This window comes from Arthrobacter sp. Cza30 (assembly GCF_059090765.1).
Genome location: NZ_JBNHGA010000009.1, coordinates 56156 through 171498, shown reverse-complemented (window position 1 = coordinate 171498; position 115343 = coordinate 56156). Strand labels below are relative to the sequence as shown.

Here is a 115343-nt window from a genome sequence, read left to right as displayed (position 1 = left end):
CGCCCACGAGAAGCAGGCGGACCGGCGCCGACGGCGACTGCGGCCCTGGCTCGTGGCGTTCGCGATCGTCGCGGTCATCGCCGTCGGAGCCTGGTTCGCCGCCGACGCGCTGGCGAGGCAGATCGTCGTCGGCGTCGTGCGGGACCAGGTGAAGTCGCAGCTGGCGCTGCCGGCCGACCAGCGCATCGACGTGGACATCCCCGGCGCCATCATCCCGCAGCTGATCGGCGGCCGCTTCGACGAGATGACGGTGACGTCCGACGACGTGCGCGTCAACGAGCTGTCCGCCGACGTCACGGTCGTCGCGCACGGCGTGCCGCTGCGGGCCGACGGCGATCTGGGCGGGGCTGTCGCCACCCTCGAGCTGGGCGCAGACGAGGTGCGCGCGCTGCTGGCGAACGTCGAGGGGTTCCCCGCGGGGAGCGTGGATCTCGCGGCGCCGGAGGTCACGATGGCGACCGACCTCCAGGTGTTCGGGATGACCGTCCCGGTCGGGGTCGCCCTCAGCCCGGGCGTCGCGGACGGCGACGTCGTCCTCACGCCGGCGTCGCTGCAGGTGTCGGGAGCGGACGTGACCGCCGACGCGCTGCGCGACCAGTTCGGCGTCGTCGCCGAGGTCGTCCTGCGGGACTGGACCGTCTGCATCGCGCAGTACATCCCGGCGGGCATCACCCTCACCGGCGTCGAGGTCGTCGACACCGAGGGCGGCGATGAGCTGGTCGCCTCGTTCGACGTGCAGGGCGCCATCCTGTCCGACCCGGCCCTGCGGGCGAACGGGGCGTGCGAGTAGCCCGGCGCCTTCGCGTCATACGACACGGGACCCCGATGCCAGGTGCCCTAGACTGCAAGGACCGCCCGGCGTGACCTCTCCGCCGCCGAATCCGCGCCGCACGGCGCCCCGGGCGGCCCGCGTCGAAGCTCCCATCCGATTGGTCCCCCGTGTCCGCCGACTCGCACTCCGCCGCCGTCGCCCCCTTCTGGCTCGAGCGGCCCACGAATCCGAACGAGCTCGTCGCCGCGGTGTGGCCGGAGTCGGCTGCGCGCGCGGACGACGGCGTGCTCGCGCTCGGCGGCATCCCGGCGACGCGGCTGCGTGAGCAGTTCGGCACGCCGCTGTACGTCCTCGACGAGGATCAGGTCCGCGCCACGGCGCGGCGCACCTCGGATGCCTTCCGCGCAGCCGCCGCCCGGCACGGCGCCCAGGCGCGGGTCTACTACGCGGGGAAGGCCTTCCTCAGCACCGAAGTGGTGCGGTGGGTCACCGAGGAGGGCCTCGCCGTCGACGTCTGCACCGGCGGAGAGCTCGCGGTGACGCTCGCCGGCGGTGCCGAGCCGGCGATGATCGGCTTCCACGGGAACAACAAGTCCCTCGCAGAGCTCGAGCGCGCGGTCGAGGTCGGCATCGGCTCGATCATCATCGACAGCCTCATCGAGATCGAACGACTCGCCGCCATCGTCGAGCGGCGGGGAGCGACCCAGGCGGTGCTCGTGCGGGTCAACAGCGGCGTTCACGCCGAGACCCACGATTTCCTCGCGACGGCGCACGAGGATCAGAAGTTCGGCTTCACGATGACCGACGCTCCCGCAGCGGTCGCGCGGATCCGCGAGCTCCCGGGCCTCGAGCTCATCGGCCTGCACTGCCACATCGGGTCCCAGATCTTCGGCACCGCCGGCTTCGAGGAGTCCGCCGGCCGCATCGTCGAGCTGCACGCGCAGCTGCGCGAGGGCGGCGAGCTGCCCGTGCTCAACCTCGGCGGCGGGTTCGGCATCGCCTACACGGCCGCCGACGACCCGACGCCGATCGAACAGCTCGCGAGCGGCATCGTCGACGCCGTCGCGCGGCAGTGCGAGGTGCGCGGCATCCCGGTTCCGACCCTCGCCTTCGAACCAGGCCGGGCGATCGTCGGCCGAGCCGGCGTCACGCTGTACGAGGTCGGCACCATCAAGCCCGTCGCACTCGAGAGCGGCGACAGCCGGCTGTACGTCAGCGTCGACGGCGGCATGAGCGACAACCCCCGCCCCGCGCTCTACGGCGCGCACTACTCCGCCCGGATCGCCTCCCGCACCAGCGACGCCGAGCCGGCGCTCGCGCGCGTCGTGGGCAAGCACTGCGAGTCGGGCGACATCGTGGTGGATGCCGAGTACCTTCCGGCCGACATCGCGCCCGGGGACATCCTGGCCGTGCCGGCCACCGGCGCGTACGGCTTCCCGCTCTCGAGCAACTACAACTACGTCCCCCGCCCGCCCGTCGTGGCGCTGCGCGGGGGAGAGGCCCGGGTGATCGTGCGCGGCGAGACGATCGACGATCTGCTCGCGCGCGACACCGGCTACGCAGCGCGCGCCCGGGTGCCAGCCGGCGACGCCCCGACGGAAGGGAACGACATGTCTGTATCGAGCGAGCGGAGCGAGTCGAAGTGACGGACTACCGCCGCCTCCGCGTCGCGCTCCTGGGAGCCGGGGCCGTCGGCTCACAGGTCGCGGCGCTGCTGCGACGGCACGCCGACGAGCTCGCCGACCGCGCAGGCGCACGGCTCGAGCTGGTCGGGATCGCCGTGCGCGACATCGACGCCCCGCGCGAGGCGGACCTGCCTCGCGAGCTGCTCACCACGGATGCGGAGTCGCTCATCGTCGGATCCGACATCGTCATCGAGCTGATGGGCGGCATCGAGCCGGCGCGCACCTATCTGCTGCAGGCGATCAACTCCGGCGCGGACATCGTGACCGCCAACAAGGCGCTGCTGGCCACCCACGGCCCGGAGATCTTCGACGCGGCCGACCAGGTGGGCGCCGAGGTCTACTACGAGGCGGCGGCGGCCGGGGCGATCCCGATCATCCGCCCCCTACGGGACTCGCTCGCCGGCGACCGCGTGCAGCGCATCATGGGCATCGTCAACGGCACGACGAACTACATCCTGGACCGCATGGACACCGAAGGCGCGGAGTTCGCGGACGTGCTCGCCGACGCGCAGCGGCTCGGCTACGCCGAGGCCGATCCCACGGCCGACGTCGAGGGCTACGACGCCGCGCAGAAGGCGGCGATCCTCGCGAGCCTGGCGTTCCACACCACGGTGCCCCTGGACGCGGTCCACCGCGAGGGCATCACGGGGATCGACAAGGCGATGATGGACGCCGCACGCCACGCCGGCTACGTCGTCAAGCTCCTGGCGGTGTGCGAACGCCTCAGCGAGGCATCCGGCAGCGAGTCGATCTCGGTGCGGGTCTACCCGGCGCTCATCGACCGAGCCCACCCCCTGGCCAGCGTGCACGGCGCCAACAACGCCGTCTTCGTGCAGGCGGAGGCGGCAGGGAACCTGATGTTCTACGGCGCGGGTGCCGGCGGCGTGCAGACCGCCTCGGCCGTCCTCGGCGACGTCGTCTCGGCGGCGCGCCGCCACATCGCCGGTGGCGTGGGCGTCGGCGAGTCGACGCTCGCCGACCTGCCGATCGTGGCGATCGGGCGCGTCATCACGAGGTATCAGATCACGCTCGAGGTCGACGATCAGCCCGGCGTCCTCGCCACGGTCGCCGGCATCCTCAGCGACGGGCGGGTCTCGATCGCGACGCTGGAGCAGACGGTCACCGGCGAGGACGCCGAGACCGCGCGACTGGTGATCGGCACGCACAAGGCACTGGAGCAGGACCTGAGCGAGACGGTGGACCGCCTCGCCGCGAGCGGCGTGGTCGAACGCGTCGTCTCGGTGCTGCGGGTGGAAGGAGACTGACATGGCACACGTCTGGCGCGGAGTCCTCCGCGAGTACGCGGACCGGTTGGGCGTCACGGACGCCTCGACCGTGATCACGCTGGGCGAGGGCGGCACGCCGCTCCTGCCCGCCCCCGCCCTGTCGCGCCGCACCGGCGCCGACGTCTGGGTGAAGTTCGAGGGGATGAACCCGACCGGCTCGTTCAAGGACCGCGGAATGACCGTGGCGGTCTCGCGGGCCATCGAGCACGGCGCTCAGGCGGTCATCTGCGCGTCGACGGGGAACACGTCCGCCTCCGCGGCGGCCTACGCCGCGCACGCCGGCATCACCGCGGCGGTCCTCGTCCCCGAGGGCAAGATCGCGATGGGCAAGCTCAGCCAGGCCGTCGCCCACAACGGACGCCTGATCCAGATCCGAGGCAACTTCGACGACTGCCTCGAGATCGCCCGCGAGCTCGCCGACCGGTATCCGGTGCACCTGGTCAACTCCGTCAACCCCGACCGGATCGACGGGCAGAAGACCGCGGCGTACGAGGTCGTGGCGCAGCTGGGCGACGCCCCCGACTTCCACTTCATCCCTGTCGGCAACGCCGGCAACTACACCGCTTACACGCGGGGGTACCGCGAGGAGGCAGAGGGCGGCGTGTCCACCCGGGTGCCCCGCATGTTCGGCTTCCAGGCCGAGGGCTCGGCACCGCTGGTGCGCGGTGAGGTCGTGCGCAATCCCGAGACGGTGGCCAGCGCCATCCGCATCGGCAACCCCGCGTCGTGGGAGCTCGCGCTCGAGGCGCGAGAGGCGACCGACGGATACTTCGGCGCGATCGACGACGAGCGCATCCTCGCGGCGCAGAAGCTCCTCGCCGGCGAGGTGGGCATTTTCGTCGAGCCCGCCTCGGCGATCAGCGTCGCGGGACTTCTCGACCGCGTCGAGGCCGGTGTCGTGCCGCAGGGCGCACGCGTGGTGCTCACGGTCACCGGGCACGGTCTGAAGGACCCGCAGTGGGCGCTGCGCAACGCCGACGGCAGCCAGGTCGAGCCCACCGTTGTGGACGCCTCGACCACCGAGGTCGCCTCCGTGCTGGACCTCGCGCCCGTCGCCGAGCCGGCCGACGCGCGCGGATCGCAGGCGTGAACGCAGCCGTCGCACCGGAGCCCGGTCGCCGCGTGCTGGTCCGGGTGCCGGCGACCAGCGCGAACCTCGGTCCGGGCTTCGACACCCTGGGGCTCGCCCTGAGCGTCTACGACGAGCTCGAGGTGATGGCGCTGCCCGAGGGGCAGCTCGACATCCGCGTGGAGGGGCAGGGCGCCGACGACGTCCCGCGCGACGCATCGAACCTCGTGGTCCGCTCGATCGCCTACGCGTACGAAGCGGTGGGGCGGCGGATGCCGGGGCTGCGTCTGGTGGCGCGCAACGTCATCCCGCACGGACGAGGGCTCGGCTCGTCGGGCGCGGCCGTCGTCTCCGGGCTGCTCGCCGCCAAGGGGCTGCTCGAGGGTGATGTGGAGCTGGGGCCGGACGCGCTGCTGCGGCTGGCCACCGAGCTGGAGGGGCACCCCGACAACGTCGCGCCGGCGCTCTTCGGCGGCCTGACCATCGCATGGGTCGACGAGACCGGCCCGCAGCACAAGAAGCTGATGGTGCACCGCGGTGTGTCACCGCTGGTGTTCGTGCCGGAGTTCACCATGTCGACGAAGCTCGCCCGGAGCCTGCAGCCGCTGCAGGTCCCACGGGAGGACGCGGTGTTCAACGTCTCGCGCTCGGCGCTGCTCATCGCCGCGCTCACGCAGAGCCCGGAACTGCTGCAGGCCGCGACCGAGGACAAGCTCCATCAGAACTACCGCGCGAGCGCCATGCCGGAGACGGACGCGCTGGTGCGGGCGCTGCGCAGCGAGAACTTCGCGGCGGTCGTCTCCGGTGCGGGTCCCAGCGTGCTCGTGCTCGCCGACGGACCGGGGCGCCGTCTGGAGGCGGCCGCGCTGGCCCAGCGCGTGACCGACACCCCGTGGGAGGCCCTCATGCTCGCCGTCGACTTCAAGGGTGGTACAGTGAGGGAGTACGCGGAGGGTTCCACGTAAGACGTGAATCTGGCCTCCGTCGCAATTCTGCGAAACCACCGCACGGCACCAACCTCTGACGGTCCCTGATCACCCTCGCGGTCTCTCACTCCGTCGGCGGAACCTGTGTTTCGACAGGCGCAACAACCGGTCGAAGGGCGGCAGATCCGCCGCACAGCGCGTCGCGCGGTCGTGCACAACCGTTCGTTTTCACAAGGGAGAACTCGTGGAGTCCATCTCCGAGATCCACACTGACGCACCGGCCGACGAGCGCGCGGAAGCGCCCGAGGCCGCTCAGAGCGTCGACACGTCCACCACCGCGGACGCGGCCGCCCAGGCGCCCGCCCCGGCCGGCGACACCACCGAGGAAGCCGTGACCGGCGCCGAGGACGCCGACGCCGAGTCGGTCCCCGCCGCGGACGCGACGGAGGCGCCCGCCGAGGCGGCGCCGACGGATGCGCCGGCGGAGACCCCCGAGCCCGCCGCCGACGCGGCGGTCGCCGCGCCTGCAGAGGCTGCCGACGCGCCCGCCGAGAAGCCGGCCAAGGCCCCCCGCAAGCGTGCGCCGCGCCGCGCGAAGAGCACCGACGTCCCCGCGACCGACCAGGCGGCTGCGGACCAAGGCGCCGCACCCGCCGAGGCGCAGCCCGCGGAGCAGGCCGAGGAGGGCGCAGCTTCCGCCGACGCGCCCGCGGCCGAGTCGCCCGAGGCGCCCGCGCCTGAGGCATCCGCCGAGCAGCCCGGCGAGGCGCCCGCGGCCGGCGCAGCCGGCGAGGCCGGCGAGCAGGCCGGGGCAGCCGGCGAGGCCGGCGAGCAGCCGTCCGAGGCTGAGAGCGAGACTCCGAGCCGCAGCCGCAGCCGCAGCCGCAGCCGCAACCGCAACCGCAAGGACAACGCGCAGGGTCAGCAGAACGGCCAGAACGCTCAGAGCCCCGCGGTCGAAGCCCCCAAGCCCGAGCCGGTCGAGGAGGAGCAGGGCGGTGGCCGCAACCGTCAGCGCAACAAGCGCCGCGGCCAGACCCCGGCCGACGAGTTCGAGACCGAGATCGGCGAGGACGACGTCCTCATCCCGATCGCCGGCATCCTCGACGTGCTCGACAACTACGCCTTCGTCCGCACGACCGGCTACCTCCCCGGCCCCAGCGACGTCTACGTCTCGCTCGGCCAGGTCAAGAAGTACAACCTGCGCAAGGGTGACGCCGTCGTCGGCGCCATCAAGCAGCCGCGCGAGGGCGAGCAGTCCAGCCGCCAGAAGTACAACGCGCTGGTCAAGGTGGACGCCATCAACGGCCTGTCGGTCGACGACGCCGCCACCCGGGTGGAGTTCGGCAAGCTGACGCCGCTGTACCCGCAGGAGCGACTGCGCCTCGAGACGGCTCCCGAGAAGCTCACCCAGCGCATCATCGACCTCGTCGCGCCGATCGGCAAGGGACAGCGCGGCCTCATCGTCGCGCCGCCCAAGGCCGGCAAGACGATCGTGCTGCAGCAGATCGCGAACGCGATCGCCGCGAACAACCCCGAGGTCCACCTCATGGTCGTGCTCGTCGACGAGCGCCCCGAAGAGGTCACCGACATGCAGCGCACCGTCAAGGGCGAGGTCATCGCCTCGACCTTCGACCGTCCGGCCGAGGACCACACCACCGTCGCCGAGCTCGCGATCGAGCGCGCCAAGCGCCTCGTGGAGCTGGGCCGCGACGTGGTCGTGCTGCTCGACTCGATCACGCGCCTCGGCCGTGCCTACAACATCTCGGCGCCCACCTCCGGCCGTGTGCTGACGGGTGGAGTCGACGCCTCGGCGCTGTACCCGCCCAAGCGCTTCTTCGGCGCGGCCCGCAACATCGAGAACGGCGGATCGCTCACGATCCTCGCGACCGCGCTCGTGGAGACCGGGTCCAAGATGGACGACGTCATCTTCGAGGAGTTCAAGGGCACCGGCAACAGCGAGCTGCGCCTGAACCGCCACCTCGCCGACAAGCGGATCTTCCCGGCCGTCGACGTGAACGCGTCCAGCACGCGCCGCGAGGAGATGCTGCTCTCGCCCGACGAGGTGAAGATCACCTGGAAGCTGCGCCGCGCGCTGGCGGGGCTGGACCCGCAGCAGGCGCTCGAGGTCGTGCTGGGCAAGCTCAAGGAGACCCAGTCGAACGTCGAGTTCCTCGTGCAGATGCAGAAGTCGATCCCGGCGCCCACGAACGGGCACGGCGGCAGCCACGGGCACGCGCACGACAACAGCATCCGCTGACGCGGGGAGCACGGTGTTCGAGTCCGTCAAGGGCCTGATCGAGGAGCACGCGGCGGTCCAGGCCGAGCTCTCCGATCCTGCGGTGCACGCCGATGCGGCGCGCGCGAAGCGCGTCAACCGGCGCTACGCCGAGCTGTCGAGGATCGTCAAGGCGCACGAGGACTGGCTCGCGGCATCCGACGATCTCGAGGCCGCCCGTGAGCTCGCCCGTGAGGATGAGGCGTTCGCCGAGGAGGTGCCGGCGCTGGAGGCGAAGCTCGCCGAGGCGCAGGAGCGCCTGCGGCGTCTGCTCATCCCGCGCGATCCCGACGACGCGCGCGATGTGATCATGGAGATCAAGCAGGGGGAGGGCGGCGCCGAGAGCGCGCTGTTCGCCGCCGATCTTCTGCGGATGTACCTGCAGTACGCCGCGTCCAAGGGCTGGAAGACGGAGCTGCTCGAGCGCAACGAGTCCGACCTCGGCGGCTACAAGGACGTCCAGGTGGCTATCAAGGGCTCCTCGACCGACCCGGCGCAGGGCGTGTGGGCGCACCTGAAGTACGAGGGCGGCGTGCACCGCGTGCAGCGGGTGCCGGCGACCGAGTCGCAGGGGCGCATCCACACCTCGACGACCGGTGTGCTGGTCTTCCCCGAGGTCGACGAGCCCGACGAGATCGAGATCAACCCGTCGGACCTCAAGATCGACGTGTTCCGCTCCTCCGGTCCCGGCGGCCAGTCCGTCAACACGACGGACTCCGCCGTGCGCATCACGCACCTTCCGACGGGGATCGTGGTGTCGATGCAGAACGAGAAGTCGCAGCTGCAGAACCGCGAGGCCGGCATGCGCGTGCTGCGGGCCCGGCTGCTGGCCAAGCAGCAGGAGGAGCTCGAGGCGGCGGCATCCGATGCCCGGAAGTCCCAGATCCGCGGCATGGACCGCTCCGAGCGCATCCGCACGTACAACTTCCCCGAGAACCGGATCGCGGACCACCGCACCGGCTACAAGGCGTACAACCTCGACCAGGTGATGGACGGCGCGCTCGAGCCGATCATCGAGTCCGCGATCCAGGCCGACGAAGAGGCGCGACTGGCAGCCCTCGGCTCCGACGACTGAGGCGTCGGCGTCGCGGTGCCGTCCGCCGCGCCTTCAACAGGAGAAGTGCGTCGCACCAGGCCCCTCGCCGCCGGAATCTCCTGCGGAGGGCCACTCCTCCTGCGCACCGCACACGGCTCGCCGCCGGCAGCGCCGGGCGGGACCCGGTCAGATCTGGTACTCGGGGGCGGTGAGAACGGCGCGGGTGTCTTCGCCGGCGCGTCGCAGGCGCGGCTTGGCCGGCACGCCGACCAGCACGCTGTCCGGCGGCGCGTCCTTCGTCACGACGGCGTTGGCCCCCACGACCGACCCGGCGCCGACTGTGACGGGCCCGAGGATCTTCGCGCCGGCGCCCACCGCCACGCCGTCCTCGAGGGTGGGATGCCGCTTGCCGCCTTCTCGCTGCCGACCGCCCAGCGTCACGCCGTGGTAGAGAAGGACGTCGTCGCCGATCTCGGCGGTCTCCCCGATGACGACGCCCATGCCGTGGTCGATGAAGAACCGGCGGCCGATCCGGGCGCCCGGGTGGATCTCGATGCCGGTGAGCAGGCGGGTCACCTGCGAGCCGGCGCGTGCGAGCAGCCGGGCGCGGCGCCGCCACAGCGCGTGCCAGAGCCGGTGCGCCCAGATGGCGTGCAGGCCGGGGTACAGAAGGGCGATCTCGAGCCCGTTGCGCGCCGCGGGGTCGCGGAGCTTGGCCGCGGCGACGTCTTCGCGCACGCGGGCGAGGATTCCGACGCGACCGCTCACGAGCGCTCCGCCTCCGGCTCGCGGAGGTGCTCGTACAGCGCGGTGGAGAGGTACCGCTCGCCCGAGTCCGGCACCACGACGACGATGCGCTGCCCGGCCGCTTCCGGACGAGCGGCGATCTCGAGCGCCGCCCACACCGCCGCGCCGGCCGACATGCCCGCGAGGATCCCCTCCCGCGTGGCCAGATCGCGGGCGACGCGGATCGCGTCGTCGAACTCCACGTCGACGATCTCGTCGATCACCGAGCGGTCCAGGACCGCGGGCACGAAGTTGGGTCCGATGCCCTGGATCCGGTGACCGCCGGCGCGGCCCTCGGTGAGGACGGGGGAGTCCTTGGGCTCCACGAGCACGATCCGCACGTCCGGGTTGCGCTGCTTGAGCACCTGTCCCACCCCCGTGACGGTGCCGCCGGTGCCCGAGCCCGCGACGAACCAGTCGACGCGCCCGTCGGTGTCGCGCCAGATCTCCTCGGCCGTCGTGCGCCGGTGGATCGCCGCGTTCGCCTCGTGCTCGAACTGTCGCGCGAGCACCGCACCCGGCGTCTCGGCGGCGATGCGCTTGGCCGTCTCGACCGCTTCGGTCATGCCCTTGTACGGGTCGGTGAGGACGAGCTCGGCGCCGTACGCCTTCAGGAGCGTCCGGCGCTCCTTGGACATCGACGCCGGCATGGTGAGGATCACGCGGTAGCCGCGTGCCGCCCCGATGAGGGCGAGCGCGATGCCGGTGTTGCCGCTGGTGGACTCCACGATCGTGCCGCCGGGCTGCAGCTCGCCGGCCGCCTCCGCGGCCTCGACGAGGGCGAACCCCAGACGGTCCTTGACACTCGAGCCCGGGTTGTAGAACTCGAGCTTGGCCAGCACCTCCGCGTCGGTGCCCTCCGGCAGCGCATTCAGCCGCACCAGCGGGGTGTCGCCGAAGGCGGTGGTGATGTCGGGATGGATGCCTGGCACGCCGTCCTTCTCTCCTCGTGGTCGAGACGCCGACGGCGCGGCGGCGCCCGATCCGCTCGGGCCGGCCGCCGCGCCGTCGTGGTGGGTCAATTCTCGCGCAGATCCTCGAACAGCGGCGTCGAGAGGTAGCGCTCGCCGAACGAGGGGATGATGACGACGATGTTCTTGCCCTCCGCCTCCGGGCGTCCGGCGATCTGGAGCGCGGCCCAGACCGCGGCACCCGAGGAGATGCCCACGAGGATGCCGTCCTTCGCGCCGACGGCGCGCGCGGTGGCGAGCGCGTCGGCGAACTCGACGTCGATGACCTCGTCGATCACGTCGCGGTCCAGGATCGCCGGGACGAAGTTCGGGCCGATGCCCTGGATCTTGTGGGGGCCGGGAGTGCCCTTGGTCAGCAGCGGGGAGTCCGCCGGCTCGACGGCGATGACCTTCGCCTCCGGGACGCGCTCCTTGAGGACCTGGCCGACTCCGGTGATGGTGCCGCCGGTGCCGATGCCGGCGACGAAGTAGTCGACCTTTCCGTCGGTGTCGCGCAGGATCTCCTCGGCGGTGGTCTTGCGGTGGATCGCGGGGTTCGCCTCGTTCTCGAACTGACGCGCGAGGATGGCGCCGGGGATCTCGGCGACGAGCTCCTCGGCCTTGGCGACCGCGCCCTTCATGCCGCCGGCGGGATCGGTGAGCACCAGCTCGGCGCCGTACCCCTTCAGCAGGAGGCGGCGCTCCATCGACATCGACGACGGCATCGCCAGGACGACGCGGTAGCCGCGCGCGGCGCCGACCATGGCCAGCGCGATGCCGGTGTTGCCGCTCGTGGCCTCGACGATCGTGCCGCCGGGCCGCAGCTGGCCGGACGCCTCCGCCGCGTCGACGATGGCGATGCCGATGCGGTCCTTCACGCTCGAGGCGGGGCTGTAGAACTCGAGCTTCGCCAGCACATTGCCGCCGACGCCTTCCGCGACGCGGTTCAGACGGACGAGCGGGGTGTTGCCGAAAGCTGACGTGATGTCGGGATGGATGCCGGTCATATCGGAGCCTTTCACGGGTTCAGGCGGATCGAGCACCAGCCTAAGGGGAGCTCGTTCCTCGCGATCCTGTATGACGGCCGCGGCGCCAGGCGCTATCCTGCGCGGCGTAGTGTGGTGCGGTCATGCCTTCCCACCGCGAATCCCTGGCTCTGTCGGATGTGCTCCGGCGCGTGACCGCCCGTCTGGCCGAGGCGGGAGTGCCCGACCCCGGCGTGGATGCCGAGCTGCTGGCCGCCTTCGTCCTGGGCGGCGCGCGGGGGAGTGTGCAGGCGGCGGCGGTGCGCGGCGACCAGATCGCGCCCGCGGACGCGAGTCGGCTCGATGAGCTCGCCGAACGCCGGGCGACGCGGGAGCCTCTGCAGCACATCACCGGCGTCGCGCCGTTCCGCCACCTCGAGCTGCGCGTCGGGCCCGGCGTGTTCGTGCCGCGGCCAGAGACCGAGATGGTCGCCCAGCTGGCCATCGACGCCCTCCGCGCCGCGGCATCGGCGGAGCCGATCGGCGTGGACCTCGGCACCGGAAGCGGGGCGATCGCGCTGGCGATGGCGACCGAGGTGCCGCACGCGAGGGTCTACGCGGCCGAGAACTCCGTCGACGCGTTCGTGTGGGCCAAGGAGAACTTCGCCGCCGCGCGCGCCGACAACGCCCGGCTGGCCTTCATCGATCTCGAGCGGGCCTTTCCCGATCTCGACGGCACGGTCTCGGTCGTCGCGTCCAACCCCCCGTATGTGCCGGATGCCGCGATCCCTCGCGACCCGGAGGTGCGGTTCTTCGATCCGCCGCAGGCGCTGTACGGCGGTGCCGACGGACTGGACGTGGTGCGGGTGGTCAGCCGCGTGGGCCTGCGTCTGGCGCATCCAGGCGGGACGATCGTGATCGAGCACGGCGAGTGGCAGGGCGAGCAGATCCGGGATCTCCTCACGGCGGACGGCTGGCGCGCGGCCGCGACGCACCCGGACCTGACGCTGCGGGACCGGGCCACCACCGCCGTGCGGCCATGACCGGTGCGGCGTGCTCGGACGGTCGCCACAGGCGTGCCTGACTAGACTGTCGGCGACATGTCCCCCATCTTCGACTGCCGTGACGAATCCGAGCTGCTGTCCGGCATGCGTCAGGCCCGCCAGGCGATCGGCCGCGGCGAGCTGGTCGTCATCCCCACCGACACCGTGTACGGCGTCGCCGCCGACGCGTTCGACCCGAAGGCCGTGATGCGGCTGCTGGAGGCCAAGGGCCGGGGCCGGCAGTCGCCGCCGCCCGTGCTCGTGGCCGGTGTGACGACGCTGCGCGCGCTCGTCGCCGAGGTGCCCGAAGCGGTGGAGCGCCTCATCGAGGCGTTCTGGCCGGGTGGGCTCACCATCGTGCTTCCGGCGCAGCCGTCGCTGTCGTGGGATCTGGGAGAGACCCGTGGCACGGTCGCCGTCCGGATGCCGGCTCACCGCATCGCGCTGGAGCTGCTCGAGGAGACCGGGCCGCTCGCCGTCTCCAGCGCCAATCTCACCGGCATGGCAGCCGGGATCACCGCCGAGGACGCCCGCGACATGCTGGGCGAGAGCGTCGCGATCTACCTCAGCGACGGCCCGTCCAAGACGGGGATCGCCTCGACGATCGTCGACGCGACCGCGCTCGTGGGCGGTGACGAGCCGATCGTGCGCGTGCTGCGCGAAGGAGCCGTCGACCGGGCGCAGCTGCGCGAGGTGCTCGGCGACCTGCTCGAGGCCGACCCCTCGGGCGACGCGGAGGCTTCCCCGGCTGCGGCTCCCGATGCGTCGGGGGCGGAGCCGGGATCGCAGTGAAGCAGTACGTCTTCATCGTCCTGCTCACGGCCGCGCTGACCTTCGTCCTGTCGTGGGCGGTGTGGCGCATCAGTCTCAAGTACAAGCTGTATCCCGGCATCCGGGAGCGCGACGTGCACAAGACGCCCACGCCGCGTCTGGGCGGCATCGCCATGTTCCTGGGCGTGGTTGCCGCGTTCGCCGTCTCGGCGCAGCATCCGTTCTTCTCGATCGTGTGGTCCAACCCCCAGCAGATCTACGCGCTGCTGGGCGCGACCGCGCTCATCGTGATCGTCGGCGCGCTCGACGACCTGTGGGACCTCGACTGGACCATCAAGCTCGGCGCCCAGTTCCTCGCGGCCGGCGTCATCGCGTGGTTCGGGCAGCTGCAGATCTACACGCTCCCCATCGGGGGCATGGCGATCTTCTCCAGCTGGGCGAGCTTCACCCTCACGCTCTTCTCGATCGTGATCGTGATGAACGCGGTGAACTTCATCGACGGACTGGACGGGCTGGTCGCCGGCGTCTGCCTGATCGCCAACGTGGTGTTCTTCGCGTACTCGTACATGATGGTGCGCGACACGGGGGCGAGCACCTACTTCAACCTCGCGTCGCTGATCGCCGCGGTGCTCATCGGCGCGTGCCTGGGCTTCCTTCCGATGAACTGGGGCCCGGCGAGGCTGTTCATGGGCGACGCCGGCGCGCTCATGCTGGGGCTGCTCATGGCGTGCTCGGCCATCGCCATCACCGGTCAGCTCGACCCGGCGATCGTGGGGGACAACGACGAGTTCGGCCGCTCGCAGCTGCTCGGTGCGTTCATCCCCATCCTGCTGCCCGTGGTGGTCGTGCTGCTTCCGCTGCTCGATTTCGGCCTGGCCGTCATACGCCGCATGAGCAAGGGCAAGTCACCGTTCTCGCCCGACCGCAAGCACCTGCACCACCGGATGCTCGACATGGGCCATTCGGACCGTGCCGCCGTCCTGATCTTCTACGCGTGGACGGCCCTGGTGAGCCTGGCGGTGCTGCTGATGTACATCGGCACGACGCTGGAGTGGCCGGGCGACTACCTGTTCGGCGTGCTGTACGGCCTCGTCGGCGTCGCGGCGTGCCTCGTGGTTACCTTCCTGCCCTCTCGCCGCCGCGCGCGCGACAACGAGCCCACCCTGGAGGAGGCCGCATGAGCCCCAGTCCCGTGTCCAGCACCCCGATCCTGCGCACCGTCCTGGTGTGGTCCGGCGCCGTCACCGCGGCGCTCGCGGTCGCAGGCGCCGTGATCGGCTTCCTCGTCGCGGGGACCACCGGCCTGTGGAGCGCGCTCGTCGGCGTCCTCGTGGCCGCGGTGTTCCTGGCCATCACCGCGGCGAGCATCCTCGTCGCCAACCGCTGGTACGGCGACGCCCTCTATGTGCCGTTGTTCTTCGGCATCGTGCTGGGCGGCTGGATCCTGAAGTTCATCATCTTCATCGTCGCCCTGCTGGTGCTGCGCGATCAGCCGTGGATCCAGCCGACGGTGTTCTTCGTCGCGGTCGTGGCGAGCGTGCTCGCCTCACTGCTGGTCGACGTCGTGGTGCTCCTGCGCATGCGCGTGCCGCACGTCAGCGATGTGGAGCTCCCCACCGACCCGGATGCCTCCGACCGGCCGGGCTCCGGGAGCGCCTGAGTCCCCGGACCAGCCGCGGATTCTGCGACCTCTCAAGTTTGATAGGCTGTTTCCGCGCCCGCCCGCTCGCTCCGCGAGCCCTTGCGGAGTGACGCTCACCGACCATCGTCGCAACGGTTCTTCACCGATGCCCCGAAGCTGGAGCCAGCGCTGATTACTCAAGCTGCGACCCTGATCGCCCCCCTTGCCGCGGACGCGCCCCCGGAGTTCCACGGACCCTCCATCGAGGAGTTCTTCCCGGAGATCCTGTTCTACGCCTTCGGTGTCATCCCTGTCCACCGGATCCACCTGATCCAGTTCCTGGCGACCATCGTCCTCGTGCTGGTCTTCTGGCTCGGCACCCGCCGCATGCGCGTCGTCCCCGGCCGGTTCCAGAGCATCGTCGAGATGGGGCTGGACTTCGCGCGGGTGAACATCGGCGAGGACCTTCTCGGCAAGAAGGACGCTCAGCGCTTCCTGCCGATCCTCACGACGATCTTCTTCATGGTGCTGTTCATGAACCTGACGGGCATCATCCCGTTCCTGAACATCGCCGGAACGAGCATCATCGCGGTGCCGCTGCTGCTCGCCGTGGTCAGCTATGTGACCTTCGTCTACGCCGGCATCAAGAAGAGCCCGAAGAACTTCTTCAAGAACTCGCTCTTCCCGTCGGGTGTGCCGTGGCCGATCTACTTCATCGTCACGCCGATCGAGCTGATCTCGACCTTCATCATCCGGCCGGTGACGCTGACCCTCCGACTGCTCATGAACATGATGGTCGGGCACCTGCTGCTGGTCCTGTTCTTCGCCGCGACGCAGTTCTTCCTGCTCGACCTCGGAGGATGGTGGTCGGCGCTGGCAGCCGGCAGCCTCGCGTTCGGCTTCGTCTTCACCCTGTTCGAAGTCCTGGTGGCCGTCCTCCAGGCGTACGTCTTCGCCCTTCTCACCGCGGTCTACATCCAGCTCGCGGTCGCGGAAGAGCACTAAGCGGGTCGGCTCGAAAGCCGCCCACAACCGAAAGGAAAACACCCCGTGGACGCAACTACGGTTCTCGCCCAGGTCACCGGAAACGTCGCGACGATGGGTTACGGCCTCGCCGCGATCGGTCCGGCGATCGGCGTGGGCATCGTCGTCGGCAAGACGATCGAGGGCGTTGCGCGCCAGCCCGAGCTGGCCGGCCGCCTCCAGGTGCTCATGTGGATCGGTATCGCCTTCACCGAGGCGCTCGCCTTCATCGGCATCGCAACCTACTTCATCTTCGTCTGATCGCCGTTCCCCAGTCCTAAGGAGACAGGATGCAGAACGCTCTTGTCGCGTACGCGGCGGAAGAGGGTGCGGCGCACAACCCGCTCATCCCCGCCTGGTACGACATCATCTGGTCGGCGGTCTGCTTCGTCGTCATCCTCTTCCTCTTCTGGAAGGTCGCCCTTCCGCGGATGAAGAAGCTGCTCGACGAGCGCGCCGCCGCGATCGAGGGCAACATCGCCAAGGCGGACGAGGCCCAGCGCAAGGCCGAGGCGGCGCTCGAGGAGTACACCGCCCAGTTGGCCGCCGCCCGCAAGGAAGCCGGTGAGATCCGCGACGCCGCCCGTGAGGACGGCAGGAAGATCGTCGCCGAGGCGAAGGAGACCGCCGCAGCCGAGGCTGCACGCCTCACCGCCGCGGCGCACGCGCAGATCGAGGCCGAGCGCCAGGCTGCCCTGGTGTCGCTGCGCAGCGAGGTGGGCACGCTCGCCCTCGACCTCGCCGGTGGCGTCATCGGTGAGACGCTCTCGGACGACGCGAAGGCTCAGGCTGTCGTCGACCGCTTCCTCGCCGAGCTCGAGGCCTCCGAGCCAGAGACGGCGGCACGGTAATGGGCAGCGCGACCACTCAGGCCGTGACGGCGACCACCGCCGCGCTCGGCGTCACGTCCGGCATCGACCTCGACGTCGCCCGTGAGCTGTTCGCCGTGGCGCGCGCCGTGAGCGACTCGTCGCACCTGAGCGGCGCGCTCGCCGATTCCGCTGCACCGGTGCAGGCGCGCCGCCAGGTCGTCACCGATGTGTTCGGCAAGGCGGTGAGCCCCGCCACGGCATCGCTGCTGACCACCGCGGTCGAGCAGCGCTGGTCATCGGCGGCCGACCTGGTCGACGGCATCGAGGAGCTCGCGGTCCGCGCGGCAGCGATCAGCGATCCCGCCGCCGACGTCGAGGCCGAGCTGTTCGCCTTCTCGCGGACGGTGGCGGGCAATGCCGAGCTCGAGCTCGCGCTCGGGAGCCGCCGCGGCGACTCGTCCTCGAAGGCGGCGCTCGTGGAGTCGCTGCTGAAGGGGCGCGCGAGCGAGGCGACGACCCTCATCGCGGCATCCCTGATCCGTCACCCGCGCGAGCGCCGCGTGCGGCAGATCCTCTCGCGTGCGACCAAGGTGGTCGCCGACCAGCGCGGCCGCACGGTCGCGACGGTGGTCGCCGCCGCGCCCCTGAGCTCCGCGCAGATCGAGCGGCTGACGGCGGCGCTGTCCAAGCGCTACGGATCCCAGGTCAGCATCAACACCGTGGTCGACCCGAGCGTGGTCGGCGGCGTGCGCGTGCAGATTGCGGACGATGTGATCGACGCGAGCGTGTCGGCTCGCCTGGCGGACCTCCGTCAGCGGCTGGCCGGCTAACAGACTTCCCGCCGCCGGGCGGAGATTTCGGGGCCGAGGCCCCACGAACGAAGGAAGACAATGGCAGATCTCTCAATCAGCCCCGACGTCATTCGTGACGCGCTGAAGGACTTCGTCGCCGCCTACGAGCCCACGGGCGCCGCGGCGACCGAGGTCGGCAGCGTCATCGACGCCGCCGACGGCATCGCACACGTCGAGGGCCTGCCCGGCGTCATGGCCAACGAGCTCGTGACGTTCGAGGACGGCACCCTCGGCCTCGCCCAGAACCTCGACGAGCACGAGATCGGCGTCGTCGTGCTCGGCGAGTTCTCCGGCATCGAGGCCGGCACGCCCGTCACCCGCACCGGCGAGGTCCTCTCGGTGCCGGTCGGCGACGGCTACCTCGGCCGCGTGGTCGACCCGCTGGGCAACCCGATCGACGGTCTCGGGACGATCGCGTCCGAAGGCCGCCGCGCCCTCGAGCTGCAGGCGCCGGGCGTCATGCAGCGCAAGAGCGTGCACGAGCCCCTGCAGACCGGCATCAAGGCCATCGACGCGATGATCCCGGTCGGCCGCGGCCAGCGTCAGCTGATCATCGGCGACCGCCAGACCGGCAAGACCGCCATCGCGATCGACACCATCATCAACCAGAAGGCCAACTGGGAGTCCGGCGACGTCAGCAAGCAGGTCCGCTGCATCTACGTCGCCATCGGCCAGAAGGGCTCGACGATCGCGGCCGTCAAGGGCGCGCTCGAGGACGCCGGCGCGATGGAGTACACCACCATCGTGGCGGCGCCCGCGTCTGACCCGGCCGGCTTCAAGTACCTCGCCCCGTACACCGGATCGGCCATCGGCCAGCACTGGATGTACGGCGGCAAGCACGTCCTGATCATCTTCGACGACCTGTCGAAGCAGGCCGAGGCGTACCGCGCCGTCTCGCTGCTGCTGCGCCGCCCGCCAGGTCGCGAGGCGTACCCCGGAGACGTCTTCTACCTGCACTCGCGTCTGCTCGAGCGCTGCGCGAAGCTGTCCGACGAGCTGGGCGGCGGATCGATGACCGGTCTGCCGATCATCGAGACGAAGGCCAACGATGTCTCGGCGTACATCCCGACCAACGTGATCTCGATCACCGACGGCCAGATCTTCCTGCAGTCCGACCTGTTCAACGCCAACCAGCGTCCGGCGGTCGACGTGGGCATCTCGGTGTCGCGAGTCGGCGGTGACGCACAGGTGAAGTCGATCAAGAAGGTCTCGGGCACCCTGAAGCTCGAGCTGGCGCAGTACCGCTCGCTCGAGGCGTTCGCGATGTTCGCCAGCGACCTGGATGCGGCATCCCGTCGGCAGCTGGCGCGCGGCGCGCGCCTGACCGAGCTGCTCAAGCAGCCGCAGTACTCGCCGTACCCGGTGGAGGAGCAGGTCGTCTCGATCTGGGCGGGCACGAACGGCAAGCTGGACTCGATCGAGGTCGAGGACGTGCTGTCGTTCGAGCGCGAGCTGCTGGACTACCTGCGCCGCAACACGACGATCCTCGACACGCTGCGCGAGACCAACGTGCTCGATGACGCCACGGTCGCCGAGCTCGACAAGAAGACCGACGAGTTCATCCTCGAGTTCCGCGCCGGCAAGGGCCAGGCCATCGGCAAGCCCGGTCACGAGGAGGTCGCGGCTGCGGAGGCCGACGACGTGAACCAGGAGAAGATCGTCAAGGGCCGCCGCTAAGGCGGGCGAGGGCTAAGACCATGGGCGCACAACTGCGGGTCTACAAGCAGAAGATCAGTTCTGCTCAGACGACCAAGAAGATCACGAAGGCGATGGAGCTCATCGCGGCTTCGCGCATCCAGAAGGCGATGGCGCGTGTGCGCGCGTCGTCGCCCTTCGCGCGGGCCGTCACGCGGGCCGTCTCCGCCGTGGCGACGCACTCCAATGTCGACCACCCGCTGACCGTCGAGCGTGAGACGATCCGCCGCTCCGCCGTCGTGATCTTCACGTCGGACCGCGGCCTCGCCGGCGCGTTCAACTCGCAGATCCTCCGTGAGGGACTGGAGCTGGCGCAGCTGGTGCGCGAGCAGGGCAAGGAGCCGGTGTTCTATCTCGTCGGCCGCAAGGCCGTTGGGTACTTCCAGTTCCGTCGTATGGACAGTGCGGCGGAGTGGACCGGTGACACCGACACGCCCCACTTCCACACGGCGGAGGAGATCGCCGCGACGCTTCTGGACGCGTACAACCGCGGCGGCGCGGACGGCGGCGTGGACGAGATCCACCTCGTCTACAACCGCTTCGTCAGCATGATGACGCAGACGCCCGAGACGGTCCGCCTGCTTCCGCTGGAGGTCGTCGAGGCGGAGGAGACATCTTCCGCGCAGGTGTACCCGCTGTACGAGTTCGAGCCGGATGCCGCCACCGTGCTGGACGCGCTGCTGCCGGTGTACATCCAGAGCCGCGTCTTCAACGCCCTGCTGCAGTCGTCGGCGGCCAAGCACGCCGCGACGCAGAAGGCGATGAAGTCGGCCAGCGACAACGCCGACAAGCTCATCACCGACTACACGCGCCTGCGCAACAACGCGCGCCAGGCCGAGATCACGCAGCAGATCGCCGAGATCGTCGGCGGCGCCGACGCTCTGGCGTCGGGCAAATAGACCACACGAAAGAGAAGAAGCCATGAGCCTCACCGCTGACAAGACGGAAGTCGCGGTCGTCGGACGCGTCGCTCGCGTCACCGGCCCCGTCGTCGACATCGAGTTCCCGCACGATTCGATTCCCGAGATCTACAACGCGCTGACCACGACGATCACGGTCGAGGGCGAGTCGCACGAGATCACGCTCGAGGTCGCCCAGCACCTCGGCGACGACCTCGTCCGCGCCATCTCGCTGAAGCCCACGGACGGCATGGTCCGCGGGCAGGAGGTGCGCGACACCGGCGGCCCCATCACGGTCCCCGTCGGCGACGTCACCAAGGGCCGCGTGTTCAACGTGACCGGCGAGGTGCTCAACGCCGAGCCGGGCGAGACCATCGAGGTCACCGAGCGCTGGGGCATCCACCGTCAGGCGCCCTCCTTCGACCAGCTCGAGTCGAAGACGCAGATGTTCGAGACCGGCATCAAGGTCATCGACCTGCTGACCCCGTACGTGCTGGGTGGAAAGATCGGCCTGTTCGGCGGTGCCGGTGTCGGCAAGACCGTCCTCATCCAGGAGATGATCCAGCGCGTCGCGCAGGACCACGGCGGTGTGTCGGTGTTCGCCGGCGTCGGCGAGCGCACCCGTGAGGGCAACGACCTCATCCACGAGATGGAGGAGGCGGGCGTGTTCGACAAGACCGCCCTCGTCTTCGGTCAGATGGACGAGCCGCCGGGGACGCGTCTTCGTGTGGCGCTCTCGGCCCTGACGATGGCGGAGTACTTCCGCGACGTGCAGAAGCAGGACGTGCTGCTCTTCATCGACAACATCTTCCGCTTCACGCAGGCCGGCTCCGAGGTCTCGACGCTGCTCGGCCGCATGCCGTCCGCGGTGGGCTACCAGCCGAACCTCGCCGACGAGATGGGCATCCTGCAGGAGCGCATCACCTCGACGCGCGGCCACTCAATCACGTCGCTCCAGGCGATCTACGTGCCCGCCGACGACTACACCGACCCGGCGCCGGCGACGACCTTCGCGCACCTGGACGCCACGACCGAGCTGTCGCGCGAGATCGCGTCGAAGGGTCTGTACCCGGCGGTGGACCCCCTCACGTCCACGAGCCGCATCCTCGACCCGCGCTACATCGGCGAGGACCACTACCGCGTGGCGACCGCCGTGAAGCAGATCCTGCAGAAGAACAAGGAGCTGCAGGAGATCATCGCGATCCTCGGTGTCGACGAGCTCTCCGAAGAGGACAAGGTCGTCGTCTCCCGCGCACGCCGGATCCAGCAGTTCCTCTCGCAGAACACCTACATGGCGAAGAAGTTCACCGGTGTCGAGGGTTCGACCGTCCCCATCAAGGAGACCATCGAGTCGTTCGACGCGATCGTCAAGGGCGAGTTCGACCACGTCGCCGAGCAGGCGTTCTTCAACGTCGGCGGCATCTCCGACGTCGAGGAGGCGTGGGCACGCATCCAGAAGGAGAACGGCTGATCATGCCGCTCAACGTGAGCCTCGTCTCGGCGGATGCCGAGGTCTGGTCGGGGGAGGCGTCGCTGGTCGTCGCCAAGACCGTGCTGGGCGAGATCGGCTTCATGCCCGGTCACGAACCGGTCCTGGCGATCCTCGCCGAGGGCCAGGTGCGCATCACCGAGACGTCCGGATCGAAGATCGTCGCCAACGCGCAGGACGGCTTCGTCTCGATGGAAGGCGACAACCTCACCATCGTTGCCGGGAACGCCGCACTGATCTCCTGACAACGACCGAGGGGCGTTCCGTCTCGTCGCCTCGCCCGCATGACCGGATCCCGGTCGCCGGGCGAGCGGAGCGAGACGGAACGCCCCTTGGCGTATCACCATGCTGATCCTCCTCCCAGGCTCGGAACCCATGCTCAGACACCGCCGTGACGCGACCCGCCCCTGCACATGCTGATCCTTCTTCCACCGTCGGAGACGAAGAGGGCAGGGGGCTCGGGGCCCGCGCTGGACCTCGAGGCGCTCGCGCTGCCATCGCTGACGCCGCAGCGCGAGGCGGTGCTCGCGGCGCTCGTCTCACTGTCGGCCGACGAGGACGAGGCGGCGCGCGTGCTGAAGCTCGGTGCCACGCAGCGTACGGAGGTGGCGCGCAACGCCGCGCTGCGCGGTGCTCCGACGATGCCGGCGATCGACCGGTACACCGGGGTGCTGTTCGACGCGCTCGACGCGGCCTCCCTCGACGCGGCATCCCGCCGCTGGCTCGGCGCCCATGTGCTCGTGCACTCCGCGCCGTTCGGTCCCGTGCGGGCGCTCGACCCCATCCCGGCGTATCGGCTCGGCGCCTCCATCGCGCTTCCAGGGGTGGCGCCGCTCCGGCGCCTGTGGGCGGATGCCGTCACCGCGGCGCTCGCCGACGTGGGCGCGCGCTTCGTGCTCGACCTGCGGTCGGAGGTGTATGTGGCGCTCGGTCCGCTGCCGCCGTCGGTCGCCTCCCGCTACGTGCGGGTGGTGACGGAGCAGTCCGGCGGGGTGACGCGGGCTCTCAACCACTTCAACAAGCACGCCAAGGGCGCCCTCGTGCGTCGACTGGCTCAGGAGCGGCCGCGGATCGCCTCCGCGGCCGGCTTCCGGACGTGGGCGGATGCCGCGGGACTGAGCGTCCGCGAGAACGCCCGTGGCGAGCTCGAGCTCGTCGTCTGACAGACGGGCAGGGTCGATTCCCTCAGCGCCGGGTGTTCTCGGCGGTGCGCTCGGTGTTCTCGGCGATCGCGATGAGGGCCACCACGCCCTCGATCACGAACCTCAGCAGGATGATCGCAAGCAGCGTCAGCACCGGCACGATGACGACGGTCGCGACGATCGCGCTGACCCCAGCGCCGGGGTTCAACCAGATCAGCGAGGAGCCGCGGACGACGCCGCCGACGAAGTACACCAGGAATCCGATCCCGATGGCGACGAGCCCGACGAAGTAGAACACGCTGGCGAGGCGCCGCGTGATGAAGGTGCGGAACGACAGGTCGAACAGCGCCGCGAGGAAGCTTCGGCTCGTGGCGCCGGCGTCGGACAGGTCGGTGGCGGGCACCCCCGTGTCGTCGGGATCGTCGCCTGGGACGTGGGCGGCAGCAGCCGGCCGGCCCGTTCTGGCGGTCTCCGCTGCCCTGGCCGCCTCGGCGGCGGACTGCCGGGGAAGCGGCGGGGGAGATCCGGCTGGGTGCTGGTCGCTCATGGTGTCCCTTTCGTGGCCTCTGCTCAGGCTATCCACCGCGCGCATCGGCAGGCATCCCTCGACACGGCGCGCTTGCTGACAGGCGGCCGACCCCGTCGCTAGCATGTGTCGAGCGGAGCCGGGGGCTTCGTGGATGTGTGCGGACACGATGTGTGCGGACACGTTCCGCATCGACTCTTTAGGAGTTCGTTCCATGACTGACAACGACTACGGGTACGGGACCCTGCTCGCGTGGCTCGTGATCGCGCCGTTCCTGTTCCTGTTCGCGATCGTCGGCTACGTCCTCACCGCGCTCTTCCTGATGAAGATCTTCGAGAAGGCCGGCGTCCAGGGGAAGTGGCGCGCGTGGGTGCCGGTGTACAACACGCTCATCTTCGTCAAGCTCGGCGATCTCAACCCGTGGTGGCTCCTCATCCTGTGGGGCGGGACCATCGTGCTGGGCTGGGTGCCCGTCATCGGCTGGCTGATCGGCCTCGCCGCATTCGTCTACACGCTCCTCGCGGCCTGGCGTGTGGGACTGAAGCTGCAGAAGGAAGCCGTCTGGCTGATCCTGTACTTCTTCCTCTCCATCGTCTGGCTGGGCATCAACGCGTACGACCGATCGCGCTGGAACACCGCGATCCCCGCGGCGCCGTGGGCGAACACCTTCCTCGCGGACAGCACCACGTGGTCGGGCATCCCGAACCAGGTTCCGGCGGGAGGGCATCCCACGAATCCCGCGACGTCGGGCTATCAGCCGCCGGCCGGATACCAGCCGCCGGCCGGGTACCAGCCGCCGGCGGGCTACACCGCTCCGCCCGCGCCGCCGGCACCGCCCGCCGGGCAGCAGCCGCCCGCAGCGACCGAGCCGCCCGCGTCGCCCGAGCCGCCGCGGCAGTGACATCGCGAGAGCCCCTCACCCGCCCGGGCGAGGGGCTCTTTCGCGCCCGGCTAACGTGGAGGAATGACTGCACCGCTTCCCTCGCGCCGCGTCGGCCGCTCCGGACTCCTCGTCTCCGCCGTCGGACTGGGCTGCAACAACTTCGGCCGGTCGGGCACCCGCACCGAGACGCTGGAGGGCACGCGCGAAGTCCTGGACGCGGCGCTCGACGCGGGCGTGACCTTCCTCGACACCGCCGACATGTACGGCAAGGATCCCGGGCTCTCCGAGACGCTGATGGGCCAAGCGCTGCAGGGGCGGCGCGACCGCGTGATCCTGGCGACGAAGTTCGGACACCACGGGCGCGACATGGGATACCCCGTGCCAGGGTCGAAGGGCTCCCGCTCGTACGTGCGACGCGCCGTGGAGGGGTCGCTGCGCCGTCTGCGGACCGACTGGATCGACCTGTACCAGCTGCACACCCCCGACCCGCACACCCCGATCGAGGAGACCCTCGAGGTCTTGACGGATCTCGTGCGCGAGGGGAAGGTGCGCTACATCGGCCACTCCAACCTCGCCGGCTGGCAGATCGCCGAAGCGCACTACGTCGCCGCCGAGCGCGCGGGCGTGCCGTTCGTCTCCGCCCAGAACCACTACAGCCTCCTCGCCCGCGCCGCTGAGCGGGAGGTGCTCCCGGCCGTGGAACGATTCGGCCTGGGGTTCCTGCCCTATTTCCCGCTCCACAACGGTCTGCTCACCGGCAAGTTCACGCGCGATCACGCACCGGCCGACACGCGCATCATGCGCCAGCGCCAGCACGTGTGGCGCGACGCGCCGTGGGACGCCGTGGACGCCTACCGCGCGTTCTGCGACGAGCGGGGCATCACGATGCTGGAGGCGACCTTCGGCTGGCTGCTGTCCCGGCCGACGCTCTCGAGCGTCATCGCGGGCGCGACGAGCGCCGAGCAGGTGCGCGCGAACGCGGCCGCCGCTACCGCCTGGGCTCCCACGGCCGACGATCTCGCCGCGATCGACGAGCTGTTCCCGCTGCCGGAGGACCCCGGGGCCCGCGTCTGACGCTGAACACGACGCACGAGCGGGGTGCGGAAGGCGTTGCGGGCGAACCGCACTAGTATGTGAGAACGCGACAGGAGCACCTGACCGCGCGAGATGAGACGGGGAGGAAAGGGGCCGTGCCCGAGATCTCCACTCATTCGCGCACCGTGCCGGTTCCCGGCGGGTCCCTCGAGCTCTCCTGGGCGTCCGTGACCGACACCGGCCGCCGTCGCGAGGTGAACCAGGATGCGGTGTACGCGTCCTTCCCGCTCTTCGTCGTCGCCGACGGCATGGGCGGGCACGTCGGCGGCGAGATCGCCAGCGCCAGCGCCATCGAGCGGCTGCAGGCGGTCGCCGATCACGGGCCGGTGTCGCCGAAGACGATCGAGAAGGCGCTCGCCCGCGCGGTGAAGGACATCGCCGCTCATCCCGAGGCCACCGACGACGGCACGGGGACGACCGTCACCGGCGTCTTCCTGGACACCACAGGGGATGCCCCGCACTGGGTGACGCTCAACATCGGCGACTCCCGCGTCTATCTCGTGCGCGACGGGGCCATCGTCCAGGTGACCACCGATCACTCGGTCGTGCAGGAGCTGGTCGCTGCAGGCCGGCTGAGTCCTGAAGAGGCCGAGAACCACCCGTACGGCAACGTCATCACGCGGGCGGTCGGGCCCAGCGACGGGGTCACCCCGGACTACGTGCGCCTGGACGTCGCCGAAGGCGACCGCTTCGTGATCTGCTCGGACGGGCTGACGAAAGAGCTCACCGACTACGGCATCCGCCACTTCCTGGACGAGAATCCGGATCCGGCCGACGCCGTGCGGGCGATGCTCGACGCGGCGCTGGAGAACGGCGGCCGCGACAACATCTCCATCATCGTGCTCGACGTCGGGCGTCCGGGCGGCGCCCCGGACGAGGACACCCACGACGCAGCGGGCGCCGGACGCAGGGATGCCGCCTCGGGCGCCGACTCCTCCACAGTCGTCGACTGATCGGCTCTTTCCACACGTCGCGCCGTCGCGGCCGTCCGCTCGCGCCGGGTGCGGTGCACTCGAGGAGTGCGCCTTCCCCTCCCGCTCGACGCTCCTCCCGCCGTCGCACCGGTGAGCCCCGATGCCGATGATGACGCCGATCTGACGCTTCCTCCCGCGTGGTCGCCGCCGCCTCGCCAGCCGTTGCCCGTCGTCGCCGCCTTCGTCCCGCTCGTGGGCGCGGTGGCGCTGTGGCTCGTCACCGGGTCGATCCTGTCGCTGTGGCTGGCGCTGCTGGGGCCGCTCATCGCGGTCGCGACGATGCTCGACGCGCGGCGCGCTGCTCGCCGGGACCGCCGCCGAGCGGCCGCGGCGGCAGCGGAGGCGCGCGACCGCGTCGCTTCCATGCTCGAGCGCCGCCATGACGCGGAGCGGCGACGGCTGTGGGACCTGCATCCCGACGTCGCAGGCTACGTCGCGCACGAGGAGGACATCTGGCGTGCCCCGCACGCGGGACCGGCGAGCCTAGTCGCGGGGGAGGGCCGAGTCGCCAGCGATGTGCGCGTGCGCGGGGGCGACGGTGATGCGGAGGCAGCCGCGCTGCGTCGGCGCGCCGGCGTGCTGGAGCGGGCGCCGGTCGTGCTGCCCGCGCAGGCCGGTGTCGTGGTGGTGGGAACGGAGCCGGTCGCGACCGCCGTGCAGCGGGCGCTCGCGCTGCAGCTGTGCCTCGGGCATCCGCCCGGCGCACTGGGGATCGTCCTCTCGCCGCACGCTGAGGCCGAGTGGGCCGGCCTCCTGCCGCACGCGCATGCTCCGGGCGCCGCCCGGCTCGCGCTGGTCGGCCCCGGCGACCGCGCTCCCGACGACACCGACATCGTCATCGCGCGTTCCCGCGCCGGCGACCCGCTTCCGCCGAGGTGCGCGGCGGTCCTCACCGTCGAGTCCCCGGACACCGCGCGGCTCGAGCACGCCGGCGTCGGCACGCCGCTTCGCGTCGAGGGCGTGAGCGCCTCGCAGGCGGCGGCGATCGCCGCAGCGCTCGCGATGCGGGCGCAGTCGACGCTCGGCATCGGCCCGGCGTCGGCGGAGCCGGTGCTCCTCGGTCCGCTCCTCACCGCCGCCCCGGCCGCCCGGCACGGCGGACTCCCGGCGGTGATCGGCCTGGCCGCGGGCGCGCCGGCGGTCATCGACCTCGTGGCGGACGGACCGCACGCCGTCGTCGCGGGCGTGACCGGCTCGGGCAAGAGCGAGCTGCTCATCACGTGGATCCTCGCCCTGTGCGCGACCCACACGACCGAGCAGGTGACGTTCCTCCTCGCGGATTTCAAAGGAGGCACGGCATTCGACGGGCTCACCGGGGTGCCGCATGTCACCGGTGTGATCACCGACCTCGACGGCGCCGGGGCCCGACGCGCGATCGAGAGCCTCCGCGCGGAGCTGCGCCGCCGCGAAGCCGCGATCGCCGGATCGGGCGCGCGCGACATCCTCGATCCGCGCGTCTCCCTCCCGCGGCTGATCGTGGTGGTCGACGAGTTCGCGGCGCTGCTGGGTGACCATCCGGAGCTGCACGCGGTCTTCGCCGACATCGCGGCGCGCGGTCGCGCGCTCGGCATCCATCTCGTGCTCGGCACTCAGCGCGCGACCGGCGTGATCCGCGAGAACCTTCTCGCGAACTGCCCGCTGCGCCTGAGCCTGCGCGTGACGGATGCCGGAGACAGCCGGATGCTGCTGGGCACAGCCGAAGCTTCCCGGCTGCCGGGCGGACCCGCGGGCCGTGGCCACGCGTTCGTCCTGCGTGCGGGTGACGCCGCACCGCAGCAGGTGCGGATCGCTCTGTCCGAGCCCGGCGATGTCGCCGCTGTGGCCGCCGTCCCGCCGCGGATCGCGCCGACACGTCCCTGGCTGCCGTCTCTGCCGCGCCGCATCACACTGAACGAGCTGACCTCGTCCCTCCCCGGAACGAAGACCATCGTGCTCGGTCTGGGCGACGAGCCGCAGCGCCAGCGCCAGGAGGCTGTCAGCCTCGCGATCGGCGATCCGGCCCTGCTCGTGCTCGGCGGTCCCGGATCCGGCATCAGCAACGTCCTCGATCTCGTCGCGGCGCAGGCACCGGGCCCGGTGGTGCGAGTGCCCGCTGACCCGGAGGGCTTGTGGGACGCCGTCGCGGGCCTGGCGGAGCGCCCGCCGGCCGCCGGCAGCGTCGTCCTGATCGACGACCTGGATGCGATGGCGGTGCGGTTGCCGTCCGAGTACGCGCAGGTCATGCTGGAGCGCCTCGAGACGACGCTCCGCCGCGCCACCGGCGACCGGGTGCTCGTCGTGGCGGGCGCCCACCGCTCTACCGGCGTCGTCCCGCGACTGGCCGACCTGTTCGGGCAGCGTCTCGTCCTGCGCTACGCCACGCGCCTCGATCACGCCGCCGCGGGCGGGGAGCCCGCCACGTTCCATCCGGACGCGTGCCCCGGGCGCGGCCGGCTGGGCGCGCTCGAGCTGCAGATCGCGGTGGCTCCTCCGCGGTCCGCCGACGCCTCGCCGCGGCCGCGGCCATGGCACCCCGGTTCGCGCCTCACCGGGTTCGTCGCGCGGCGCTCACCGGCCGCCCGGCGGGTCGTGCAGGAATGGGAAGCGCGCGGCGTCCGGGCGGTCAACATCGACGACCACGTCGCGGGGCCGCCGGCGGTCGGAGAGGACCGGGTGGTCGTCGTCGGCGAGCCGGACGACTGGCAGCGCCACTGGCGGCTCCTGGCCGAGATGCGCGGCGACCACGACCTGGTGATCGACTCCGCCTGTGGCCCGGAGATGCGCGTTCTGGCGGGCTCGCGCGCGCTGCCGCCGTACTGCGAGCCCGGTCGCGGGCGGGCGTGGCTGATCTCGGCGGCCGGGAGCGGAGCCCGTGCGCGTGGTTCTCCCCGACGGCCCGGCCCGGCCGACCCGTCGTGCGGATGCGTCCTGACCGATGCGCTGCTGCCGGCGGCGTCGCCCGGGCGACGGGCATGATTTCTTCCGATACGGCCCTCACCCGTGCCGGAGCGACCTACTCTCTCGTCATGACACCGTCGCCCTCCGGGATCGTCACGACCGGTCAGCTCCGTGCGTCGGGGCACACCCATCGTCCGCTGCGTGTGGAGCTGCGGGAGAACCTCCTCGCGGCGCTCGCTGAGGGAAGGGACCCGTGGCCGGGCATCCACGGCTTCGGCACTACGGTCATCCCGCAGCTGGAGCGTGCCCTCCTCGCCGGACACGACATCGTGCTCCTCGGCGAACGCGGCCAGGGCAAGACGAGGCTCCTGCGCAGCCTCTCCGGTCTCCTCGACGAGTGGTCCCCGGTCATCGACGGCGCCGAGCTCGGTGAGCATCCGTTCCACCCCATCACCCCGGCATCCCTCCGCCGTGCCGCTGAGCTCGGCGACGACCTGCCGGTCGCGTGGCGGCACCGCTCCGAGCGGTACGCCGAGAAGCTCGCCACGCCCGACACCTCCGTGGCCGATCTCATCGGGGACGTCGATCCCATCAAGGTGGCCGAGGGTCGCTCGCTCGGCGATCCGGAGACGATCCACTACGGTCTCGTCCCACGGAGTCACCGCGGGATCGTCGCGATCAACGAGCTGCCGGACCTGGCCGAGCGCATCCAGGTGTCGCTGCTGAACGTGATGGAGGAACGCGACATCCAGATCCGCGGGTACCTGCTGCGGCTCGACCTCGACGTCCTCGTCGTGGCGACAGCGAACCCGGAGGACTACACCAACCGCGGCCGGATCATCACCCCGCTGCAGGATCGCTTCGGCGCGGAGATCCGCACCCACTATCCGCTGACGATCGACGAGGAGATCGCCGTCATCCGCCAGGAGGCCGACCTCGTCGCCGCGGTGCCCGAGCATCTGCTCGAGGTGCTCGCGCGGTTCACGCGCAACCTGCGCGAGTCCGAGGCCGTCGACCAGCGCGCCGGCGTCTCGGCCCGCTTCTCGATCGCGGGGGCCGAGACGATCGCCGCGTCGGCGCTGCACCGGGCGACGCGGCAGCATGAGACGGTCGCAGTGGCCCGCCCGGTCGATCTCGAGACGGCCGTGGAGGTGCTCGGCGGCAAGATCGAGTTCGAGACGGGCGAGGAGGGGCGCGAGCGCGCCATTCTCGAGCACCTGCTTCGCACCGCGATCGCCGACACGGCGCGCGCGCACCTTCGAGGCCTCGACGCCCGCGTGCTCGTGGACGCGCTGCACGAAGGCTCCACCGTCATGACAGGCGAGCAGGTGCCCGCCTCCGACGTGCTCGCCGCACTGCCGGTGCTGGGCGAATCCGACCTGTACGACGAGGTCGCCGAGCGCTTCGACGCCCGCACTCCCGGCGAGCGGGCCGGAGCGCTGGAGATGCTGCTGGAGGCGCTGTACCTCGAGCGACGAATCGGCAAGGAGAGTGCGGAAGGGGAGACCGTCTATGGCTAGCGGGACGCGGGCGGCCGCGAGGAGCGGAAGGCGGCGCTGATGGTCCGCAGCTTCCACCGCTCACCAGTGCACACGATGCGCTACGGCCGCTACGCGGGCGGCGACCCGCTCGCGCCGCCGGTCGCGGTGCGCTCCGCTCTCGAGGCGATCGGCCAGGACGTGATGTCCGGGACCTCGGCCGAGCGCGCACTGCGGGAGTACCTCCGCCGTGGCGAGCGCGACCGCCCGGGGCTCGACGACATCGCCCGGCGGGTGCGCGAGCGGCGTGCGGAGCTCCTGCGGCGACACCGTCTGGACGGCACGCTGGACGAGATCCGCACACTCCTTGACCATGCCGTCCTCGAGGAGCGCAAGCACCTCGTCCGCGATGTCGAACTGGACGATGACATCCGCACGTTCGCCGAGATGCGGCTGGAGAATCTGCCGACGAGCACCGCCGCGGCCGTCAATGAGCTCGCCGACTACGAGTGGCAGAGCCCCACGGCGCGCGCCGACTACGACCGGATCCGCGAGCTCCTCGGCCGCGAGCTGCTGGATCAGCGCTTCGCCGGAATGAAGAACGCGCTGCAGAACGCGACGGAAGCCGATCGTCAGGCCATCCGCGAGATGCTCGACGACCTCAACGACCTGCTCGAGAAGCGCCGCCTGGGTGAGGACACGCAGGAGGACTTCGACGAGTTCATGCGCAAGCACGGAGAGCAGTTCCCCGAGGACCCGCGGGATCTCGACGAGCTCATGAACGCACTGGCCGAGCGCTCGGCGGCGGCGCAGCGGATGCTCAACTCCATGACCCCCGAGCAGCGGGAGGAGCTGCTGAGCCTCGCGGCGCAGGCCTTCGGGTCGCCGGAGCTCATGCAGTCGCTCGCACGTCTCGACGACAATCTGCGCTCGCTCAGACCGGGTGAGGACTGGACCGGCTCGGCATCGTTCTCGGGTGACGAGCCGACGGGCCTGGGGGAGGCCACGGGTGTCATGCAGGATCTGTCGGACCTCGACGCGCTCACCGACCAGCTGAGTCAGATGTACCCGGGCGCGCGGATGGACGACATCGACCTGGACGCCCTGTCACGGCTCATCGGCGAGGACGCGGCCGTGAGCGCACGTGCGCTGCGCGAGCTCGAACAGCAGCTGAAGGACACCGGGATGCTCCACCGAGCCTCCGACGGCGCGCTGCGGCTGACGCCGCGCGCCATGCGGCAGCTCGGCCGGGCGCTGCTGCGCGACATCGCGACCAGGCGGTCGGGCCGGACGGGCCGTCGCGAGACGCGCAACGCGGGGGCGGCGGGGGACCGTACGGGCGCGACGCGCGAGTGGGCGTACGGCGACACCGAAGCCTGGGACATCCCCCGCACGGTGTCCAACGCGGTCCTGCGCACCGTCGCGGACGGCGGCGACGCCTCGGCCGGCGTGCGCCTGGACACCCGGGATGTCGAGGTGGTCGAGACGGAGGAGCGGACGCAGGCGGCGGTCGCCCTCCTCGTCGACACGTCGTTCTCGATGGCCATGGACGGCCGGTGGGTGCCGATGAAGCGCACCGCACTCGCGCTGCACCACCTCATCTCGACGCGTTTCCGCGGCGACAGCCTCCAGCTGATCGCCTTCGCCCGTCACGCCGAGGTGATGGACATCGAACGACTCACCGCGAAGGACGCCGTCTGGGACAAGGGCACGAACCTCCACCACGCGCTGATGCTCGCGCAACGGCACTTCCGCCGTCACCCGGCCGCGCAGCCGGTGCTGCTGATCGTCACGGACGGCGAGCCGACCGCGCACCTGGAGCCGGACGGTCACGTGCGGTTCGCGTACCCGCCGGGCGCGCGCACCGTCGCCGCGACCGTCCGCGAGCTCGACACCGCACAGCGGCTGGGAGCGCAGACGACCTTCTTCCGCCTCGGCGACGACCCGGGTCTCGCGCGGTTCATCGACGCGCTCGCCCGCCGCTGCGGCGGCAACGTCGTCGCGCCCGAACTGGGAGACCTGGGCCGTGCGGTCGTGGACAGCTACCTCGGCTCCCGCCACACCGGCAGCGGGTCCCCGGAGGACTTCGGCGGCATGCTGCGAGGACGGTCCTGGTGGTGAGCCGGCTCGGACCGGAGCAACCGGCTAGGGGGCGTACGCCTGGATCGCGGATGCCACGGCCCGCGGCGCCGACTGCTGGCAGTTGTGATGGTGGCCCGGGATCAGCACGAGCTGCCCGTCGGCGGCGCCGTCACGGAGTCGCCGGCACCATTCCTGCCCGGCGATGGGATCGCGCCCGCCGCGCACGATGAGCAGCGGCATCGACAGCTCGGCCACGCGTTCCTCGATGGGGTAGCGCAGCATGTGGCGCAGCTGCGCGAGATACCACGGGACGCCGCAGCGGATGTAGTCGGTGAAGACGATCGCGTTCACGTCCGGGGGCTCGCCGGAGGAGTCGACCGCGAGCGCGAGCGCCTGAGCGAGCGCTGTGCGATGCGCGGCATCCACGACCGGCCCGATGGTGACGACGTGGGCGACGAGTTCCGGGTGCTGAGCGCCGAGTTCGACGACCCATTGGCACCCCATGGACTGCCCGACCAGCACCACCTGCCCGACGCCCAGGGACGCGACGACCTCGCCGAGGGCGTGGGCCATCGTCGCGACATCGACGTCCTTCCCGGGCTTGGGCAGACCGCCGAAGCCTGGCAGGTCGATCGAGAACACCGGTCCGTCCGCTGCGAGGAGGTCGTGCAGCTTGGAGAAGTAGCGATGCGACATCCCGATCCCGTGGACGAGGACGACGGGTGCGCGGGCGCTTCCCGCCGGACCCGCGCTCGCCAGCACGCGAAAGGCGAGCGGGCCGACGTCGACGCGCCGGCGGGAGCCCCCTGGGCCCGGGGCCTCCGGCACGGCGAGCACGGTGACCGGGCCCGTTCCGGTCACCATGTCGGCACTCCGTCGCCGGCGCCCGTCGGCGCAGCCTCCGCAGAGTCGTGCCGGAGGATCCGGTGCCGCATGACCGCCATGGCTCCAGGCTAGGTCCGTGGCCTGCGCCGACGAGCGGGTTGACAAGCCGTCCGTCCGCCGCCGATTCCCGGCCGGTCCGTCGCATCGACGCGCCTTGACCGTGCGAGGCGCCGCCCCTAGCGTCGCGGTGTGACGTCCGCCGGAAGCACCTCATCGAAGACCGGAATGCGCATCCTGATCGTCGGGGCGGGAGGCGTCGGCTCCGCCGCGGCACGCATCGCGGTCCGGCGGGACTTCTTCGAGGCGCTCGTGATCGCCGATCACGACGCGTCCAGACCCCAGGCGCTGGTGGCCGAGTTGGACGACGCCCGCGTCGTGGGCGACATGGTCGATGCGTCGGATGCCTCGTCCGTCGAGGGCCTCATCCGCAGGCACGGCATCACCCACGTGCTCAACGCCGTGGATCCGAGGTTCGTGATGCCGATCTTCTCAGGCTGCTTCGCCGCCGGCGCGACGTACCTCGACATGGCGATGAGCCTGTCGCAGCGGCATCCCGATCGTCCGTACGAGCTGACGGGCGTCAAGCTCGGCGACGAGCAGTTCGCCCAAGACGAGCGGTGGCGCCAGGAGGGCCGCCTGGCACTGGTGGGCATCGGCGTCGAGCCCGGGCTCTCGGACGTCTTCGCGCGATACGCCGAGGACGAGCTGTTCAGCGAGATCGACGAGCTCGGTGTGCGCGACGGTGCGAACCTCGTCGTGGAGGGCTACGACTTCGCCCCGTCGTTCTCGATCTGGACCACCATCGAGGAGTGCCTCAACCCGCCTGTGGTGTACGAGGAGGACCGGGGCTGGTACACCACCGCCCCTTTCAGCGAGCCGGAGGTGTTCGACTTCCCGGAGGGGATCGGTCCGGTCGAGTGCGTCAACGTCGAGCACGAGGAGGTGCTGCTGATGCCGCGGTGGACCCGTGCCCGCCGTGTCACCTTCAAGTACGGCCTCGGCGACGAGTTCATCGAGGTGCTCAAGGTGCTCCACAAGCTCGGACTCGACCGTACCGAGCCGGTCACGGTGAAGGGCGTGCAGGTATCGCCCCGGGATGTCGTGGCGGCGTGTCTTCCCGATCCCGCCACGCTCGGCGAGCGGATGACCGGGAAGACCTGCGCCGGGGTATGGGTCACCGGTAAGGGCAAGGACGGGCGGCCGCGCTCGACCTACCTGTACCACGTCGCCGACAACGAGCGAACGATGGCGGAGTACAACTCGCAGGCGGTCGTCTGGCAGACGGCGATCAACCCGGTCATCGCGCTCGAGCTGCTGGCACGAGGGACCTGGTCGGGAGCGGGCGTGCTCGGCCCCGAGGCGTTCGACGCCCGGCCCTTCCTCGATCTGCTCGCCGCGCCCGCTCCCGCCGGCTACGGCTCTCCCTGGGGCATCCAGGAGAAGCCGCTGCCGTAGCTCCGTCAGGCCAGGGCGTCGGCGAGCGGCGCCAGCTCGAGATCGTGCGCTGTCGCGACGCCCGGGTTCACCACCGCCCCGCGGTGGATGTTCAGACCCGCCGCGAGCGCCGCATCCGCCGTCAGCGCCTCACGCCATCCCCGGCGCGCGATCTGGCGGATGTACGGCAGTGTGGCGTTCGTGAGCGCCGACGTGGAGGTGTTGGGAACAGCACCGGGCATGTTGGCCACGCAGTAGAAGATGCTGCCGTGGACGGGGAATGTGGGATCGGCGTGCGTCGTGGGATGCGTGTCCTCGAAGCACCCGCCCTGGTCGACGGCGATGTCGACGAGCACGGATCCGGGGCGCATGCGGGCGACCATGTCGTTCGTCACGAGCTTGGGGGCCTTCGCGCCCGGGATCAGGACCGAGCCGATCACGAGGTCCGAGGCGGTCACCGCACGGTCGAGGTCCAGGGGATTCGACGACGCGGTCTTGATGCGTCCCTGGAAGTGGTCGTCGAGATAGCGCAGGCGCTGCATGTTGGTGTCGAAGACGGTGACGTCGGCTCCCATGCCGACGGCGATGACGGCGGCGTTCGCGCCGGCGACGCCGCCGCCGATGACGGTCACCGTCGCGGGCCGGGTTCCCGGCACGCCGGACATGAGCAGTCCCAGGCCGCCCGCCGATCGCATGAGCGTCGAGGCGCCCACCATCGGCGCGAGGCGCCCGGCGACCTCGCTCATCGGAGCGAGGAGGGGCAGGCCGCCTCCGGGGAGCTGCACCGTCTCGTACGCGATCGCGGTGACCTCGTCGGCGATCAGGCGCTCGGTGAGCGGGCGGTCCGCAGCGAGGTGCAGGTACGTGAAGATCACCAGGTCGTCGCGGAAGAAGTCGTACTCGCTCGCGACGGGTTCCTTGACCTTCAGCAGCAGCTCCGCCCGTGCCCACACGTCGGCGGCGTCGTCGAGCATCACCGCGCCGGCCGCCTCGTACTCGGCATCGGGCATGGACGAGCCCAGGCCTGCGCCGCGCTGCACGAACACCTCGTGGCCGGCCGCAACCAGGTCGTGCACACCCGCCGGCGTCAGAGCCACCCGATACTCGTTGTTCTTCACCTCGGTGGGGACGCTGATCCTCATCGTGTGATCCTTTCCGCTCCGCCTTTGGAGCGCTCGGGCTCCTCGTGGGAGCGCGTTCTAGGTGACGGGGCGGATGACCCCGACATCCTGTCCGCCGCCGGTGACGGTCAGCGGGAGCCTGGTCATCGTCTCGGCGACGTCGGAAGGCGCAAGCGCCCCATGCCGTTCGAGAAGCCGCAGGGCGACGGCCGTCGCGGCGCGCCCGCTGCCGTCGAGCATCTTGAGCGCGACCGTGGTGCCATCGGGCGCGACCATCACCATGACGCCTTCGGCGCCGCCCTTGGCGAAGACGCCGAGCCGCTCGATCACGATGGTGTCCGGCCGGCCCGGTCCGTCGATGGTCCATGGGTCGGCGCGCACCGCCTGGACCAGCGCGCCGGCGCTGCGGTGCAGCGCGAACGGGGAGGTCGCCGACGCCGTGCCCATCCGGTGGATCGCGCGGGCGAGTCCGAAGAGGGTGACGACGTAGATCGGCGCGCCACAGCCGTCGACGGCGGTCGCGGCGACGCGCTCGCCGACGAGACGCTCGATGACGTCGCGGAGATGGATCTGGACCGGATGCTCGGGGGCGAGGTATCCGTCGGGATCCCAGCCGTTGGCCGTGCAGGTCAGCAGCATCGAGGCATGCTTGCCGGAGCAGTTCATGCGGATGCGCTGCGGCTGCCCGAGGTCGCGCACGAGCTCATCGCGCGTCGGGACGTCGCCGGGCCAGGCGGGCGGACAGCCCAAAGCGTCCTCGCTCAGGCCGGCCGCGGCGAGGATCGCACGCACGACCTCGACGTGTCGGTCGGTGCCGGAGTGGCTGGCGGTCGCCAGCGCGAGCTGCTCGCCTTCGAGCGGCGCGCCGGCGGAGAGGCATCCGAGCGCCTGGAGGGGCTTCATGCTCGACCGCGGCAGGATCAGGGCCGACGGATCGCCCAGCTTCTGCGCGATCGTGCCGTCGGGAGCCAGGACGATCGCCATCCCGGCGTGCCGGGACTCCACGAAGCCGCTGCGCTCCACGACGGCGAGCTCGACGGCGTCGGCTGCGGCGAAGGTCTGCGGCACCCCGCCAGCCTACCGTCGCGGGTCGGCACGGCCGGCATGACAGACTGTGCTCATGTTCGGTGAGCATCGATACTCCGTCCGAACGGCGTGGACCGGGAACCGCGGCTCCGGAACCTCCGGCTACCGGGACTACGACCGCTCCGTCACCATCGACATCGCCGGCAAGCCGACGCTCCTCGCCTCGAGCGACAAGCCCTTCCGTGGCGACCCGACGCGGTGGAATCCCGAGGACATGCTGCTGGCTGCACTGAGCCAGTGCCACCTGCTGTCGTACCTGCACGCGTGCGTGAAGGCGGGGGTCGTCGTGGTCGACTACGAGGACGACGCTTCCGGGGTCATGGTCGAGGACGGTCGCGGAGGGGGCGCGTTCCGCGAGGTGATCCTGCGGCCGCGGGTCACCGTCGCGGAGGAGTCCATGACGGAAGCCGCGACTGTGGCGCACGAGCAGGCGCACGAGTGGTGTTTCATCGCGAACTCGGTCAATTTCCCGGTGCGGCACGAGCCGACCGTCGTGGTCGCGGCCGTCCCCGCTCGCTGACGTTCCCGCTCCGCTCCCGCTCCGCTCCCGCTCCGCTCCGTTCCGCTCGCTGCTCTCGCTGCTCGCGAGACAGCATCCGGGCGCCGAGACTGCATGCCCGCGACCGCTGTCTCGGCGCTCCGTTGCAGTCTCGCGGAAGAGGAGGGGGCGGTGGGATGCCGTCGAGGGGCGGTGGGATGCCGTCGGGGCGGTCAGCGACGCTCGTGGGGGAGGACCTGCTTGATCCGCTCGATCGGGTTCTGCGCGGGCACCTCGTTGTAGGCGCCCGCGAGTTCCTGGCCCGACAGCGCATGGATGGCCGACATGATCTCGTCGGTGGCGAGGCGGCGCGCGCGTCCGGATGAGGCCGGGCCGTGATGACGCAGATCGAGGGGCTGGCCGAACCGGACCGTGACCCGCTGATCCAACGACGGGAACCTCGCGCCGACCGGCATGACGCGATCGGTGCCGATGAGCCCGACGGGGACCACCGGCGCGCCCGTCTCCAGGGCGAGGAAGGCGACGCCGGTGCGGCCCTTGTAGAGGCGTCCGTCGAGGGAGCGCGTGCCCTCGGGATACAGCGCGACGGCTTTGCCGTCGTCCAGGAGCGCCCGCTGCTGGTCCAGGGCGTCCAGTGCCGCCTGCCCGGCGCCACGGCGCACGGGGACGGCGCCGATGGCGGTGAAGAACTCCTTCGACAGCCAGCCGCCCACCCCTCTTCCCTCGAAATAACTCGACTTGGCGAGGAAGTGCACGGGACGCGGGGAGGCCACCGGGATGGCGACGGAGTCGATGAACGACAGGTGGTTGCTGGCGAAGATCACCGGACCGGTGCGCGGCACGTTGTCGCGGCCCTCCACGTGCGGCCGGTACACCAGCCGCGCGAGCGGGGCGACGACGAAGCGACCCAGCGCGTAGGTGGCGCCCATCGAACGGACCGGGACGGTCTGCGCTTCCTCGGCGGCGGCGTCGGGAACCAGGTCGGAAGTCACCCGTCGAGGGTACTCCGGCTTCCATTCCGTCGACGGCATAGTGCTTTCCCAGCACGGACGGAGGAAACATGCGGAAAGATGGGGAGTCCGCCCCCACACGACTCGAGGTTCTTTTCGTGCGCACTCGTCCGCTCGTCGCCCTGTCCCTGGCCGCCGCATCGGCGCTTCTGCTCGCCGGATGCTCCGGCTCGCCCGACCCCGCGACGACAGAGTCCCCGACGGCCGAGCCCGCGGCCAACCTCTGCGAGGCCGCCGCGCCGGCCGGTGCCGCCTCCGATGCCGTGACCGTCGAGGGCGAGTTCAACACACAGCCCTCGGTCACCTTCACCGCGCCGCTGGAGGTCACCGCTGTGGAGCGGACGGTGGTCACCGAAGGCGACGGCGCGCCGATCGAGAACGGCGACTACGTGACGCTGTCGCTGACCGCGCTGGATGCCAGCACGGGCGAGGTGCTCGGCACCCTCGGGTACGACACCGCGATGCAGCCCCAGCAGATCTCCTCGGTCTCGCCGCTCGGTGAGCTCGTCGGCTGCGCCACGCCCGGCACGCGGGTCGTCGCCGCTCTTCCCGCCACCGATTCCAGCGCCGCGCAGGTGTACGTCGTCGACGTCGTGTCGGCCACGCCCGAGAGCGAATGGTGCGCGGTCGAGCCGTTCGAGTCCGACGTGCCGACCGTCGCGTTCAGCGACGACAACCCCACGATCACCGTTCCCTCGGTCGAGCCGCCGTCCGGCGTGCGTGTCGAGGTGCTCGAGGAGGGAGACGGCGAGGAGGTCGGAGCCGGTGACACCGTCGAGGTGAACTACGAGGGCGTCACGTGGGCCGACGGCACGGTGTTCGACTCCAGCTACGACCGCGGCGAGGCCACGGAGTTCCCGACCGACGGCGTGGTGGTCGGCTTCAAGCGTGCGCTGGAGGGCCAGAAGGTCGGATCGCAGGTCCTGGTGTCGATGTCGCCCGCATGCGCGTACGGTGAGGCCGGTTCGTCGGGCAGCGAGCTGGCCGGGCAGACGCTCGTGTTCGTGATCGACATCCTCGGGACGGCGGCCACCGAGCAGTGAGCCTCTCGGCTGAACCGGTGCGGCGCGTCCTCATCCTCGGCTCCACCGGCTCGATCGGCACTCAAGCCCTCGATGTGATCCGCGCGAACCCGCAGCGCTTCGAGGTCGTGGGGCTCGCTGCGGGCTCCGATCGCGACGCCCTCGGGGCGCAGGCTGACGAGTTCGGGGTCGAGCAGACCGCGCTGGGCGCGGCCGAGGCCGAGCAGCTGGTCCGCGACGTCGAGGCCGACGTGGTGCTCAACGGCATCACCGGCTCGGTGGGGCTCGGGCCGACGCTGGCGGCGCTGGAGTCGGGGCGCACGCTGGCGCTGGCCAACAAGGAGTCGCTCATCGTCGGCGGCGACCTCGTGACAGCCCTCGCCCGGCCCGGGCAGATCGTCCCCGTCGACTCGGAGCACTCCGCGATCGCGCAGGCGCTGCGCGCGGGTGGGAGCGCCGAGGTGCGCCGGCTCGTGCTGACGGCATCCGGCGGTCCGTTCCGTGGCCGCAGTCGCGAGTCGCTCGCGGACGTGACACCGGCCGAGGCTCTCGCGCACCCGACCTGGGACATGGGACGTGTCGTCACGACGAACTCGGCGACGCTGGTCAACAAGGGTCTCGAGGTGATCGAGGCGCACCTGCTGTTCGGTGTGCCGTACGACGACATCGACGTCGTCGTGCACCCTCAGTCGATCGTCCACTCCATGGTCGAGTTCGTCGACGGGTCCACGATCGCGCAGGCGTCGCCGCCCGACATGCGACTGCCGATCTCGCTGGGATTGGCCTGGCCGCATCGTGTCGCGGGGGTGGGTCGACCGCTGGACTGGACGACCGCGACCTCGTGGACGTTCGAGCCGCTCGACGAGGAGGCCTTCCCCGCCGTCCGGCTCGCCAAGCGCGTCGGCGCCGCAGGGGCGACGTATCCGGCGGTGTTCAACGCCGCGAACGAGCAGGCGGTGGATGCCTTCCACGAGGGCCGGCTGACCTTCACCGGGATCCTCGACATCGTGCAGCGCATCGTCGACGAGCACGAGGCTCCGCGGGATCTCACGCGGGAGTCGCTCGGCGAAGCCGAGCGGTGGGCGCGCGCTGCCGCCGACCGCGCGATCGCCGCCTCCGGCTGACCCCGGTCCAGGCGCCGGTGCGCGCGGGTCAGGCCTCGGGGTAGGCGGGCCGCAGCGGATCGGATGCCGGCGTGTGGTCCGCCGGGTACGGGACCGGCCAATGCGGCTCGGGCACCGGCCACCCCGCGTCGCGCAGGGCCCGTCGCGCGAGCTCTCGTGCCGAGTACGGCGTGCGCACGCCGCGGATGTCGCGGTAGTCCTGGTGCCCGGGTCCCGCCCACAGGATGGCGTCACCGTCGCCGACGAGGGCGACCGCCTCGATGATGGCGCGCTCGGGCGGCGAGTACTCGTGGATCTCGGCGTCGGGGCGTGCGCGCCGCGCTCCCTCGAGGAGCGTCGCACGGATGGCGTCGGGATCCTCGTGCCGCGGATGGTGGTCGGTCACGATGAGGACGTCGCTGCCTTCGACGGCGGTGCGTCCCATGTCATGCCGCTTCGTGGCGTCGCGGTCACCGTCGGCGCCGAAGAGCATCACCACCTTGCCCGGCGTGACGCGCCGGACAGCGGCGAGGGTCTTCTCGAAGGCGTCGGGGGAGTGGCCGAAGTCGACGTAGACAGCGGGGCCGGTCTCGCCCGAGACGAGCTCGGTACGTCCGGGGAGGTAGGCCTCGATCCGCCGCCCGTCCAGCGCGGCGGTCAGGCGTTCCCAGGGGTAGCCGCCCTCGAGGATCATCACGATCGCGAGGCCCGCGTTCGCTGCCATGTGGCGTCCGATCACGGGGACGAGGGTCGTGAGCGACCGGCCGTCGCGGGCGGTGAGGCGGAACCGCGTGCCGATCTGCATCTCGTCGAGGATGTCGACGACCCAGTCGGCCGCCGCAGCCGCAGCGGGGTCCGAGGCGAGGGCCGGCGTGCCGACCGTCACGGTCGGGATGCCGCTGCGGGCGACCACCTCGGCGCCGGGCTCGGAGTCGATGCACACGACACCGCGGCGCGCGCGGTCGGGACGGAACAGCGGCATCTTCGCCTCGAAATACTCGCGCATGTCGGCGTAGTCGTCGAGGTGGTCGTGCGTGAGGTTGGTGAAGCCGGCCACGTCGAACACGATGCCGTCGACACGACGCCGGCTCAGCGCCTGGGCGCTGACTTCGACCGCGACCGCCTCCACGCCCCGCTCGCGCATGAGCGCCAGGAGCGCATGCATCTCGTACGCCTCGGGGGTCGTCAGCCGCGAGACGATCACCTGACCGGCGATGTGACGCTCGGCGGTCGAGGACAGTCCCGTCGTGACGCCGAGCTGCCCGAGGATCCCCTCCAGCAGGTGCGAGACGCTCGTCTTGCCGTTGGTCCCGGTCGTGCCGAACAGCAGCGGCAGGTCGTCGTCGCGACCGGTGCCGTACACCCATGCCGACAGCTCGCCCAGTGAGGCCCGCGGGTCGTCGACGAGGATCACCGGCAGTCCGCTCGCCGCAGCCGCGTCGGCACCTTCGGCGTCCGTGATCACCGCGACGGCGCCCTTCTCCGCCGCGGCGCCGGCGAATTCCGCGCCGTGCCGGTTCACGCCCTTGACCGCGACGAAGACGTCACCCGGTCGGAGGTCTGCCGTGGCCAGGGTGATCCCGGTGAGCGTCGCCCCCTCCACATCGCCGCGCACGTCGATCGCGAAGCGCGCCGCGAGGTCCGCGAGGAAGTGGGTGGGCGGCGCGTCCGGGCGGAGCACGGGGGGCAGGTTGGAGGGCGCGTCAGTCGACATGGCTCTCCATCTTCTCACCCGCCCGTGTGCCGACCGCTCGCCCGGCGACCGCGGTGCGGTCGCCGGGCGAGCCGTCGTGAGAGGCGGCGGGCCGGGGCGATGCTCACCCTGGCCCGCCGCTCGCTGGGTTGGGCGGAATCGGTCGCGCCGGTCAGGAGCGACGTGCGCGTCCGCGCAGGAGCGCCACGAGGAGGGCGGCGAGCCCGGCGGCGAGTGCGCCGCCGGCGAGCCACCGCGCGACCGGATCGGCGCCGGCCCCGGCATCCGTCGCCGTTCCGGCCGTGTCGGCGGCGTCGGACGCTCCGGCCTCGTGGGTGGCGGTTCCGTGATCGTCTTCCTCGGCCGCGGCGCCCACGGCCACGACCGGTGCGGGCGCATCGAGGTCGTGCGGGTCCTCGCCGTCGCCCGCGACCTGCGTCCAGGCGGTCTCGCCGGTCTCGCAGAGCTGCGTCACCGGAAAGGCGAGCGTCGTGTCGGCGGCGGATTCGTCGAAGAGCACGTCCATCGAGACGGTGGCCTTCAGGTGATCCTCGACCGGCGTGGCGGCCGTGTAGGTGATCCGGGTCGGGATGCCGTCGCCCCCGGTCTCGCGGGCGATCGTCCATCCTCCCTGGACGACGGGGGTGGCGTTGCCGACGCCGTCGGGGATGTCGATCACGAGGGCGGTCGTGGGGGAGCCGTCGCATCCGTGCGAGAACGAGAACGTGAGCGTCTCCGTCGCGCCGGCCGACACGGTGCCGGGGTCGACATGGACGTGCGCCGATGCGGCCAGCGGCGCACCGATCACGAGGGCGAGGCCGCCGGCGATGCCGAGGGCGGCGGTGCGGCGGGAGCGGGCGGATGTGGTGATGTTCATGGGGTTCCTTCGTCGAGATGCGCGCGCGACAGCGCCGCGCGCGCGGCGTGCGGAGAAGCCGGCGCTCCGAGGGTGCCGGCGCTGCGACCGCGAACGGCCGCTCAGACGAAGGCGGGCGGGCCGCGTCGAGACAGATCCGACAGAACGATGCGGGGCGCCGGGGAGAGTCGCGCCGGGGCGGCGGGGACCCGGTGGACGATCGGCAGCGTCGCGACCCCGCGGGTGCGCGCGAACAGCGAGCGGATGCCTCGTCCGAGGGCCTGCAGCATCCGCTCGCCGCCGAACAGCGCGACCACCGTGCCCGCTGCGGCGAGGATGTGCGCGAGCGCCATGGCCGCGTCGGGGATCACCAGGCCGGCGTCGGCGCCGACCGTGAGCGGCACGTGATGCGCGTGCGCGCCGTGGATCGTCGCCGGGTCGGCGCCTGCGGTGATCGCGAAGGCGGTGTGGAAGAGCAGCTGGCTGACCAGCACGGCGCCCGCCACGCGCCACAGACGCACGCGGCGGCCGACGAGAGCGACGGCGAACGGTGACGCCAGTGTTGCGACCGCCACGACCAGGGCGGGCGCGGGTGCCCCTCCGCCGGCGAGCGTGTGAGCCGTCGCTGCGAGGATCGTCGCGACCGACGCAGCGGCGACTCCTCGCAGGGCGCGCAGGTGGCGTGCGGTCACGGTTCCTCCGTCGCCGAGCCTATTCCACGCGCGCCGGGCCCGCCCCCCGGTGTCTCGGCCAACTCAAAGCCCGGCGCGGGTACCGTGAGCGTGTGGAAGCTCTCGCATTCGTCATCGGCGTGGTGCTCATGGTCGTGGGCCTGGCGGTGTCGATCGCGCTTCACGAGCTGGGGCACCTGTGGCCGGCGAAGAAGTTCGGCGTGCGGGTCGGCCAGTACATGATCGGCTTCGGGCCGACCCTGTGGTCGCGACGCTTCGGCGAGACCGAGTACGGCGTCAAGGCGATCCCGCTCGGCGGCTACATCTCGATGGCCGGCATGTACCCGCCGACCGTTCGACAGACGCAGACGCCGAACGGTCGGACCGGCCGGGCCGGCGGCGGCTTCTTCGCGACGATGGTGCAGGATGCGCGCGCCGCCAACGAGGAGACCCTCATCGGCGGCGACGATCGCGTGTTCTACCGGCTTCCGGTCTGGAAGCGGGTCGTCGTGATGCTCGGCGGCCCCTTCATGAACTTCCTGCTCGCCATCGTGCTGTTCGCGATCCTGCTGACCGGCATCGGCATCCAGACGGCCACGACCACCGTGTCCGCCCTGTCGGAGTGCGCGCCGGCGACGGCATCCACCGAGTGCGCGCCCGGCGACCCCGCGCCACCCGCCGAGCAGGCCGGAATCCAGGCCGGCGACACGATCCTCTCGATCGACGGGCAGGCGGTCGCCGACTTCGCCGAGGCATCCGCCATCATCCAGGGCGCACCGGGTGAGGAGCTGTCGCTCCTGATCGAGCGCGACGGCCAGGAGCGCACGATCACCGTCGTTCCGGCGGCGATCGACGCGACCGCCGCCGCCGCCGCGGGCGATGAGATCGGGTTCGTCGGGATCAGGCCGACGGTGGAGTACGTCCGCCAGCCCATCTGGGAGGCGCCGCGCGCCGCCGTCGAGAACGTCGGCGCGGTGGCCGGGATCATCTGGCAGCTTCCCGTCAAGGTGTGGGACACCGCCGCGACGCTCATCACCGGGGAGAAGCGCGACCCGAACGGACCGCTGAGCATCGTCGGTGCCGGTCGGCTCTCGGGTGAGGTCGCCGCCACGGACGCCCCGATCCTCAACCGCGTCGCAGGCTTCCTGTCGCTGCTGGCCTCGCTGAACATCGCCCTGTTCGTGTTCAACCTCGTGCCGCTTCTGCCGCTGGATGGCGGTCACGTCGCGGTGGCGCTGTGGGACGGGCTCAAGCGGGCGTGGGCGAAGCTCTTCCGCCGGCCGCCGCCCAAGCCGGTGGATGCCACGAAGCTCGTGCCCGTGACGTTCATCGTCGTGGTGGCGCTGGTCGCGATGGGCGCGGTGCTGATCCTCGCGGACATCATCAATCCGGTCAGCCTGTTCTGACTTTTCTCGGCGGTCGTGTCGAGATCGGCCTTGTCCGTTCGCTGTGGGGATGAAACGGTTCCACTGACGGAAGGACAAGACCGTGAAGTACGTGCTGATGTTCACGAGCAACCCGGAACTGGATGCGCAGGTGCCGCCCGAGCGGATGCAGGAGGATTACGCGCGCATCTACCAGTGGTTCCAGGAGCATGACGGCCAGATCGCCGACGGCGGGGCGGAGCTGCAGCCCGTCGAGACCGCGACGACGGTCAAGCACAGCGAGAACGGCGCGGTCGTCGTCGACGGCCCGTTCTCGGAGGCCAAGGAGGTGATCGGCGGGTTCAGCATCATCGACGTCCCCGACATGGATGCGGCGATCGCGCTGGTCAAGACCTGGCCGTCGCTGGAGCTGCCGGGGTCGGCGGTGGAGATCCGGCCCATGGTCACCGACTACAGCCAGTTCGAGCAGTGACCGGAACGGATGCCGCGGCCGGCCCTGGCGGGGCCGCGGCATCCGATCTCCTCCTGGCGCGCGTGGTCCGCGAGGAATCGGGACGGATCGTCGCCACTCTCGCCTCGTCGCTGGGGGACCTCGATGTCGCAGAGGAGGCGGTCGCGGCGGCGGTCGAGGAGGCGCTGCGGGAATGGCGGCTGCGAGGCATCCCGCCCAAGCCCGGCGCGTGGCTGACGCAGGCCGCGCGCCACAACGCCCTCGATCGCCTGCGCCGCGACAGGCGCTACCGGGAGAAGCTCGCCCTTCTGGGGGCCTGGGCGACCACGGTGACGCACGAGCCGGATCCCGACGCGGACGATCGCCTCCCGCTGCTGTTCGGCTGCTGCCATCCGGCGCTGTCGGCGGATGCGCAGCTGGCCCTCACGCTGCGCGCCGTGTGCGGGCTGACGACCGCGCAGATCGCGCGAGCGACGTTCAGCACGGAGCAGGCGACGGCGCAGCGGATCGTCCGTGCGAAACGCAAGATCGGAGCCGCGGGGATCCCGCTGCGGATCCCGGAGGGTGCAGAACGCGCCGGGCGCCTCGATATCGTGCTCGCCGTCGTGTCGGTGATGTACAGTCAGGCGCATTTCGTCTCCGGCGGGGACGCGGCGGCCGATCGCGATCTGGCCGAGGACGCGCTCTGGCTCGCGCAGGTGATCGCCGCCGCGCTGCCGCGTGAGCCGGAAACGCACGGCCTGCTCTCGCTGCTGCTGTTCCACCGGGCACGCGAATCCGCTCGCGCCGTCGACGGCGAGCTGGTGCTGCTGGAGGATCAGGACCGGGCGCGCTGGGACGGTGCGCTCATCGCGCGGGCGCGTTCCGAACTCGATCGGGCGGCCCGCCTTCGCCGGCCGGGAAGATGGCAGCTCCATGCGGCGATCGCGGCGTGCCACGCCGACGCGAAGCGGTCGGCGGACACCGACTGGCCCCAGGTGCTGGTCCTCTACGACCTGCTGCTCGGGTACGACTCCTCACCGGTGGTGCGGCTGAACCGCGCTGTCGCGCTCGAGCGCGTCGGCGGTGCGGCCGTCGCGCTCGCGGAGGTGGAGGCTCTCGAGGCGTCGCTCGGCCGGTCCCACCTGTGGCACGCCGTACGCGCACACCTGCTGCGCGGTGTCGGACGCACCGACGAGGCGATGGCCGCCGACCTTCGTGCGCTCGAGCTCACCGCGAATGAGGCGGAGCGTCGCCTGCTCGAGCGCCGTATCGGTCGCTGAGCCGCGAGGCTCTCAGGCGTCGACCGGCGTGAGCGCGTGCTCGACCAGACGCTGCAAGGTGATCATGCCGTCGCGCGACAGGATCGACTCCAGGTGGCCCTGCACCGAGGCGTAGCCGGGGCCGCGAAGCGCGTACACGTCCCCGGTGGTCGGATCCGCCGCGACCTCGGCCTCGCCGAGACGATCGGTGGCCCGGGCGACCCGCGCCGTGAAGGTGTTGTAGAAGCCGATCGAGGCCGGTGCGCCGAACACGTCGACGGTCTTCTGCACACCCTGGTGCGGTGCCGCGAGCGGCGCGAGCTCGATGCCGAGAGAGTCCGCGAGGATCTGGTGGCTGAGGCAGACCGCCAGGAGCGGCCGGCCTGAGGAGCGGCGGCGCGCCACGACGTCCCGCATGCGCCGCATGCGCGGCGAGGAGGCATCGCGCGGGTCACCCGGACCGGGGCCCGACACCAGCAGTTCGGCCCCGTCGATCCGATCGTCGGTCACGTCGTCCCACGCGGCGATCTCGACGTCCAGGCCGAGGTGGCGGAGCTGGTGGGCCAGCATCGTCGTGAAGCGGTCCTCGGCGTCGACGACCAGCGCCGCACGGCCGGAGAAGGGCCCGTCGGCGTCACCGCCCTGCGGGTTCAGCCAGAAGTCCGCCAGTCGCGCGTTCCGTGACGCGAGCAGCGTCGCGATGGCCGGGTCGTCGGCCAGTCGCCGGGGCGTGGGTGCGGGCGCGTCCTCGTCGATCTGTGCGGCGGCGACCTCGGCCGCGGCGTCGCGCGGCACCGCCCCGATCGCTCCGAGAACGCCGGCCGCCTTGCCGTGCGTCTCTCCGACCTCGCCGTACGGGTCGGAGTGGCGCACGAGGGTGGCACCCACGGGCACACGCAGCCGGCCGTCGACCAGGTACGCGGTGCGGATGAGGATCGGAGCGTCGAGGTCGTGGGTCGGCTCGTCCGTCGGGGCGGCGCCGGATGCGGCTGCCGGGCGCGGCGTGAACAGCGCCGCGACGCCGGAGTAATAGCCGCGCGGGGTCCGCTCGTGCCGCGTGATGACCGAGCACGCGTTCTGCATGGGCGATCCCGTCACCGTCGGCGCGAACATCGTCTCGCGGAGGATGTCGCGCGGGTCCATGCGGCTTCGGCCCCGCAGCACGTACTCCGTGTGCGTCAGGCGCGACATCTCCTTCAGATGCGGTCCGGTGATGCGGCCGCCGTCCGCGCAGACCGCGCTCATCATCTTCAGCTCCTCGTCGACGACCATGAAGAGCTCCTCGGTCTCCTTCGTCGACTCCAGGAAGCGGCTGAGGGTCTCTGCCGTCGCGCCGCCTTCCGGGTGACGGAAGGTTCCCGAGATGGGATTCATCGTCACGACGCCGTCCCGCGCGCTCACATGCGCCTCCGGGCTCGCCCCGACAGCGACGTGCCCGGGCGTGACGATGGCGAAGGTCCAGTACGCACCGCGCTCGTGCTCCAGGAGCGCCCGGAACCACGTCAGCGCCGCCGTGGCGGCATCCGTGGGCACGCCGGCGGTGAAGTCCCGCCGGATGACGAAGTTCGCCCCTTCGCCGCGACCGATCTCGTCCGCGATGACGCGGCGCACGATCTCGGCGTAGTCCTCGTCCGAGATGTCGAAGCCCGCATCCTCGAGCGGCACTGTCTCGGTCGGCAGCTGGGCCAGCGCCTCATCCCGCGCCATGGCGACATGCCGCTCCACCACGAGGCACCGCAGCGGCGCCCCGTCATCGTGGCACGCGAAGCCGCGCTCGCGAACCTGACGGAACGGGACCAGCGCCAGCACTTCACGAGGCCTTCCCGACGCATCCGCGAGCGGGATGTCACCGAGCAGGTCGACGTCGACCACGTCGCCGGTGAGCACCTCCACGGTGACGCCGTCGCGGGCGATGAGGGCGAAGGGGATGCCTCGACCGGCCAGATCGGCCAGGTGGGGGACATCGGGAGCGGGGGAGTGGGCAGGCCCGGTCATTCAACTCTTTCGTCGTGGGGGCGGTCGCCCTACGAAAAAGAAGACCGCCCGGAGGCGGTCGTGGTCGCGCGAACCCACCGCCTATGCGGTGAGCCACCAGTGAAGTCGCGCGGACATGCGCCGAACCTACCACACCGGCCCCGATGGTCCTCATTCGCGCTACCGGACGGGATCGGACCGCAGGATACTGGTCGCGGTGCGCCGGGATCTCGCCGGTGCCCCTCAGATCTCGAGCGACGACGAGGACCGATGACGCAGCTCACGACGATCGGGCGATCGCCCGAGCCCGAACGGCCCGGGCCTCGGCGCCGCCCGTCCATCGCGGAGAGGATCCGCAATGTCGGGGAAGCGCGGACGGGTGCCCTTCTTCTGCTGCTGGCCACAGCAGCCGCGATCGTCTGGGCCAACATCTCGTTCGGCTCGTACCACGACTTCTGGGAGACCCATCTGTCCATCGGGGTGGGGGACATCCGGCTCGAGTTCACGCTCCACGCGCTCGTCAACGACGCGCTCATGGCGATCTTCTTCTTCACCGTCGGGCTGGAGGTGCGCCGAGAGTTCGCGATCGGCGAGCTGACGAGCTGGTCGCGGGCGATGATCCCGGTCCTCGCCGCCGTGGCGGGTCTGCTTCTTCCCGCCCTGCTGTTCCTCCTCGTGGCGAACGGGTCCGGTCATGAGCACGCATGGGGTGTCGTGATCTCCACCGACACCGCGTTCCTCGTGGGGGCGCTCGCGTTGGTCGGGCCGCGGGCGTCGGGTCGCCTCCGCGTCTTCCTCCTCGCTCTCGCCGTCGTCGACGACATCGGGGCGCTTAGCATCATCGCGCTGTTCTACACCGAGAACTTCACGCCATTGCCGCTGCTGGTGGCCGCCCTCGGACTCGTCGGGATCTTCCTCACGCGGTACGTCCCACGTGGCCGCGGGCCGATCTACGCGACGCTGTCGATCATCGTGTGGCTGGCCTTCCTCGCGTCGGGCGTGCACCCGACGCTGGCCGGCGTCGCGATCGCCCTGCTGGTGCCGGTGTACCGTCCGAACCGCCGCGACGTCGAGCAGGCTCTGGAACTGGCGCGCACCTTCCGCCAGTCGCCGAACAGCGAGTATGCCCGGCTCGCCGCGAACAGTCTGCGGGAGTCGATCTCCATCAACGAGCGGCTGCAGTCGGCCTACGCCCCGTATGTCGCCTACGTGATCCTGCCGCTCTTCGCCCTCGCCAACGCCGGCGTCCAGCTCACCGGTCCGATCCTGCTCGCCGCGGCGCAGTCGCCTGTGACCTGGGCGGTCGTGGTGGGGCTCGTCGCCGGCAAGTTCATCGGCGTCTTCGGGGCAGCCGCGCTGATCAGACGGCTGCATCTCGGCGACTTCGGTCTCGGACTGACGCTCGACCGCATCGCCGGTGGTGCACTGCTGTGCGGCATCGGCTTCACGATCTCGCTCTTCATCGTCGACCTCGCCATCGACGACGATGCGGTGCAGAACGAGGCGCGCGTGGGCGTGCTCGCGGCATCCGTCATCGCCTTCGTGCTGGCGGCGATCGCCTTCCGCATCTCCGACGCCCGCCGTCCCGACGAGGACGGCGGCCGGACGCTGGTTCGTCCGATCGACCCGGAGCGCGACCACATCTACGGCGACGTCAACGCGCCGCTGACGATCGTCGAGTACGGCGACTTCCAATGCCCCTTCTGCTCGAAGGCGTCCGGATCGATCGAGGAGGTGCGTCGCGAACTCGGCGACCGGCTGCTCTACGTGTGGCGGCATGCGCCGCTGGAGAGGCAGCATCCGAATGCGCTCGCCGCGGCCGAGGCGGCGGAGGCGGCGGCGCTGCAGGGCAGACTCCCCGAGTTCGCGCGGAGCCTGTTCGCCGACCAGGAGCACCAGCTGCCGTCGGACATCATCCGTCGGGCGCGCGTTCTCGGCCTGGACGTCGACCGCTTCGAGGAGGACCTCAGCTCGCCGAAGGTCACCGGTCGGGTCCGAGACGACATGCTGGATGCCGAGGCCATGGACATCACCTCGGTGCCGACCTTCTTCATCAACGGCGTGCGCCACGTCGGTCCGTACGACGCACGCACGCTGATCCGCGCGCTGGAGGAGACGGCCCCGACGGCATCCGGAACCTGAATGCGGCTGCGCGCCGCGAGCGGGCGAGTCTCGGCGGGCGCTCAGCCGTCGGCCAGCCCCGGTGCGACCCCGCCGCGTAGGCTGGATGCGTGCCAGCCGTCAACATCGGGATGCCCAAGGTCCCCGAAACGCTCGCCCCCCGTCGCAAGAGCCGTCAGATCCGGGTCGGCAAGGTGCTCGTCGGCGGCGACGCGCCGATCAGCGTCCAGTCGATGACCACGACGCCGACCACGAACATCAACGCGACCCTGCAGCAGATCGCCGAGCTCACGGCATCCGGATGCGAGATCGTGCGTGTCGCGGTGCCGTCGCAGGACGACGCGGACGTGCTCCACATCATCGCCGCGAAGAGCCAGATCCCGGTGATCGCCGACATCCACTTCCAGCCGAAGTACGTCTTCCAGGCGATCGACGCCGGCTGCGCCGCCGTGCGCGTGAACCCCGGCAACATCCGCAAGTTCGACGACCAGGTCGGCGCGATCGCCAAGGCGGCGCAGGCGGCCGGCGTCTCGCTGCGCATCGGCGTGAACGCGGGCTCGCTCGACAGGCGTCTGCTCGAGAAGTACGGGAAGGCGACGCCGGAGGCGCTCGTGGAGAGCGCCGTGTGGGAAGCGTCGCTGTTCGAGGAGCACGATTTCCACGACTTCAAGATCTCGGTCAAGCACAACGATCCCGTCGTGATGGTCAAGGCCTACCGTCTTCTGGCGGAGCGCGGCGACTGGCCGCTGCACCTGGGCGTGACCGAGGCAGGGCCGGCGTTCCAGGGGACGATCAAGAGCGCGACCGCGTTCGGCATCCTGCTGTCGGAGGGCATCGGCGACACGATCCGCGTGTCGCTCTCGGCGCCGCCCGCCGAGGAGGTGAAGGTCGGCCACCAGATCCTGCAGTCCCTGAATCTCCGCGAGCGCAAGCTGGAGATCGTCTCGTGCCCGTCGTGCGGTCGTGCGCAGGTGGACGTATACACGCTCGCCGACAACGTGACCGAGGGCCTGAAGGACATGACGGTCCCGCTGCGCGTCGCCGTGATGGGGTGCGTCGTCAACGGACCGGGCGAGGCCCGCGAAGCAGACCTCGGCGTCGCGTCCGGCAACGGCAAGGGACAGATCTTCGTCAAGGGGCAGGTCATCAAGACCGTGCCCGAGGCGGACATCGTCGCGACGCTCATCGAGGAGGCGAATCGCATCGCCGACGAGATGGGTCCCAACGCGCCGCTCGGCACCGCGCAGGTCGTCACGGCCTGACCAGGCGAGGATGGCACGGCTCGGGGTCGCCTGACACGCCGGTCCACCCACCCGCCGTTGGACCCGGGTGCGTCAGCGGACATTCGGCTACCGTCGAACCCTGATGACCGACATCCGCACCGACCGCGCCCCGCTGTCCCGGCCGATCGTCGCCGGCATCATCACCGCCTTGGTCGGCGTGACGAGCGCCTTCGCGGTGGTCCTGACCGGTCTGGATGCCGTCGGAGCGACCGCCGCGCAGGCGGCGAGCGGGCTGCTGGTGCTGTGCGTGACGATGGGCGTCGCGTCGATCATCCTCGCCTGGCGCTATCGCATGCCGATCACGGTCTCGTGGTCCACCCCCGGCGCCGCAGTCCTCGCCTCGACCGGGACCGTGGAGGGCGGCTGGCCGGCCGCCGTCGGGGCATTCCTCGTCACAGCGGCGCTGATCCTCCTCACCGCGCTGTGGCCGCAGCTCGGGCGCCTGATCGCCCGCATTCCGCCGTCGATCGCCCAGGCGATGCTCGCGGGCGTGCTGTTCCCGCTCTGCTCGGCGGCGATCACCGGCGTCGTGGTCAACCCGTGGGGCGTCATCCCGGTCGTGCTGACGTGGCTCGTCTTCGTGAGGATCGCACCCCGGTGGTCGGTGCCGCTCGCGTTCGTCGCGGCATCCGTGGTCATCGGGGTGCACGTGCTCACGACGGGTGCGAAGGTCGACCCTGCGGCGCTGCTGCCGCGGCTGGAGCCGACGGCGCCTGTCTTCACGCTCGGGGCGGTGGTGGGCATCGCGCTGCCGCTGTTCCTCGTCACCATGGCGTCGCAGAACGTCCCCGGGGTCGCCATCATGCGGAGCTTCGGGTACGAAGTGCCGTGGCGGCCGGCGATGCTGGTCACCGGCGTGGGCACCGCGGCGGCAGCGACGGCAGGCGGTCACAGCATCAACCTGGCCGCGATCAGCGCTGCGCTGGCCGCAGGGCCGGATGCCGATCCCGACCCGCACCGCAGATGGGTGGCGGGCGTCTCCACCGGGGTCGCCGGCATCGTCCTCGGCGGGCTGTCGGCCGCCCTCGTCGCGCTCGTCGTCGTCGCCCCGGAGGCCGTGATGCCCGCCGTCGCCGGTGTCGCCCTTCTCGGCGCGTTCGGTGCGGCGGTGCAGCAGGCGATCGACGATACGGGGGAGCGGCTGCCCGCCGTCGTGACGTTCCTCGTCGCGGCATCCGGGATCGCCATCGCCGGTGTCGGTGCGGCGTTCTGGGCGCTTCTGGCCGGTCTCGTGGTCCGCGAGGTGCTCCACGCCGGGCGACGGACGCGCTGACCCCGAGCCGCCCCCGTCGGCCTCCGGCGATCACATGGACCGACGGTTGCCTCGCCGTGCCGGCGGTCAGTGGATCGCGCCGCCGGTCACACGCGCGTCGTCCTCGACGTCGATGCTCGCGCGGACGGCGACCGCGAGCGCGCGCGCGATGTCCAGAAGCGGCAGGGAGGGCGCATCCGGCGACGGCGCGTGCTCGGCGGACCAGGGGACGTGGATGAAGCCGGCGCGCACGGAGGCGTGGACCGACTCGAGCGCGGTGAAGAAGACGTGGTTGCAGACGAAGGTCCCGGCCGAGTGCGAGACCTCGGCGGGCACGCCGTTGGCCGCGATCCGGCGCACGATCTCCTTGACCGGCAGGGTGCTCAAGTGCGCGGTCGGCGCGCCCGGCGCGCTCGGCACGTCGACCGGCTGCTCTCCGTCGTTGTCGGGGATGCGCGCGTCGATGAGGTTCAGCGCCACCCGCTCCACGCCGATGGCGGCGCGTCCTCCTGCCAGCCCGCACGCGATGACGACGTCGGGGGCGTGACGGGCGACGAGAGCCTTCAGCTGGTCGGCAGCGCCCCGGAACGTCACGGGGAGCACGGCCGTGACGAGCTCCTCGGGCCCGCTCCATCGCTGGGCGACGAGGTGCACCGCTTCGCCCGAGGGGTTCGCGGCGTCCCCGCCGAACGGCTCGAAGCCGGTGAGGAGCACAGTGGTCATCGCTCCAGGCTAAGCGCAGCGACTCTCGCCGGGCGGGCCCGGCGGGCTGCGCGTCCTAGACTTGACGCTCGTGGTCACCCGTCTGTCGCACTTCTTCCTCCGCACCCTCCGCGAAGACCCCGCCGACGCCGAGGTCGCGAGCCACAGGCTGCTCGTGCGCGCCGGCTACATCCGGCGCAACGCCCCGGGCATCTTCGCGTGGTTGCCGTTGGGGCTGAAGGTCAAGGCGAAGATCGAGGCCATCATCCGCGACGAGATGGCGAACGCCGGCGCCTACGAGGTGCACTTCCCGGCGCTGCTGCCCCGCGAGCCGTACGAGGCGTCCGGGCGTTGGGAGTCCTACGGCGACGGGATCTTCCGCCTGCAGGACCGCAAGGGTGCGGACTACCTGCTGGCGCCGACGCACGAGGAGATGTTCACGCTGCTCGTGAAGGACCTCTACTCCTCGTACAAGGATCTGCCGCTGGCGATCTACCAGATCCAGGACAAGTACCGCGACGAGGCGCGGCCGCGCGCGGGCCTGCTGCGTGGCCGCGAGTTCACGATGAAGGACGCGTACTCCTTCGACTACACCGACGAGGGGCTGGATGCCTCGTACCAGCGTCAGCGCGACGCGTACGAGCGGATCTTCCAGCGTCTCGGCCTCGAATACGTCATCGTGCAGGCCGACAACGGCCTCATGGGCGGCGCCCGGTCCGAGGAGTTCCTCCACCCGACGCCGGTCGGAGAGGACACCTTCGTTCGCTCGGCGGGCGGATACGCGGCGAACGTGGAGGCGTTCACCACGGTGGCGCCCGCGCCCCTTCCCTTCGACGGCCTCGGGGCGCCGGTGATCTTCGACTCGCCCGACACCCCGACGATCCAGACGCTGGTCGACCACGCCAACGCGCACCTCGAGAAGCCCGCTCCGGGCATCGCAGGCCCCGCGACGCAGCACGCCACCGAGTGGACCGCCGCGCACACGCTGAAGAACGTCGTCCTCGCACTGACCCACCTCGACGGCACGCGCGAGCTCGTCATCGTCGGCCTGCCGGGCGATCGGGACGTCGACGACAAGCGCGCCGAGGTCGCCTTCGCACCGGCCACGGTGGAGCAGGCCTCGGAGCAGGACTTCGAGAGCAATCCGCTGCTCGTGAAGGGCTACATCGGGCCATGGTCCGAGACCGGCCCGATCCTCGGCGAGGACTCGGCCACGGGGATCCGGTACCTGCTGGACCCCCGCGTCGTGGACGGCACCGCGTGGATCACCGGCGCGAACATCGACCAGAAGCACGTCCACACTCTCGTGGCGGGACGCGACTTCACCGGCGACGGCTTCGTCGAGGTGGCGAATGTGCGCGAAGGCGACCCGGCGCCCGACGGGTCCGGACCGGTCGAGCTCGCCCGCGGCATGGAGATCGGGCACGTGTTCCAGCTCGGCCGCTTCTTCGCCGAGACGCTGGGGCTGAAGGTGCTGGACGAGAACGGCAAGCTCGTCACCGTCACGATGGGCTCCTACGGCATCGGCGTCACCCGCATCCTCGCGATCATCGCCGAGCTGAACAACGACGACCGCGGCCTCATCTGGCCCGAGCCGGTCGCGCCCTTCGATGTGCACGTGGTCGCCACGGGCAAGGACGAGGTGGCCTACGAGCTCGCCGCCTCGCTGTCGGCCCAGCTCGAGGCAGCCGGTCTCGACGTCCTCTACGACGACCGACCCAAGGTCTCGCCGGGCGTGAAGTTCGGCGACGCCGAGCTGATCGGCGTGCCGAAGATCGTGATCGTCGGCCGTGGCGCCGCCGAGGGACAGGTCGAGCTGTGGAACCGGCGGTCGGGAGAGCGAGACGTGGTGCCCGCGGCGGAGGCCCTGACGCGCCTTCGCGGCTGACACCGCACGCCACCGGCGTCAGGTCCTCCGCACGGGCGGTGCCGCTCAGCGGACCACGCGCCCGTGCCGCATCGTGTCGTCCGGGGTGTCGCGTGTCACCAGCGCCTTGAGCATGCCGGCGGCGGTCACGAGCCTGCCGTGCTTGGGCTCCCAGAATTCGCACTCGATCGGGGTGACGCGCAGCAGCGCGATGCCGGGGGTGTCCAGACCCTTCTCGAACCAGATGTGCAGGTCGGGGGAGTAGAGCTCCTTCATCTTCGCCTCGTCGTGGATGACGGTGGCCCGTCCCGCCACGGACACGTAGCGATGCCCCTTGCTGTCGAGGTAGGACAAGCCCACGTCGTGTCCCGGATCGGCCTCGGCTTCGGCGATCTTCTTCGAGTCGTCCAGCGTGAAGAACCAGATGTCGCCGGCATCGTCCATCTGCCGGGTGCTCATGGGCCGGCTGACGAGCCTGCCCGCGGCATCGATCGTCGTGAGCATCGTGAAGTCGATGTCCTCCACCAGCTCCTTCACCCGGCGCATCGCCTCGGCGCCGCCGACCTCCTCCGGTCCATCCCCGCCCGACCCGTTCTCCCGCGGTGTGGTGTCAGCCATGCGCCCACTCTGCGTGTCCACCGCCGACGCGCGCAGGCCCTTGACATGACCGGATGCCTCGCCTCGGCCGGGCGGGAACGATGAGGGGTCTCTCATCATCCCGTCGCCTGCCGTTCACCGGTCCTTCCCGACCAGGTCGGCGGACGCGACGACGCTGGCGCCATCGAACGTCGAGGAGGGCGTACACCGTGAGCATCATCGAGAACCACCGCAGGCCGCTGCCCATGGCCGACCACGTCCGAGGCAAGCGCTCGGCCGTCACGTGCCAGTTCAAGTGCGCGAACGCGTGCCTGGGACCGGAGTGCAACACGTCGGCGAACCAGCACTTCCAGGACATCGCCTCGATGGCTCTCTCCCGCCGGGCGCTGCTTGGCCTGGGCGCCGCCGGCGCCGTGGCCATCGCCGTCGGCGCACTGCGCTCCACCCCGACGTCGGGTCCGGGCGCGGCGGGCACCGCCGGCGCAGGAGCGGCCTTCGGGCGCCCGGGGACCGCGGGCCTGCCCTTCGAGCCGATCGCCCCGGTCGCGCGCACCGTCGACGCCTTCACCGTCCCCGCTGGCTACACCTGGAGCCCCATCATCCGCTGGGGCGACCCGCTGTTCTCGCAGGCGCCCGTGTTCGACATCGCCGCCCAGACCCCCGAGGCGCAGTCGCTGCAGTTCGGCTACAACAGCGATTACCTCGACATCCTCGCCGACCCGAACGGCAAGCGCGGCGTGCTGGTGAACAACCACGAGTACGTCAACCCCGGCATCATGTTCCCGCCCACGAGCGACCCGGCCGAGCTTCGGCGCCGCGGCGAGATCTACAAGGCCGCGCAGGGCCTCTCGGTGGTGGAGCTCGAGCGCCGGCGCACCGGTGAGCCGTGGCGCTACGTCGTCGACGGCCGTCGCAACCGCCGCATCACCGTCGAGACCGTCTTCGAGCTGACCGGACCGGCTGCCGGCAGCGCCCTCGTGAAGACCGCGGACGACCCCGAGGGTCGGTGGGTGCGCGGCACCCTCGGCAACTGCGCCGGCGGCACCACGCCGTGGGGCACGATCCTCTCCGGCGAGGAGAACTTCAACGGCTACTTCGCGTGGGCCGCCGACACCCCGGGACAGCGCCGCTACCAGGCATCCGCCTCGACCTCCACCTCGACCGGCTGGGAGACGTACGACCCGCGCTTCAACGCGCACGACCCCGGCTTCGTGAACGAGCCCAACCGCTTCGGGTACATCGTCGAGATCGATCCCGACGACCCCACGTCCACGCCGCGCAAGCACACCGCGATGGGCCGCATGAAGCACGAGGGTGCGAACGTCATCGTCGGTCAGGACAAGCGCGTCGTGGCGTACATGGGCGATGACGAGCGCAACGACTATCTCTACAAGTTCGTCTCCAAGAACAAGATGACCGGCTCCCGCAAGAAGAACATGCAGCTGCTGGCGGAGGGCGATCTGTACGTCGCCAAGTTCTCGGGCGACTCGCCCGCGACCGAGATCACCGGGACCGGTCAGCTTCCCTCCGACGGCGCCTTCGACGGCACGGGCGTGTGGATCCCGCTGACGCTCGACGGACGTTCCATGGTCCCCGGGTTCACGACCGAAGAGGTGCTGGTGTACACGCGCCTGGCTGCGGATGCCGTCGGCGCGACGAAGATGGACCGGCCGGAGGACGTCGAGCCCAATCCCAAGACGGGCAAGGTGTACGTCGCGCTCACGAACAACTCCCAGCGCGGCGGCGCATCCTCCCCGCTGGACGAGGCCAACCCCGTCACCGGCAACCGATACGGCCACGTCATCGAGCTCACCGAGACGGCGGGCCAGTCCGGCACGACCTTCGGCTGGAGCATCCTCCTGCTGTGCGGTGACCCGTCGACCAACGCGAACACCTACTTCGCCGGCTTCCCGCGCGAGCTCGTCTCGCCGATCTCGTGCCCGGACAACGTCGCGTTCGACTCCGAGGGCAACCTCTGGATCTCCACCGATGGCGCCCCGAGCACCATCGGCTACAACGACGCCCTGTACAAGGTTCCGCTGGAGGGCCCCGAGCGCGGGCACGTCCAGCAGTTCCTCGCCGTGCCGCGCGACGCCGAGACGTGCGGACCGGTCATCCACGACCGCGAGGGCCTCGTGTTCGTCGCGGTGCAGCATCCGGGTGAGGAGGGCACCTTCGCGGCGCCCACGTCGCTCTTCCCGGACTACGGCTCGTCGGCGCCCGGTGACGTCTCGAACGCGCCGCGTCCGTCGGTCGTGCAGGTCTATCGGGCCTGACGCGGGGGGGAAATGCGGCGGGCCGGGATCATCCGGCCCGCCGTCTCCTCATCGCCGAGCCCGCGACGAAAGCGATCACGATCGTCAGAGCCGCGTGAAGCGGGCGCGCGCGAAGAGGAACAGGCCGTACGCGATGAGGCCGACACCGACGACGCCGCCGAGCCACGGCCCGTACGGCAGACGGACGAGCGCGTGCACGGCCCCGTCCATGCCGCCCGCCACCTCGCGGTCCAGGGTCGCCGCCGCCATCACCAGCAGGACGCCGACGACGGTGAGCGCCAGTCCCTTGGCCGCATAGCCGATGACGGCGAGAGCCGTCACGGCGACGCCGAGGACGCCCCCGGGGATCGTGGTGTGCTGCCGGAATCGGCGGCCGAGGCCGAAGCAGGCGAAGACGATGCCGCCGATCGTGATGCCGACACCTGCGGCGGCCAGCAGCCACGCGCCGCCCGGCATCGACAGGAGGGCGCCGCTGGCCGTCTCCACCGCCCGCTCTCCGCTGGGATGTGCACCTGCCGCGACGATGGCCGAGATCACACCCAGCGTCGCGAACGCGATCACCTGTCCGATCTCGCTCACGCGGCGGCCCCACTTGCGCACCTCGTCCTGGCCGCGGGCCAGGACGGCCTCGAACGAGTGGTAGAGGGCCAATGCCCACAGCACGACCGTCAGGGTCCACAGCGCGACGAATCCCAGCGGCGCATCGGCCACTGCCTTGAAGGCGCCGGTCTGGTCGCTCTCGCCGTCCCCGCCGAATGTCACCACGAGGACGATCACGCCGATCAGCACGTGGACGAAGCCGTCCCCGGCGTAGCCGGCGCGAGCGAGGAAGCGCAAGGGCGTGCTCGACTCCGCTTCCCGGGCGGTTCTCCGGGCGCTCTGCCTCGCGCTGGTCGTCACCCGTCCACGGTAGGGCGGGCCCATGACCGCACCCATGGGATTGACGTCGGGCCCGCGCGATGCCAGGGGCGGGTACGGGCGTCGCACCTATCATGGGGCCGATGAGCCGGGAGGGGACGCGAGGCGCCGCAGCGGCGTGGAGCATCGCGCCGCGCCTGGTCCGAGGCGCTCCGCCGTCCGTGCTCGTGGTCGTGGGCGCGCTCTCGCTGCTGGTCGGGCTGCTCATCGTCACGCGTCCTCTCACCTCTCTCGTGCTGCTGACCATCTACATCGGCTTGAGCGCGGTGTTCTCCGGGGTGGCGCGCCTGCTCGCCGCGCCCGAGTCGCCGCTGTGGTCGCGTGCCGTCTTCGGCGGCGCATGGCTGCTGGTCGGCCTGGCGATGCTCATCGGACTCGGTCGCACGCTGGAGCTGCTGCCGGCGCTCGTGGCCGTCCTTCTCCTGGTCGGCGGTCTCGCGTCGGCGTACGACGCGCTCGCGCGGGGACGGGTCAGCGAGCGAGCGCTGTCAGCCGCGCTCGCGATCGCGCAGATCGTCTTCGGCATCCTCTCGATCGCCTGGCCCGATGTCACGGTCCTGCTCGTGGCGATCGTCTTCGGCATCCGCACGATCCTGTTCGGCGCCACGCTGCTGGTGCGCGCGGTGCGCGCCTTCGTCGAGGGTCGTCGTACGGTGCCCGACGCCACCGCGGCGGGGGCGGATGCCTCCGGCGGCCGGTCGGACGCCCCGGCGCCGCGCACGGTGCGTTCGCGTCGGGCGTGGCTGGCCGCCGGTCGGTTCGGCCTCGCCGGGCTCCTGCTCGCCGCCGCCGGGGGCGGCTGGTGGGCGAACGCCTGGCTCGTCGACGGGGCGCCGGTCGTCGACGCGTTCTACGACCCGCCGGAGGTCGTCCCGTACGAGCATGGGCGCCTGATCAGGGTGGCGGAGTTCCCCGGCCAGGAGCCGCGGGGAGCGCAGGTCCACCGCATCCTCTACACGACCAGGGATGCCGTCGGGCAGCCGGCGGTCGCGAGCGGGCTGGTGATCGTGCCGGACGAGACGCCCCCGGGAGCGCGCCCGGTGATCGCATGGAATCACGGCACGACCGGCGTCGCCCGGGGATGCGCCCCGAGCCTGCGGGATGCCTCGGCGACCAAGTGGGCCATACCGGCGCTGGACGAGGTCATCGCCAAGGGCTGGATCGTCGTGGCTTCGGACTACACCGGGCAGGGCGCGCCCGGGGTCTTCCCGTACCTGATCGGCCGCGGTGAGGCCCGGTCGTCGCTCGACGCGGTGCTGGCCGCACAGGAGATCGAGGGGCTCGTCCTGTCCACGCGCACCATCGCGTGGGGTCACTCGCAGGGCGGGCATGCGGCGCTGTGGATGTCGCAGATCGCCGAGAAGTACGCGCCCCAGCTCGAGATGCTCGGCGTCGCCGCGCTGGCGCCCGCGGGCGACCCGCTGTCGCTCGCAGAGGAGCTGACCGCCGGGGATGCCAACGTGCTGCTGTCGATCCTCATCTCCTGGGTGCTCGTGCCGTACGCCGACACGTACGACGACGTGGAGCTGTCCCGCTACGTCGCTCCGGGAGCCCAGACGATCGTGCGCGAGATGACGCAGCGCTGCCCGGAGGAGCCCGGGGTGATGGTGTCGGTCGCGACCGCGCTGGGTGTCGCGGAGGACCGACCGCTGTACGTCGGCGACCTCACGGCCGGCGCGCTGGGACGACGCCTCGGTGACAACGCCGCGCTGGGCCCGTGGCCTCACCCGCTGCTGATCGCGTGGGGTGACCAGGACGAGGTCATCCCGCCCCATCTGCAGCAGGAGTACGTCGACCGGCTGTGCGCGGAGGGTGTGCAGATCAGGCGTCTCGTGTACCGGGGCTACGACCATCTGGGGACTCTGCTGCCGTCCTCCCGCTTCCTGCCCGTGCTCGTGAAGTGGACCGATCAGCGCCTCGGCTACGCCGAGCCCCCTGTCGACGACTGCACACGCTGACATCGAGCCGTCCCTGGCTCCGCCGACCGGACGCATGGGCGGGCCATCCGGTAACGTTGTAGGGTTCCGGCACGCATCGACGCGCCGGTGAGAGCTGAATAGGGAGGCCACAGTGGACATCGATCTCGGACTGCTGCGTACCGTCGAGCGAGAGAAGGAGATCCCCTTCGACGAGCTCGTGCGCATCATCGAGCAGGCGATCCTGACCGCCTACGCCAAGCACACGTCGCCCACGGGCGAGCTTCCCGCAGGCGCTCGCGCTGAACTGGACCGCAAGACCGGGCACGTGGCCGTGTACGTGCCGCTCCTCGACGACGAGGGCGCGGTCATCGGCGAGGAGGAGAGCACCCCCGAGGACTTCGGCCGCATCGCCGCGTTCGCAGCCAAGCAGGTGATCAGCCAGCGCCTGCGCGACATCGCCGACGACGCGGTGCTGGGCGAGTTCCGCGGCAAGGAAGGCGACATCGTCGCCGGCGTGGTGCAGCAGGGCCCGAACCCGCGGATGGTGCACGTGGACCTCGGCACGGTGGAGGCGATCCTTCCTCCCGAGGAGCAGGTGCCCGGCGAGGACTACGCGCACGGGTCGCGCCTGCGCGTCTACGTCACGAGCGTGTCGAAGGGCGCCAAGGGCCCGTCGATCACCGTGTCCCGCACCCACCCCGGACTCGTCCGGAAGCTCTTCGCCCTCGAGGTGCCCGAGATCCCGGCGGGACTCGTCGAGATCGTCTCGCTCGCGCGTGAGGCGGGTCACCGCACGAAGATCGCCGTGAAGGCGAACGACCCGTCGATCAACGCCAAGGGTGCCTGCATCGGCGAGCTCGGTCGCCGGGTCCGCGCCGTGACGGAGGAGCTGGGCGGCGAGAAGATCGACATCGTCGACTACGACCCCGAGCTGGCGAAGTTCGTCGCCAACGCGCTGTCGCCCGCGAAGGTGACCTCGAGCTTCATCCTGGATGCCTCGAGCAAGGCCGTGCGCGCGCTGGTGCCCGACTACCAGCTGTCGCTGGCGATCGGCAAGGAGGGCCAGAACGCGCGACTGGCCGCGAAGCTCACCGGCGCCAAGATCGACATCCAGCCGGATTCGATCCTGGAGTGACTTCCGATGGCTGCGTGGCCGCTGCGCCGGCCGCCCAGCCGTGAGGTGTAACATGGAACCCGTACGGACGTGCGTCGGATGCCGCACGCGTGCTCCCCGGTCCTCTCTGCTCAGAGTGGTATCCATCGATTCCGTCCTCGTCCCCGACGAGCGCGCATCGATGCCGGGAAGGGGCGCGTGGGTCCACGAGACGCGCGAGTGCGTGGAAGCCGCGATCCGGCGCCGCGCCTTCGTGCGGGCATTGCGTGTGTCAGGCCCGCTTGACACGCAGACCATCGAGAAACGGCTGAACAGCTATGGAAACAAAGTGAACGGCTCGAAATGAGACCCGTCCGCGACTAACGGTCTGCCCTGTCTGGGTGGACCCTAGACAGGAGAATTGTGGCTAAACCACGCGTGCACGAGATCGCTTCCGAACTCGGCGTCGACAGCAAGGTCGCTCTGGCCAAGCTGAAGGAACTCGGCGAGTTCGTCAAGAGCCCCTCGTCGACCATCGAGCCCCCGGTGGCTCGCAAGCTGCGCGCCGCCCTCGAGGCGGACGGCGCGGCGAAGCCGGCCAACGACGGCGCCAAGGCCGCCGGCGCCCGGCCCGGTGCACCCGCCGCCAAGCCCGGCGGCGCCAAGCCTGGGCCCGCCCGGCCCTCCGCGCCCGCCGCGCCGGCTGCCAAGCCCGGTCCGGCCGCGCCCACGCCGTCGTCTGCAGCTCCGGCGCCGGCGGCGCCGTCCGCCGCGGAGACCCCGTCCAGCGCAGCACCCGCGGCGCCGTCCACGCCCTCCGCGCCCAAGCCCGGCCCGGCCGCTGCGACCCCGCAGCCGCCGCGTCCCGGCGGCACGCCGCGGCCCGGCAACAACCCGTTCGCGTCGTCGCAGGGCATGGGTCAGCGTCCCGCCGGCCCCCGCCCGGGCAACAACCCGTTCGCATCGGCGCAGGGCATGGGTCAGCGCCCGACCCCCGGCAACATCCCGCGTCCGCAGGCTCCTCGTCCTGGCGCCCCGCGGCCCGGCGCTCCCCGTCCCGGTGGCGCCGGTCGTCCCGGCGGCGGCGGTCGTCCCGGCGCGCCGTTCCAGCAGCGTCCCGGCGGTCCCGGTCGTCCCGGCGGTGGCGCCGGCGGCGGCTTCCAGCGCCCCGGCGGCGCTCCCGGTGGTGGCGGCGGCTTCGCCGGTCGTCCCGGCGGCGGCGGTGGTCGCGGCCGTGGACCCGGCGGCGGCACGGCGGGCGCCTTCGGCAAGGGCGGCGGCAAGTCCAAGCAGCGCAAGTCGCGTCGCGCGAAGCGCCAGGAATTCGAGATGCGGGATGCCCCGCAGGTCGGTGGCGTCAACGTCCAGAAGGGCAACGGCGAGATCATCCGGCTGCGGCGCGGCGCGTCGATCTCCGACTTCGCCGACAAGCTCGAGGCGATCCGCGGCTACACCGTCCAGCCCGGCACGCTCGTGACGATCCTGTTCAACCTGGGCGAGATGGCCACCGCGACCGAGTCGCTCGACGAGGCGACCTTCGAGGTCCTCGGCGCCGAGCTCGGCTACAAGATCCAGATGGTCTCGCCCGAGGACGAGGACAAGGAGCTCCTCGAGGGCTTCGGTCTCGACCTCGAGAAGGAGCTGGAGGAGGAGAACGAGGAAGACCTCGAGATCCGTCCCCCGGTGGTCACCGTCATGGGTCACGTCGACCACGGTAAGACGCGACTGCTCGACGCCATCCGCCAGACCAACGTGGTCGCGGGGGAGGCCGGCGGCATCACGCAGCACATCGGTGCCTACCAGGTCTGGACCGAGCACGAGGGCATCGAGCGCGCGATCACCTTCATCGACACCCCGGGTCACGAGGCGTTCACCGCCATGCGTGCCCGCGGTGCGCAGGTGACCGACATCGCGATCCTCGTGGTCGCCGCCGACGACGGCATCATGCCGCAGACGGTGGAGGCCCTGAACCACGCCCAGGCGGCGAACGTGCCGATCGTGGTCGCGGTCAACAAGGTCGACAAGCCCGAGGCCAACCCGGCCAAGGTCCGTCAGCAGCTGACCGAGTACGGTCTGGTCGCCGAGGAGTACGGCGGCGACGTCATGTTCGTCGACGTGTCGGCGCGCCAGGGCACGGGCATCCAGGACCTGCTGGACGCGGTGCTGCTGACCGCCGACGCGGGGCTGGACCTCACGGCCAACCCCAACAAGGCGGCGCGCGGTGTCGCGATCGAAGCCAAGCTCGACAAGGGCCGCGGCTCGGTCGCCACGGTGCTCATCCAGTCGGGCACGCTGCGTGTCGGCGATGCGATCGTCGCAGGAACGGCCTACGGCCGCGTCCGCGCCATGATCGACGAGAACGGCGAGGCGGTCGAAGAGGCCGCGCCGTCGCGCCCGGTGCAGGTGCAGGGTCTGAACTCGGTGCCCCGCGCCGGTGACACCTTCATCGTCACCGAGGAGGACCGCACCGCGCGTCAGATCGCCGAGAAGCGCGAAGCCGCCGAGCGCAACGCCCAGCTGGCCAAGGCCCGCAAGCGCATATCGCTCGAGGACTTCACCCGCGCTCTCGAAGAGGGCAAGGTCGAGTCGCTCAACCTCATCATCAAGGGCGACGTGTCGGGTGCCGTCGAGGCGCTCGAGGAGTCGCTGCTCAAGATCGAGGTCGACGAGTCGGTCCAGCTGCGGATCATCCACCGCGGCGTCGGCGCGATCACCGAATCCGACATCAACCTGGCCACGATCGACAACGCGATCGTGATCGGCTTCAACGTCCGCCCCGACACGAAGGCGCGCGAGCGCGCCGCACGCGAGGGTGTGGACGTCCGGTTCTACTCGGTCATCTACAACGCGATCGACGACGTCGAGCAGTCGCTGAAGGGCCTGCTCAAGCCGGAGTACGAAGAGGTCCAGTCGGGTGTGGCCGAGATCCGCGAGGTGTTCCGCTCCTCGAAGTTCGGCAACATCGCCGGTGTCATCGTCCGCTCGGGCACGATCACGCGCAACGCCAAGGCGCGCGTCATCCGGGACGGCGTGGTCATCGCCGACGGCCTGGCCATCGAATCGCTGCGCCGGTTCAAGGACGACGTCACCGAGGTCCGCACGGACTTCGAGTGCGGTATCGGTCTCGGCAAGTACAACGACATCCAGGTCGGCGACGAGATCGAGACCACCGAAATGGTGGAGAAGCCGCGCGGCTGACCCATCGACGGCTCCGGTGACGGATGCCTCCTCGGGCGAGAGCGGGACCCACGGGACCGCGATCGCCTCAGGAGGCATCCGTCACCTTCGCCGGTGTCTTCCGCGCGAGCGGAGAAGGAGGAGAAATGGCCTCGGAACGGCAAGCGCGACTGGCCGACCGCATCCGCGTCCTCATCGCGGAGCGGCTCGAGAAGGGCCTGCGCGACCCGCGCCTCGGATTCGTGACGATCACCGACGTGCGCGTGACGGGCGACCTCCAGCATGCCTCGGTGTTCTACACGGTCCTCGGCTCGGACGAGGAGCGCGCCTCCACCGCCGCGGCGCTCAAGGCCGCGACCGGGATGCTCCGCAGCGAGGTGGGCCGGAGGCTCGGCGTCCGGCTGACCCCGTCGCTGGAGTTCATCCCCGACGCGCTGCCCGACAGCGCCGGCCACATCGCCGACCTGCTGCGCGAGGCGCGCGAGCGGGACGAGGCGGTGGCCGGTCTCGCAGCATCCGCGTCCTACGCGGGCGAGGCCGACCCGTACGTCAAGCCCCGCGAGGACGACGAGGACGCCTGACCGACCGCGCCGTCAGGCAGGCAGGCGCAGCATCCCGTCGGAGGCCTCGGCAAGACCGTCGGCGATGAGAGAGTCGATCGCCCGGTCGCGCTGCTGTGCGTCGGGCCAGTCCGCCGCGACCTCACCGAGCGGCAGGGCGTGGGTGGAGGCATCCCTCAGCGCCTTCAGAACGGCCCCCCGAGCCTGTCGGTCGCTGCCTTCGTACCGCGCCTGCCGCCGCCGGTCATCACCGGTGTCGGGGTAGCCGGCGGCCCGCCACGCGCACTGTGCCGCGACCGGACACCGGTCGCACCGGGGGACGCGCGCGATGCAGACGGTCGCGCCCAGCTCCATCGCCGCGGCGTTCACCGTCGCCGACTCATCGCGCTCGTCCGGCAGGACGGCCGCCATCGCCGCGAGGTCGCGCTTGGACGGCGGTCCCGGCTGGGAGCGACCGCCGACTGCGCGCGCGAGCACGCGACGGGTGTTCGTGTCCACGACCGGGTGCCGATCGCCGTAGGCGAAGACGGCCACCGCGCGCGCGGTGTAGTCGCCGATGCCACTGAGGGCGAGCAGCGCTTCGACATCACGCGGCACGACGCCGCCGTGCCGATCACGGATCTCGACGGCCGCCCGGTGAAGCCACAGCGCACGCCGCGGATAGCCCAGATTCGCCCATTGGCGCACGGCATCCGCCGGCGAGGCCGCCGCCAGCGCCGTCGGCGTCGGCCAGCGCGCCAGCCATGCCTCGAGGTGCGGGATCACCCGGTTCACCGGCGTCTGCTGCAGCATGAACTCGCTCACCAGGACGCCCCACGCGCCGAATCCCGGCTCGCGCCACGGCAGGGCCCGCGCGTTCTCGCGGTACCACGCGGCGAGGGGCCTGGCGAGGTCGGGCATCCTCCGAGCCTACGTCGCTGCCCCACGGTCCGCCCATCACCGCGACGGACACCGCCGGCCGTCTCGACATCCGTCAGCGAGTTCCCTTGGAGATTCTTTCCCGGGGGTGTCGAATCGGAGGAATCTCGTTCGTAGACCTTGATGACAGCCGCCATCGAGCGACGTCCAAGAGAACAAGGAGATCCCATGGCGCTCAGCCGCATGCACGGCGGACTTCCCCTGGACCGGGGCAGGGCGTGAGCTCCGACGTCGCCGCGGCGATCGCCCGCACTCACCGGGAGGAATGGGCGCGGGTTGTGGCGGGGCTCGCGCGGCGCCTCGGCGACCTCGACGTGGCTGAAGAGATGGCCGCCGAGGCGTTCGCCGTCGCCGTCGAGCGTTGGCCCGCCGACGGCGTGCCACCCAACCCGGGTGCGTGGATCACCACGACGGCGCACCGCAAGGCGATCGATCGGCTCCGCCGCGAAGCGCGCCGCGACGAGCTGTACAAGGAGGCGCTCATGCTCGCGGACGACGCGGGCACGGAGGATGTCGGCGCCATCGAGGACGACCGGCTCCATCTGATCTTCACCTGCTGCCATCCGGTGCTGTCGATGGAGGCGCGAGTGGCGCTGACGCTGCGCATCATCGGGGGACTGACCGTCGCCGAGATCGCGCACGCGTTCCTGGTGCAGGAGACCACGATGGGGCAGCGACTGAGCCGCGCGAAGGCGAGGATCAGGACCGCACGGGTCCCCTTCCGGGTTCCGGAGCCGCAGGATCTTCCCGAGCGGGCGGCGGGGGTCCTCGCGGTGCTCTACCTCATCTTCAACGAGGGGTATCTCGCCTCGGGGGAGGCATCCGATCCGCTCCGGCCCGATCTGACGGGCGAAGCCATCCGCCTCACCCGGCTGGTGCGCGACCTGCTGCCGGCGCGCTCGCCGGAACGCGCCGAGGCGACGGGGCTGCTGGCGCTCATGCTGCTGACAGAGGCCCGCGCGTCCGCGCGTGTGTCGGAGAACGGCGACCTCCAGCGCCTGGACGAACAGGACCGCAGCGCCTGGGACGAGTCCCTCGTCCATGAGGGCCTGGCGCTCGTGAACGAGAGGTTGACGGCGGTGTCAGCCGGGGACGGCGCGTTCGGCCGCTACCAGCTCCTGTCGGCCATCAACGCCGTGCACGCGTCGGCGTCTCACGCGGGCGACACCGACTGGGCCCGGATCGTCGCGCTCTACGGCGAGCTCGAGCGGGTGGATCCCAGCCCGCTGGTGACCCTCGGCAAGGCCATCGCGGTATCGGAGTACGACTCACCGCAGGTCGGTCTGGCGATCCTCGAGCGGCTCGGCGACGCGCTGGGCGCCCATCACGCGTTCCACGCCACCCGTGCGGAGCTCCTGCGGCGCGTCGGACGTGCCGTCGACGCGCGCGCCGCCTACGACCGGGCGATCGACCTGGCGGCGAACACCGCCGAAGTCGCCCACCTCATCCGCCGCCGCGGCGATCTCGCGGCATCCATGAAAGGAGAGTCCACGTGACCACTCAACAGTTCCTCGTGATCCACATGACCGATTCCACCGGAGCGACACTCGCCCAGGACGAGGACCAGCGGATGCTCGAATCCTGGGCGCAGGAAGGCACCGACGCCGGTGCGCTCGGCCCCGGAGCACCGGTCGCGGGTCGCGACGAGGCCAAGTCCGTGAGCGTGCGCGACGGCCGGACGATCATCACTGACGGCCCGTTCCCGGAGTTCAAGGAATGGTTCGCCGGCTACGACCTCATCGAGGCCGAATCGATCGACGAGGCTGCGGCGTACATGGCGAAGCACCCCACCGCCGTGCGCGGGCGCGTCCTCATCCTGCCTACTGTCAAGCTTCCCTGGGAGGACGCGGACTGACGGCCCGCCCCGGGTGGCCGCGATCGGGCGGCGTCCGAGAGGAGAGCGGCCGGTCAGAGGGGTCTGGAGCGTCGGGCCGTCACCTGCCCGGACGGCTGTGCCACGCTCGCGGTATGCCGTCGATCTCGAACCCCGCGGTCCTCGATCCTCGCGATGAGCAGGTCATGCGGACGACGACGCCCAGGGAACGGGGATGGCGCCTTGCGGCCGATCGGCCCTGTGGTCGGCAGATCCCCTCTGATGAGCCCCGCAGCGTCGCTGCACGAGCGCAGCGCCGCGGTGCGGCGACCGGATCCCCGCGCCCTAGGCTGGAGCCATGCGCTCGGGGATCCTGCTCGTCGACAAGCCGGGCGGCATCACCTCGCACGACGTCGTCGCGCGGGCGCGGCGAGCCCTCGGCACGCGGAAGATCGGCCATGCCGGCACGCTCGACCCGATGGCGACGGGTCTGCTGATCCTCGGCGTCGAAGGCGCGACCCGTCTTCTCACGTTCGTCGTCGGTCTCGACAAGACCTACGAGGCGACGATCCGCCTGGGAGTGTCGACAGACACGGACGACGCTGACGGAACCGTCGTGTCGACGACGGATGCCGCCGCCGTGACATCCGAGCGGATCGGGTCCGCCGTCGGCACGCTGACCGGCCCGATCTCGCAAGTGCCCAGCACCTACTCCGCCATCAAGGTCGACGGACGACGCGCGTACGACCTCGCTCGCGCGGGGGAGGCCGTGGCGCTGAAGGCGCGCGCGGTCACCGTTTCGCGGTTCGAGGTCGTGGGCGAGGAGCGCGGCGCGCACACGATCGACCTGGATGTCGTCGTGGACTGCTCTTCGGGCACGTACATCCGCTCGCTCGCGCGCGACCTCGGTGCGGCGCTGGGCGTGGGAGGTCACCTGACGCGCCTGCGCCGCACGCGCATCGGCCCGTTCTCGGTCGACGACGCGGCGGGGGTGGATGTGATCGACACCGCGCCGCAGCTGACGCCGGCCGTCGCAGCGGCGGCGGTGCTCGGCCGCTTCGATGTCGACGGCGAGGACGCCCGGGACCTGCGGCACGGCAAGCGTCTCGTCGGAGCGGCGGAGCGTCTCGCAGCCAGTCCCATCGCCGCGATCGATCCGAGCGGCATGCTCGTGGGGATCGTCGAGCGCCGCGGTTCCGACGTCAAGAGCGTCATGAACATGCCCGAGGAGGCATCCGCATGATCCTGTGGTTCACCCTCGCCCAGGTGATCGTGGCCGTGGCCGCAGGGCTCTTCTGCGCCGTCGTGGGCCTGGCCGGGCGCCGGCCCAGCGACTTCACGGTCGGATCGCTCGCGCTGGTCGAACTGCTGCTCCTCGCCCAGATCGTCGTGGCGATCATCGCGCCTCTTGTGGGCAACCCTCCCACGGGAAGCATGTTGGAGTACTGGGTGTACCTCGTCTCGGCGGCGCTGCTGCCGCCCGCGGCGGTGCTGTGGGCGCTGCTGGAGCGCAGCCGGTGGAGCACCGTCATCATGGGGATAGCCGCGCTCTCGGTGGCCGTGATGGTGTGGCGCATGCACGTGATCTGGACCGTCCAGGTGGCGTGACGAGGGTCCCTCTGGCCCGGATGCCGCGGGCGAGGACGCCGTGGCGGCATCCGATCTAGACTCGTGAGGTCATGTCAACGCCCGCCCGTCCCCGCATGACCGGTATCGGTCGCGTCCTCGTCATCGTCTACGGCATCATGGCGCTCGCCGCCACCGGCCGATCGTTCGTGCAGATCGCCCAGCGCTTCGAAGAGGCGCCGCTCGCGTACTCGCTGTCGGCGGTGTCGGCGCTGGTGTACATCCTCGCCACGCTCGCGCTGGTCTTCGCCGGGTCCCGGGTCTGGTACCTCGTCGCCTGGGTCGCCATCGCGTTCGAGCTCGTCGGCGTGCTGGTGATCGGCACCCTCAGCCTGGTCCTGCCGGAGCTGTTCGCCCACCCCACGGTGTGGTCGTGGTTCGGCATGGGGTACGTCTTCGTGCCGCTCGTCCTGCCCTTCCTGGGTCTGTGGTGGCTGATCACCCACCGCCCGCACACGCCGGCCGCCACCGTCCAGCCCGCGGCGGTGGCATCGTGATCGTCTTCCGGGATCCGGGCGAGGTCCCCGCCGGGTTCGGGCCGTCCGTCGTCGCGATCGGGAAGTTCGACGGTGTGCACTCCGGCCACCGCGCCGTGATCGCCCGCGCCCGGGTGGACGCGGCCGACTCGGGTGCGCGCGTGGTCGCCGTCACGTTCGACCGCAACCCGCTGGCGCTGCTGCGTCCGGACATCTGCCCCGCCAGCCTGGTCGGCGTCGAGCAGAAGCTGCGTCTGCTCGCCGACGCCGGCGTGGACGCCACGCTCATGCTGACCTTCGACCGGACGCTCGCCGACCTGTCGGCGCGCGAGTTCGTCGAGCACGTGCTGGTCGGAGCGCTCGGCGTCACGATCGTGCTCGTCGGCGCCGACTTCCGCTTCGGCCGGGGCGGCACGGGCGACCCTGACCTGCTGCGCGAGCTCGGCCGGGAGTTCGGCTTCGACGTCGACGTCGTCGAGGACGTCCGGGCGATCGACGACGGGCGCCGGGTGTCGTCGACGTGGATCCGGGACCTGCTGTCGGAGGGCGACGTCGCGGGGGCGGCGAAGCTCCTCGGACGGGCCCACTCCGTGCGCGGCGAGGTGGTGCACGGGCTCAAGCGCGGGCGCCAGCTCGGCTTTCCCACCGCGAACCTGTCCGCGGACCTGGAGGGCTTCGTCCCCGCTGAGGGCGTGTACGCCGGCTGGCTCGTGGACGAAGGCGCGCGCCGGCACGGCGACGAGCCGCGCAGCAGTGTGCGCTATCCCGCCGCCATCAGCGTCGGCAGCAACCCCACCTTCGACGACGTGGCGGCGCGGCAGGTCGAGGCCTACGTGCTCGACGAGACCGATCTCGACCTGTACGGCCACACCGTGGAGGTGGAGTTCACCTCGCGCATCCGCGGCATGGAGGCCTTCGAGGGCATCGAGCCGCTCATCGCGAAGATGACCGAAGACGTCGCCCGCGTCCGCAGCGAGCTGGCCTGACCGCGTCGCACCCTCGCCTGCCGATCCATGGGCGGCCGGGGTAGGCTTGCTGTTCGCCTCCGGGCGCACCGCCGCGACGACAGCTTCACGCCGGCGCCCGCGACTCCGGCCCTCGCCGAGCCCCATGACAGAGGGAGATCCCATGAGCCGAACCGACGTTCAGACCCTGCCCGAGCGCGCGGTCGAACTGCTGGGCGGTGAACCCGACGACACCACGCTGCGTCGCTACCTCCATGGGCTTCCCGGCGTCGACGCGGTCGGCCTGGAGCAGCGGGCCGCGAGCCTCGGCACCCGCTCGATCAAGACCTCGTCCAAGGCGTGGGCGCTCGACAGGATCATCCAGCTGATCGACCTGACGACGCTCGAGGGAGCGGACACGCCCGGCAAGGTGCGCTCGCTCGTGGCCAAGGGACTGAACCCGGATGCCTCGGACCCGACGTGTCCGCGCGTCGCGGCCGTCTGCGTCTACGGCGACATGGTTCCCCACGCCGTCGAGGCGCTCGGCGCCGCGCATGGCGATCCCGACCACGGCGGCGTCTCGGTCGCGGCCGTGGCCACGGCGTTCCCGAGCGGACGGGCCTCGCTCGAGATCAAGCTCGCCGACACCGCCGAAGCCGTGGCGCACGGTGCGGATGAGATCGACATGGTGATCGACCGCGGTGCGTTCCTGGCAGGCAGATACGGGCAGGTCTTCGATCAGATCGCTCGCGTCAAGCAGGCGTGCCGCCGGGCGGACGGCACCTACGCATCCCTGAAGGTCATCCTCGAGACCGGCGAGCTGAACACCTACGACAACATCAAGCGCGCGTCCTGGCTGGCCATCCTCGCGGGCGGCGACTTCATCAAGACCTCGACGGGAAAGGTGCAGCCGGCGGCCACGCTGCCCACGACGCTGCTCATGCTCGAGGTCGTCCGCGACTGGCACCGCGCCACCGGCGAGCGTGTCGGCGTCAAGCCCGCCGGCGGCATCCGCACCTCGAAGGACGCCATCAAGTACCTCGTCACGGTCGCCGAGACCGTCGGAGAGGAGTGGCTGCAGCCGCACCTGTTCCGCTACGGGGCATCCAGTCTCCTCAACGACGTGCTGCTGCAGCGGCAGAAGCTGCGCAGCGGGCACTACTCGGGCGCGGATTACGTCACGATCGACTGAGCGTCGACGAACGGCTAGATAGGCACACTGAAAGGCCAGGAATGGGTTTCCTCGAGTACGCGCCGGCCCCGGAGTCGCGCGCGGTCCTGAGACTGCGCGACGAGTACGGGCTGTTCATCGACGGCGAGTTCCGTCCCGGCTCCGGCGAGTCCTTCACGACCATCTCGCCCGCCGACGAGTCGCACATCGCCACGATCGCATCCGCGAGCGCCGCCGACGTGGATGTCGCCGTCGCAGCCGCCCGCCGTGCGTTCGAGAAGACGTGGTCGCGCATGAGCGGCCGCGACCGGGGCAAGTACCTCTTCCGCATCGCGCGGCTCGTCCAGGAACGCGCCCGCGAGCTGGCGGTGGCGGAGAGCCTGGACAACGGCAAGCCGATCAAGGAGAGCCGCGACGTCGACGTGCCGCTGGTCGCCGCGTGGTTCTTCTACTACGCAGGATGGGCGGACAAGCTCGACTACGCAGGGCTCGGCGCCGCGCCCCGTCCCCTCGGCGTGGCCGGCCAGGTCATCCCGTGGAACTTCCCGCTGCTGATGCTGGCGTGGAAGATCGCGCCGGCGCTCGCCGCGGGCAACACCGTGGTGATCAAGCCGGCCGAGACGACGCCGCTGTCGGCGCTCATCTTCGCCGAGATCCTCCAGCAGGCCGACCTGCCCCCGGGGGTGGTCAACATCGTCACCGGCGCCGGCTCCACCGGCGCGGCGATCGTGCGGCACCCCGACGTCGACAAGGTGGCGTTCACGGGGTCGACGGCCGTGGGCCGGGAGATCGCCAAGGCGGTCGCCGGGACCGAGAAGAAGCTCACCCTCGAGCTCGGCGGCAAGGCCGCCAACATCGTGTTCGACGACGCGCCCATCGACCAGGCCGTCGAAGGCATCGTCAACGGCATCTTCTTCAACCAGGGTCACGTGTGCTGCGCCGGCAGTCGCCTGCTGGTGCAGGAGTCGATCCACGACGAGGTCGTCGATCGCCTCAAGCAGCGCCTGTCGACACTGCGCCTGGGCGACCCGCTCGACAAGAACACCGACATCGGCGCCATCAACTCGCGGGAGCAGCTCGATCGCATCCGCGAGCTCAGCCGCATCGGCGAGGAGGAGGGCGCCGAGCGCTGGAGCGCTGACTGCGTCATCCCCGACAACGGGTTCTGGTTCGCGCCGACGATCTTCACCAACGTGCAGGCCAGCCACCGCATCGCCCGCGACGAGATCTTCGGCCCCGTCCTGTCGGTGCTCACCTTCCGCACGCCGGGCGAGGCGATCGAGAAGGCCAACAACACGCCCTACGGCCTGTCCGCGGGCATCTGGAGCGACAAGGGCTCGCGGATCCTCGCCGTCGCCGACCGCCTCCGTGCCGGCGTGGTGTGGGCGAACACGTTCAACCGCTTCGACCCGTCCTCGCCCTTCGGCGGCTACAAGGAGTCCGGCTACGGCCGCGAGGGCGGCCGGCACGGCCTGGCCGCCTACCTCAAGAGCGCGTCGGCCGGGGAGTCCGCACGCCGGGTCGAAGCCGGCCGGGCGAAGAAGGGAATCCTGTCTTGAGCAACCGACTCTCCGTCCCGAAGACGTACAAGCTGTTCATCGGCGGCGCCTTCCCGCGCAGCGAATCGGGCCGCACGTACGAGGTGATCAGCCCCGAGGGCGTGTTCCTCGCGAACGCCGCGCTGGCCTCGCGCAAGGACGCCCGCGACGCGGTGGTCGCCGCGCGCGGGGCGGTGAAGGGCTGGTCCGGAGCCACCGCGTACAACCGCGGTCAGGTGCTGTACCGCGTCGCGGAGCTGCTCGAGGGGCGCCGCGCCCAGTTCGTCGACGAGATCGTGCAGCAGACGGGCGTTCCGACCGCCGCCGCCGCCGCGGAGGTCGACGAGGCGATCGACCGCTGGGTCTGGTACGCCGGATGGTGCGACAAGTTCGGCCAGGTCGCCGGCAACGGCAACCCGGTCGCCGGTCCGTACTTCAACATCTCGGTGCCCGAGCCCACCGGGGTCGTCGGCATCGTCGCACCGCAGGACACCGCGCTGCTCGGCCTCGTCTCGGCGGTCGCGCCGGCTCTGGTCACCGGGAACGCGGTCGTCGTGGTGGCATCCGAGCGCTTCCCCCTGTCGGCCATCAGCCTTGCCGAGGTGCTGGCCACGTCGGACGTGCCCGGGGGCGTGGTGAACGTCCTCACGGGGTCGCCGAAGGAGCTCGCGCCGTGGCTCGCGTCGCACCCGGAGGTGCACGCGCTGGACCTCGTCGGCGCGGGAGACCTGGACTGGGTGGACCTCCAGATCGCCGCCGCCGAGACGCTCACGCGCGTCCTCCCGCCCGAGAACGGCGCGGATGCCGCGGCACCGAGCCTCGAGCGCATCGCGGCGTTCACCGAGACCAAGACGGTGTGGCACACCAAGAGCCTCGTCTGACAGGCCGGGGCTCTCAGGCGAGATCGAGCCCGCCCCAGCGGCCGGGCTCGCGCAGCTCGCCGTAGTGGACCTCGACGTCATCCGCCGAGACGGATGCCACGCACGCGAGCAGCGACAGCGTCGGGTAGCCGAGCGGCCGATTGTCGCGGATGATCGCGCGATCGTCGGTGCTCTCCAGCGTCGTCGACCGCTCGAGCACGTCCAGCCACGGCAGCCACCACCGTGCGCCGTCGCCGGGGGGCGTCTGACGGAACTCCTCCAGCCACCGTGCGATCCGCGGTGTGCCGGCGTCGTCGACGTCGTCGTGGGCGATCATGTGGGTGCCCGGAGCGAGGGGGATCGACCGGAGAGCGTCGCCGTCCCACGTCACCACGCGGGCGTGAGGGCCGGCGACCTCGACGAGGTTGAACCCGTGCGTCGCCGGGGACTCCTCCGGCGAGCGTCCGGCGACGGAGTCCAGCACGATCCCGCCGCGCGACACGAGCTCGGACTCCGGCCGGGAGGACACGTCCGCGCGGTTCAGGAGCACCGCCAGCCGCCCCGCCTCGGGGTCAGCCGCGAGCCACGCTCCGCCGGCACGGACGTCGCGCACCCCGACCACGCCGTGATGCGGCTCAGGCCACCAGCGTCCCAGCGGGTTCCACGGCCTACCCGGGTCCTCATCCCGGACGGCGAGCACCCGGGTGGCGCCGTCGGCCGACGAGGGGACGTGGATCACCACGGTGCACATGAGGACTCCTGTCGGTGGCCGCCGTGCCGGTGGTCGGCACGTCATGCCAAGATCGGATGGTGTTCGTCGTCGTGGGGGTCACCGGTGGCATCGCCGCCTACAAGGCCGTGCACCTCGTGCGCCTCCTGGTGAAGGCGGGCCACGACGTCCACGTCGTGCCGACCGCCGACGCCGTCCGGTTCGTCGGTCTGCCCACGTGGGAGGCGATCAGCCGCAATCCCGTCACGACCTCCGTCCACGACGACGTCGCCCGCGTGCGTCACGTCGCGCTCGGCCAGTCGGCCGACCTCGTGATCGTGGCGCCTGCGACGGCGAACAGCCTGGCGAAGATGGCCACGGGTCTCGCGGACGATCTCCTGGGAACGACCCTACTGGCCACGACGGCACCCGTCGTCGTGGCTCCCGCCATGCACGCCGAGATGTGGCGGCATCCCGCGACCGTCCGCAACGTGCAGACGCTGCGGGAGCGGGGCGTGACCGTGGTGGGACCGGATGACGGCGCCCTGACCGGCGGTGACAGTGGGCCGGGGCGGATGTCCGAGCCCGAAGCGATCCTCGAGGCCGCGCTCGCGGCGGCGGAGGTCAGGACGGATCTGGCCGGGCTCCATGTCGTCGTCAGCGCGGGCGGCACGCGGGAGCCGATCGATCCGGTCCGCTTCATCGGGAACCGCTCCAGCGGCCGGCAGGGGGTCGCGGTCGCCGTCGCGGCCGCCGAGCGGGGCGCGCAGGTGACGCTCGTCGCGGCCCATGTCGACGACGGCGTCCTGGCGGAGGCATCCGGGCATGCTCATGTGGAGCTGCGTCGGGCCGGCACCGCGGCGGAGCTGGCGGATGCCGTCGTCGCGGCGGCGTCGTCGGCGGATGTGGTCGTCATGGCGGCCGCCGTCGCGGACTACCGCGTGGCCGAGGTGTCGCCCCTCAAGCGCACCAAGGAGTCGGCGCCGGGAGGCCTCGCGCTGGAGCTGGTCGAGACGGAGGACATCCTGGCCGGGCTGGTGCAGCGCCGCCGTGGCGACCAGACGATCGTCGGCTTCGCCGCCGAGACCCCGGCCGATGGGGAGACCCTGGTCGAACGGGGTCGGAGGAAGGCCGCCCGCAAGGGCACGGACCTGCTCGCCGTGAACGAGGTCGGCTGGTCGAAGGGATTCGAGAGCGCCGACAACGCGGTGACGCTGATCGACCGCGACGGCGCTGTCGTGTCGACCGCGAGCGGATCCAAGCGTGCCGTGGCGGATGCGCTGTGGGATGCCGTGCTCGATGTGCGACGCAAGCGCGGCGCGCCCCTCGGCGGCCACGCGCCGCGGCCTTAGGGTCGAAGCGGAGCATTCGCAGCGAATCGGAGGTCTCATGCGGTTTGTCGGTCCTGTGGCGACGCGCGTCGTGGTGGGCGGTCTCGCCCTGATGACGGTGGCGGCGATCGCGACCGGATGCCGTCCCGAGCCGCCGGCATCGCCGTCGGCCTCGCCGACCTCCAGCGTGAAGGAGCCGACCCCCGGCCCCTCGGTCACGCCGATCGAGACGGAGCGCCCGCAGTCCTTCGAGGTGCCCGGCGCCTGCGAGGACATCTACTCCGACGGCATGCTGGCGCAGCTGCAGGGGGCGAACCTGCCGCTGAACGACCCGGGCGTGACCATGCTCTCGACCGAGAACGTCGCGATCCTCGAGATCCTCGAGGGCGGCGCTCCGACGCTGCGCTGCAGCTGGGGTGCGCCCAGCGACACCGGTCTGGCCACCAACGTCACCGCGGTCGATCCCGAGCAGTCCGAGACGGTCGCCCAGGCGCTCGCAGAGGCGGGCTTCGGCTGCGAGGAGCACGGCGAGGGGACGATCTGCCGCATCGAGCAGCGCGGCATCAGCCTGGACGATCAGGAGTACACCCGCGGCGAGACGCACTACCTCGGTCAGGGCGGTCTGGTGACGACGGCGTGGCTCAATCTCTCGCCCGAGGGCTACACCGAGGACATCGTCGCAACGCTCTGGGGCTGAAACCCCCTGATCCGCTAGAATAGGCCGCGGGGAACAGCCGCAGACCTGGTCGCAGCTCGCAGAAGCGAGTGCCCGCGACGGTCCGCGGTCGATCCTGTTCCGCGTCGATGACGGCGTTCGCGCCGCCCGCGGAAGCATCACATCATCGGTGTCATCCGATCATCGCCGGTCCCGACCCGGCTCTTCAGGCTCAGGAGGAGCATGCCGACCACGGCACCCGCCCAGACGGCGCAGCGGCGCCGCAAGTCCTCGTCCGCACGGCGCGACGACGAGGCGCCCATCATCCCGATCCTCGCCCGCAAGGTGCGAGAGGTCGAGGCCAAGGCCCAGCGCGGCAAGCTCGGGCCGACCAACCGCGTGAAGTTCCAGGTGATCGCCTTCCTCGTGCGCGAGGAGCGGGCTCGCGTCAAGAACGACGCCGACCTCACCGACGCCGTCCGCGCCGAGCTGCTCAAGCGTCTGGACGGCGTCGCGACCATCCTCGCCAAGACGGCCGCGCGCGACACGTCCCTCATCCAGCTCCTCGAGGTCGACCAGGCGACCTCGCCGGTCGCGCGTCGCATGCGCCGCGACTGGCTGCTCGAGTCCGGCGCCGAGCTGCCGCCCGACGAGCTCATCATCACCGACGTCGCGCCGGTCGCGTCAACGGTCGTGCCCGCCGCGCTCGCCGAGCGCCAGGTGGTGCCGCCGCAGGTCGAGGCCCGTCAGATGGCCCACCCGTTCCTCGCCCCCGATCTGACGCTGCGTGCCCCCAGGGAGACCCCGCGCCGGCGCCTGGACGGCTGGGAGCTGATGGGTCCGCTGTACAAGGCGTTCGAGACCGGCGCCGGCGGATCCAGCGCGTCGATGGAGCTGCCCCCCGTGCCCGAGTTCGACCGGGTCTCGCCGAAGGGGCTCGAGGTCATGCCGCACCAGTCGCGGTTCCTCGAGGCTGTCCGGCAGGGCCACCGCACGTTCCTGCTCGCCGATGAGCCGGGCCTGGGGAAGACGGCGGAGTCCGTGCTCGCGGCATCCGTCGCCGAGGCCTACCCGCTGCTGGCCGTCGTCCCCAACGTCGTCAAGATGAACTGGGCCCGCGAGGTCGAGCGCTGGACGCCGCAGCGACGGGCGACGGTCATCCAGGGCGACGGCGAGGACATCGATGCGTTCGCCGACGTCTTCATCGTCAACTACGAGATCCTCGACCGCCACCTGTCGTGGCTCGGGTCGATCGGCCTGAAGGGCATGGTCGTCGACGAGGCGCACTTCATCAAGAACCTCTCCTCGCAGCGGTCGCAGAACGTCCTGGCCCTCGCGACGCGCATCCGGGAGCAGGTCCGCAACCCGCTGATGCTCGCCCTCACCGGCACGCCGCTCATCAACGACGTCGAGGACTTCGACGCGATCTGGCGGTTCCTGGGCTGGACCAACGGCGAGAAGCCCGGCCCCGAGCTCATGGGAAAGCTCGACCAGACCGGTCTCACACCCGCCGACAAGGCCTTCTACCCCGAGGCGCGCGACGCGGTGATCTCGATGGGCATCGTGCGACGCAAGAAGAAGGATGTCGCCGCCGACCTGCCCGACAAGCTCATCGCCGACCTTCCCGTCGAGCTCGACGACGAATTCGGCCGGTCCATCCGGCAGGCCGAGCGCGAGCTGGGGGAGCGGCTGGCCGCCCGGTACCGCCGCATCATCGACGCGCGCGGCGACCGCGGGCTCGCGCCCGGCGAGCTGGACGAGGACATCGTCCGCCTGGTCGCGCAGAACGAGCTCGACGAGTCCAAGGCCGCCGGCACCGGCTCGGAGAACGTGTTCACGATGGTGCGCAAGATCGGTCAGGCGAAGGCCCTGCTGGCGGCCGACTACGCGGCGCAGCTGCAGCGCTCGGTGGGCAAGGTCGTGTTCTTCGCGAAGCACATCGACGTCATGGACGCCGCCGAGGCGCACTTCGCCGCAGCGGGACTGAAGACGGTGTCGCTGCGCGGCGACCAGACGAGTGCCGCGCGTCAGCAGGCGATCGACGCGTTCAACAACGACCCCGGGGTCGGGATCGCGGTGTGCTCGCTGACCGCCGCCGGCGTCGGCGTGAACATGCAGGCGTCGTCCAACGTCGTGCTCGCGGAGCTGTCGTGGACGGCGGCCGAGCAGACGCAGGCGATCGACCGTGTCCACCGGATCGGACAGGACGAACCGGTGACGGCCTGGCGCATCATCGCCGCGCACACGATCGACACGAAGATCGCCGAGCTGATCGACTCCAAGCAGGGCCTGGCCCAGCGGGCGCTGGACGGTCAGGCCGTCGATCCGCAGTCGAGCGACTCGGTGCAGCTGTCGGCGCTCATGCATCTCACGCGGCAGTCGCTCGGCGGATAGGCATCCCGCTCGTTCGGCCTGCACGCCCCGTGCGGGCTCGGGCGCGGGTGCTCGCGCGGGCCCACACGGGGCGCGGCCGGTGCGCGTCACATGCGCCGCCGCGTCGGTAGTCCGCGTCGGCGAGCGTCACGCTGGCTAGGGTGACCTGATGGGCATCGACGTGGAGAAGCTCCTAGCCGGGCCGCGAGGGCGCCGCGTCTGTCTGGAGTACGCGCTCGAGTGCGCCTTCGACGCTCCCGCGACCCGCTGGGGCGCGACGGTAAGGCGTGCCGCATCCGCTCATGAGCTGGGGTGGGGATCGGCGAGCGTCGCTTTCCTGGCCCGCGCCGACGCATCCGGCGCGGCGACCCTGCAGCCTGCATCGATGCCGGACGCGAAGCCGAGTGCCGCGGATGCCGCCGAGGCGCTTGCCGCCATCGCGCTGGTGCCTCCGACGGCGGCGACGCTGCGCCGGACGCTCGCCGCCGCCGTGGACGCCGCGCGGTACTGGCAGGAGCCCGACGGCTTCGACGTGCTCGCCGCCACGCCGGTCGTGCGGGAGGCGCTCGGGCGCGTGGCGGAGGTCATCGGGGCATCCACGCACGCGGCGTGGTGGAGCGAGCCGACGGCGACGGGCGATCAATGGGTCGTGCCGTGGAGCGGCGCCGGACGACCGCCGCGCGACGTCGACGCGGAGCTCGCCGCCTGGCCGGACGGCGCGCGTGCCGAGGAGGAGCGGGCGCTGAGGGAGCGGCCCGCCGACCCGGCCGCGAACTGGGGCGGGGTGTGGTGGTCGATCCCGCCGCCGTCGCTCGTGCGCACGACGAGACGGCTGTTCGACGGAAGCCCCGCCGGCCTGTGGTTCGTCGAGGATTCTTTCGGCTGGGACGCCGCGGCGGCCACGCCGGTCGATGTCCATCCGGCGAGAGTGATCGAGATCGACGGACCGGATGCCTGGGCGCAGCTGTGCCGCCGGCATCCGCTCGAGGTCACGGCCTCCCGCCGGCACGACTGGTACCGGACCACGGGGCGGGACGGGATGTGGGTGCAGCCGGACTGGTCCCGGGTGGCGACGGAGACCGATGGTGTGCATCTCACCGTGGCGGGATACCTCTCGACCGCCGGTCGTGCCATCGAGGTCGACCATGCGCGTGCGTCGGTGCTCGCCGGATGGAATCCGGACGAGACATGGTGGTTCCGCGGCGTCAGCCCACGGCCGTCCGAGGAGCAGGCATGGGTCCGCGACGACGACGGGTGGAAGCCCGCCGCCGGGTGAGCGGCATCCGCGTCGGAGCGGTGACAGGCGCCTCGCGGCGCCGGGTGGTCGCCGTGTGGCAGGGCGCCGCATCCGGCACTAATCTCGGGTGAGGCAGCGTCGCCGACCCTCTTCACCCGACAGCGAGGAACTTGAGCTATGAAGATCGGCATCCTGACCAGCGGCGGCGACTGCCCCGGGCTGAACGCGGTCATCCGCGGCGTCGTCCTCAAGGGGACGACGACGTACGACCTCGAGTTCGTCGGCATCCGCGACGGCTGGAAGGGTGTCGTCGACGGAGACTTCTTCCCGCTGACGCGGCACGAGGTGAAGGGCCTGTCGAAGGTCGGGGGCACGATCCTCGGCACGAGCCGCACGAACCCGTACGAAGGCCCGCGAGGCGGCGCCGAGAACATCGCGAAGACGATGTACGGGCACCGCCTGGACGGCATCATCGCGATCGGCGGCGAGGGCACTCTCGCCGCGGCGAACCGCCTGTCCAAGGACGGCATCAACGTGCTCGGCGTCCCGAAGACGATCGACAACGACCTGCGCGCCACCGATTACTCGTTCGGGTTCGACACCGCCGTCAACATCGCCACCGACGCGATGGACCGCCTCCGCACGACCGGCGACTCGCACCAGCGATGCATGGTCGCCGAGGTGATGGGCCGCCACGTGGGCTGGATCGCGCTGCACGCGGGCATCGCCGCGGGCGCCCACGCCATCTGCATCCCCGAGGTGCCCATGTCGATCGACGACATCTGCGAACTCGTCTCGAAGGCTCACGACCGCGGACGCGCGCCGCTCGTGGTCGTCTCGGAGGGCTTCACGCTCAAGGGCATGGAGGAGGCCTACAGCGACAAGGGGCTCGACGCCTTCAACCGCCCCCGGCTGGGCGGCATCAGCGAGGTGCTGGCCCCCGAGATCGAGCGGATCACCGGCATCGAGACCCGTGCGACCGTGCTCGGTCACATCCAGCGCGGCGGGTCGCCGTCGGCGTTCGACCGCGTGCTCGCCACCCGTCTCGGCCTGCACGCCGCCGACGCGGTGGTCGACGGCGCATGGGGTCAGATGGTGGCCCTCCGCGGCATCGACATCGTCCGCGTCCCCTTCGCCGACGCCCTCGGGGAGCTCAACACCGTCCCGCTCTACCGCTACGAGGAAGCCGCCGCCCTCTTCGGCTGACCTTCCCGTCGTATCCCGTCCCCGCCGGTGCGCCGGTCTCACGGCGGCGGCCGATCGACACGGTGTCCCGATTCCACGGCGGCGTGTCCCGAAATACCGGCGGCGTGTCCCGAAATACCGGTCTGCAGGGCGGTTCTCACCGACTTTCTGGGACACGCTCGCTTCCTCCACAGAGGCGAGATCGGGCCCCGCCGCTGGTGAGCCTGTGGAAACCTGCGCGCCGAGCGACGCCGGCACGACGCTTGTGGGATGCCGCGACCGAGCCCGCTGCCGGGAGAGCTGCCGTCCGCGTTCACCGTCGCCGATGCCCGGCGGCTCGGCGTATCGCACGGACGACTCTCCCGCCTGAGCCTGTCGGCGCCGTTCCACGGGGTGCGGTTGCAAGCTTCTCCGCGCGCGGCATCCGCCCTCGCTGCGGAAGCGCTCGAATACGCCCCGCGGCTGCGCCCGTGGCAGTTCTTCAGCCACGAGACCGCGCTGGCACTCGTGGGGACGCCGCTGCCGGAATGGCCCCATCGTCCGCGCCTGCACGTCGCGGCGCACCGCCCGGCACGCGAGCCGCGCACGCGAGGTGTCGTCGGACACCGGCTGCAGATCCGTGAACCGGCGGTCATCGTCACGCGGGAAGGCCTTCGCGTGGAGCATCCGGTGCGCGCTTGGCGTCAGGCGGGCAGCATCTGGGCGCTCGACGATCTCGTGGCTGCGGCCGACTTTCTCGTGTCCGGAGCCGCGCCGATGGCGACCATCAGCGATCTTCGGGAGGAGGTGTCCGCCATGGGAGACATGCGCGGCGGGATCCTCACACGCAGTCTCGCCGAGGTGCGCATCGGCCCGCGCTCACCCCGGGAGACGAAGCTGCGGCTGCTTCTCGTTCGAGCCGGGCTGCCGGAGCCCGAGCTCAACTGGACCTTGCGGGACGGCCGCGGACGCTTCGTGGCCGAGCTCGACCTCGCCTATGTGCGGTGGCATGTCGCGCCGGAGTACGACGGCCGCGTCCATGCCGAGGATCCCGTCCAGTTCGCCAAGGACGGCGACAGGTGGGACCGCATCCGCGCGCAGGGCTGGGATCACGTGCGCATCATGAAGCACCACATGCTGGGCGACGGACAGCACGCGGTGCGCAAGGTGCGCGAGGCGCTCGTCCGCGCCGGCTGGCGCCCGGGCACCTGACGCGGCGGTTCAGCAGCCCGAAACACGAGCGCGGCGAACCGGAGCGTGTCCCGAAGAAGCGGTTGCCGCCGGTTCCTCAGCCGGTCTTTCGGGACATGGCTCCGACATAGTGGGACACGGACCCGTTCGGCCGCCGCGCCGCTCGGGCCGTCAGTCGTCGGCGAGGCCGAGGACGTCGAGAAGCCATGCCAGCTCGAAGGCGCGCTCCTTCCAGGCGTTGTAGCGCCCGCTCACGCCGCCGTGGCCGGCGACCATCTCGCACTTCAGCAGCGCGTCCGCGCCGACCTCGCGCAGGCGCGCCACCCACTTCGCCGGCTCGACGTAGAGCACGCGGGTGTCGTTGAGCGACGTCACGGCGAGGATGCGGGGGTAGGTCACGTCCTCGCGGACGTTCTCGTACGGCGAGTAGGACTTCATGTACGCGTATACGTCGGGATCGTGGAGCGGGTCGCCCCACTCGTCCCATTCGATCACCGTGAGGGGGAGCGACGGGTCGAGGATCGTCGTCAGCGCGTCGACGAACGGCACGTCGGCCAGGATGCCGGCGAACAGGTCGGGCGCGAGGTTGGCGACCGCGCCCATGAGCAGTCCGCCGGCCGAGCCGCCCTCGGCGACGAGCCGGTCGGGCGTCGTGTATCCGCTGTCGATCAGGTGCCGCGCGGAGTCCACGAAGTCCGTGAACGTGTTGCGCTTGTTCAGGAGCTTGCCGTCCTCGTACCAGTGCCTCCCCATCTCGCCGCCGCCGCGCACGTGGGCGACTGCGAAGACGACGCCGCGGTCCAGCTCCGACAGGCGTGGGACGGAGAATCCCGGCTCGATCGAGTGCTCGTACGAGCCGTAGCCGTAGAGGTGCAGCGGCCGGGGCGCTGTGCCGGGCTCCCCGAATGAGCGCTTCCACACCAGCGAGACGGGGATGCGGGTGCCGTCCTGGGCGGTCGCCCACACCCGCTGCTGCCCGTAGTCCTCGGGGTCGTATCCGCCCAGCACCGGCTGGCGCTTGCGCAGGTGCAGCTCCCTCGTGGCGATGTCGAGGTCGTACACGGTGCTCGGGGTGACGAACGAGCCGAAGCCGATGCGCAGCAGTGGGGGAGCCCACTCCGGGTTTCCGCCGGTGCCCACCGAGTACAGCGGCTCCTCGAAGGCGAGCTCGTCCACGCGGCCGTCGGCATAGTCGAGAAGGCCCAGCCGGGGCAGTCCGTCGCGGCGATACCCGACCACGCCCCAGTCGCGGAACGTCGACACGCCCAGCAGCCGCTGGCCCGGACGGTGCGGGATCACCACGGTGCGGGGACCGGACGGATCGGATGCCGCCACCCTCACCAGCTCGAAGTCCAGCGCGTCCTCGTTGTGCAGGATGAACAGCACGTCCTCGCCGTCGATGACCGCATGGGCGCTCTCGTACTCGACGCCCTCGGTGCGCGGCCACACCACGCGGGGCTCGGAGCGAAGGTCGGAGGCATCCACCAGCCACTCCTCGGACGTGATGGAGGACCCCACCTCGATCATGAGGAACCGGTCGCTGCGGGTGAAACCGGCTCCGACCCAGTAGCGCTCATCCGGTTCGTGGAAGAGCTTCACGTCGTCCTCGACCGGCGTGCCGAGCTCGTGGAGCCACACGGTGTCGGGGCGCCATGCGTCATCCACCGTCGTGTACACGATGAAGCGGCCGTCAGGGGAGAAGGTGGCCCCGGCGAAGGTGCCCGGGATCTCGTCGGGGAGCTGCTCGCCGCTGGCGAGGTCGCGCACCCGGACGGTGTACCGCTCGTCGCCGGCGACATCGACGCCGTACAGCATCAGGGTGCCGTCGTTGGACACCTCGAAGCTGCCCAGCGAGAAGAACTCGTGACCGTCGGCCTCGACGTTGCCGTCCAGCAGGATCTGCTCGCCGGGCACGTCGGCGTCCGGCGTGAGCTCCGGCGGCGTCCAGTCATCGGGAGAGGCCAGGGGAGCGCGGCACTGGATGCCGTACTGCTTGCCCTCGAGCGTCCGCCCGTAGTACCACCATTCGCCTCGTCGTACAGGGACGGAGAGGTCCGTCTCGCGTGTCCGGCCCTTGATCTCGTCGAAGATGCGACCTCGCAGTGTCTCGAGGTGCGCCGTGCGCTCCCGGGTGTACGCGTTCTCGGCCTCGAGGTGCGCGATGACGGCAGCGTCCTCCTTTTCGCGGAGCCATTCGTACCGGTCCTCGACGTCGTCGCCGTGGTGCGAGCGGACGACCGGACGAGCGGGTGCGACGGGGGCTGAGCCGTGTGCGGAGGTGTCGGAGAGGGTCACGTTCCCACGCTAGTCGGCATCTCCGTCGCACCGCCTCGGCGGCGGGCCCGCACCGAGTTGACCCGAGCCGGAGCGGGTGTAAGGATTCTTCGAGGCCGGTTGCCGGTTCCTGAACGCAAGGTGAACTGTTCGTTCGTCACGCCGATCCCGTCGGCACCCTTCTCCACACCCCTCACGGAAAGCGAACGGTGGAAACCGCAACCCTCATCATCGTGCTGGTGATCGCGCTGGCGCTGTTCTTCGACTTCACCAACGGGTTCCACGACACCGCCAACGCGATGGCCACGCCCATTGCCACCGGGGCGCTCAAGCCCAAGACGGCCGTCCTGCTCGCGGCGATCCTGAACCTCATCGGTGCCTTCCTGTCGACCGAGGTCGCCAAGACGATCTCCGGCGGGATGATCCGCGAGGAGGAGATCTCCGCCACGGTCTTTCCGGCGATCATCTTCGCCGGCCTCATCGGCGCGATCACGTGGAACATGCTCACGTGGCTGCTCGGCCTGCCGTCGTCTTCGTCGCACGCCCTGTTCGGCGGTCTGCTCGGCGCCACGCTCGTCGGCGTCGGAGCCATGGCCATCGACTTCGGCGTGGTGATGTCGAAGGTCATCCTGCCCGCGCTCATCGCCCCGGTCACCGCCGGCGTCATCGCCTTCACCGCCACCAAGCTGGCATACGTCGTCACCCGGCGCTACGACGCCAAGCCGGACGGCCGATCGGGCTTCCGGTTCGGGCAGATCTTCACGTCGTCCCTGGTCGCGCTCGCGCACGGCACGAACGACGCGCAGAAGACGATGGGCGTCATCACGCTCGCCCTGATCACGGTGGGCTGGCAGTCAGCCGAGCATCACGAGCCGCAGACCTGGGTCATCTTCGCCTGCGCCATCACGATCGCACTGGGCACCTACATGGGGGGCTGGCGCATCATCCGCACGCTCGGCAAGGGCCTGACCGAGGTCAAGCCCGCGCAGGGCTTCGCCGCGGAGAGCTCCACCGCCTCGACGATCCTCGCCTCCAGCGCCCTCGGCTTCGCGCTGTCGACCACGCAGGTGGCCTCCGGGTCCGTCATCGGCTCCGGTCTGGGACGGCGCGGCTCGCAGGTCCGCTGGCGCACCGCCGGCCGGATCATGATCGGCTGGGTGCTGACGCTCCCCGCCGCAGGTGCGGTGGGAGCCCTCGCGGCGCTCATCGTGGTCTGGCTCGGGTTCTGGGGCATCATGATCGACGCCGTGCTCGCGGTGGTGATCATCCTCGGCCTGTTCCTCCGGTCGCGCCGCAACGCGGTGCATGCCGGGAACGCCATGAGCGAAGTGGCCGAGTCCGGGCGGGCCGTCAAGGTCAAGCGGAACCCGCCGCCCACGCGTCGGCAGCGGGCCATGGCGCGTGAGGAGGCGCGCCGGAAGGCGGCCGACGATGCCGCGGCCAAGAAGAAGGCGGCCAAGGAGGCCAAGGAGGCTGCGCGCGCCGCGGATGCGACGCGGACACCCACCACCCCGAAGGACGGAGGCCGGCCGTGATCTCGATCGACTGGCTCGCGTTCCTTCAGGTGTTCGCGGCGGCTCTGACGGCAGCGCTCATCGTCGTGGGCTTCTACGCGATCGGCCTGCGCCTGCTGGTGCGCGCCGGGCGCCCGCCGGTGGTGGTCCCGGCCGAGTTCACCGACGCCATCACGGTGATCTCCGAGAAGCAGGCCCGGCGGATGGAGAAGGCGGCGGCGAAGGTCGCCAAGCGCAATCCGCTCACCGAGGGCCAGAAGCTCGTCGCGCTGGTCGGCGCGTACACCTGCTTCGGCGTGTGCGCGGCGGCCGTGGTCGGCGGTATCCTGCTGATCGTCATCAATCACTGAGCCGCGGTCGGATCCTCGCCGCGTCGGCGCCACCGCCTAGGCTGAGCGCATGGTGCCGACGCCCGCTCCCGATGCCGCCGCCGACGTCCGATTCGGGCAGTACCCGCCCGCGCGGCGGACTCTGCTGCACCTGAGCGACACCCACCTGCTGGCGGGCAACCCGCCGCTGGGTGGTCGATACGACACTGCGGCGAACCTCGAGCGCATGCTGGCGGCCGCCGAGGCGACCGGCATCCGCCCCGACGCGATCGTGTTCACCGGCGACCTCACCGATCTCGGTGAACCCGAGGCGTACGCGGCGCTGCGCGAAGCGGTCGAGCCCGTCGCCGAGCGTCTGGGAGCCCCGGTGATCTGGGTCGCCGGCAACCACGATGAGCGCCCCGCGCTGCGAGAGGAACTGCTCGGGCTCGCGCCGACGCAGGACCCGGTCACCGGCGCGTGGGACCTCGACGGTCTGCGTGTGGTCGCGCTGGATTCCACCGTGCCGGGGTGGCACCACGGCGATCTCGACGAGGCGCAGCTGGAGTGGCTCGGCGACGTGCTGGCGACGCCGGCGCCACTGGGCACGATCCTCGCCCTGCACCACCCTCCGCTCCCGTCGCACGTGCCGCTGTTCGACATCCTGGAGCTGCGCGACCAGCAGCGCCTGGCGGACGTCATCGCGGGCACCGATGTCCGCGCGATCCTCGCCGGACACCTGCACTACGCCACCAGCGGGACCTTCGCAGGTGTCCCCGTGAGCGTGGCGTCGGCCAGCTGCTACACCATGAACCTGGCGCGCCCGGCGGTGGAGGTCAACGGCATGGATGCCGGGCAGTCGTTCCAGCTCGTGCACGTCTACGACGACACGATCACCCACGCCGTGGTGCCGGTGGCACAGGCCGAGACCGCCGACTTCTTCTCGGGGGAGTGGGTCGCGCGGATGGCGCAGCTGACGCCGCAGGAGCGGCTGGAGGTCTTCTCGCGCAAGCGTGTGTGACGCGACGCGGGGCGCGTCCGGCGAGCCGGCGGGATCGCGTACGCCACCCTCCGTGGCGTATGCACGGATCGGGATGCCTGTACGCGGTGTACATCCGTCGCCCCGGGCGTCGCAGGTAGTGTCGGAGGCAACCCGCACACCGCTGTGAACGACCCACGAGGACTGCACACATGGCTCTGGACGCAATGACGCGAACCCGCACCGAGACCGACTCGCTCGGCTCGATGGAGATCCCCGCGGATGCCTACTGGGGCATCCACACCGCGCGGGCGCTGGAGAACTTCCCGATCTCGAAGCGGCCGATCTCGGTCTACAAGGACCTGGTGAAGGCGCTGGCGATGGTCAAGCAGGCGTCGGCGCGCGCGAACAAGGAGATCGGCGTGCTCGACGCCGAGAAAGCCGATCTCATCGACCGTGCGGCGCAGCTGGTGATCGACGGGCGGTATCACGACCAGTTCGTGGTCGGCGTCATCCAGGGCGGCGCCGGGACGTCCACGAACATGAACGCGAACGAGGTGATCACCAACATCGCGCTCGAACTGGCAGGGCGTGAGAAGGGCGATTACGACTACCTCTCGCCGATCGACCACACCAACCGCAGCCAGTCCACGAACGACGTCTATCCCACCGCGATCAAGGTGGGGCTGGGGCTCGACCTCCAGACGCTCCTGGACGAGCTCGACCTGCTGCGCAAGGCGTTCCTTCAGAAGGCCGTCGAGTTCCACGACGTCCTCAAGGTGGGCCGCACCCAGCTGCAGGACGCCGTGCCCATGACACTCGGGCAGGAGTTCCACGGGTTCGCCACGACCCTCGGCGAGGACTACAGCCGCCTCAAGGAGAACGCGTACCTGCTGTACGAGGTCAACATGGGGGCCACGGCCATCGGCACCGGCATCACCACGCATCCGAGCTACGGCAACGCGGTGCTGCGGCACCTCCGCGAGATCACCGGTCTCGACCTGGAGCTGGCGACCGACCTGGTCGAATCCACGAGCGACACCGGCGCGTTCATGTCGTTCTCGGCGTCGCTCAAGCGCAACGCCATCAAGCTGTCGAAGATCTGCAACGACCTGCGGCTGCTCTCATCGGGCCCGCAGGCGGGCCTCGGCGAGATCAACCTCCCCGCGCGCCAGGCGGGCTCGAGCATCATGCCCGGCAAGGTGAACCCGGTGATCCCGGAGGTGGTGAACCAGGTCGCCTTCGCGGTCGCCGGGGCGGACCTGACCGTGACCATGGCCGCCGAAGGAGGGCAGCTGCAGCTGAACGCCTTCGAGCCGGTGATCGCGCACTCCATCTTCCAGTCGATCACGTGGATGCGTCGTGGCATGCACACCCTGCGCGTCAACTGCGTGGAGGGGATCACCGCGAACCGTGGACGGCTGGGCGCGATGGTCGGCTCCTCCGTGGGCGTCATCACCGCACTGACACCGTTCATTGGCTACGCCGCCGCCGCCGCCCTCGCCAAGACGGCGCTGCTCACCGGCCGGAGCGTCGCCGACCTCGTCGTGGAGGCGGGGCTGATGTCCCGCGACGAGGTCATCAAGCAGCTCTCGCCCGCGCGGCTGTCGGGTCTGGAGACGATCACGGCGACGATCCCGATCGCAGGCGCGGTCGATGTGGCGCCGGAGCTCGACAGCGAGATCTGACGCGCCTCCGGATCCTCCTGATCTCCTCCGTCGGGCCGGGGACGCCGCTGCGCGGCGCGGTTCGTTGCCTCGGACACCTCGGACCGATACCGTGCTGTCGTCCCGACCGAGAGGAAGACCATGACCGACCCGAACAACCCCGGCCCGCAGCCGGCGTCGAACGTCCCGCCGGCGCCGCCCGCCTACGGCGGAGCGCCCGCGCCGCAGTCGTACGGGCAGCCGTCGTACGCATCGGCTCCGCCGGCGCCGCAGGGCCAGGCCGACGGCGCCGCCGTCCCGGGCAAGACGATGGGCATCGTCGCGTTCATCCTGTCGTTCTTCGTGCAGCTGGTCGCGCTGATCCTCGGCATCGTCGCGCTCGTGCAGAGCCGGAAGGCCGGTCACAAGAACGGCTGGGCGGTCGCGGCCATCATCATCTCCGCGGTCCTCATGGTGCTCGGCATCATCATCGCGATCGTCGTGCTCACGACGGTCTTCGGGGGCCTCGCGGCGGCGTGCGCGGAGCTCGGACCCGGTGTCTGGGAGCTCGAGGGCGGCGGCACCATCACCTGCAACTGATGACGAACTCCTCGAAGGGCGGGTCCGCGATGGATCCGCCCTTCGGCGTCAATCGACGATGCGGCAGTGCGTCGTGAGCGCTCCGATCCCGTCGATTCCGACGGTGACGGTGGAGCGGTCCCGGAGGAACACCTGCGGGTCGCGGGAGTAGCCCGCTCCGCCGGGGCTTCCGGTCGAGATGAGGGTGCCCGGCAGCAGCGTCGCGGACTTCGACAGGTGCGAGATGAGCGTGGCCACCGGGCGCACCATCTGCCCGGTCGACGCGTCCTGCATCGTCCGGCCGTCCAGCACCGTCCAGATGTGCAGCGCCTGCGGGTCGGGCACCTCGTCGGCGGTCACCACGAACGGGCCCGTGGGTGTGAAGCCGTCGAAGGACTTGCAGCGCGACCACTGCGCTTCGGAGTACTGGATGTCGCGAGCGGTGATGTCGTTGACGACGGTGTAGCCCCAGACGTGCTCGAGCGCCTGCTCCGGAGAGACATCCCGCGCCGGCGTCCCGATGATGACGCCGAGCTCCGCTTCGTAGTCGACCGACTCGCTCAGCGAGCGCGGCCACGTCGTGGTGTCGCCGTGCCCTGCCAGCGAGTTCGGCCACAGCACGAACACCGTCGGGGTGGAGTCGGTCTTCAGCCCCAGCTCGCTCGAGTGCGCCGCGTAGTTCAATCCGATCGCGAGGATCACCGGCGGGGTGAGCACGGCAGGGGCGTAGCGCTGACCATCGAGGGGATGCCTCGCTCCGGCCGACGCGTTCTCCCTCACGCGCGCCAGCAGCTCCTCGCCGCCGGCGATGAGGTCCTCCAGCGCGCTCGGCGCGCCGTCGAACAGCTCGTCGACGAACACCGCTTCGTCGCCGTCGACCAGGACGAGCCGCGGTTCGCGCGGGTCGGGCGGGATGACGTGGGCGAAACGCATCCTTCCAACCTACCCGTCCTGCCGCGAAGCGACCGTGCTGCCGCGGGCGCCCCTAGGCTGAGCGCATGACGCACGAGGGTCCCGCGCGATCGCGCCCTTCTCTGACGCCGCCCGCCTTCGCCTCTCCGCTCGCGCAGCCGTCCCACGCGCAGCCGGCGAGGATCGCACCGCCGGCCATCTCCCCGGCGCCGGTGCCGGTCGCGCCCGTTCCGGCGCGGCGCGGACGCAGCGCGCCGATCTGGATCGTCGGCATCCTGGTGCTCCTGCTCGTCGCGCTCGTCGGGTACTTCCTGAACGCGATCGGCCCGGCCGCGTCCCTGGTGGGCATGGTCCTCGCGCTCTTCCCGCTGGCGGGCGTCCTCCTGGCCGTGCGCATCGTCGACCGGTGGGAGCCCGAGCCGCGGGGTCTGCTCGTCCTGGCGGTCGCGTGGGGAGCGATCGCGGCGATCGGCATCGCGCTGGGCGTGGACCTCATCCTGGCGCTGTCGATCGGGAACGACGGGTCGGTGGTGCGTGAGGTGTTCCGCACGGTCGTGCAGGCTCCCGTCGTGGAGGAGGTCGCCAAGGGCCTGGGCGTCTTCCTGATCTTCGCGACGGCACGTCGGGCGTTCGACGGACCGGTGGACGGCATCGTCTACGGCGCGCTCGTCGGTGCCGGCTTCGCCTTCACCGAGAACATCCAGTACTTCGCGCTGAGCTTCATCGAGGGCGGCGCGGCCGAGACGTCCGTCACCTTCTTCATGCGGGGCATCCTCTCGCCGTTCGCGCATGTCATGTTCACCAGCGTGACCGGCTTCGCCCTGGGCCTCGCCGCGCGGCGGGGGATGCCGGCGGGCCACGCGCTCGGACCCTGGCTTCTCGGCCTCGCCGGGGCGATCGCCCTGCATGCGCTGTGGAACGGCTCGGCGATGTTCGGCGACTTCCTGGCGCTGTACGTGACGCTGCAGGTGCCGCTGTTCGTGGGGTTCATCCTCGGCATCATCGGGCTGCGGCGCGAGGAGTCCCGGCTCACACGGCGCCGACTCGGCGAGTACGCCGAAGCCGGATGGTTCACGCCCCAGGAGGTCGAGATGCTCGCCACGGGTGCGGGACGCCGGGCTGCCCTGACATGGGCGCGTGGGCTGCGGGGGGACCGCACGCCGTTGATGAGGTCGTTCATCGCGGATGCCACGGCGCTGGCCGCGACGCGGCAGCGCGCCCTCACCGGGCGGGACCCGCATGCCCCGGCGGACGAGCGCGAGCTGCTGAACAAGACCGCCGCCACGCGCGCCGCCATGTTCGCGCCGTAGGTCTTGACAGGCCCCAGTGGCGTAGGCATCCTGATGTCAGAACAACTCAGCGCTCGGTAGACACGCAGGCATCGCCGCGGCACCGGGCGCTGAGTCTTGTCGCGAGCACGCCATGAGCGAACGACTCCTGCGTCGCCCTGCGCGGGCGTGCTTGGATGGGTCCATGACTGACGACCGCACCAAGCCCGAGATCGACGCCCCGACCGGACCCGCACCCGCCGACCTGGTCATCCGCGACCTCGTCGTGGGCGACGGCGCCGAGGCCAAGCCCGGCGACACCGTGACCGTCCACTACGTCGGCGTCGAGTACGACTCCGGCGAAGAGTTCGACTCGTCGTGGAACCGCGGCGAGAGCATCCAGTTCCCGCTCCGCGGCCTCATCCAGGGCTGGCAGGACGGCATCCCGGGCATGAAGGTCGGCGGTCGCCGTGAGCTCGTGATCCCGCCGCACCTGGCGTACGGGCCCGCCGGCGGCCACTTCCTCGGCGGCAAGACCCTGATCTTCGTCATCGACCTGATCTCCGTCGGCTGACCCCGCGGGGTTTCACGGAGGGGCGGATGCTGCGGCGTCCGCCCCTCCGTCGCGTCAGGCGCCGGGCGTCGCGCGCCGACGGCGCAGACGGTCCTGCGCGAGCAGGATGCCGAGGAACACCACGAGCGCTCCCACCGGCTCGTTCCAGCTCAGCCGCTCGCCGAGGATCACCACTCCCAGGATGACGCCCACCACGGGCGTGATGTACGTCACGGTCGACGCGCGTGTCGGCCCCCATGCCCGGACCGTGTTCTGGTTCCAGATGTACGCGATCCCCGTGCCGACCGCGCCGAGCAGCAGCATGCTGAGCACGATCCAGACGTCGAGCTCGACAGGAGTCAGCACGAGCGCGGGCGTCAGCAGCACCATGATCGCCGCCGCGATGCCGATGTTCAGGAACGAGAACATCAGGGCGCTCATGCCGGTGCCCGCGACGAACCGTCGCATGTACGCGAAGCTGAATCCGTAGCAGGCGGTGGCCCCCAGGATGGCCAGCTGCGGGACGAGGCCCCGTGAGAGGTCGAGCCCCTGCCAGGGGGCGATGATGACGACCACGCCGGCGATGCCGACGGCGATCCCGACCAGCTGCAGCGCCCGCAGGCGCTCGACGCGGAACACCGCGGCCGCCATGATCGCGGTCATGATGGGCGTCGTGGCGTTGTAGATGCTCGCGAGCCCCGATGTCACATGCTGCTGCGCCCACGAGAACAGCAGGAAGGGCACGACGCAGAAGCTGACGGCCAGCACGGTCATATGCGCCCACACGCGCAGCGCGCGTGGCAGCGGCTCCCGCCGGATCGCGACGAAGACGCCGAGCGCGAGCGCTCCGAGGATCAGCCGCGACCACGCGACCTGCCCGGGCGACATGCCCTCGAGCGAGACCTTCATAAACAGGAAGCTCGAACCCCAGACGATGCCCGTCAGCCCGAACTGCACCGCGACCGCGACCGGGGACACCGTGCGCGTGGCCGGGTCGATCAGGGAGCGGGCGGAGGCGGTGGACACGACGGCGACTCTAGCCCCGGCATCCGACCCGGGCACCGTGCAGCGGATGCCGCGTCCGAAATCCGCCGATGCTCGACCGTCGGGCTACGGCGCCGGGTTCTCGGCGTCGTACGCGCGGAACCGCGGACTGAGGCGGACGAGCGTCGCGACGAGGGCGAGGATGATGAAGCCGCCGAGCAGCGGCGGGAACCACAGCGCCGCCAGGGTGGCGAGCGTGCCGGCGTACAGCGCGCCGACGCGAGGGCCGCCGGCGACCACGACGATGAACACGCCCTGCAGTCGCCCGCGGATGGCGTCGGGCACCGCCGCCTGCACCATGGTGTTGCGGAAGATCGAGCTGATGTTGTCTGCGGCGCCGGAGACGGCGAGGGCGACGCATGCGGCGGCGATCAGCACCACGTTGGGCGTATCGACGTCGACGCCCGCGGGCGCGAACCAGCCCAGGGCGGCGGCGCCGAGGACCATGCCCAGTACGGCGATGGCGCCCCCGTAGACGAGGATCGCCCGCTCGATCCCCAGGCCATGCCGCCGATAGGCGCCGACGCGCCCCGAGAAGAGGCTGGAGGTGAAGGCGCCCACCGCGATCGACGCCGTGAGAACGCCCGTGGTGATGGGTCCGCCGCCGAGCAGCACCGCCCCGATCGCGGGGAACAGCGCCAGCGGCTGCCCGAACGTCATCGCGATGATGTCCAGGATGAACTGCAGCCGGATGTTGGACGCGCGGCGCAGGAACCGCCATCCGTCGCGCAGCGATTCCAGTCCGGGGCGCACGATCTCGCCCTCCGGCCGGAGTCTGGGAAGGGTCCACAGCCCGAGGAACAGCGAGAGCATGAGCACGACATCCAGCGTGTACGTCCACGCGTAGCCGGTCAGCGCCACCAGAACGCCCGCGAGCGCGGGCCCCGCCATCACCATGATCCCGACAGTGATCCCACCCAGCGCGGATGCCGCCGGCAGCAGATCCCGCGGGAGGAGGCGCGGCACGATGGCCTGCCGCGTGGCCATCACGATGGAGTTCGCGGACGAGTTGACGATGCTGAGGGCGTACAGCCACCACTCCGTCTCGAGCCGGGTCCACGCGAGCACCGCCAGCACCGCCGTCGAGCCGAACGTGATCGACGCGGCGACGAGCGCGACCGCGCGGCGATCGAACGCGTCGGCGAGCATGCCGCCGTAGACGCCGGCGATGATCATGGGGACGAGCCCCGCGACGGCGATCATCGACACGGCGAAGGTCGAACCGGTGAGGTCGTACATGTGCAGCATCACGGCGACGATCGTCAGCTGGCCGCCCAGGCCCGCCAGCGTGGACCCCACCCACATGCGGGTGAAGGCCGGGCTCGCCCGGAACGGGCGCAGGTCGATGAGGTGACTGCGGCGCGGCGGCAGGCTTCCGGTGTGCTCGTCGACCGATGTCCGTTCCGCCGGAGCCGGGGAGGGACCGGGATCGACGGGGTCGGGGCTCGGCACCTTCCGAGCGTAATCGCGTGGCGCGGGCGGCGACCAATCCGCGTTCGCCCGGCCGTCCGGAGGCTGGTAGAATCGTGAGGTTGCCGTTAGATCGGCCGCGGAGAAAGAGAGCTCGACGCACAAGGCGTCGGGCGCCGCGCAACGACGAGGAAGGGGATCACCTATGGCACTGGATGCAGACGTCAAGAAGGCGATCATCGAAGAGTACGCGACGCACCCCGGTGACACCGGATCCCCCGAGGTGCAGGTCGCGATGCTGACGCAGCGCATCAAGGACCTCACCGAGCACCTGAAGGAGCACAAGCACGACCACCACTCGCGTCGTGGCCTCTTCCTGCTCGTCGGTCAGCGCCGCCGTCTGCTCGGCTACCTCCAGGACATCGACATCAACCGTTACCGGTCGCTGATCGAGCGTCTCGGGCTCCGCCGCTAATCGCGAACCAGCGTTCAATCGCGCAGAACATTCTTGTGAAGGCCTCCCCACGGTGTGGGGAGGCCTTCTCCGTTCCCGTCCACTGCTGTCCCACCCGCCCGCGAGACTGCAGTGGAGCGCCGAGACTGCACGTCTGAGTGCGCGGTCTCGGCGCTCCGATGCTGTCTCGCGAACAGGGCGAGGGGGAGGGGGCGGAGGAGCGGATGCCTCAGGACGGCGACGTGCGCGCGGCCAGCAGGTCGGCGTGGTGGATCGCGGCGACGTCCGGGTGCGCGCGCAGCCGGGACTTGAGGGCGTTCTCGCCGTACAGCGCGTGGATCGGATTCGACGGGTCCTGGGTCACACCGCGCGAGCGCGCCGCGAGCTCCGCCGGCAGCTCGATGAGGGGGAGTCGCTTGTCCAGGGCCGGGTTGAAGAAGAACGGCACCGAGATGCGGTCGTCGGGGTAGCGCGGCGAGATCACGCGGTGGTTCGTGGCGATGAGGTAGCCCTGGGTCGCATACTCGAGCAGCTCGCCGATGTTCACCACGAATGCCCCCGGCACCGGCGGCGCGTCGACCCACGTGCCGTCGCGCTCGACCTGGAGGCCGCCCTTGCCGGGCTCCACCCACAGCAGCGTGAGCACTCCGGAGTCCTTGTGTGCACCGACGCCCTGTCCTGGCGTGGGGTCCTCCTTGCCGGGGTAGCGCACGATCTTGATGAGCGTGGAGGGCTCGCCGAAGTGCTCGTCGAAGTAGGTCTCGGGGGCACCGAGGGACAGCGCCCAGGCCCGCAGCAGCTTCCGCGCCACGCCGGAGAGGTGATCGTGCCACTCGGAGACGACCTCTCGCAGTTCCGGCTGGGCGTCGGGCCACAGGTTCGGGCCGATCAGTCGTGCGAAATCCGGTGCGTCGGGATCGGTCACGGCCTCGCGCTCGGGACCGATGTCGATCTGCTCGCGCCAGTCCACCTTGCCCTGCGTGCGCTCGCCGCCCACACGCGTATAGCCGCGGAAGTGAGGGCTCTTGACGTTCTCGATGGCGAGCTTGTCCGCGTCGGGCAGGGCGAAGAAGTCCCGGGCGGCGCGGTGCAGCCGGCTCTCGAGCTCCGGCGTGACGCCGGTGCCCGTGAGGTAGAAGAAGCCCACCTCATGCGTCGCCGCGCGCAGGTCGTCGCGGAAGCGCGCCGCCGCTTCCGGTCCGGCATCCAGCTGCGACAGGTCGAGGATCGGGAGGTTCAGGTCGCTCATGAGGCGAGGCTAGGCCGTCACCGCCGCTTCCGGCCGAATGTTGCGCCGGGTTAAGCGTCCGCCGGGGTGCTGCCTGCGGTCACCCGTTCTGGCGAGGGTCCGCCCGCAGGCGCGCCGGCCGGGGCTCCTCGTGTGTCCGCTTGGAGCCCGTCGGGTCGCTGCTGCGGTTCTCGCGCCGAGCGAGGCGCCGGTCGGTGAACAGCCACGTCGGGCGCGGCTCGATGAGAGGACGGAAGAGCCACCGGACGGGTCTGGTGGCAAGGCCGAGAGCGATGAGCACCGAGAGCACGATGACGATCGGCAGCCAGATCCACGTCGGGTCGAGGCCGCGGAGCACTCCGGACTCCCGGAACGGGTACAGCACGAACGAGTGGAGGAGATAGACGTACATCGTGTACTGCCCGAAGTGCGTCCACCAGTGCGTCCCCAGCGGTAGCAGCGCGAAGAACGCCGTCGCGAGCGTGAGCGCGACGACGATGAGCGCGAGGCGCACGGCGCCGGCCCACCACTGCGTGCCGCCGATCGCGGCGTAGTTCTCGTCGTAGAAGAGCCACTCGCGCAGGTTCATGTCCTGCCACCGGTCGATGAAGAACCATGCCGCCCACCCCGCCACGGCGAGCGTGGCGATCCCGGCGAGTGTCGTCCACCAGGGCCGGCGCTCGAGAAGCCGCCATCGCGCCACGATGTCGCGTTCGCGCAGCCACCAGCCCAGCGCGAAGAACGGCAGCAGACCGAGGGTGCGCGACAGTGAGAAGGTCGAATCGATGTTGGGCAGATACCCGGCGCCGATCGAGATGACGATCGTCCACGCGAGCGGCCAGCGAAGCAGCGCCAGATACGGCAGCACGAGACGGAAGATGCCCAGGGCCAGCAGGAACCACAGCGTCCACGACGGCTGGGTGAGGTTGGGGTTGGCCTGTCCTTCCACGAGCCACTTCGTCAGCGTCCACAGCCCCTCGAAGATGACGTACGGCAGCAGGATGTCGGTGATGATGCGCGCCATCTGAGTCCTGCTCGGAGCATCCGATTTCGAGAAGTAGCCCGAGATGATGGCGAACGCGGGCATGTGGAAGGCGTAGACGACGAGATACAGCGCGAGGGCGATGTCGGAGTCGTACGTCAGTCGCTGCACCGCGTGACCGAGCACCACGAGCACGATGCACGCGAACCGGGCGTTGTCCCAGAACGGCACACGTCGCTTGGCGCGTGCGGCTTTCGTCGCGCCCGTCGGCGGCGACGCGGGGGATGCCGCGGCGGCGGCCGGTCTGGCTGGTTCTGTCATGGCGCGTGTCACACTATCCCGCCCGTTCCCGGCCGCGCATGGGGTTGCAACGGGCGCGGGATGTGGTGCATCGGCTTGGAACGGCAGTGCCGGGACCGCGGCATCCGATCGGGAATAACCTTGGCGTGGGCGCGTTGCACAAGATACATTCATTTGCATGGATTCGCTGCGACGGAGATCCCGGCACGGCGAGGAAGCGGAGAGCGATCGTGAGCGAGAGCACCACGTGGTCCGGGATGCAGTTCGGCATCTTCACGGTGAGCGACATCACCCAGGACCCGACCAACGGCACCACCCCCAGTGAGGCGGAGCGCATCCGCAGCACCATCACCATCGCCAAGCACGCGGAGGAGGTCGGTCTCGACGTCTTCGCGCTGGGAGAGCACCACAACCCGCCGTTCTGGTCCTCGTCGCCGACCACCACCCTCGCCTACATCGCGGGGCAGACCGAGCGTCTGATCCTGTCCACCGCGACGACGCTGATCACCACCAACGACCCGGTGAAGATCGCCGAGGACTACGCGATGCTGCAGCACGTCTCCGGCGGTCGCATGGACCTGATGCTCGGACGCGGCAACACCGGCCCGGTCTATCCGTGGTTCGGCAAGGACATCCGCCAGGGCCTTCCGCTGGCGATCGAGAACTACAACCTGCTGCACCGGCTGTGGCGGGAGGATGTCGTCGACTGGGAGGGCCAGTTCCGCACCCCGCTGCAGGGCTTCACCGCGACCCCCCGCCCGCTGGACGGCGTCCCGCCGTTCGTGTGGCACGGCTCGATCCGCACGCCGGAGATCGCCGAGCAGGCCGCGTACTACGGCGACGGCTTCTTCGCCAACAACATCTTCTGGCCGAAGGAGCACTACCAGCGCCTCATCACGCTGTACCGGCAGCGGTACGCGCACTACGGCCACGGCACGCCGGAGCAGGCGATCGTCGGGCTCGGCGGCCAGGTGTTCATGCGGGCGAACTCGCAGGATGCGGTGCGGGACTTCCGCCCGTACTTCGACAACGCTCCCGTGTACGGCCACGGCCCGTCGCTCGAGGACTTCACCGAGATGACGCCGCTCACCGTCGGCTCGCCGCAGCAGGTCATCGACCGCTACGCCGCGATGCGCGAGACCTTCGGCGACTACCAGCGCCAGCTGTTCCTCGTCGACCACGCCGGACTGCCGCTGAAGACGGTGCTCGAGCAGCTGGACATCCTCGGCGGCGAGGTGGTGCCGGTGCTGCGTCGGGAGCTCCAGCGGAACCGTCCCGCCGAGGTCCCGGATGCCCCCACGCACGCCGGTCTGGTGAGAGCGGCATACGGCGACAAGCCGGCGCGCCAGGCCGTGCCCGGCGCGAACCGCGGAGACAACCTCACGGCCGGCTCGCCGTACCAGGACGCGCCCACGCCGGCGGGTTCGGCCTTCGGCGCCGCCGCGACGCGGACGGGGGCGTGACGATGACCGCGCGCCGCATCGCCGTCGTCTCGGCGGGGCTGTCGAACCCGTCCTCCACCCGCATGCTCGCCGACCGCCTCGCGGCGGCGACCGCCAAGCAGCTGTCGGAGCGCGAGGTGGCCGTGGAGGTGGACGTGTTCGAGCTGCGCGACCACGCGCACGACATCACCAACAACCTGCTCACCGGCTTCGCGCCGCCCGCACTCGAGTCGATGATCAACGCCGTCGTCTCCGCCGACGCCGTGATCGCCGTGACGCCCATCTTCTCGACGAGCTATTCGGGGCTGTTCAAGTCGTTCATCGACGTGCTCGACCCGGACGCGCTCACCGGCAAGCCCGTCCTGATCGGCGCGAACGCGGGCACGGCGCGCCACTCGCTCGCAATCGACTACGCGATCCGGCCGCTGTTCACATACCTGCACGCCGAACCGGTCTCGACGGGGGTCTTCGCCGCATCCAGTGACTGGGGCGCGAGCGCCGATCAGGTGGCTCCGCTCGCCGACCGCATCGAGCGCGGCGCGCGCGAGCTGGCCGACGCCATCGTGCGCCGTGAACCCGCGAAGAGCGACGACCCGTTCGATCCGGCCAACTACCTCGGCGAGGGCCGTTCGTTCGGCCACCTCCTGGGAGGCCTGGCGGGGGAGTAGCGCTTCAGGGGTCCGTCCACAGGAGACGCGGTCTTCCACCGGAGGCATCCGTACGGATGCTCCTGCGGAAGGCCGCTTCTCCTGTCGGGGGGGCGCTCAGCCCAGTCGGATGTCCTGCGGCGTGCGCAGCACGCGCCACGCCGCCTCTCCGCGCACCGCGTGGGCCATCATCACGTCGGCCTCCACAAGCGGATCCAGGTCGATGCCGGAGACGCTCTCCACATCGGCGACCGGCACCTGGAAGGTGCGGAACGCGCCGAGGCGCTGCACCGCGAGCACCCCGAGCCGGCTGTCAAGGAGCTCGGACTGGTCGAGCAGGAAACCGGCCGCCTCGAGCCGAGGGGAGGCGTCCTCGTCCGCCGAGGCCCAGGCGACGACTTTGAAGAAGCGCCGGGGCACCAGCACACCCCGGTACTCGGGGTCGTCGCCGGCCAGCACGGGCGCGGTGAACACGCTGATGCGCTGTCCGCTGACTCGGGCGTACCGCAGCACGTGATCCTCGAGCCCGAGCCACAGCTCCTTGGACTGATTGAACGCGTTCGCCTGCGGTGCCGCGTTCGTATAGAAGAACGTCGCCTCCGTGGCGCGTCGCGCCTCGTCGGCGTCGCCCCATCCGGGATCGCGTCGACGCACCAGGTGCCCGCGGTCGAGGTCGTTGTCGTCGTACAGGTCGCTGCCAGCCTGCTCCCCGGCTGGAACCCGCGGGTCCAGCGCCCACTCGCCCGTGCGGGGCACATCCCGCAGCGTCGCGCCGTCGATGTTCACGGCGGTGACCGCCGCAAGCCGGCGCAGCGGATTGAGCACGATCGTGAATCGCGGATACGGCAGCTCGCGGACCGCCTCGTCGCCGAGCGTGCGCGGCAGCGGCACCGGTGCGCCCAGGAAGTCGGGGTCGTAACCTGCGGCGGCATCCATGACTCCATCCTCGCGGGCGGGCGTCATCCGTGTCGACCGCCGCGGTCCAGGCACACTGGAGCGGTGGATCCCCTGGTGAAGCAGCGCGCCGACGCCCCCGACGGCTTCTTCGAGGCCGAAGCGGCCGGTCTGGCGTGGCTGGCCGAAGCGGAGGCCGTCGGCGGCGTGCGCGTCGCGCGCGTACTGGAGGTCGCGCCGGGCCGGATCGCGGTGGAGCGGATCGCGCACTCGAGACCGGATGCCGCCGCCGCGGCCTCGTTCGGACGCGCGCTCGCGCGCACGCACAGCGCCGGGGCCGTGGCCTTCGGCGCGCCGCCGGACGGGTGGTCCGGACCGCTGTTCATCGGACGACTGCCGCAGCCGGCCGCTCACGAGCGGACGTGGGGCGTCTTCTACGCCCGCGATCGCGTGGCGCGCTTCCTGGAGCCCGCCCACCGCGCCGGGAACCTCTCGACGAAGGAGATCGACGTCGTCGAGCGAGCCTGCGCCCTCATCGCGACGGGCGTGTTCGACGACGACGAGCCGCCCGCGCGGCTGCACGGCGACCTCTGGAACGGGAACGTCCTCTGGTCGCCGGCAGGCGCGGTGCTGATCGATCCGGCCGCCCACGGCGGGCACCGCGAGACCGACCTGGCGATGCTCGAGCTCTTCGGCTGCCCTCACCTGGGCCTCGTGATCGACGCGTACCAGTCCGAGCACGCGCTCCGTCCGGGCAGGGAGGAGCGGGTGCCCGTCCACCAGCTGCATCCGCTCGCCGTGCACGCCGTCGGGCACGGCCGCGCGTACGGCGTCGCGCTCGTCGATGCCGCCCGGCGCACGCTCGCCCTCGCCTGAACGCGGAGATCCCCGTCACCGGGGTGGTGTGTCACGCAGCCGCCGCGCGAGGACGGCATCGATCGCGAGCCCGAGCCCGACGGCGAACACCACCGAGACCACGACGGCGACGACGGGGCCTCCGGGGACGATGGTGGCGACCACGGCGCCGATGAGCGCCTGGTACACCGCCCACGCGAGGGCCGCCAGGCCCGCCACGGCGAGATACCGCGGTGCCGCCAGCCGCGTCGCTCCCGCGGTGAGGTTGACCGCCAGGCGCGCGAAGGGGATGAAGCGCGCGGTGAACAGCACGAGCGCCGCGCGGCGCTCGAGGCGGGCGCGGGACCAGGCGAACGCCGCCTGCGCGCGGGATGTGCGCATCCACCGCCATCGATCGAGGCCGATCGTGCGGCCTGCCGCGTAGCATGCCGCGTCTCCGGTCAGCGCCGCGACGGCGGCGACGGCGACCACCGCGAGAAGCGGCGGCTGCTGCTGCGACACCGCCAGCGCCCCGAACGCCGTGACAGCCGCCTCTCCGGGGATCACGACGAGGAACGCGTCCCCGAGCACCAGCGCGAACAGCAGCGGCAGCGCCCACGGGCTGCGGGCGATCTCGGTGAGCAGCTCCTCGACCACGCTCCCTTCGTACCGGCCCGGGGTGAACGGCGACGGAACGGCGCACGTCCGGTGACCTGCCGAGGTGCATCCGGTGAACACTTGCATCCCGGCGCCGATTCGCGGCATCCGCGGTCGTCCCCACCGCCACGCTGGGAGCGTGAGAGTCGCGCTGCTGGCCGAGTCCTTCCTCCCGCACATGAACGGCGTCACCGGATCGGTGCTCCACGTGCTGCGACACCTCGCCGCGGAGGGACACGAGACGCTCGTGATCGCCCCACGCGCCGGGGAGGTCGATGCGGATCTGCACGGAGCACGGACCGAGCTGCTCCGATCCGTGCCGCTGCCCGGCTATCCCGATGTGCGGGTGGTCTTCGCGCGCGCCGCGCGCCTAGCCGCCATCCTCCGGGAGTTCCGCCCCGATGTCGTGCACCTGGCGTCGCCGTTCGTGCTCGGCTGGCAGGGGATCGCCGCCGCCGACGCGCTGCGGGTCCCCGCCGTGGCGGTGTACCAGACCGATGTCGCCGCGTATGCCGACAAGTACGGGATGCCTCATGCCACGGCCCTCGTCGCGCGGCACATCGCTCGGCTCCACCGCCGGGCCACCCTGACGCTCGCGCCCTCGGGTGCATCGCTGCGCCAGCTGGAGGAGCTCGGCGTCGACCGCCTGAGGCGCTGGGGTCGGGGGGTCGACACGGCGCTGTTCACGCCGGCGCGTCGCAGCTCCGCGTGGCGTGCATCGCACGCGCCGGGGGAGGCGATCGTCGGGTACGTCGGGCGGCTCGCACCCGAGAAGCAGGTCGACGACCTGGCAGCGCTGCAGAGCCTCCCGGGCGTCCGCCTCGTGGTGGTCGGCGATGGACCGGCCCGTCCGGCCCTCGAGCGGGTCCTGCCGGGCGCCGTCTTCACGGGGCACCTGCGGGGTACGGCGCTGGCGGAGGTGATGGCGAGTTTGGACGTCTTCGTGCATCCGGGTGAGAGCGAGACCTTCGGTCAGACGATCCAGGAGGCGCTGGCCAGCGGCGTGCCGGTCGTCGCCACCGGAACCGGGGGACCGGTGGACCTCGTCCGCTCCAGCATCGACGGGTGGCTGTACCGGCCGGGCGACCTGCGCGACCTGCGCGCGCGGGTGGCCGACCTCGTCGGCGACGAGGGCAAGCGCCGCGCGTTCGCGCTCGCGGCGCGCGAGTCGGTGCAGGAGCGCACGTGGGATGCCGTGTGTCGTCAGCTGGTCGAGTACTACGGCGAAGCGCAGCGCCTGCGGCCGATCGACGACGCGCTGCTGCGGCGGGGCGCCACGCGGCCGTCTGCGCCGAGCGCGCTCGCCGCTCCGTCGCGGGCGTGGTCGCGCTTCGTCGCCCTCGGGGACTCGCTGACGGAGGGGCTGTGCGACGTCTCCCGCGTGCCGGACGGTCAGTACCGCGGCTGGGCCGACCGCCTCGCCCAGCTGCTCTCCCACGGGCGCGCAGGCCACGAGCCGTTCCGCTACGCGAACCTCGCCGTCCGCAGCAGGCGCGTGCGTCACGTCCTCGAGGAGCAGCTTCCTCGCGCGCTCTCTCTGCGTCCGGAACTGGTGTCCATCCTGATCGGAGCGAACGACCTGGTAGGGCTGCGGGCCGACCCGATCGGGCTGGCACGTGAGCTGGAAGGCGGGGTGCGCCGCCTGCGCGAGGCCGGCATCGACGTGCTGCTGCTCACGCCGTTCCTGCCGCGACGGCGGGCCGCGATGCTGTTCGCGCGCCGATTCGCCGTCTACGCCTCCGAGCTGCGCCGCATCGCCGGCGAGACGGGGTCGACCCTCCTCGACCTGGAGGCCCTTCCCGCCATCGGCGAGGTCGACCTGTGGAGCGACGACAAGGTGCACCTGCGATCACGCGGGCACCGCTTCCTGGCGTACCGGGCCGCCGAGGCGCTGGGGGTTCCCGACGCCGAGCTGCTGGGCGGACTCGACGCGGCGCTGCACAGCGACGAGGATCCGGTGATGCCGGGGACGTGGCTGCGCCGCGACGCCCTGCCGTGGGTGTGGCGCCGGCTGCGCGGACGGACAGCCGGAGACGGGGTCGTCGCCAAGCACGACGACTACGTGCTCATCGGCGGCCGCGGCGATGTCCGCGCGGCCGAGAGCGTGGGCTGAGGCCCGGTCAGGACTCCGGCGGGATCTCGCCGGACTCGATCGCGGCCTCGCGCTCCTCCAGCTCCAGCTCGTCGACGTCGTCCTCGACGGACTCGAGGGGGTCCAGGGTCGCGGGAGGAAGCTCCAGTTCCGCCTCGTCGTCGATCGGAACCTCCCGCTCGTCGTCGGGGATGCGCTCGCGGAAGTCGCTCATTCCTCTTCCTCCTCCTCCGTCATTCCTCGCCGTAGGGCGGCAGGTCGTCCGCTGCGGTGTCGCCGGCCAGCGCCGCGGCATCCGCTTCGTCCTCCCCGACGGCCTCCTGGTCTCCCGCCGAGTCGGCGTCGCCGGCGAGGTCCCGGTCGATCGTGTCCAGCTCGACGTCCTCGATGTCACCGGACACGTCGGGCTGCTCGGCGCTCCTCTTCTCGAGGTCGTCGAAGGTCGGCTCGAACGTCATGTCGTCCTCCTCAGCCGCTCTTGCGGCGGAACTCGCGTTTGGTCATCGCACCATGCGTGCCGTGGATCGCGGAATCGGCATTGAGGTGGGCTTCCCCGACCCGGCGCTGTGCGTTCTTCTTCTCGAGTGCTTCCTTGAACTTGCGCTTCATCTCGTCCGAAGCTGCGGCGGCCGGTTCGTCGTCGGTGCTCATGCCCCCACCCTAGGGTCGGCGTTGTGCCGCCGCCAGGCATACGTGCGGATCGGCGCCCCACTGGTAGGCTTGACCGGGTTGTCCTCGGATGACCGCTCAATTCCATATCTGAGCTACACGGAGCAGGCCGGCAGGAAGCTGGTCCCCTGTGGTGGGTTCCCCGTCGCCGAGCGCGCCGGGTGGTCTTCTACTGGTGACCAGCGCTGGCGAGTCCGCGGAGATGCCGCGCGCCGAGATCTGCCTGTTCCTGCTCCTTCGTACGAGCTCGTGCGCGAGACGCGCGTGCGAGCCTAAAGAAAGAAGGAGGGACCTCTTGGAAGGTCCGGAAATCACCGCCGCCGAAGCCGTCCTCGACAACGGCCGCTTCGGCACCCGTACCGTCCGGTTCGAGACCGGACGCCTCGCCCAGCAGGCGCAGGGCGCCGTCGCCGCCTACCTGGACGAAGAGACGATGCTCCTGTCGGCCACGAGCGCCGGCAAGCACCCCCGTGAAGGGTTCGACTTCTTCCCGCTGACCGTCGACGTCGAGGAGCGCTCCTACGCCGCCGGCAAGATCCCTGGGTCGTTCTTCCGCCGTGAAGGCCGCCCGTCGACCGAGGCCATCCTGGTCTGCCGTCTGATCGACCGCCCGCTGCGCCCCTCGTTCGTCGATGGCCTGCGCAACGAGGTCCAGATCGTCGTCACCGTGCTCTCGATCGCGCCGGGCGAGTTCTACGACGCGCTCGCGATCAACGCCGCGTCGCTGTCCACCCAGATCTCCGGCCTGCCGTTCTCGGGCCCGATCGCCGGCGTGCGCCTGGCGCTCATCCCCGGCCACGGCGAGCACGCGGACCAGTGGGTCGCGTTCCCGAACGTCAAGCAGCTCGAAGAGGCCGTCTTCGACCTCATCGTCGCGGGCCGGGTGCTCGATGACGGCGATGTGGCGATCATGATGGTCGAGGCCGAGGCGACCGAGCACAGCTGGAACCTCATCAAGGCCGGCGCCACCAAGCCGAGCGAAGAAGTGGTCGCCGAGGGCCTGGAGGCCGCGAAGCCCTTCATCAAGGAGCTCGTCGCGGCGCAGAACGCTGTGGCGAGCACCGCCGCGAAGGAGATCCAGTCGTACCCCGTGTTCCCGGCCTACAGCCAGGAGACCTACGACTTCGTCGCCGGGCGCGCCTACGACGAACTGGTGAACGTCTACCAGATCGCCGACAAGCAGGAGCGCCAGAACGCCGACGACGCCATCAAGGAGCGGGTGAAGGCGGAGCTGATCGCCGCCGTCGAGGTGAACGAGCTGCCCGCCGTGGCGACCCTCGAGTTCTCCGCGGCCTACAAGTCGGTCACGAAGAAGATCGTGCGCGGCCGGATCCTCACCGAGGGCGTCCGGATCGACGGTCGCGGCCTCGCCGACATCCGTCCGCTCGACGCCGAGGTGCAGGTCATCCCGCGCGTGCACGGCTCGGCGATCTTCCAGCGCGGTGAGACACAGATCCTGGGTGTCACGACGCTGAACATGCTCAAGATGGAGCAGCAGATCGACTCGCTGTCGCCGGTCACGCACAAGCGGTACATGCACCACTACAACTTCCCGCCCTACTCGACCGGTGAGACCGGCCGTGTCGGCAGCCCCAAGCGTCGCGAGATCGGGCACGGCTTCCTGGCCGAGCGCGCGCTCGTGCCGGTGCTGCCCAGCCGCGAGGAGTTCCCGTACGCGATCCGCCAGGTCTCCGAGGCGCTCGGCTCCAACGGCTCCACGTCGATGGGCTCGGTGTGCGCCTCGACGCTGTCGCTGCTGAACGCCGGTGTGCCGCTGCGCGCGCCGGTCGCCGGCATCGCGATGGGCCTGGTGTCCGACGAGGTCGACGGCCAGACGCGCTACGCCGCGCTGACCGACATCCTCGGCGCCGAGGACGCCCTCGGCGACATGGACTTCAAGGTCGCCGGCACGAGCGAGTTCGTCACGGCGATCCAGCTCGACACGAAGCTCGACGGCATCCCGTCGTCGGTGCTGTCGGCCGCGCTCACGCAGGCCAAGGACGCACGCCTGACGATCCTGAACGTCCTTAACGCCGCCATCGACGGCCCGGACGAGATGGCTCCGACGGCGCCGCGCGTCATCAGCGTGCAGATCCCCGTCGACAAGATCGGCGAGCTCATCGGCCCCAAGGGCAAGACGATCAACGCGATCCAGGACGAGACCGGCGCCGAGATCTCGATCGAGGAGGACGGCACCGTCTACATCGGCGCAACCGACGGCCCGTCGGCCGAGGCCGCCCGCGCCCAGGTCAACGCGATCGCCAACCCCACCAACCCGGAGGTCGGCGAGCAGTTCCTCGGAACGGTCGTCAAGATCGCGACGTTCGGTGCGTTCATCTCGCTCCTGCCCGGCAAGGACGGCCTGCTGCACGTCAGCGAGGTCCGCAAGCTCGCCGGCGGCAAGCGGGTCGAGAACGTCGATGACGTCCTCTCGGTCGGCCAGAAGCTGCTGGTGCGGATCACCAAGATCGACGACCGCGGCAAGCTGTCGCTCGAGCCGGTGCTCGAGGAGAGCGCCGAGCAGGCCGACGCCGAGCCGGTGGCTGCCGGCGCGGAGGCCCCGGTCGAAGGCTGACGCCGCGGTTCGTCCGCGACCGTCTCGGATGCCCGCCCCTCGCGAGAGGGGCGGGCATCCGCCGTTCGGAGCACCTCGGTCACGGCAACGGCGCCGTCGATGCCGGACCGGTGAAAGCGTTATGCAATGTTTACCAACGGTGCCGCGGAGCGCGCGCAGTCATCCCGTGCGGAAGCCCTACCCTCTAAGTACGCGCCCGGGGGCGCGGTTCGTGATCACGACGAGCTCAGTGCGTCACTCGTCGTGAGGGGGTGGAACCATGGCTGAGATCGGCGTCGAGCCGACGCCGTCCTCGCCGAGCCCGGATGCCGCGCAGGCACCCGGGCGGGAGCATCCGTCCGCCCCGATCCCGGTGCAGGGTCCCTCGGTGGGAAGCAACGTCCGCGTCCCACTGGGCGAAGGGGGAGCGGAGACCTTCCCGCTGATCCTCGGCGGCGCCGAGTTCGGCTGGAACGTCGACCTGGAATCCAGCCACGAGATCCTCGACGCCTATGCCGAGCTGGGCGGCAACGCCGTCCACACCTCCGACAGCTTCTCGGGCGGGCGCAGCGAGCACATCATCGGCCAGTGGATGCAGTCGCGCGGCCTGCGCGAGGACATCGTCCTCGCGGTGCGGGTCGGCGGTCATCCCGACAACCCCGGTCTCGGGCCGGTCAGTCTCGTGCGCGCCGTCGAAGCGTCGCTGACCCGGCTGCGCACCGACCGCATCGACCTGCTGTACCTGGATGCCGCCACCGATCGCACGACCGCGCTCGAGGACACGCTCGCCACAGCGGAGTGGCTCGTCGATGCCGGCAAGGTCCGCGCGCTCGGCGCCTTCGGCTACTCGGCGGCGCAGCTGGTGGAGGCCCGCATCTTCGCGTCGGCCGGCTACCCGCGCATCACCGTGCTCGACGTGCCGTTCAACATCCTGCGGCGTCACGAGTTCGACGCCGACCTGCGGCTCGTCGCCGGCGCGCAGGGCATGGCCGTCACGCCCTCGCACGCGCTCGAGCACGGCTTCCTGGCGGGTCGTCACCGCACCCGTGCCCGCGGCGCGCTCTCGGTGCGCGGAGCGCAGCTGGCAGCCAACCTCAATCGCCGCGGCAGCCGCACGCTGAAGGCGCTCGACACCGTCGGCGCGGAGGTCGGCGTGCCCGATGCCGCCGTGGCCGTGGCGTGGCTGCTCGCGCAGCGCCTGGTCACCGCCCCGATCGTCAACGCCTTCGCGCCGCGCCACGTCGAGGAGCTCGCCCAGGGCGTCGGGGTGCGCCTGAGCCGCGCCCAGCTGGCCGAGATTGCGCGGGCCGCCCAGTGACCGGCATGCCGTGAGGCGAGGCATCCATCGCGTGACGTAGGCTGGATCGCGGTGCCCCACCGGGCACGCGACCCCGACGGAGTGAGCTGCGTGACGCACTACATCTACCTCGTGCGGCATGGTGAGCATCAGGACGCCGAGCACGGACTCGTCGACGGACCGCTCTCGCCGCGCGGACGACGCCAGGCCTCGCTGCTGGCGGACCGGCTCTCGGGTGTGCCGTTCGACGGCGTGTGGCATTCTCCGCTCGAACGCGCCAGCGAGACCGCTCGCGCGGTGAGCGAGCGCATGCCCTCCCTCGACCCCGAGCCGTCCTCGCTGCTGTTCGACTGCGTGCCGACCGGGATGACGCCCGACACCCCGTCGGTGTTCGAGCCGTTCTTCGGCGCGGTCACCGAGGCGGAGGTGGAGGCGGGGCGCGCGCAGATGGCCGACGCCGTGAGCGAGTTCCTCGTGCGCAAGAGCGGCGAGACGCACGACCTTCTGATCACCCACAACTTCGTGATCGCGTGGTTCGTCCGCGAAGTGCTGCAGACGCCGGAGTGGCGCTGGATGACCCTCAATCAGGCCCACTGCGGGCTGACCGTGATCGCGCAGAAGCAGGGGCGGCCGTGGACGCTGCTGTCGCACAACGACATGTCGCACCTCCCGGTGGAGCTGCGCACGGGACTGCCCGAGGTCTATCCCGTCTGAGCCGTCGTCGCGTGCGTGTCGGCGGGTGCGAGCACCTTGCTGTACCAGCGCGTCGCGTTGGGGTTGTCGTTGTAGGGATCGATCGTGACGAAGCCCGTCCGCGCGTACAGCGCGCCGGCCGCTTCGAGCGAGTGATGCGTGTCGAGCACGAGCTCCGCGGCCCCGAAGGCGCGCGCCCGGGCCTCGAGATCCTCGATGAGCGCGCGTCCCCATCCGCGTCCGCGCGTGGCGGGCCGCAGGTACAGGTGCTTCACCTCGTACCGGATGCCGTGGGGGCCGGGGGCGATGAGCCGCAGCCCGCCGCAGCCGACCGGGGCGCCGTGGTCGTCCTCGAGCACGACGAACACTCCCGCGGGTGCGACGTACATCGCCGGGTCGGGGAAGGTCGTGCGGTACTCGACGCCCAGTTCGGCGAAGCCGTCGACGCGGGACTGGAAGTACTCGGCCAGCAGTGCGTGGGATTCGGGGGCGTCGACGGAGGCAGGTCGGAGGGTCACCACCCCTCCAGCGTAGGCCGCCGGCGCGGCGTGTCCTCCCGCGTGGGCGCGGAGAGCACCATCCCGGCGGAACCTAGGATGGAAGCCATGACGACGCGCGTGGCCATCGTGGGCGGCACCGGCAAGCTCGGCGGGATCATCCGCGATGTGGTCGACCGGGAGCCCGGCTACGAGGTCGCGGCCGTGCTGTCGTCGCGGTCCGAGCTGTCCGCGTTCGAGGGTGCCGACCTGGTGGTGGATGCCTCGACTCCGGCGGTGTCGATCGACGTCGTGCGCGCCGCGATCGAGCGGGGCCTGAACGTCCTCGTCGGCACGTCGGGCTGGTCCGCGGAGCGCATCGCCCTCATCCGCCCGCTCGTGGAGGCGGCCGGGACCGGAGCGGTCTTCATCCCGAACTTCTCGCTCGGGTCGACGCTGGGAACGGCTCTGGCCGCGGCTGCGGCCCCGTACTTCTCATCGATCGAGATCGTGGAGGCGCACCGCGACACCAAGATCGACTCGCCGAGCGGAACGGCGGTGCGCACGGCGGAGCTCATCGCGGCGGCGCGTGAGCAGGTCGGCCCCGTCGAGTCGCCTCACGTTGATCAGCGGGCGCGTGGCCAGCAGGTGGCGAGCGTTCCGATCCACTCGCTGCGCCGCCCCGGGGTCGTGGCACGTCAGGAGACGATCCTCTCCGGTCCCGGCGAGTCGCTCTCGATCGTCCATGACACCGTCGAGCCGGCCCTGGCCTATGCGCCCGGCATCCGCCTCGCTCTCAGCGCCGCCCGGGACGCCCGCGGAGTGATCATCGGGCTCGACAGCCTCATCGACATCGGCATCGGCCCCTCGCGCGCCGGCTCCGTGTCGGAGGGCGTGCTCGACGAGGGCGACGTGCCCGGCCAGGTCGCCCGGGCCACCGGCGCGTGAGCATCCGCATCGGCGTCGCCGTCATGGCGGCGCTGCTCGCGCTCTACATCGCTCTGGTCGGTCAGCGCGCGTGGCTGCTTCTGGGCAGCGCGGACCCGGTGGGCATCGCGATGGGCGCGGCGCTCGTGGTCCTGCCCCTGATCGCCGTCTGGGCGCTGGCGCGGGAACTGTGGTTCGGTGTGCGTGCGCAGCGACTGGGGCGCCGCCTCGAGGAGGAGGGCGGGCTTCCGGACGACGAGGTGACCCTGCGCCCGAGCGGCCGCGTCGCCCGCGAGGACGGTGCGGCGGTCTTCCCCGCGCACAGAGCCGATGTCGAGGCGCATCCGGAGGACTGGCGGGCCTGGTACCGGCTGGGGCTCGCCTACGACGCGGCGGGGGACCGCCGGCGGGCTCGGGAGGCGGTGCGCGCCGCGATCCGGCTCGAGGCCGCCCAACGGCGCTGAGGGCTCACGCGGCGGCCGGCACCGCGGCGGCGACCGCGTCCTCCACCGTGGTGTGGGTGAACGAGAACCCGGATGCCTCGAGAGCGGCGGGGACGACGTGCGCGTCGGCCGTCAGGAGCGCCTCGGTGGCGTCTCTGCCGAGCACGGAGCGGACTGCCCAGGCCGGCGCGCGCAGCAGGAAGGGCCGGTTCATGCGCATGGCCAGGGCGAATCCCAGGTCGTTCGCGGTCGCCCGTGTGGGGCCGGTGAGATTGACCGGGCCCGACAGCTGCCGGTCGATGACGTGGCGGATGGCGCGCACCTGATCCACCAGCGAGATCCACGGCCACGCCTGCGTTCCGCGGCCGATGGGTCCGCTCAGCCCCAGCCGGGTGAGGAGCATGAGCGGTCCGAGGACGCCGTCGCGGTGGACGATCGGCGCGGTGCGCAGCAGCGCGACGCGGGCGTGCTCCCCGGCCGCGAGCGCCGCCGTCTCCCACTCGCCGCAGAGGTCTGCGAGGAAGGTCTCGCCCCGCGGCGCCGCTTCGGTCAGCGTCGCCCCCGGCGCAGTGCCGTAGTACCCGACCGCCGAGGCCGACACGAGCGCGGGCGCGTCAGCACCCAGTTCCCGCACGGCCCGGGCGAGCGCGCGCGTCGGCGTGATCCGCGACCACAGCAGGCGGCTGCGGTACGAGGGCGTCCACGGGAAGCGCCCGATGCTGGCGCCGTTCAGGTTCACCACCGCGGTCGCCCCTTCCAGCACTCCTGGATTCAGGGGGCGCGGGTCGGTCAGCCACTCCACCTCGTGCGCCGTCTCCGCCGGTCGCCGCACGAGGGTCGTGACCTCGACCCCGTCCGCTCTCAGGCTCGCGACGAGGGCCGTGCCGATCAGCCCCGAGGCACCTGACACGACGACCCTCGGCCGGTCGACGGCGCGAACTCCGGGGATGCCGGGTTCAGGCAAGCGTCGCCTCGAGTGTGATCTCGATCCCGGCGAGCGCCTGCGACACGGGGCATCCCGCCTTCGCCTCCTGCGCGATCCGCTCGAAAT

Annotated in this window: 106 protein-coding genes (2 of these 106 running past the window's edge); 75 read left to right on the top strand and 31 right to left on the bottom strand. The window is 71.1% G+C overall.

Translation table 11 applies throughout. The features are described 5' to 3' along the window. From AC5RVZ_RS27335 to prfA, 7 genes are all read left to right on the top strand, one after another. On the top strand, positions 1-790 hold the 3' portion of the coding sequence (locus AC5RVZ_RS27335; RefSeq protein ID WP_494068759.1) for an LmeA family phospholipid-binding protein. The gene continues 35 nt to the left of window position 1, outside the view; the window shows 790 of its 825 coding nt (coding positions 36-825); its start codon lies off the left edge, out of view; its stop codon occupies positions 788-790. A 149-nt stretch (positions 791-939) separates the two neighbouring features. Further along, positions 940-2418, top strand: a complete 1479-nt coding sequence (gene lysA, locus AC5RVZ_RS27330) for a diaminopimelate decarboxylase (protein ID WP_494068758.1) — start codon at positions 940-942, stop codon at positions 2416-2418. Beyond that, positions 2415-3722: a homoserine dehydrogenase gene (locus tag AC5RVZ_RS27325; protein ID WP_494068757.1), complete on the top strand. Its 1308-nt coding sequence runs from the start codon at positions 2415-2417 to the stop codon at positions 3720-3722. The genes lysA and AC5RVZ_RS27325 overlap by 4 nt, the downstream gene beginning before the upstream one ends. 1 nt (position 3723) lies before the next feature. Further along, positions 3724-4833: a threonine synthase gene (thrC, locus tag AC5RVZ_RS27320; RefSeq protein ID WP_494068756.1), complete on the top strand. Its 1110-nt coding sequence runs from the start codon at positions 3724-3726 to the stop codon at positions 4831-4833. After that, the gene (gene thrB, locus AC5RVZ_RS27315; RefSeq protein ID WP_494068755.1) at positions 4830-5777 is read left to right on the top strand and encodes a homoserine kinase; all 948 of its coding nucleotides are present in this window, start codon (positions 4830-4832) and stop codon (positions 5775-5777) included. Before thrC ends, thrB begins: the two co-directional genes overlap by 4 nt. A 205-nt stretch (positions 5778-5982) precedes the next feature. Continuing rightward, positions 5983-7998: a transcription termination factor Rho gene (gene rho / locus AC5RVZ_RS27310; protein WP_494068754.1), complete on the top strand. Its 2016-nt coding sequence runs from the start codon at positions 5983-5985 to the stop codon at positions 7996-7998. Positions 7999-8011: 13 nt separating this feature from the next. Next, positions 8012-9091: a peptide chain release factor 1 gene (prfA, locus tag AC5RVZ_RS27305; RefSeq protein ID WP_494068753.1), complete on the top strand. Its 1080-nt coding sequence runs from the start codon at positions 8012-8014 to the stop codon at positions 9089-9091. 147 nt (positions 9092-9238) lie between these two features. On the opposite strand, the gene epsC is transcribed toward prfA, so the two are convergent. The 3 genes from epsC to cysK (AC5RVZ_RS27290) form a co-directional block, all read right to left on the bottom strand. Continuing rightward, complete coding sequence (gene epsC / locus AC5RVZ_RS27300; RefSeq protein ID WP_494068752.1) at positions 9239-9820, bottom strand: serine O-acetyltransferase EpsC; 582 nt, start codon at positions 9818-9820, stop codon at positions 9239-9241. After that, complete coding sequence (cysK, locus tag AC5RVZ_RS27295; RefSeq protein WP_494068751.1) at positions 9817-10770, bottom strand: cysteine synthase A; 954 nt, start codon at positions 10768-10770, stop codon at positions 9817-9819. Before cysK (AC5RVZ_RS27295) ends, epsC begins: the two co-directional genes overlap by 4 nt. 86 nt (positions 10771-10856) lie before the next feature. Continuing rightward, on the bottom strand, positions 10857-11795 hold the full coding sequence (cysK, locus tag AC5RVZ_RS27290) for a cysteine synthase A (RefSeq protein WP_494068750.1): 939 nt from the start codon (positions 11793-11795) through the stop codon (positions 10857-10859). Between the two features lie 122 nt (positions 11796-11917). Between cysK (AC5RVZ_RS27290) and prmC the strand changes: the two genes are divergently transcribed. The 13 genes from prmC (at position 11918) to AC5RVZ_RS27225 (ending at position 23120) form a co-directional block, all read left to right on the top strand. Then, entirely contained in the window at positions 11918-12796 is an 879-nt protein-coding gene (gene prmC, locus AC5RVZ_RS27285) for a peptide chain release factor N(5)-glutamine methyltransferase (protein ID WP_494068749.1), read from the top strand. Positions 12797-12853: 57 nt separating this feature from the next. After that, positions 12854-13588 carry an L-threonylcarbamoyladenylate synthase gene (locus AC5RVZ_RS27280; RefSeq protein ID WP_494068748.1) on the top strand — a complete coding sequence of 245 codons (735 nt, stop codon included), beginning with the start codon at positions 12854-12856 and terminating at the stop codon, positions 13586-13588. Continuing rightward, positions 13585-14748, top strand: coding sequence for an MraY family glycosyltransferase (locus AC5RVZ_RS27275; protein ID WP_494068747.1), 1164 nt, complete (start codon positions 13585-13587; stop codon positions 14746-14748). The genes AC5RVZ_RS27280 and AC5RVZ_RS27275 overlap by 4 nt, the downstream gene beginning before the upstream one ends. Beyond that, positions 14745-15227 (top strand): Cg1360 family ATP-synthase-associated protein, encoded by a 483-nt coding sequence (locus AC5RVZ_RS27270; protein ID WP_494068746.1) that lies wholly within the window; start codon positions 14745-14747, stop codon positions 15225-15227. Before AC5RVZ_RS27275 ends, AC5RVZ_RS27270 begins: the two co-directional genes overlap by 4 nt. Before the next feature lie 171 nt (positions 15228-15398). Next, entirely contained in the window at positions 15399-16193 is a 795-nt protein-coding gene (gene atpB, locus AC5RVZ_RS27265; RefSeq protein ID WP_494068890.1) for a F0F1 ATP synthase subunit A, read from the top strand. A gap of 45 nt (positions 16194-16238) precedes the next feature. Further along, on the top strand, positions 16239-16472 hold the full coding sequence (gene atpE, locus AC5RVZ_RS27260) for an ATP synthase F0 subunit C (protein WP_292728372.1): 234 nt from the start codon (positions 16239-16241) through the stop codon (positions 16470-16472). A gap of 29 nt (positions 16473-16501) precedes the next feature. Beyond that, a complete protein-coding gene (locus tag AC5RVZ_RS27255) occupies positions 16502-17062 on the top strand; it encodes a F0F1 ATP synthase subunit B (protein WP_494068745.1) in 561 nt (186 codons plus the stop codon). Next, complete coding sequence (locus AC5RVZ_RS27250) at positions 17062-17853, top strand: F0F1 ATP synthase subunit delta (RefSeq protein ID WP_494068744.1); 792 nt, start codon at positions 17062-17064, stop codon at positions 17851-17853. Before AC5RVZ_RS27255 ends, AC5RVZ_RS27250 begins: the two co-directional genes overlap by 1 nt. Before the next feature lie 60 nt (positions 17854-17913). Next, complete coding sequence (gene atpA / locus AC5RVZ_RS27245) at positions 17914-19551, top strand: F0F1 ATP synthase subunit alpha (RefSeq protein WP_494068743.1); 1638 nt, start codon at positions 17914-17916, stop codon at positions 19549-19551. Between the two features lie 20 nt (positions 19552-19571). Then, positions 19572-20468, top strand: a complete 897-nt coding sequence (locus AC5RVZ_RS27240; RefSeq protein WP_494068742.1) for a F0F1 ATP synthase subunit gamma — start codon at positions 19572-19574, stop codon at positions 20466-20468. A gap of 22 nt (positions 20469-20490) precedes the next feature. Then, entirely contained in the window at positions 20491-21939 is a 1449-nt protein-coding gene (gene atpD / locus AC5RVZ_RS27235; RefSeq protein WP_494068741.1) for a F0F1 ATP synthase subunit beta, read from the top strand. Between the two features lie 2 nt (positions 21940-21941). Beyond that, a complete protein-coding gene (locus AC5RVZ_RS27230; RefSeq protein WP_494068740.1) occupies positions 21942-22202 on the top strand; it encodes a F0F1 ATP synthase subunit epsilon in 261 nt (86 codons plus the stop codon). Between the two features lie 168 nt (positions 22203-22370). Continuing rightward, entirely contained in the window at positions 22371-23120 is a 750-nt protein-coding gene (locus AC5RVZ_RS27225; RefSeq protein WP_494068739.1) for a YaaA family protein, read from the top strand. Positions 23121-23142: 22 nt separating this feature from the next. On the opposite strand, the gene AC5RVZ_RS27220 is transcribed toward AC5RVZ_RS27225, so the two are convergent. Further along, positions 23143-23646, bottom strand: a complete 504-nt coding sequence (locus tag AC5RVZ_RS27220) for a DUF4282 domain-containing protein (protein ID WP_494068738.1) — start codon at positions 23644-23646, stop codon at positions 23143-23145. Between the two features lie 193 nt (positions 23647-23839). On the opposite strand from AC5RVZ_RS27220, the gene AC5RVZ_RS27215 reads away from it, so the two are divergent. From AC5RVZ_RS27215 to AC5RVZ_RS27190, 6 genes are all read left to right on the top strand, one after another. Then, positions 23840-24526 carry a large exoprotein gene (locus tag AC5RVZ_RS27215; RefSeq protein ID WP_494068737.1) on the top strand — a complete coding sequence of 229 codons (687 nt, stop codon included), beginning with the start codon at positions 23840-23842 and terminating at the stop codon, positions 24524-24526. Between the two features lie 63 nt (positions 24527-24589). Next, on the top strand, positions 24590-25582 hold the full coding sequence (locus AC5RVZ_RS27210) for an aldo/keto reductase (protein ID WP_494068736.1): 993 nt from the start codon (positions 24590-24592) through the stop codon (positions 25580-25582). A 116-nt stretch (positions 25583-25698) separates the two neighbouring features. Beyond that, on the top strand, positions 25699-26556 hold the full coding sequence (locus AC5RVZ_RS27205; protein ID WP_494068735.1) for a PP2C family protein-serine/threonine phosphatase: 858 nt from the start codon (positions 25699-25701) through the stop codon (positions 26554-26556). A 66-nt stretch (positions 26557-26622) separates the two neighbouring features. Continuing rightward, on the top strand, positions 26623-29532 hold the full coding sequence (locus AC5RVZ_RS27200) for an FtsK/SpoIIIE domain-containing protein (RefSeq protein ID WP_494068734.1): 2910 nt from the start codon (positions 26623-26625) through the stop codon (positions 29530-29532). Between the two features lie 50 nt (positions 29533-29582). Further along, positions 29583-30974: a sigma 54-interacting transcriptional regulator gene (locus AC5RVZ_RS27195; protein WP_494068733.1), complete on the top strand. Its 1392-nt coding sequence runs from the start codon at positions 29583-29585 to the stop codon at positions 30972-30974. Between the two features lie 39 nt (positions 30975-31013). Continuing rightward, positions 31014-33053: a vWA domain-containing protein gene (locus AC5RVZ_RS27190; RefSeq protein ID WP_494068732.1), complete on the top strand. Its 2040-nt coding sequence runs from the start codon at positions 31014-31016 to the stop codon at positions 33051-33053. Between the two features lie 24 nt (positions 33054-33077). On the opposite strand, the gene AC5RVZ_RS27185 is transcribed toward AC5RVZ_RS27190, so the two are convergent. After that, a complete protein-coding gene (locus AC5RVZ_RS27185; protein WP_494068731.1) occupies positions 33078-33878 on the bottom strand; it encodes an alpha/beta fold hydrolase in 801 nt (266 codons plus the stop codon). A gap of 246 nt (positions 33879-34124) precedes the next feature. Between AC5RVZ_RS27185 and AC5RVZ_RS27180 the strand changes: the two genes are divergently transcribed. Next, a complete protein-coding gene (locus AC5RVZ_RS27180; protein ID WP_494068889.1) occupies positions 34125-35354 on the top strand; it encodes a saccharopine dehydrogenase family protein in 1230 nt (409 codons plus the stop codon). Between the two features lie 5 nt (positions 35355-35359). Here the strand turns inward: AC5RVZ_RS27180 and ald are convergent, their stop codons facing one another. Together ald and AC5RVZ_RS27170 are read right to left on the bottom strand one after the other, a co-directional pair. Further along, positions 35360-36475 carry an alanine dehydrogenase gene (ald, locus tag AC5RVZ_RS27175; protein WP_494068730.1) on the bottom strand — a complete coding sequence of 372 codons (1116 nt, stop codon included), beginning with the start codon at positions 36473-36475 and terminating at the stop codon, positions 35360-35362. Between the two features lie 57 nt (positions 36476-36532). Beyond that, the gene (locus AC5RVZ_RS27170) at positions 36533-37522 is read right to left on the bottom strand and encodes an asparaginase (RefSeq protein ID WP_494068729.1); all 990 of its coding nucleotides are present in this window, start codon (positions 37520-37522) and stop codon (positions 36533-36535) included. 52 nt (positions 37523-37574) lie between these two features. On the opposite strand from AC5RVZ_RS27170, the gene AC5RVZ_RS27165 reads away from it, so the two are divergent. Further along, the gene (locus AC5RVZ_RS27165; RefSeq protein ID WP_494068728.1) at positions 37575-38060 is read left to right on the top strand and encodes an OsmC family protein; all 486 of its coding nucleotides are present in this window, start codon (positions 37575-37577) and stop codon (positions 38058-38060) included. A 191-nt stretch (positions 38061-38251) separates the two neighbouring features. Here the strand turns inward: AC5RVZ_RS27165 and AC5RVZ_RS27160 are convergent, their stop codons facing one another. Next, positions 38252-39031: a lysophospholipid acyltransferase family protein gene (locus AC5RVZ_RS27160; RefSeq protein ID WP_494068727.1), complete on the bottom strand. Its 780-nt coding sequence runs from the start codon at positions 39029-39031 to the stop codon at positions 38252-38254. A 116-nt stretch (positions 39032-39147) separates the two neighbouring features. On the opposite strand from AC5RVZ_RS27160, the gene AC5RVZ_RS27155 reads away from it, so the two are divergent. Further along, a complete protein-coding gene (locus AC5RVZ_RS27155) occupies positions 39148-40092 on the top strand; it encodes an FKBP-type peptidyl-prolyl cis-trans isomerase (RefSeq protein ID WP_494068726.1) in 945 nt (314 codons plus the stop codon). A gap of 17 nt (positions 40093-40109) precedes the next feature. Next, complete coding sequence (gene dxr, locus AC5RVZ_RS27150) at positions 40110-41195, top strand: 1-deoxy-D-xylulose-5-phosphate reductoisomerase (RefSeq protein WP_494068725.1); 1086 nt, start codon at positions 40110-40112, stop codon at positions 41193-41195. A 28-nt stretch (positions 41196-41223) separates the two neighbouring features. On the opposite strand, the gene AC5RVZ_RS27145 is transcribed toward dxr, so the two are convergent. From AC5RVZ_RS27145 to AC5RVZ_RS27135, 3 genes are all read right to left on the bottom strand, one after another. Beyond that, the gene (locus tag AC5RVZ_RS27145; protein ID WP_494068724.1) at positions 41224-42888 is read right to left on the bottom strand and encodes a Mur ligase family protein; all 1665 of its coding nucleotides are present in this window, start codon (positions 42886-42888) and stop codon (positions 41224-41226) included. Positions 42889-43039: 151 nt separating this feature from the next. After that, positions 43040-43744 (bottom strand): DUF1775 domain-containing protein, encoded by a 705-nt coding sequence (locus tag AC5RVZ_RS27140; RefSeq protein WP_494068723.1) that lies wholly within the window; start codon positions 43742-43744, stop codon positions 43040-43042. A gap of 101 nt (positions 43745-43845) precedes the next feature. After that, entirely contained in the window at positions 43846-44415 is a 570-nt protein-coding gene (locus AC5RVZ_RS27135) for a hypothetical protein (protein ID WP_494068722.1), read from the bottom strand. Positions 44416-44507: 92 nt separating this feature from the next. Here AC5RVZ_RS27135 and AC5RVZ_RS27130 point away from each other — a divergent pair, with 92 nt between their 5' ends. The 3 genes from AC5RVZ_RS27130 (at position 44508) to AC5RVZ_RS27120 (ending at position 47492) form a co-directional block, all read left to right on the top strand. Then, positions 44508-45800, top strand: coding sequence for a M50 family metallopeptidase (locus AC5RVZ_RS27130; RefSeq protein ID WP_494068721.1), 1293 nt, complete (start codon positions 44508-44510; stop codon positions 45798-45800). 82 nt (positions 45801-45882) lie between these two features. Then, positions 45883-46251 carry a YciI family protein gene (locus AC5RVZ_RS27125; protein WP_494068720.1) on the top strand — a complete coding sequence of 123 codons (369 nt, stop codon included), beginning with the start codon at positions 45883-45885 and terminating at the stop codon, positions 46249-46251. Next, complete coding sequence (locus AC5RVZ_RS27120) at positions 46248-47492, top strand: RNA polymerase sigma factor (protein WP_494068719.1); 1245 nt, start codon at positions 46248-46250, stop codon at positions 47490-47492. The genes AC5RVZ_RS27125 and AC5RVZ_RS27120 overlap by 4 nt, the downstream gene beginning before the upstream one ends. A gap of 12 nt (positions 47493-47504) precedes the next feature. On the opposite strand, the gene AC5RVZ_RS27115 is transcribed toward AC5RVZ_RS27120, so the two are convergent. After that, positions 47505-49466 carry an anthranilate synthase family protein gene (locus AC5RVZ_RS27115; protein ID WP_494068718.1) on the bottom strand — a complete coding sequence of 654 codons (1962 nt, stop codon included), beginning with the start codon at positions 49464-49466 and terminating at the stop codon, positions 47505-47507. Positions 49467-49715: 249 nt separating this feature from the next. Between AC5RVZ_RS27115 and nhaA the strand changes: the two genes are divergently transcribed. The 3 genes from nhaA (at position 49716) to AC5RVZ_RS27100 (ending at position 54122) form a co-directional block, all read left to right on the top strand. Then, complete coding sequence (nhaA, locus tag AC5RVZ_RS27110) at positions 49716-51587, top strand: Na+/H+ antiporter NhaA (protein ID WP_494068717.1); 1872 nt, start codon at positions 49716-49718, stop codon at positions 51585-51587. An 89-nt stretch (positions 51588-51676) separates the two neighbouring features. Further along, the gene (gene ispG, locus AC5RVZ_RS27105; RefSeq protein ID WP_494068716.1) at positions 51677-52828 is read left to right on the top strand and encodes a flavodoxin-dependent (E)-4-hydroxy-3-methylbut-2-enyl-diphosphate synthase; all 1152 of its coding nucleotides are present in this window, start codon (positions 51677-51679) and stop codon (positions 52826-52828) included. Positions 52829-52931: 103 nt separating this feature from the next. Further along, complete coding sequence (locus AC5RVZ_RS27100; protein WP_494068715.1) at positions 52932-54122, top strand: benzoate/H(+) symporter BenE family transporter; 1191 nt, start codon at positions 52932-52934, stop codon at positions 54120-54122. 66 nt (positions 54123-54188) lie between these two features. On the opposite strand, the gene pcp is transcribed toward AC5RVZ_RS27100, so the two are convergent. Next, complete coding sequence (gene pcp / locus AC5RVZ_RS27095) at positions 54189-54824, bottom strand: pyroglutamyl-peptidase I (protein WP_494068714.1); 636 nt, start codon at positions 54822-54824, stop codon at positions 54189-54191. Between the two features lie 70 nt (positions 54825-54894). Between pcp and AC5RVZ_RS27090 the strand changes: the two genes are divergently transcribed. After that, on the top strand, positions 54895-56691 hold the full coding sequence (locus AC5RVZ_RS27090; protein WP_494068713.1) for a proline--tRNA ligase: 1797 nt from the start codon (positions 54895-54897) through the stop codon (positions 56689-56691). A gap of 45 nt (positions 56692-56736) precedes the next feature. Here AC5RVZ_RS27090 and AC5RVZ_RS27085 read toward each other — a convergent pair whose 3' ends face one another. Beyond that, complete coding sequence (locus tag AC5RVZ_RS27085) at positions 56737-57288, bottom strand: pyridoxamine 5'-phosphate oxidase family protein (RefSeq protein WP_494068712.1); 552 nt, start codon at positions 57286-57288, stop codon at positions 56737-56739. A gap of 224 nt (positions 57289-57512) precedes the next feature. On the opposite strand from AC5RVZ_RS27085, the gene AC5RVZ_RS27080 reads away from it, so the two are divergent. After that, positions 57513-59543, top strand: a complete 2031-nt coding sequence (locus AC5RVZ_RS27080; protein ID WP_494068888.1) for a PhoX family protein — start codon at positions 57513-57515, stop codon at positions 59541-59543. Positions 59544-59627: 84 nt separating this feature from the next. On the opposite strand, the gene AC5RVZ_RS27075 is transcribed toward AC5RVZ_RS27080, so the two are convergent. After that, a complete protein-coding gene (locus tag AC5RVZ_RS27075) occupies positions 59628-60443 on the bottom strand; it encodes a DUF1206 domain-containing protein (RefSeq protein ID WP_494068711.1) in 816 nt (271 codons plus the stop codon). Between the two features lie 101 nt (positions 60444-60544). Between AC5RVZ_RS27075 and AC5RVZ_RS27070 the strand changes: the two genes are divergently transcribed. The 5 genes from AC5RVZ_RS27070 (at position 60545) to rbfA (ending at position 67231) form a co-directional block, all read left to right on the top strand. Continuing rightward, complete coding sequence (locus AC5RVZ_RS27070; RefSeq protein WP_494068710.1) at positions 60545-62419, top strand: lipase family protein; 1875 nt, start codon at positions 60545-60547, stop codon at positions 62417-62419. Positions 62420-62531: 112 nt separating this feature from the next. Further along, positions 62532-63515, top strand: a complete 984-nt coding sequence (gene nusA, locus AC5RVZ_RS27065) for a transcription termination factor NusA (RefSeq protein WP_494068709.1) — start codon at positions 62532-62534, stop codon at positions 63513-63515. A gap of 52 nt (positions 63516-63567) precedes the next feature. After that, a complete protein-coding gene (locus AC5RVZ_RS27060; RefSeq protein ID WP_494068708.1) occupies positions 63568-63840 on the top strand; it encodes a YlxR family protein in 273 nt (90 codons plus the stop codon). A 56-nt stretch (positions 63841-63896) separates the two neighbouring features. Beyond that, positions 63897-66671, top strand: a complete 2775-nt coding sequence (gene infB / locus AC5RVZ_RS27055) for a translation initiation factor IF-2 (protein ID WP_494068707.1) — start codon at positions 63897-63899, stop codon at positions 66669-66671. Positions 66672-66796: 125 nt separating this feature from the next. Further along, positions 66797-67231 carry a 30S ribosome-binding factor RbfA gene (gene rbfA, locus AC5RVZ_RS27050; RefSeq protein ID WP_494068706.1) on the top strand — a complete coding sequence of 145 codons (435 nt, stop codon included), beginning with the start codon at positions 66797-66799 and terminating at the stop codon, positions 67229-67231. Positions 67232-67243: 12 nt separating this feature from the next. Here rbfA and AC5RVZ_RS27045 read toward each other — a convergent pair whose 3' ends face one another. Further along, complete coding sequence (locus tag AC5RVZ_RS27045) at positions 67244-68110, bottom strand: HhH-GPD family protein (protein ID WP_494068705.1); 867 nt, start codon at positions 68108-68110, stop codon at positions 67244-67246. A 236-nt stretch (positions 68111-68346) separates the two neighbouring features. Here AC5RVZ_RS27045 and AC5RVZ_RS27040 point away from each other — a divergent pair, with 236 nt between their 5' ends. The 9 genes from AC5RVZ_RS27040 to AC5RVZ_RS27000 all read left to right on the top strand — a co-directional run bounded on the left by AC5RVZ_RS27040 (position 68347) and on the right by AC5RVZ_RS27000 (position 76577). Beyond that, positions 68347-69624: an RNA polymerase sigma factor gene (locus AC5RVZ_RS27040; protein WP_494068704.1), complete on the top strand. Its 1278-nt coding sequence runs from the start codon at positions 68347-68349 to the stop codon at positions 69622-69624. Beyond that, positions 69621-69983 (top strand): YciI family protein, encoded by a 363-nt coding sequence (locus AC5RVZ_RS27035; protein WP_494068703.1) that lies wholly within the window; start codon positions 69621-69623, stop codon positions 69981-69983. Before AC5RVZ_RS27040 ends, AC5RVZ_RS27035 begins: the two co-directional genes overlap by 4 nt. A 316-nt stretch (positions 69984-70299) precedes the next feature. Then, positions 70300-71184, top strand: a complete 885-nt coding sequence (gene truB / locus AC5RVZ_RS27030) for a tRNA pseudouridine(55) synthase TruB (RefSeq protein WP_494068702.1) — start codon at positions 70300-70302, stop codon at positions 71182-71184. Continuing rightward, entirely contained in the window at positions 71181-71549 is a 369-nt protein-coding gene (locus AC5RVZ_RS27025; protein WP_494068701.1) for a hypothetical protein, read from the top strand. Before truB ends, AC5RVZ_RS27025 begins: the two co-directional genes overlap by 4 nt. A gap of 71 nt (positions 71550-71620) precedes the next feature. After that, the gene (locus AC5RVZ_RS27020) at positions 71621-72064 is read left to right on the top strand and encodes a hypothetical protein (RefSeq protein ID WP_494068700.1); all 444 of its coding nucleotides are present in this window, start codon (positions 71621-71623) and stop codon (positions 72062-72064) included. Next, complete coding sequence (locus tag AC5RVZ_RS27015; protein ID WP_494068699.1) at positions 72061-73029, top strand: bifunctional riboflavin kinase/FAD synthetase; 969 nt, start codon at positions 72061-72063, stop codon at positions 73027-73029. Before AC5RVZ_RS27020 ends, AC5RVZ_RS27015 begins: the two co-directional genes overlap by 4 nt. A gap of 142 nt (positions 73030-73171) precedes the next feature. Beyond that, positions 73172-74179: a deoxyribose-phosphate aldolase gene (deoC, locus tag AC5RVZ_RS27010; protein ID WP_494068698.1), complete on the top strand. Its 1008-nt coding sequence runs from the start codon at positions 73172-73174 to the stop codon at positions 74177-74179. A 41-nt stretch (positions 74180-74220) separates the two neighbouring features. Further along, positions 74221-75717 (top strand): aldehyde dehydrogenase family protein, encoded by a 1497-nt coding sequence (locus AC5RVZ_RS27005; protein ID WP_494068697.1) that lies wholly within the window; start codon positions 74221-74223, stop codon positions 75715-75717. Further along, the gene (locus AC5RVZ_RS27000; RefSeq protein ID WP_494068696.1) at positions 75714-76577 is read left to right on the top strand and encodes an aldehyde dehydrogenase family protein; all 864 of its coding nucleotides are present in this window, start codon (positions 75714-75716) and stop codon (positions 76575-76577) included. The genes AC5RVZ_RS27005 and AC5RVZ_RS27000 overlap by 4 nt, the downstream gene beginning before the upstream one ends. Positions 76578-76590: 13 nt before the next feature. Here the strand turns inward: AC5RVZ_RS27000 and AC5RVZ_RS26995 are convergent, their stop codons facing one another. Continuing rightward, entirely contained in the window at positions 76591-77307 is a 717-nt protein-coding gene (locus AC5RVZ_RS26995; protein ID WP_494068695.1) for an NRDE family protein, read from the bottom strand. Between the two features lie 59 nt (positions 77308-77366). On the opposite strand from AC5RVZ_RS26995, the gene coaBC reads away from it, so the two are divergent. The 6 genes from coaBC (at position 77367) to AC5RVZ_RS26965 (ending at position 85237) form a co-directional block, all read left to right on the top strand. Then, entirely contained in the window at positions 77367-78617 is a 1251-nt protein-coding gene (gene coaBC, locus AC5RVZ_RS26990; RefSeq protein WP_494068887.1) for a bifunctional phosphopantothenoylcysteine decarboxylase/phosphopantothenate--cysteine ligase CoaBC, read from the top strand. A 37-nt stretch (positions 78618-78654) separates the two neighbouring features. After that, positions 78655-79293, top strand: coding sequence for a hypothetical protein (locus tag AC5RVZ_RS26985; RefSeq protein ID WP_494068694.1), 639 nt, complete (start codon positions 78655-78657; stop codon positions 79291-79293). Between the two features lie 201 nt (positions 79294-79494). Next, complete coding sequence (locus tag AC5RVZ_RS26980; RefSeq protein ID WP_494068693.1) at positions 79495-81645, top strand: DEAD/DEAH box helicase; 2151 nt, start codon at positions 79495-79497, stop codon at positions 81643-81645. A gap of 148 nt (positions 81646-81793) precedes the next feature. Beyond that, on the top strand, positions 81794-82900 hold the full coding sequence (locus AC5RVZ_RS26975; protein WP_494068692.1) for a hypothetical protein: 1107 nt from the start codon (positions 81794-81796) through the stop codon (positions 82898-82900). Positions 82901-83038: 138 nt separating this feature from the next. Further along, positions 83039-84067, top strand: a complete 1029-nt coding sequence (locus AC5RVZ_RS26970) for an ATP-dependent 6-phosphofructokinase (RefSeq protein WP_494068691.1) — start codon at positions 83039-83041, stop codon at positions 84065-84067. A gap of 249 nt (positions 84068-84316) precedes the next feature. Further along, a complete protein-coding gene (locus tag AC5RVZ_RS26965; RefSeq protein ID WP_494068690.1) occupies positions 84317-85237 on the top strand; it encodes a putative endonuclease domain-containing protein in 921 nt (306 codons plus the stop codon). 150 nt (positions 85238-85387) lie between these two features. Here the strand turns inward: AC5RVZ_RS26965 and AC5RVZ_RS26960 are convergent, their stop codons facing one another. Next, on the bottom strand, positions 85388-87511 hold the full coding sequence (locus tag AC5RVZ_RS26960) for a S9 family peptidase (RefSeq protein ID WP_494068689.1): 2124 nt from the start codon (positions 87509-87511) through the stop codon (positions 85388-85390). Positions 87512-87699: 188 nt separating this feature from the next. Between AC5RVZ_RS26960 and AC5RVZ_RS26955 the strand changes: the two genes are divergently transcribed. From AC5RVZ_RS26955 to AC5RVZ_RS26935, 5 genes are all read left to right on the top strand, one after another. Then, on the top strand, positions 87700-89025 hold the full coding sequence (locus tag AC5RVZ_RS26955; RefSeq protein WP_494068688.1) for an inorganic phosphate transporter: 1326 nt from the start codon (positions 87700-87702) through the stop codon (positions 89023-89025). Further along, the gene (locus tag AC5RVZ_RS26950) at positions 89022-89354 is read left to right on the top strand and encodes a peptidase (protein ID WP_494068687.1); all 333 of its coding nucleotides are present in this window, start codon (positions 89022-89024) and stop codon (positions 89352-89354) included. The genes AC5RVZ_RS26955 and AC5RVZ_RS26950 overlap by 4 nt, the downstream gene beginning before the upstream one ends. Before the next feature lie 49 nt (positions 89355-89403). Then, positions 89404-90333, top strand: a complete 930-nt coding sequence (locus AC5RVZ_RS26945) for a phosphodiesterase (protein WP_494068686.1) — start codon at positions 89404-89406, stop codon at positions 90331-90333. Positions 90334-90503: 170 nt separating this feature from the next. After that, positions 90504-91979: an aspartate ammonia-lyase gene (locus AC5RVZ_RS26940; protein ID WP_494068685.1), complete on the top strand. Its 1476-nt coding sequence runs from the start codon at positions 90504-90506 to the stop codon at positions 91977-91979. Between the two features lie 120 nt (positions 91980-92099). Beyond that, entirely contained in the window at positions 92100-92537 is a 438-nt protein-coding gene (locus AC5RVZ_RS26935) for a DUF4190 domain-containing protein (protein ID WP_494068684.1), read from the top strand. 48 nt (positions 92538-92585) lie between these two features. On the opposite strand, the gene AC5RVZ_RS26930 is transcribed toward AC5RVZ_RS26935, so the two are convergent. Beyond that, positions 92586-93449 (bottom strand): fumarylacetoacetate hydrolase family protein, encoded by an 864-nt coding sequence (locus AC5RVZ_RS26930; RefSeq protein ID WP_494068683.1) that lies wholly within the window; start codon positions 93447-93449, stop codon positions 92586-92588. A gap of 65 nt (positions 93450-93514) precedes the next feature. Between AC5RVZ_RS26930 and AC5RVZ_RS26925 the strand changes: the two genes are divergently transcribed. Next, on the top strand, positions 93515-94738 hold the full coding sequence (locus AC5RVZ_RS26925; protein ID WP_494068682.1) for a PrsW family intramembrane metalloprotease: 1224 nt from the start codon (positions 93515-93517) through the stop codon (positions 94736-94738). 163 nt (positions 94739-94901) lie between these two features. Beyond that, a complete protein-coding gene (locus AC5RVZ_RS26920; protein WP_494068681.1) occupies positions 94902-95270 on the top strand; it encodes an FKBP-type peptidyl-prolyl cis-trans isomerase in 369 nt (122 codons plus the stop codon). A gap of 54 nt (positions 95271-95324) precedes the next feature. Here the strand turns inward: AC5RVZ_RS26920 and AC5RVZ_RS26915 are convergent, their stop codons facing one another. Continuing rightward, positions 95325-96275 (bottom strand): DMT family transporter, encoded by a 951-nt coding sequence (locus AC5RVZ_RS26915; RefSeq protein ID WP_494068680.1) that lies wholly within the window; start codon positions 96273-96275, stop codon positions 95325-95327. 84 nt (positions 96276-96359) lie between these two features. Then, positions 96360-97664 (bottom strand): MFS transporter, encoded by a 1305-nt coding sequence (locus AC5RVZ_RS26910; protein ID WP_494068886.1) that lies wholly within the window; start codon positions 97662-97664, stop codon positions 96360-96362. A 244-nt stretch (positions 97665-97908) separates the two neighbouring features. Here AC5RVZ_RS26910 and rpsO point away from each other — a divergent pair, with 244 nt between their 5' ends. Continuing rightward, positions 97909-98178: a 30S ribosomal protein S15 gene (gene rpsO, locus AC5RVZ_RS26905; RefSeq protein ID WP_039401864.1), complete on the top strand. Its 270-nt coding sequence runs from the start codon at positions 97909-97911 to the stop codon at positions 98176-98178. Positions 98179-98386: 208 nt separating this feature from the next. Here the strand turns inward: rpsO and AC5RVZ_RS26900 are convergent, their stop codons facing one another. Together AC5RVZ_RS26900 and AC5RVZ_RS26895 are read right to left on the bottom strand one after the other, a co-directional pair. Further along, on the bottom strand, positions 98387-99406 hold the full coding sequence (locus AC5RVZ_RS26900) for an isopenicillin N synthase family dioxygenase (protein ID WP_494068679.1): 1020 nt from the start codon (positions 99404-99406) through the stop codon (positions 98387-98389). Positions 99407-99485: 79 nt separating this feature from the next. Then, positions 99486-100688, bottom strand: coding sequence for an acyltransferase family protein (locus AC5RVZ_RS26895; protein WP_494068678.1), 1203 nt, complete (start codon positions 100686-100688; stop codon positions 99486-99488). Between the two features lie 236 nt (positions 100689-100924). On the opposite strand from AC5RVZ_RS26895, the gene AC5RVZ_RS26890 reads away from it, so the two are divergent. Beyond that, entirely contained in the window at positions 100925-102130 is a 1206-nt protein-coding gene (locus AC5RVZ_RS26890; RefSeq protein ID WP_494068885.1) for an LLM class flavin-dependent oxidoreductase, read from the top strand. 2 nt (positions 102131-102132) lie between these two features. After that, on the top strand, positions 102133-102777 hold the full coding sequence (locus tag AC5RVZ_RS26885) for an FMN reductase (RefSeq protein ID WP_494068884.1): 645 nt from the start codon (positions 102133-102135) through the stop codon (positions 102775-102777). Between the two features lie 96 nt (positions 102778-102873). Here AC5RVZ_RS26885 and AC5RVZ_RS26880 read toward each other — a convergent pair whose 3' ends face one another. Beyond that, positions 102874-103692, bottom strand: coding sequence for a DNA/RNA non-specific endonuclease (locus AC5RVZ_RS26880; protein ID WP_494068677.1), 819 nt, complete (start codon positions 103690-103692; stop codon positions 102874-102876). Between the two features lie 72 nt (positions 103693-103764). On the opposite strand from AC5RVZ_RS26880, the gene AC5RVZ_RS26875 reads away from it, so the two are divergent. Beyond that, positions 103765-104526, top strand: coding sequence for a fructosamine kinase family protein (locus AC5RVZ_RS26875; RefSeq protein ID WP_494068883.1), 762 nt, complete (start codon positions 103765-103767; stop codon positions 104524-104526). 15 nt (positions 104527-104541) lie between these two features. Here the strand turns inward: AC5RVZ_RS26875 and AC5RVZ_RS26870 are convergent, their stop codons facing one another. Next, positions 104542-105141, bottom strand: coding sequence for a DedA family protein (locus AC5RVZ_RS26870; RefSeq protein ID WP_494068676.1), 600 nt, complete (start codon positions 105139-105141; stop codon positions 104542-104544). A 139-nt stretch (positions 105142-105280) separates the two neighbouring features. On the opposite strand from AC5RVZ_RS26870, the gene AC5RVZ_RS26865 reads away from it, so the two are divergent. Further along, a complete protein-coding gene (locus AC5RVZ_RS26865; protein ID WP_494068675.1) occupies positions 105281-107254 on the top strand; it encodes a glycosyltransferase in 1974 nt (657 codons plus the stop codon). Positions 107255-107261: 7 nt separating this feature from the next. On the opposite strand, the gene AC5RVZ_RS26860 is transcribed toward AC5RVZ_RS26865, so the two are convergent. From AC5RVZ_RS26860 to AC5RVZ_RS26850, 3 genes are read right to left on the bottom strand one after another with little or no spacing between them, the layout of a single operon-like run. Next, entirely contained in the window at positions 107262-107447 is a 186-nt protein-coding gene (locus AC5RVZ_RS26860) for a hypothetical protein (RefSeq protein ID WP_494068674.1), read from the bottom strand. A gap of 19 nt (positions 107448-107466) precedes the next feature. After that, positions 107467-107691 carry a hypothetical protein gene (locus tag AC5RVZ_RS26855; protein ID WP_494068673.1) on the bottom strand — a complete coding sequence of 75 codons (225 nt, stop codon included), beginning with the start codon at positions 107689-107691 and terminating at the stop codon, positions 107467-107469. A 10-nt stretch (positions 107692-107701) separates the two neighbouring features. Beyond that, complete coding sequence (locus AC5RVZ_RS26850; RefSeq protein ID WP_494068672.1) at positions 107702-107884, bottom strand: DUF5302 domain-containing protein; 183 nt, start codon at positions 107882-107884, stop codon at positions 107702-107704. 313 nt (positions 107885-108197) lie between these two features. On the opposite strand from AC5RVZ_RS26850, the gene AC5RVZ_RS26845 reads away from it, so the two are divergent. From AC5RVZ_RS26845 to AC5RVZ_RS26835, 3 genes are all read left to right on the top strand, one after another. Further along, complete coding sequence (locus AC5RVZ_RS26845) at positions 108198-110477, top strand: polyribonucleotide nucleotidyltransferase (RefSeq protein ID WP_494068671.1); 2280 nt, start codon at positions 108198-108200, stop codon at positions 110475-110477. A gap of 259 nt (positions 110478-110736) precedes the next feature. Further along, the gene (locus tag AC5RVZ_RS26840) at positions 110737-111774 is read left to right on the top strand and encodes an aldo/keto reductase (protein ID WP_494068670.1); all 1038 of its coding nucleotides are present in this window, start codon (positions 110737-110739) and stop codon (positions 111772-111774) included. A gap of 90 nt (positions 111775-111864) precedes the next feature. Further along, complete coding sequence (locus AC5RVZ_RS26835; RefSeq protein WP_494068669.1) at positions 111865-112467, top strand: histidine phosphatase family protein; 603 nt, start codon at positions 111865-111867, stop codon at positions 112465-112467. Here the strand turns inward: AC5RVZ_RS26835 and AC5RVZ_RS26830 are convergent. Beyond that, entirely contained in the window at positions 112455-112967 is a 513-nt protein-coding gene (locus tag AC5RVZ_RS26830) for a GNAT family N-acetyltransferase (protein WP_494068668.1), read from the bottom strand. The genes AC5RVZ_RS26835 and AC5RVZ_RS26830 overlap by 13 nt on opposite strands. An 84-nt stretch (positions 112968-113051) precedes the next feature. Here AC5RVZ_RS26830 and dapB point away from each other — a divergent pair, with 84 nt between their 5' ends. Together dapB and AC5RVZ_RS26820 are read left to right on the top strand one after the other, a co-directional pair. Further along, the gene (gene dapB, locus AC5RVZ_RS26825) at positions 113052-113870 is read left to right on the top strand and encodes a 4-hydroxy-tetrahydrodipicolinate reductase (RefSeq protein WP_494068667.1); all 819 of its coding nucleotides are present in this window, start codon (positions 113052-113054) and stop codon (positions 113868-113870) included. Continuing rightward, positions 113867-114313 carry a hypothetical protein gene (locus AC5RVZ_RS26820; RefSeq protein ID WP_494068666.1) on the top strand — a complete coding sequence of 149 codons (447 nt, stop codon included), beginning with the start codon at positions 113867-113869 and terminating at the stop codon, positions 114311-114313. Before dapB ends, AC5RVZ_RS26820 begins: the two co-directional genes overlap by 4 nt. Before the next feature lie 4 nt (positions 114314-114317). Here AC5RVZ_RS26820 and AC5RVZ_RS26815 read toward each other — a convergent pair whose 3' ends face one another. Then, complete coding sequence (locus AC5RVZ_RS26815) at positions 114318-115202, bottom strand: TIGR01777 family oxidoreductase (protein ID WP_494068665.1); 885 nt, start codon at positions 115200-115202, stop codon at positions 114318-114320. 46 nt (positions 115203-115248) lie between these two features. After that, on the bottom strand, positions 115249-115343 hold the final stretch of the coding sequence (locus tag AC5RVZ_RS26810; protein ID WP_494068664.1) for an OsmC family peroxiredoxin. 331 nt of this gene lie beyond the right edge of the window; only the last 95 of its 426 coding nucleotides appear in the window; its start codon lies beyond the right edge, outside the window; it ends in the stop codon at positions 115249-115251.

Excerpts from the sequence above, each read along its gene's own strand:
- AC5RVZ_RS26940 (WP_494068685.1), top strand. The coding sequence starts at position 90,504 with ATGGCTCTGGACGCAATGACGCGAACCCGCACCGAGACCGACTCGCTC.
- AC5RVZ_RS27185 (WP_494068731.1), bottom strand. The coding sequence starts at position 33,878 with ATGGTGACCGGAACGGGCCCGGTCACCGTGCTCGCCGTGCCGGAGGCC.
- AC5RVZ_RS27060 (WP_494068708.1), top strand. The coding sequence starts at position 63,568 with ATGGAACCCGTACGGACGTGCGTCGGATGCCGCACGCGTGCTCCCCGG.
- AC5RVZ_RS27165 (WP_494068728.1), top strand. The coding sequence starts at position 37,575 with ATGTTCGGTGAGCATCGATACTCCGTCCGAACGGCGTGGACCGGGAAC.
- AC5RVZ_RS26965 (WP_494068690.1), top strand. The coding sequence starts at position 84,317 with ATGCCGCGACCGAGCCCGCTGCCGGGAGAGCTGCCGTCCGCGTTCACC.
- AC5RVZ_RS26880 (WP_494068677.1), bottom strand. The coding sequence starts at position 103,692 with ATGGATGCCGCCGCAGGTTACGACCCCGACTTCCTGGGCGCACCGGTG.
- AC5RVZ_RS26930 (WP_494068683.1), bottom strand. The coding sequence starts at position 93,449 with ATGCGTTTCGCCCACGTCATCCCGCCCGACCCGCGCGAACCGCGGCTC.
- AC5RVZ_RS26945 (WP_494068686.1), top strand. The coding sequence starts at position 89,404 with ATGGTGCCGACGCCCGCTCCCGATGCCGCCGCCGACGTCCGATTCGGG.
- AC5RVZ_RS26970 (WP_494068691.1), top strand. The coding sequence starts at position 83,039 with ATGAAGATCGGCATCCTGACCAGCGGCGGCGACTGCCCCGGGCTGAAC.
- AC5RVZ_RS26900 (WP_494068679.1), bottom strand. The coding sequence starts at position 99,406 with ATGAGCGACCTGAACCTCCCGATCCTCGACCTGTCGCAGCTGGATGCC.
- AC5RVZ_RS27020 (WP_494068700.1), top strand. The coding sequence starts at position 71,621 with ATGTCAACGCCCGCCCGTCCCCGCATGACCGGTATCGGTCGCGTCCTC.
- truB (WP_494068702.1), top strand. The coding sequence starts at position 70,300 with ATGCGCTCGGGGATCCTGCTCGTCGACAAGCCGGGCGGCATCACCTCG.
- dapB (WP_494068667.1), top strand. The coding sequence starts at position 113,052 with ATGACGACGCGCGTGGCCATCGTGGGCGGCACCGGCAAGCTCGGCGGG.
- AC5RVZ_RS27085 (WP_494068712.1), bottom strand. The coding sequence starts at position 57,288 with ATGGCTGACACCACACCGCGGGAGAACGGGTCGGGCGGGGATGGACCG.
- AC5RVZ_RS27180 (WP_494068889.1), top strand. The coding sequence starts at position 34,125 with ATGCGCATCCTGATCGTCGGGGCGGGAGGCGTCGGCTCCGCCGCGGCA.
- nhaA (WP_494068717.1), top strand. The coding sequence starts at position 49,716 with ATGACGCAGCTCACGACGATCGGGCGATCGCCCGAGCCCGAACGGCCC.
- rbfA (WP_494068706.1), top strand. The coding sequence starts at position 66,797 with ATGGCCTCGGAACGGCAAGCGCGACTGGCCGACCGCATCCGCGTCCTC.
- AC5RVZ_RS26855 (WP_494068673.1), bottom strand. The coding sequence starts at position 107,691 with ATGACGTTCGAGCCGACCTTCGACGACCTCGAGAAGAGGAGCGCCGAG.
- AC5RVZ_RS26885 (WP_494068884.1), top strand. The coding sequence starts at position 102,133 with ATGACCGCGCGCCGCATCGCCGTCGTCTCGGCGGGGCTGTCGAACCCG.
- AC5RVZ_RS26850 (WP_494068672.1), bottom strand. The coding sequence starts at position 107,884 with ATGAGCACCGACGACGAACCGGCCGCCGCAGCTTCGGACGAGATGAAG.
- atpA (WP_494068743.1), top strand. The coding sequence starts at position 17,914 with ATGGCAGATCTCTCAATCAGCCCCGACGTCATTCGTGACGCGCTGAAG.
- deoC (WP_494068698.1), top strand. The coding sequence starts at position 73,172 with ATGAGCCGAACCGACGTTCAGACCCTGCCCGAGCGCGCGGTCGAACTG.
- pcp (WP_494068714.1), bottom strand. The coding sequence starts at position 54,824 with ATGACCACTGTGCTCCTCACCGGCTTCGAGCCGTTCGGCGGGGACGCC.
- AC5RVZ_RS27270 (WP_494068746.1), top strand. The coding sequence starts at position 14,745 with ATGAGCCCCAGTCCCGTGTCCAGCACCCCGATCCTGCGCACCGTCCTG.
- AC5RVZ_RS26980 (WP_494068693.1), top strand. The coding sequence starts at position 79,495 with ATGCCGACCACGGCACCCGCCCAGACGGCGCAGCGGCGCCGCAAGTCC.
- AC5RVZ_RS27280 (WP_494068748.1), top strand. The coding sequence starts at position 12,854 with ATGTCCCCCATCTTCGACTGCCGTGACGAATCCGAGCTGCTGTCCGGC.
- AC5RVZ_RS27230 (WP_494068740.1), top strand. The coding sequence starts at position 21,942 with ATGCCGCTCAACGTGAGCCTCGTCTCGGCGGATGCCGAGGTCTGGTCG.
- cysK (WP_494068750.1), bottom strand. The coding sequence starts at position 11,795 with ATGACCGGCATCCATCCCGACATCACGTCAGCTTTCGGCAACACCCCG.
- AC5RVZ_RS26925 (WP_494068682.1), top strand. The coding sequence starts at position 93,515 with ATGACGCACGAGGGTCCCGCGCGATCGCGCCCTTCTCTGACGCCGCCC.
- AC5RVZ_RS27140 (WP_494068723.1), bottom strand. The coding sequence starts at position 43,744 with ATGAACATCACCACATCCGCCCGCTCCCGCCGCACCGCCGCCCTCGGC.
- AC5RVZ_RS27070 (WP_494068710.1), top strand. The coding sequence starts at position 60,545 with ATGAGCCGGGAGGGGACGCGAGGCGCCGCAGCGGCGTGGAGCATCGCG.
- prmC (WP_494068749.1), top strand. The coding sequence starts at position 11,918 with ATGCCTTCCCACCGCGAATCCCTGGCTCTGTCGGATGTGCTCCGGCGC.
- AC5RVZ_RS27115 (WP_494068718.1), bottom strand. The coding sequence starts at position 49,466 with ATGACCGGGCCTGCCCACTCCCCCGCTCCCGATGTCCCCCACCTGGCC.
- AC5RVZ_RS27240 (WP_494068742.1), top strand. The coding sequence starts at position 19,572 with ATGGGCGCACAACTGCGGGTCTACAAGCAGAAGATCAGTTCTGCTCAG.
- AC5RVZ_RS26935 (WP_494068684.1), top strand. The coding sequence starts at position 92,100 with ATGACCGACCCGAACAACCCCGGCCCGCAGCCGGCGTCGAACGTCCCG.
- ald (WP_494068730.1), bottom strand. The coding sequence starts at position 36,475 with ATGAGGATCAGCGTCCCCACCGAGGTGAAGAACAACGAGTATCGGGTG.
- AC5RVZ_RS27225 (WP_494068739.1), top strand. The coding sequence starts at position 22,371 with ATGCTGATCCTTCTTCCACCGTCGGAGACGAAGAGGGCAGGGGGCTCG.
- AC5RVZ_RS26995 (WP_494068695.1), bottom strand. The coding sequence starts at position 77,307 with ATGTGCACCGTGGTGATCCACGTCCCCTCGTCGGCCGACGGCGCCACC.
- atpD (WP_494068741.1), top strand. The coding sequence starts at position 20,491 with ATGAGCCTCACCGCTGACAAGACGGAAGTCGCGGTCGTCGGACGCGTC.
- AC5RVZ_RS27190 (WP_494068732.1), top strand. The coding sequence starts at position 31,014 with ATGGTCCGCAGCTTCCACCGCTCACCAGTGCACACGATGCGCTACGGC.
- AC5RVZ_RS27145 (WP_494068724.1), bottom strand. The coding sequence starts at position 42,888 with ATGTCGACTGACGCGCCCTCCAACCTGCCCCCCGTGCTCCGCCCGGAC.
- AC5RVZ_RS27005 (WP_494068697.1), top strand. The coding sequence starts at position 74,221 with ATGGGTTTCCTCGAGTACGCGCCGGCCCCGGAGTCGCGCGCGGTCCTG.
- AC5RVZ_RS27220 (WP_494068738.1), bottom strand. The coding sequence starts at position 23,646 with ATGAGCGACCAGCACCCAGCCGGATCTCCCCCGCCGCTTCCCCGGCAG.
- AC5RVZ_RS27045 (WP_494068705.1), bottom strand. The coding sequence starts at position 68,110 with ATGCCCGACCTCGCCAGGCCCCTCGCCGCGTGGTACCGCGAGAACGCG.
- AC5RVZ_RS27255 (WP_494068745.1), top strand. The coding sequence starts at position 16,502 with ATGCAGAACGCTCTTGTCGCGTACGCGGCGGAAGAGGGTGCGGCGCAC.
- AC5RVZ_RS26840 (WP_494068670.1), top strand. The coding sequence starts at position 110,737 with ATGGCTGAGATCGGCGTCGAGCCGACGCCGTCCTCGCCGAGCCCGGAT.
- AC5RVZ_RS27195 (WP_494068733.1), top strand. The coding sequence starts at position 29,583 with ATGACACCGTCGCCCTCCGGGATCGTCACGACCGGTCAGCTCCGTGCG.
- AC5RVZ_RS26985 (WP_494068694.1), top strand. The coding sequence starts at position 78,655 with ATGCGGTTTGTCGGTCCTGTGGCGACGCGCGTCGTGGTGGGCGGTCTC.
- AC5RVZ_RS27210 (WP_494068736.1), top strand. The coding sequence starts at position 24,590 with ATGACTGCACCGCTTCCCTCGCGCCGCGTCGGCCGCTCCGGACTCCTC.
- AC5RVZ_RS27215 (WP_494068737.1), top strand. The coding sequence starts at position 23,840 with ATGACTGACAACGACTACGGGTACGGGACCCTGCTCGCGTGGCTCGTG.
- AC5RVZ_RS27100 (WP_494068715.1), top strand. The coding sequence starts at position 52,932 with ATGACCGACATCCGCACCGACCGCGCCCCGCTGTCCCGGCCGATCGTC.
- AC5RVZ_RS27080 (WP_494068888.1), top strand. The coding sequence starts at position 57,513 with ATGGCCGACCACGTCCGAGGCAAGCGCTCGGCCGTCACGTGCCAGTTC.
- AC5RVZ_RS26890 (WP_494068885.1), top strand. The coding sequence starts at position 100,925 with ATGCAGTTCGGCATCTTCACGGTGAGCGACATCACCCAGGACCCGACC.
- AC5RVZ_RS26895 (WP_494068678.1), bottom strand. The coding sequence starts at position 100,688 with ATGACAGAACCAGCCAGACCGGCCGCCGCCGCGGCATCCCCCGCGTCG.
- rpsO (WP_039401864.1), top strand. The coding sequence starts at position 97,909 with ATGGCACTGGATGCAGACGTCAAGAAGGCGATCATCGAAGAGTACGCG.
- AC5RVZ_RS26920 (WP_494068681.1), top strand. The coding sequence starts at position 94,902 with ATGACTGACGACCGCACCAAGCCCGAGATCGACGCCCCGACCGGACCC.
- AC5RVZ_RS27250 (WP_494068744.1), top strand. The coding sequence starts at position 17,062 with ATGGGCAGCGCGACCACTCAGGCCGTGACGGCGACCACCGCCGCGCTC.
- AC5RVZ_RS27025 (WP_494068701.1), top strand. The coding sequence starts at position 71,181 with ATGATCCTGTGGTTCACCCTCGCCCAGGTGATCGTGGCCGTGGCCGCA.
- AC5RVZ_RS26860 (WP_494068674.1), bottom strand. The coding sequence starts at position 107,447 with ATGAGCGACTTCCGCGAGCGCATCCCCGACGACGAGCGGGAGGTTCCG.
- thrC (WP_494068756.1), top strand. The coding sequence starts at position 3,724 with ATGGCACACGTCTGGCGCGGAGTCCTCCGCGAGTACGCGGACCGGTTG.
- AC5RVZ_RS26975 (WP_494068692.1), top strand. The coding sequence starts at position 81,794 with ATGGGCATCGACGTGGAGAAGCTCCTAGCCGGGCCGCGAGGGCGCCGC.